A 92,737-nucleotide genomic window follows, 5' to 3' on the forward strand; every position below is an offset into this window, starting at 1 on the left:
GTCGCGAAGGTCGCCGCCGCCGCCACGACCCCGCCCGGGATCGCGTACCGCATGACCCGCCGGACGAAATGGGGCTTCGCGCGCTCCTTGTTGGGCGCGAGTGCGAGGAAGAAGGCCGGGATGCCGATGGTCAGCGTCGACAGCAGGGTCAGGTGGCGCGGCAGGAACGGGTACTCCACCTGCGAGCAGACCACCAGGACGGCCAGCAGCACCGAGTAGACCGTCTTGACGAGGAACAGCGTCGCCACCCGCGTGATGTTGCCGATGACCCGCCGCCCCTCGGCGACCACCGACGGCAGCGTCGCGAAGCTGTTGTTCAGCAGCACGATCTGCGCCACCGCCCGGGTCGCCTCCGAACCGGAGCCCATCGCCACGCCGATGTCGGCGTCCTTCAGGGCGAGGACGTCGTTCACCCCGTCACCCGTCATGGCGACCGTGTGCCCGCGGGCCTGCAGCGCGCCCACCATGTTCCGCTTCTGCTGCGGGGTGACCCGCCCGAACACCGTGCCGCCGTCGAGCGCGTCGGCCATGCCGTCCTGCTCGGCGGGCAGCCGCCGCGCGTCCACGGTGGTGCCGGACAGCCCGAGCTTGGCGGCGACCGCCCCTACCGACACCGCGTTGTCGCCGGAGATGACCTTGGCCCGGACGTTCTGGTCGGCGAAGTAGCGCAGTGTGTCCGCGGCGTCCGGCCGCAGCCGCTGCTCCAGCACGACCAGGGCGGTGGGCTTCGCCCCCTGCGTCACCTCCGGATCGTCCAGGTCCCGCGCGACCCGCGCCAGCAGCAGCACCCTGAGGCCCTGCTCGTTCAGCCGGCCGGTCTCGGCCAGGGCCGGATCGTCGTCCGCGAGCAGCACGTCGGGCGCGCCCAGCAGCCACCGGCCGGTCTGCCCGTCGCCCTCGCTGAACACGGCACCGCTGTACTTGCGGGCGGAGGAGAACGGCAGGGCCTCGGTGCAGCGCCAGCCGTCGACGGCGGGGTAGGCGTCGATGATCGCCTTCAGGGACGCGTTCGGCCGCGGGTCCGACTCGCCGAGCGCGCCGAGCACCTGCCGTACGTAGGTCTCGTCGGTGCCCTGGAGCGGGCGCAGCTCGGTGACGTCCATGCCGCCCTCGGTGAGGGTGCCGGTCTTGTCGAGGCAGACCGTGTCGACGCGGGCGAGTCCCTCGATGGCGGGCAGCTCCTGCACCAGGCACTGCTTGCGGCCCAGGCGGATCACGCCGATGGCGAAGGCGACCGAGGTGAGCAGGACCAGCCCCTCGGGGACCATCGGGACGATGCCGCCGACGGTGCGGGCGACGGAGTCGTCGAAGGCGTTCTCCTTCACGACCAGCTGGCTGATGATCAGCCCGATCGCGGTCGGGACCATCATCCACGTGACGTACTTGAGGATGGTGGAGATGCCCGACCGCAGCTCCGACTGGACGAGGGTGAAGCGCGAGGCCTCCTCGGCGAGCTGGGCGGCGTAGGCCTCACGGCCGACCTTCGTCGCCTGGAAGGCCCCGCCGCCCGCCACCACGAAGCTGCCCGACATGACGTGGTCGCCGGGGTGTTTGACGACCGGGTCGGCCTCTCCGGTGAGCAGCGACTCGTCGATCTCCAGGCCGTCCGCCTCGACGCAGACACCGTCGACGACGACCTTGTCCCCGGGCCCGATCTCGATCAGGTCGTCCAGCACGATCTCGGACGTGCTGACCTGCCCGGCCGCCCCGTCGCGGCGCACGGTCGGCCTGACCTCGCCGATCAGCGCGAGCGAGTCCAGCGTCTTCTTCGCCCGCCACTCCTGGACGATGCCGATGCCGGTGTTGGCGAGGATCACGAACCCGAACAGGCTGTCCTGGATCGGCGCGACCACCAGCATGATCAGCCACAACACGCCGATGATCGCGTTGAAGCGGGTGAAGACGTTCGCACGGACGATCTCGACGGTGGACCGGCTGCTGCGCACCGGCACGTCGTTGACCTGGCCGCGCTCCACCCGTTCGGCGACCTGAGCGGCGGTCAGGCCGGTCTCGCGGGAGGTGACCGTCGCCGGCCGCGCGGAGTCGGGCCGGGCACCCGCGTCGAGATGCGTCATGCATTCGACGGTACGTGCGGATTTGCCGCTTCACCCGCTGAATGCGGCGAAGATCCGACCTGGGAAGGACGGACTTCGTGCCGTGGTCGTACGGCAGTTGTACGCCGTCGGACCCCGGTGCCACGTCCCGGTGTCATCCCGCCCGGCGGGCGGTGAGCAGCAGGTACTCCCACTCCAGGGCCGTCCCGCCGGGGCCCGTGCCCAGGTCGCCGTCGCGGGCGAGGTCGACCAGGGCGGCGTCCAGGGCGGCGGTGCGCTCGGGGTCGTCGGCGATCAGCTTGTAGACGGTGATCGTCGGTCCGTAGCGCTCCTTGAAGTAGTCGCGGAACGCCTCGGGCGTCCCGAAGCGGTCGACCCGGACCGTGCGGCGCTCGGCGCGGACGTCCGTGACCCGGTCGCCGAGGAGGGCGCGCACATGGTCCTCGTCGCCCCACAGCGGGGGCGGCTGCGCGCCGGGCGGGGGCGGGGGCGCGTAGGGCTTCATCGCGGCGAACATCCGGCCGATGAAGCCCTGGGGCGTCCAGCTCAGCAGCCCGATGGTGCCGCCGGGACGGCAGACCCGGACGAGTTCATCGGCGGCCTGCTGGTGGTGCGGGGCGAACATGACGCCGACGCAGGACAGCACGGTGTCGAACTCGCCGTCGCCGAACGGCAGGGCCTCGGCGTCGCCCTCCTGCCAGGTGAGGTGCGCCCCCTGCTTCTCGGCCACCGCCCGGCCGGCCTCGAACAGCTCCGGTGTCAGGTCGGAGGCCACCACGTCAGCGCCGGCCAGGGCCGCCGGGATCGCGGCGTTCCCGGAGCCGGCGGCCACGTCCAGCACCCGCTCGCCGGAGCGCACCCCGCACGCCTCGACCAGGACCGCTCCCAGCTCGGGGATGACCTCGGCGGCCAGGGAGGGGTAGTCGCCCTGGGCCCACATCGCCCGGTGCTTGGTCTTCAGGGCGCGGTCGGCCTCGGTCACGCTGTTCTGCATCGTCATCGCTGCGCTCCTCACCGGTCGGACGGCGGTTTCGCGCCGACGGTTTTCGAGCGTTTCGCCGCCTTATACGAGCGTAGGGAGGCGGTGGGGGCGTGTCTCGCCGGAGAGCAGGCAGGAAGGTGCCGTGGGCCCCCCGGGGGGCCTATTCGGCCGAGGGGGTCGCCGACAGGTCCTCGGCGGTCTCCGCCCGTTTGATCGCGGCGTCGCGCTTGCGGACGTACCAGATGCCGATCAGTCCCAGCCCGCCGCCGGCCAGGCAGGTCCACACCCACCAGGTGTGGCCGTGGTCGTCGAACCAGCCGTAGAAGGGGAGCTGGACCAGGAAGAGGACGAACCACAGGATGGTGCCGCCGGTGATGGTGGCGACCACGGGGCCCTCAAGGGGCTCCGGCGCCTCGTGCCTGGGGGTCCACTTCGCCATGGGGACAGCTTACGAGGCGATCAGGTCTACGCGCGGAGATGGCCGACCGGGGCCTTATATGTTCATACTGAAACGGTTTGTGTCTGACCACTTCTCTTCGTAGGAAACACCAAACACATGTCCTCCTCGGCTCCTGCCAAGGTCCCCGCCCCTCAGCAGCCGGGAGCCGGGCCCACGAACGGCGCACTCGACCGCTTCTTCCGCATCTCCGAGCGGGGCAGCACCCTGCCCCGTGAGGTCCGCGGCGGTCTCGCCACCTTCTTCGCGATGGCCTACATCATCGTGCTGAACCCGATCATCCTCGGCAGTGCCAAGGACATGTACGGTCACCAGCTCGACAACGGGCAGCTGGTCACCGCGACGGCCCTCACCGCCGCACTGACCACCCTCCTCATGGGCGTCATCGGCAACGTCCCGATCGCGCTGGCCGCCGGTCTCGGCGTGAACTCCGTCGTCGCCCTCCAGCTCGCCCCGCGCATGTCCTGGCCGGACGCGATGGGCATGGTGGTCCTCGCCGGGTTCGTGGTCATGCTGCTGGTCGCCACCGGACTGCGCGAGCGCGTCATGAACGCCGTGCCCTACGGGCTGCGCAAGGCCATCTCCATCGGTATCGGCCTGTTCATCATGCTGATCGGGCTCGTGGACGCGGGCTTCGTCTCCCGGATCCCGGACGCCGCCCAGACCACCGTCCCGCTCCAGCTGGGCGGCGACGGTCACCTCAACGGCTGGCCGGTCCTCGTCTTCGTCCTGGGCGTCCTGCTGACTCTCGCGCTGATCGTGCGCAAGGTCTCCGGCGCGATCCTGATCTCGATCGTCGCCATGACGGCCCTCGCGGTGATCATCAACGCGGTGGCCAAGGTGCCGAGCTGGGGCCTGACCACGCCCAAGTGGCCCGGCAACCCGGTCGCGAGCCCCGACTTCGGGCTGATCGGGCAGGTCAGCCTGTTCGGCGGCTTCGGCAAGGTCGGCATGCTCACCGGTGTGCTCTTCGTCTTCACCGTGCTGCTGTCGTGCTTCTTCGACGCGATGGGCACGATCATGGGCGTCTCCGACGAGGCGAAGCTGACCGACGGCGAGGGGCAGATGCCCGGCATCAACCGGGTGCTGTTCGTGGACGGCCTCGCGGTCGCCGCCGGTGGCGCCAGCTCCTCCTCCGCGACGACCGCCTTCGTCGAGTCCACGGCGGGTGTCGGCGAGGGTGCCCGGACCGGTCTGGCGAACGTCGTCACCGGTGGCCTCTTCGCCGTCGCCCTCTTCCTGACGCCGGTCGCCACGATGGTCCCGTCCCAGGCGGCCACGCCCGCGCTGGTCGCGGTCGGCTTCCTGATCATGGCCGGGTCGGTCAAGGAGATCGACTGGGCGGACTACACGATCGCCGTCCCGGCCTTCGTGACGATGCTGATGATGCCGTTCACCTACTCGATCACCAACGGCATCGGCATGGGCTTCATCACCTTCGTGGTGCTGCGGCTGGCGGCCGGGCGGGGCCGGGAGGTGCCGGGGGCGATGTACGTGGTGTCGGCGGTGTTCGCCTTCTACTACCTGATGCCGGCGCTGGGTCTGACCTGATCCTCGTCACCGGAGTCGGGTGACCCGTAGAACCTCTCCGTCTCCTCCACCGCGGCCTGGAACCGCTGGTCGAAGTCATCTCGAATGAGCGTCCGGACGACATAGTCCTGGACGCTCATTCCCCTTTTCGCGGCATGGTGCCTGAGCCGTTCGAGCAGGTCGTGGTCTATTCGCAGGCTGAGCACGCTGGTCCCCATGGCCATGAGGGTCGCGGCACCGTTCGGTGCGGCGGGGCGTGTTCCGCCACCGTGTCACCCATATGAGTGATGTCACGGTTCAGTGGCGGGCGTCACGGCCGTTCCTGCGCGTTCCCGCTGGTCTTTAGCGAGAGTAATGAGTTACGCTAAAGAACATGCCGGACCTCAGCCATGGCGACGACGTAGCCGCCGTGAACTCCCTCCGATCCGCAGTGATGCGGCTGTCCCGTCGGCTCAAGCACCAGCGGGTCGACGAATCGCTCAGCCCCACCGAGATGTCGGTGCTGGGCACCCTGTCGCTGTGCGGCAGGGCCACGCCGGGCGAGCTCGCCCGCAAGGAGCACGTCCAGCCGCCGTCGATGACCCGCATCGTGGCGCTGCTGGAGGCCAAGGGGCTGGTCCGGCTGGAGCCGCACCCCGAGGACCGGCGCCAGAAGGTCGTCACACGCACCGAGCAGGCCGAGGCCATGCTCGAGGAGAGCCGCGCCAAGCGGAACGCGTTCCTGGCGACGCTGGTGGAGAACCTCGACGAGGACGAGTGGGCGAAACTGCGCGCCGCCGCCCCCGTGCTGGAGAAGCTCGCGCATCTGTAAGAAGGCCGTTGCAAGGAGGCGACACATTTGAGTTCGGGACCCGGAGCAACTTCCGCCCCCGCACCTGATCCCCACGATTCCCCGCCCGCCTCCGACGCACCCGCCGCCCGGCCCGCCCGCAAGTCCTCGATGTTCTCCTCCCTCACCGTGCGGAACTACCGCCTGTTCTTCATGGGGCAGGTCGTCTCCAACATCGGCACCTGGATGCAGCGCATCGCCCAGGACTGGCTGGTGCTCAGCCTCACCGGCTCCTCCGCCGCCGTCGGCATCACCACCGCCCTCCAGTTCCTGCCGATGCTGCTCTTCGGCCTCTACGGCGGTGTCCTCGTCGACCGGCTGCGCAAGCGGCCCACGCTGCTCGTGACGCAGTCCTCGATGGCGCTCACGGCGATCGCCCTGGCCGTCCTCACCCTCACCGGGCACGTCCAGGTGTGGCACGTGTACGTCGCCGCGTTCGCGGTCGGTCTCGCCACCGTCGTGGACAACCCGGCCCGGCAGTCCTTCGTCTCCGAGCTGGTCGGCCCGGGGCAGCTGCAGAACGCCGTCAGCCTCAACTCGGCGAACTTCCAGTCCGCCCGCCTGGTCGGCCCCGCCGTCGCGGGTCTGCTCATCACCGGCGTCGGCACCGGCTACGCCTTCCTCTTCAACGGCCTGTCCTTCATCGCGCCGCTCACCGGACTGCTGCTGATGCGCGCCCGTGAGCTGCACGTCGTGGAGCGCGCCCCGCGCGGCAAGGGGCAGCTGCGGGAGGGCGTGCGGTACGTCACCGGCCGCCCGGAGCTGATCTGGCCGATCGTCCTGGTCGGCTTCGTCGGCACGTTCGCCTTCAACTTCCCCGTGTACCTGTCGGCGTTCGCGGACGACGTGTTCCACGCGGGAGCGGGCGCGTACAGCATGTTCAACACGCTGATGGCGGTCGGCTCGGTCGCGGGCGCGCTGCTCGCGGCGCGGCGGGGCACGGCCCGGCTGCGGCTGCTGATCGTGGCGGCCATGGCCTTCGGCGCTCTGGAGATCGTGGCGGCGACGACCCCCACGCTGTGGATGTTCGCCCTGCTCATGGTCCCGCTGGGGCTGTTCGGCATGACGGTCAACGTCACCACGAACACCAGCATCCAGATGTCCACGGACCCCGCCATGCGCGGCCGGGTCATGGCCCTCTACATGATGATCTTCCTCGGCGGCTCGCCGGTCGGCGCCCCGATCGTCGGCTGGATCACCGACACGTACGGCGCGCGGGTCGGCCTCGCGGCCGGCGGCGCGGTGGCGGCACTCGCCGCGGCCGTCATCGGCCTGATCCTGGCCCGGGTCGGCAACCTGCGCCTGTCGGTGGGCTGGCACGGCGGGCATCCCCGGGTGCGGTTCGTGCCCCGGGAGCAACAGGAGGCGCTGGCTCCGGCGGCGTAGGGACGCCGTCAGTCCCGGGGGAACTCGCCGGTCTCGAGGACGAGCCCGACCACGGTCCCCGTCAGGTCGATCTCGTCCCCGAAGTCCAGGCTCAGCTCGCCCCGGTACTCGCCGTCCTTGGGCTTGGTGTGCAGATGCCAGCGGCCGGTGTACGGATCCACGATCAGGTACACCGGCACGCCGGCGGCGGCGTACGCGTCCTTCTTGGGGCCGTAGTCGTTGGCGCCGGTCTTCCTGGAGATCACCTCGGCTACGAACTCGACGTCCTGGTAGCGCCACACGCCCTTGTCGTTCTTCGCCGAGCCCTCCGCCATCACGGTGACGTCGGAGGCGAAGCCGTTGAGGTGGCCCGGGTAGTCGACACGGACGTCGGACTTCACGCGCTTGCGTGGATACTTGCTGCGCAGCTGGTCGTAGATGTCCGCGATGATGTCCCAGTGGGTGTCCCGCTGAGGCGCCATGAAGATGTTCCCCCCGACGATCTCTACCTTGTAGCCCTCGGGGACCGGCATCGTCTCCACCCACTCGAACATCGTGTCGAGGGTGAGTTCACCGCTGCTGTCGGCCATCTCGATCCTGTCTGCAAGGACGGTCATCGTGGCGCTCCTCCCCGGCCGCACCCGCGGATGGAGCCGGCCGCGCAGTACAACGATACGCACGGTGACCAGGACACGCCCGGGGCCGGAGGCCGCCTAGACCCTCCGGGCCAGCAACTGCCCCGGCCAGTCGTTCTCGCCGACCGTGAAGGCCGCGGTGCGGGTGAAGCCGTTGGACTCGTAGTAGCGGACGAGCTTGCCGTCGTCGCCGGCGTAGCAGTCGACGCGCAGGAGGGAGATCCCGGCGCGGCGGGTTTCCTCGGCGGCGTGGGTGAGCAGGGCGCTGCCCACGCCGTGCCCCTTGAAGCGGCGGTCGGAGGCGAGCCAGTGGATGTAGCGCTCGGGTTCGCCGGGCTGGGGGAGGTGGGAGAGGTAGGCGCCCGCGGAGTCGGTCAGGGTGAGGGTGCCGGCGGGGACGCCGTCGGCGTCGGCCATGTACACGCTGCCCTCCGCCATGTACCGGCGGACCGACTCCACCGTCTTCGGGCTCTGCGACAGGGGCCGCGTCCCCCACTGCCCCGTGCGCCCCTGGGAGACCAGCCACTCCACACAGCTGTCGAGCATGCCGAGTATCGCGGGAATGTCGTCGGGCCCGCCGTCCCGGATGGTGATCCGCATCGCCCCATGGTGCCAGGCTGGCCCCATGAGACTCTTCGCCGCCCTGCTGCCCCCGGACGAGGTGTGCCGTGAACTCGGCGCCGTGGTCGACGAGTTGCGCCGGCAGCCCGGCGCCGACGGTATGCGCTGGACCGGCCGGCCCGGCTGGCACTTCACGCTCGCCTTCTACGGCGAGGTCGACGACGGGCTCGTCCCCGCGCTGTCGGAGCGGCTGGAGCGGGCCGCGCGCCGTACCGAGCCGTTCTCGCTGGCCGTGCGGGGAGGCGGGCAGTTCGGGCACGGGAAGGCGCTGTGGGCCGGGGCCGAGGGGGACCTGGCGACCCTCCGGCTGCTGGCCGAGCGGGCCGAGGCGGCTGCGCGCAAGGCGGGGGTGCCGATGGGGGAGCACCGGCGGTACAAGGCCCATCTGACCGTGGCGCGGAACCGGGCCGCAGGGGATGTGCGGCCCTTCCTGGACGCCCTCGCGGGGTTCACGGGCCGGACCTGGACGGTGGACGAGCTGGCGCTGGTGCGGAGCAATCTGCCGACCTCGGGGGTGCCGGGGGAGCAGCCCCGGTACGAGGCGGTCGGGCGCTGGCCTCTCGGCGGCGCCGGTTAGGCTCGGTGCCGTGGACCCGAAAACCCGCAACCGGATCATGGCCGGTGTGCTCGTGCTGATGTTTCTCGTCGTCGCCTTGGCTTCCGTGCTCGGGAGGTAGGGCGGCGGGGGGATCGCGGACGGCTTCCCCGGTTGCTCTTCGGGTGCGGGCCGGTGGGGGCTGGTCGCGCAGTTCCCCGCGCCCCTTCAGGGCGACCGGAGAACTGCCGGCATCGACACAGCCCCGCGCCCCCGGAAGAAGGGGCGCCGGCCCACCCGCGACTACCAGGCGAAGGCCTCCGGGGACGGCCCCGGGCCCGGGAAGATCTCGTCCAGGGCGGTCAGGAGGTCCTCGGAGAGGTCCAGCTCGGAGGCGCGGACGGCGGAGGCGAGCTGCTCGGCGGTGCGCGGGCCGACGATCGGGCCGGTCACGCCGGGGCGGGTGAGCAGCCAGGCCAGGGCGGCCTCGCCGGGCTCGACGCCGTGCTTGTCGAGCAGGTCCTCGTAGGACTGGATCTGCGCGCGGGTGGCGGGGTCGTTGAGCGCGTCGGCCGCGCGGCCGGAGGCGCGGCGGCCGCCCTCGACCTCCTTCTTGAGGACACCGCCCAGCAGACCGCCGTGCAGCGGCGACCACGGGATGACGCCCAGCCCGTACTCCTGCGCGGCCGGGACGACCTCCATCTCGGCGCGCCGCTCGGCGAGGTTGTACAGGCACTGCTCGCTGACCAGGCCGATGGTTCCGCCGCGCCGGGCGGCGATCTCGTTCGCCTGGGCGATCTTGTAGCCGGGGAAGTTCGACGATCCGACGTAGAGGATCTTGCCCTGCTGGACCAGGACGTCGATCGCCTGCCAGATCTCGTCGAAGGGGGTGTCCCGGTCGACGTGGTGGAACTGGTAGACGTCGATGTGGTCCGTCTGGAGCCGCTTCAGGCTGGCGTCCACGGCCCGCCGAATGTTGAGCGCGGAGAGCTTGTCGTGGTTGGGCCAGGCCGGGCCGTCGGAGCCCATGTTGCCGTACACCTTGGTGGCGAGGACGACCTTGTCGCGCCGTCCCTCGCCCTTCGCGAACCAGTTGCCGATGATGCTTTCGGTACGGCCCTTGTTCTCGCCCCAGCCGTAGACGTTGGCGGTGTCGAAGAAGTTGATGCCCGCGTCCAGCGCCGCGTCCATGATGGCGTGGCTGTCGGCCTCGTCGGTCTGCGGTCCGAAGTTCATGGTGCCGAGGACGAGCCGGCTGACCTTGAGTCCCGTGCGTCCGAGCTGCGTGTACTTCATGGTTCCCAGCCAACGTCTTGAAGTGCGCTCCAGGCAAGCGCGTGTCGAATCCGGGCTGCGGAACGGGCAGCCGCGCTGTACAACGAGACGCACGGCGACCACGAGGGGTGAGCGCACATGCCGCAACAGCCGGACACCGGCCACCTCGTCCGGCTCCTCCGGGCCGCCCTCGGCGACTCCCTCCTCGGTGTCTGTCTGCATGGTTCCGCCACCCTCGGCGGCCTGCGCCCGCACAGTGACGTGGACGTCCTTGCCGTCGTGCGGGAGCCGACGAGTCCGGAACAACGCCGTTTCCTCGTCGACGAGTTGCTCAAGGCGTCCGGGGTCGGAGAGGGGCTGCGGCCCGTCGAGCTGACCGTCGTCGTGCAGGGCGACGTGCGGCCCTGGCGGTACCCGCCCGCGTGCGAGTTCCTGTACGGGGAGTGGCTGCGGGAGGACTTCGAGCGCGGGGCGACCCCGGCCCCGGGGCCGAACCCCGATCTCGCCCCCGTGCTCACGATGGCGCTGCTGGCCGACGCCCCGCTGCTCGGCCCCCGGCCCGCCGAGCTGCTGGACCCCGTGCCGGCCGCCGACCTCCGGCGGGCGATCGTGGCCGGGGTGCCGGAGCTCATGGGCGAGCTGGCGACGGACACCCGGAACGTGCTGCTCACGCTCGCCCGGGTGTGGAGCACCCTCGTGACCGGCGGCATCCGGTCGAAGGACGCCGCCGCCGAGTGGGCCGCCGACCGGTTGCCCGCCGCGCACCGGCCCGTCCTGGCCCGCGCCCGGGCCGTCTACCTCGGGGACGAGGACGAGCGGTGGGACGACCTCGATGTCCGGCCCTGTGCGGAGCACCTGGTCCGAGGAATCGAGGAGAGCTACTCCGCGTAGGGGCCGGCCAGGTCCCAACCCTGGTGCATCGCCGCCGCGAAGGCGGCCGCGATCTTGTGCTCGCCGCTGGCGTTGGGGTGGGTGCCGTCGTAGGTGTCGGTGGCGACGTCGTACGAGGGCGGGGGTGAGGCCAGGAGGACGGGGGAGCCGGGTTCGTCGAGGTCGGCCGCCGTCTTGGCGAGGAGTTCGTTGAAGCGGGTGACCTCACCGGCGAAGGCCGCGTCCGACTGGGCGCGCACGTTCGGGGTGACCGGCAGCCACACCATCCTCACCCGGCGGTTCGCCGCCCGGGCCTCGGCCGTGAAAGCCCGGACGTTCTCGGCGGTCTGCTCGGCGTTCGTGTAGAAGCCCAGGTCGATCAGGCCCAGGGAGACCAGCAGCACGTCCGCGCGGCAGGACCGCACCGCGTCGCCGATCAGCGGCGCCATGTGCTGCCAGCCCTCGCCCCAGCCGGCCAGGTGGGAGCGCGGGAAGTCCGGTTCGGCGTAGGCGTACGACACCGGGGCGTCGGCGAGCTTGTCGTAGAGCGTCTCGCGCGGGCCGACGAGCGTGCAGGGACCGGCGTAGGAACGGCACAGGTGCTGCCACAACCGGTAGCGCCATGTGTGTTCGCCCGTGCTCCCGATCGTCATGGAGTCACCGACGGGCATGAACCTGAGCATCCGCTCATGATGAACGATCTCGACGGCCGACGGGGTGTGAGCCGGGACACGCCCCACGTCCTGCCGCCGTCCCAGTGATCCGTTACGCCGGTGAACCGCCGAGCCGGATGGCAGGCTTGGGGCATGCGCAGACCGTTCGCCCTTCTCGCCGCGGCCCTCCTCACGGGTGCCCTCGCCGTACCCGCCTCCGCCGCCGACGGCGACGAGAAGTTCACGATCAAGGACCCGCGCATCACCGAGTCCAGCGGCCTGGCGGCCTCGCGGCAGCACCCCGGCATCTACTGGACGCACAACGACAGCGACGACGGGGCGTACCTCTACGCCGTCGACAGCTCGACGGGCGAGACGGTCGCCACGATCACGATGTCCGGCGTCGGCAGCCCACGCGACGTCGAGGCCATCTCCATCGGGCCGGACAACCAGATCTACGTCGGGGACATCGGCGACAACCTCGGCGGCACCTGGCCGTACGTCTGGATCTACCGGTTGCCCGAGCCGAAGAACCTGCGCGACCAGACGATCAAGGCCACGCAGTACGTCGTGAAGTACTCCGACGGCGCGCGCGACGCCGAGTCCCTCGTGGTGCACCCGAAGACCGGCCGCGTCTACATCGTCGACAAGAACGAGAAGGGCGGGCACCTCTTCGAGGGCCCGGCGGAGCTCTCCCCGTCCGGCTCGAACGTCTTCCGCCCGGTCGCCGCGGTCCCCGACCTGGAGGCCACCGACGCCACGCTCTCCCCGGGCGGCGAACACCTCGTCGTACGCAGCTACTTCGGCGCGATCGCGTACGACTGGAACGGCGGGAAGATCAAGAAGAAGGAACGCCTCGGGGTGCCGTTCCTCGGGCAGGGCGAGTCCGTCACGTACACCGCGGACGGCAAGAAGCTGATGTACGGCGCCGAGGGTGCCGACAGCCCGGTGGAACCCCAGGACGCTCCCGGTGGCGGAGGCTCCGATTCCTCCTCCGGCAGCGGGAGTTCGGCGGCGACCGAGAGCGGGGGAGACGGGCTGACGGGCAATCTCAAGACGGGCGCGATCGTCGCGGGTGTTCTGCTGGTGGTCGTCCTGGGGGTACGGGGGATGAGGCGGCGGGGCTAGCGCCCCGCGGCGGGGTGGGCACCCCCCTCCGCGAGACCGGCCCGGGGCAGGGAGTCCCGGGCTACCGCTCACGCAGCCGTGCGGCCTGTGCGGATCCCACCCGGGTGGAGTGGCGCAAGTAGCGCTCGATCACCGCGAGTTCCTCATCGGTGAACTCGGCGAGCAGGTCGGCGAAGGCGCTGCCGGGGGCCTCCCACGCGGCCTCGGTCTCCGGTGAGCGCCGGGCGGTGAGCGAGACGCGGGTCCTTCTGCGGTCATGCGCGTCGGGCCTCCTCTCGACCAGCCCCGCCCGCTCCAGCCTGTCGACGAGCCGAGTGGCCGACCCCGAGGTGAGACCGGTCAGTTCGGCGATCTCGCCCGTGGTGAGCGGCTCGGGTTCGAGGCCGAGCAGGCTCACGCACTGCAGATCCGTCGGATGCAGTCCCAGCCGGTCGGCCATGGCCTGGTTGAAGAGGGTGTACGCGGCGTGCTGCCGCCTTGCGGCCACGGTGACCGCCGCGAGCAGACCCTCGCGATTCTCGATTGACACCACTCGGCATCCGCCCTTCAATTCACTGCGTTGCGCAGATACTGCGTGACGCAGATACTACTCCTCGAAGGGACGCATCGTGAGCACCCTCTCCATCGAGCGGATGAGCGAGCTGTACGGCCACTGGGCCGCGCTGTGGCGCGGCGACTTCAGCCGGGCCGACGAGATCCTCGATCCCGGCTTCGTCGTGCACCAGGCGCGGCCCGACGGCAGTGACTCGGAGGCGGTGACGGGTTCGGCCCGGCTGCTTCCCGAGATCGAGCAGACCATGGCGGTGTTCGACGACGTCGCCCTCACGGTGGATGTCGGGCCGATCGTCCAGGGCGACCTGATCGCGGCGCGCTGGACACTGCGCGCACGCTATACGGGCGGCCTGGAGCACGCCACGGCCCCGGCCGGCACCCCGGTCGAGTTCAGCGGCCACGACATCCTGCGCGTCTGCGGCGGCAGGTTCGTCGAGTACTGGACCTGCACCGACGTACTGGCCGGCCTCGCCCGGCTCGGTGCCGTCTCCGGCCCCAACGGCCCGGCCCGGGCGTGACTGCGGGGTGCTTCTAGGCCCTGCGGGCCACCAGCACCTCCAACCCGTCCAGGAGGCGCTGCAATCCGAACTCGAAGTGGTCGAACTCCGCGCCGAAGGCGTCCTCGGAGAGGGACGCCATCACCGGGTAGCGGCCCGAGGCCATGGCCTTCTCCAGGGCCGGAACCTGCGCCTGCCAGAACTCGGCGTCCGTCAGGCCCGTCCGGCGCTCCGCCTCCTGCTGGTACAGCTGCGTGCGCGCGGCCCCGACGACGTATCCGTCGATCATGACGATCACGGAGACCAGTTCGGGGTCGGTCAGCCCCATCGGGCGGCGGATCAGGGTGAGGACCTTCTCCATGCCGTCGAGGGCGCTCGGGCCGAGGATCGGGCGGGTCTGGTTGACCTGGAGCAGCCAGGGGTGGCGGCGGTAGAGGGCGAGGGTGGCACGGCCCAGTGCCTCCAGGGCCGCCCGCCAGCCGCCTTCACCCAGGTCGGCCGGGTTCTCGGAGGGGCGCTGCACCCGGTCCAGCATCAGGTCGAGCAGCTCGCCCTTGCCGGGCACGTACCGGTACAGCGACATGGTGCCGGTGCCGAGCTCCGCGGCGACGCGGCGCATGGAGAGTTTCTCCAGCCCCTCGGTGTCCGCCACCTGGATGGCCGCTTCCACGATCCGGTCCAGCGTCAGGGTCGGTTTGGGGCCCCGGCTGGGGCGGCGGCCGGTCTCCCACAGCAGCTCCAGGGTGCGGGCGATGTCGCCGCTGCCGCTGGTCTCCGTACCGCCCGTGCCACTCGTACCGCTCGTCATGGAGCCAGCTTAAGGCGCCCGTCCAAAAACTGGGTACGGCGTACGCGTAATCGGGTACGCTGTACTCAGTTCGGTGCCGAGGTGGCGCGGACGCACGGGAGGGGACGGCATGGACGGATACGCGGTGCGGGCCGAGGCGCTGGAGAAGAGGTACGGCGAGAAACGCGCCCTCGACGGCTTCGACCTGGAGGTGCGCGAGGGCACGGTGCACGGCCTGCTCGGGCCGAACGGGGCGGGCAAGACCACCGCCGTCCGCATCCTGTCCACGCTGATCCGGCTGGACGGGGGCAGCGCGACGGTCGCCGGCCTCGACATCGCCCGGCAGGCACGCGAGGTGCGGGCCCGGATCGGCCTCACCGGCCAGTACGCGGCGGTCGACGAGGTGCTCACCGGCCGGCAGAACCTGGAGATGTTCGGTCGCCTCTTCCATCTGGGCGGCAAGCGGGCCCGGCTCCGGGCGACCGAGCTGCTGGAGCAGTTCGACCTGACCGACGCCGGCGACACGGGCGTCGGCAAGTACAGCGGCGGCATGCGGCGCCGCCTCGACCTCGCCGCGTCGATGATCCTCGCCCCGGCCGTCCTCTTCCTCGACGAGCCGACGACCGGTCTCGACCCCCGCAGCCGGGGTGAAGTCTGGGAATCCGTCCGGGCGTTGGTGGCGAGCGGCACGACCGTGCTGCTGACCACCCAGTACCTGGAGGAGGCCGACAAGCTGGCCTCGCGCATCACCGTCATCGACCAGGGCCGGTCCATCGCCGACGACACCCCGGACGGCCTGAAGAACCTGGTCGGCGGCGACCGCATCGAGGTCGTGGTGGCCGAGCGGTCCGAGATCCCACGGGTGGTGAAGGTCGTCGCCCGGGTCACGGACGGTGAACCCGAGGCGGACGAGACGGAGTTGCGGGTGCAGGCGCCGGTCACGGACCGGGTCACCGCCCTCACCGAGGTCGCACGGACCCTCCAGGACGAGGGCGTCCGCGTCGAGGACATCGGGCTGCGCAGGCCGAGCCTCGACGACGTGTTCCTGCGCCTGACCGGACACCGCACCGAGAAGGAGTCCGCGGCATGAGCGTCACCGACCTGAGCACTCCGGGCTCGCGGAGCGGCACGTACTGGCTGCTCGCCGACTGCTGGAACATCGTCCGCCGCGGCCTGACCCACTACCAGCGCCAGCCGGTCAACATCGCCTGGCAGCTGGGCTTCCCGATCCTCTCCGTGCTGATGTACGGCTATGTCTTCGGCAGCGCGATGAAGGTGCCGGGCGGCGGGGACTACAAGGACTTCCTGATGCCGGGCATGTTCGTGATGACCATGGCGTTCGGGTTCATCAACACGGCGACCGTCGTGGTCTACGACTCCACCAAGGGCGTCATCGACCGCTTCCGCTCCATGCCGATGGCTTCCTCGGCCGTGGTGGCCGGGCGCGGGGTCACCGACCTGATCGTCGCCTGCGCCGAGTTGGCGATCATGATGCTCACCGCGCTGGCCATGGGCTGGCGTCCGGACGGCGGCATGGGCTTCCTCGGGGCGTTCGGGCTGCTGCTCTGGCTGCGGTTCGCGCTGATCTGGATCGGCGTGTGGCTCGGCCTGCTGGTGCCCAACCCGGAGGCGGCGGGCGGCCTGTTCGCGGTCGCCTTCCCGCTGACGATGATCTCCAGCATCTTCGTCGCTCCGCAGCTGATGCCCGACTGGCTGGGGTGGGTGGCGGTCTGGAACCCGATCTCGTCCACGGCGGCGGCGACCCGTGAACTGTTCGGCAACCCGGTCAACGGCGACACCTGGGTGGAACAGCACGCGTTGCTGATGGCCGGAGTGTGGCCGGTGATCCTGACGGTGATCTTCCTGCCGCTGGCCGTGCGGCGGTTCAAGAAGCTGAGCCGATAACGGTCGCGAGCGGTTGCGCACCTCCCAGAGTCTTGACGTGCTCATGTTGCGTCAGTTCTCTGGGAGGTGCGCGGCATGATGGGAGCGCTCCCATTCGGTTCCGGGTGCCGTGCTTCCCCCTCCCCGAGAGGAACCCACGGGGAACCCACGAGGAACCCGAGAGGAAGCAGCCCATGTTCCGCACTCTGCGCAGAGCGCTGTGTGTCGCCGCGGCGCTCCTGTTACCGCTGGCGGGCGTGCAGTCGGCACGGGCCGATGCCGCCGCCGAGGCCGCCGGTGGCGGCTACTGGCACACCAGCGGCCGGCAGATCCTGGACGCGGCCGGACAGCCCGTCCGTATCGCCGGCATCAACTGGTTCGGCTTCGAGACCGCCAACCACGTCGTCCACGGCCTGTGGGCCCGCGACTACAAGAGCATGATCGACCAGATGAAGTCGCTGGGCTACAACACCATCCGCATGCCCTACAGCGACGACATCCTCAAGCCCGGCACCATGCCGGACAGCATCAACACCGACGGCAAGAACACGGACCTGCGCGGGCTGACGTCCCTCCAGGTCCTGGACAGGATCGTCGCCTACGCCGGGCAGTCCGGCCTCAAGATCGTCCTGGACCGGCACCGCCCGGACGCGGCGGGCCAGTCGGCGCTCTGGTACACGGCGTCGGTGCCCGAGTCGACGTGGATCACCAACCTCAAGGCCCTGGCGACGCGTTACAAGGGCAACTCCACCGTGGTCGGCATCGACCTGCACAACGAACCCCACGACCCCGCCTGCTGGGGCTGCGGCGACACCTCCCGCGACTGGCGCCTGGCCGCCCAGCGCGCGGGCAACGCCGTGCTGTCCGCCAACCCCGAGCTGCTGATCATGGTCGAGGGCGTGCAGTCGCACAACGGCGTGAACGGCTGGTGGGGCGGCAACCTCACGGGTGTGGCCCAGTACCCGGTTCAGCTGGACGTCGCCAACCGGCTGGTGTACTCGGCGCACGACTACGCGACCTCGGTGGCGCAGCAGTCCTGGTTCTCGGACCCCTCCTTCCCCGCCAACATGCCGGGGATCTGGGACAAGTACTGGGGCTACGTCTTCAAGCAGAACATCGCCCCGGTGTGGCTCGGCGAGTTCGGTACGACCCTCCAGCCGTCGGTGGACCAGAAGTGGCTGGCCGAGCTGGTGCGGTACCTGCGCTCGACGTCGGCGTACGGTGCCGACAGCTTCCACTGGACGTTCTGGTCCTGGAACCCCAACTCCGGCGACACGGGCGGCATCCTGAAGGACGACTGGCAGACGGTCGACACGGCGAAGGACGGGTACCTGGCGTCCATCAAGGCCCCGGGCTTCGATGCCGGCGGTCCCGGTCCGGGCGGCCCCGGTGATCCGGGGGGCGGGAACGCCGCCTGCACCGCCGCCTACACCGTCGGCAGCGATTGGGGCGGCGGCTTCAACGCCGAGGTGAAGGTGACCAACGCGGGGAATGTTCCCCTGAAGTCCTGGAAGGTGACCTGGACCTGGAGCGGATCCCAGAAGGTCACGAACATGTGGAACGCCTCGCACACCCAGAGCGGGGCGACCGTCACGGCGGTGAACGCGGCACACAACGGGAGTGTGCCGGTGGGCGGTTCGGCGAGCTTCGGCCTGGGCGGCGCGCCCGGGGGCGGGGCTGTGCCGAGCGTGAGTTGCACGGCTGCGTGAGCACGGAGTGAGGTGGGGCGCCCGGTGCTCGCCGGGCGCCCCACCTGTCCGGCCCGCCTGACCGACGGTTCAGCCCGCCTGACCGACTGTCCGGCCCACGTGGCCGGGACGTGTGTCCGGAATTGCCGGAACACCCCGTTTTTAAGGGCTTCCTGAGAGCTGGCTGTGCCTCGATTTGGTCAAGTCTTGCTCGAATTCGTACATACGCGGTGCGCTCTTCCGCGACGATGCGGCACGGCCCGCGTCACTCGCGGGCCTGACCCCCCTCACCGTTGCGAGAGAACTCCATGAGAAGAAGCGCAGCCGTACTGTGCGGCGCCACGGTCGTCCTGGCCGGGACCCTCACCGCCGTCCCCGCCAACGCCAGCGCGCCACACTCCGCGAACACGGCCCTGACGACCGCCGCGGCGAAGGTCACCTGGAAGAAGTGCGGGACGGACGACACCCCGACGCTCCAGTGCGGCTCGGTCAAGGTGCCGCTCGACTACGCGAAGCCGCGAGGGAAGCAGATCACGCTGGCTCTCTCCCGCGTGCCGCACACCGCGTCGAAGTCCCAGGGCCCGCTGCTCGTCAACCCCGGCGGCCCGGGCGGCAGCGGTCTGTCGCTGGCCGAGTTCGTCGCGTCCTCCCTGCCCAAGGCCGTCGCCGCCCAGTACGACGTCATCGGCTTCGACCCGCGCGGAGTGGGCAAGAGCCAGCCCGCCCTGGACTGCAAGCCGGGCCACTTCGACCCCGTGCGCCCCGACTCCGTGCCGAGCACCCCGGCGCTGGAGAAGGCCAACCTCGCGCGCGCCAAGGCCTTCGCCAAGGCCTGCGGCACGAAGTACGCGGACGTCCTGCCGTACATCGACACGGTCAGCGCCGTGAAGGACATGGACTCGATCCGCAAGGCCCTCGGCGCGTCGAAGATCAACTACTTCGGCTACTCGTACGGCACCTACCTCGGCGCCGTCTACGCCAAGCTGTTCCCCGAGCGGGTGCGGCGCCTCGTGCTGGACTCGATCGTCGACCCGACCGGTGTCTGGTACGACGACAACATCCAGCAGGACTACGCGTTCGACAAGCGCCACAAGGCCCTCATGGCGTGGATCGCCACGTACGACTCCACGTACAAGCTCGGCACGAACCCGAAGAAGATCGAGGCCAAGTGGTACGCCATGCGGGCGGCCCTGGCCAAGAAGCCGGCCGGCGGCAAGGTGGGCGCCTCCGAGCTGGAGGACATCTTCATACCGGGCGGCTACAACAACGCCTACTGGCCCACGCTCGCCCAGACGTTCGCGGCGTACGTCAACAACCACGACACGGCCGCGCTGGTCAAGGCCTACGACAACATCGCGGCGATCGACGCCTCCGGTGACAACGGCTACAGCGTCTACACCGCCGTGCAGTGCCGTGACGCGTCCTGGCCGCGCGACTGGAAGCAGTGGCGCAAGGACAACTGGGCGGTGTACGAGAAGGCTCCGTTCATGGCGTGGAACAACGCCTGGTACAACGCGCCGTGCGCGTTCTGGCCGACGAAGACGCTGAAGCCGGTGAACGTCGCCAACAGCAAGCTCCCGCCGGTGCTGCTGTTCCAGGCGACGGACGACGCGGCCACGCCCTACCAGGGCGGCGTCACCATGCACCGCCTGCTGAAGGGCTCCAGCCTGGTCGTGGAGCAGGGCGGCGGCAACCACGGCATCACGCTCAGCGGCAACGCCTGCCTCGACAAGCACCTCGCGACGTACCTCACCAACGGCAAGGTCCCGCACGGCAGCGGTGTGGCGGACGCGGTGTGCAAGAAGACCGCCGACCCCAAGCCGCAGCCGGCGGCGCAGAAGGCGGCGGGCGCGACGCAGCCGGCCGTCGCGGCGGTCGGCGACAGCCTGCGCGGGATCCTGGGGTCCGGACGCTGAGCGTTTCGGTGACCCGGGCCTGACGGGACGACAGGGGGGCGTCCGGTGATGTTCACCGGGCGCCCTCCTAAGCTGTCCGGTCATGGGGGATGACATGGCGGACGACGAGATGGTGGCCGTCCCGGCGGGACGCGTCACGCTGACCGACCGGCGGACGCAACGCAGTTGGGCGGTGGAGGTCGCGTCGTTCCGGATGTCGGCGTTCCCGGTCACGCAGGAGTGGTACGCCCAGGTCACCGGTGAGCGCCCGAGCACGGCCCGGGGCGGCCGGCTGCCCGTCGAGGGCGTGTCCTGGTGGGACGCGATCCGGTTCTGCAACACCCTGTCCCGGCGCGAGGGCCTGACCCTCGCGTACGAGGAGCGGCCCGGCGCCGGGAGCGCCGACTGGGACACCTCCGCCGACGGCTACCGGCTGCCCACCGAGGCCGAGTGGGAACACGCCTGCCGCGCCGGCAGTACCGGCCCTCGCTACGGCCCGCTCGACGAGATCGCCTGGTACCGCGGCAACGCGGACGACCGCGTCCACCCCGTGGGCGGCCGACTGCCCAACGCCTGGGGCCTGTACGACATGCTCGGCAACGTCTGGGACTGGTGCTGGGACCTCTACGACGCCGAGGTCTACGGCACCTACCGGGTGCTGCGCGGCGGCGGCTGGTCCGACGAGCACTGGAGCTGTCGCGCCTCGGTGCGCCGCCGGAGCCATCCGACGTTCCGGATCGACGACGTGGGGTTCCGGGTGGCGCGCTCGATGCCGGCTTGAGCGCGGAAGAGGGCGCCCCGCACGAGCGGGACGCCCTCGACACTCACGTCGTGTGCGAGAAGGTCAGAGCTTCTCGATCACGTAGTCGACGCACTTCGTGAGCGCCTCGACGTCCGCCGGGTCGATCGCCGGGAACATCGCGACGCGCAGCTGGTTGCGGCCGAGCTTGCGGTAGGGCTCGGTGTCGACGATGCCGTTGGCGCGCAGCACCTTGGCGACGGCGGCGGCGTCGACCTCGTCCGTGAAGTCGATCGTGCCGATGACCTGCGAGCGCTTGGCCGGGTCGGTGACGAACGGGTTGGCGTACTTGATGTCCTCGGCCCAGCCGTAGAGCGTGCGGGCGGAGGTGGCGGTGCGCCGGACCGACCAGTCCAGGCCGCCCTGGCCGTTGATCCACTCCAGCTGCTGGTTCAGCAGGAAGAGGGTGGCCAGCGCCGGGGTGTTGTACGTCTGGTTCTTGCGGGAGTTGTCGATCGCCGTCGGCAGCGAGAAGAACTCCGGGACGTGGCGGCCGGACGCGTGGATGCGCTCCGCGCGCTCGATCGCGGCCGGGGAGAACACGCCGATCCACAGGCCGCCGTCGGAGGCGAAGGACTTCTGCGGGGCGAAGTAGTAGACGTCGGTCTCGCTGACGTCGACGGGCAGGCCGCCGGCGCCGGAGGTGGCGTCCACGAGCACCAGGGCGCCCTCGTCGGCACCGGCCACGCGCTTGATCGGCATGGCGACACCGGTCGAGGTCTCGTTGTGGGTGAACGCGTAGACGTCCACGCCCGCCTCGGCGACCGCCTCGGGGTGGGTGCCCGGGTCCGAGGCGATGACGGTCGGCTCGGCCAGCCAGGGGGCCAGCTTGGCGGCCTTGGCGAACTTCGAGGAGAACTCGCCGAAGTTCAGGTGCTGCGACTTGTTCTCGATCAGGCCGTGCGTCGCGACGTCCCAGAACGCGGTCGAGCCGCCGTTGCCGAGGATCACCTCGTAGCCGTCGGGGAGCTGGAACAGCTCGCTGATGCCCTCGCGCACCTGGCCGACCAGGTTCTTGACGGGAGCCTGACGGTGGGAGGTGCCCATGAGAGAGGTGCCGGTCGCGGCGAGGGCGTCCAGCGCCTCCGTCCGCACCTTGGAGGGACCCGCGCCGAAACGTCCGTCCGCGGGCTTGATGTCAGAGGGAATCCGGATCTCAGCCACGCAGGGGAGCGTAGCCGTTTCCAGAAACGTGGGCGAAACGTCGTCCGTCGGGTGAGACGGGAAGTGGACGGGTCAGTGCCGGGCCGGGCCGGGCCAGACGGCCGAGGCGTCGTCGCGGTGCGGGTCCGGCAGCCGGAGGGGGCGCACGGCGACGGGCCGGACCCCGGCCTCGGTGACGGCCGTCCAGGGTGCGGGGCGGCCGGAGTAGCACAGGGTGGTGAGGACGAAGACGCCGTCGGCGTAGACCTCGACGTACTCCCCGACGGTGAGGATGCGCAGTGAGGCCGCGGGTTCCGGCAGGAGGGTCTCGCCGAGCGGAGTGCCGTCGGGGCCGGTGACCCGGAGGTTCTTGCCGTCGCAGGCGACGGTGAGCGCGGGCCGGTCCCCGTCGGAGACATGCGTGCGCAGGGTGACTTCGGTGCGTGCTGAGAGGTCGACGTCACCGACCGCGTGCAGAGGGGCGTCGTACGTCTCCTCGCCGAGCCAGGGGTCCAGGCCGGGCCACCACTCCAGGCGGGGCGCCGCGTCCCGCGGTACGACGAGGGACTTGGGCTGGGCGAGCATGCCGCGACAGCGGTCGCCGGTGTCGGTCAGGCCGACGCGGCGCGGGGTGGTGTGCAGCACGACGCGGGAGCCGTCGGGGGCGGTGACGACGCGCGGCGCGTACGCGCCCGTCGGGCCGAGCGGGCCGCGGCGGGTCCACGGGCCGCGCAGGCGCGGAGCGGTCCACGCCTCGAAGCCCCGGGTGGCGCCGATGGAGCCGAGCAGCAGCCAGCCGCCGTCGTCGAGGCGTTCCAGGACCGGGCACTCGAACTCGTCGACGTCGCCGGGGGAGACGAGCGGCGGGTGGACCGTCCAGTGCTCCAGGTCGTCGGAGGTCGCCCAGGCGACGCACCCGCCGACCTCGACCGGCAGGGCGGCGTCGGCTGCGCAGACCAGCATGACCCAGCCGTCGGACTCGTCGTCGCGTACGACGAAGGGGTCGCGCCAGCCCATGCGTTCGCCCGTGCGGTACCAGCGCCCGTCCGCCTCGACGACCGGCCCGGTGCCGTGGCGGCGCCAGCCGGTGCCGTCGGTGCGCTCGGAGCGGGCCAGGCCGACCGACTGCAGGGGCCAGCCGCCCGGGGTGAGTCCGGAGACGGCGGTGTAGAGCATCGCCATGCCGGTGCCGTGCGGGAAGGCGTGCATGGTCCACACCGCCTGCTGGTCGAAGCGGCCCGGCAGGCCGTTGCCGAAGGCCGTGCCCTGCGGTTCCCAGTGGACCAGGTCGGTGGAGGTGGCCCGGCCGTAGGAGGTCTCCATGCGCAGGTGGTCGAACTCGTCCGTCCACGGGCCCTGGAGGTGCAGTGCGGTGTAGGTGCCGTCCGCGTGGCGCAGGAGGTCGAAGTCGTTCACGCAGAGGCCGGGCGGCGCGTATCGCATGGACAGGTCCTGTCTGCCGACAGCGGCACTCAAACGCGTGCGCTGTGATCTTGCTGGGGCGAGTTCCTCTGAGAATCAGCCGAAGTAAATCCGAACGCAAACGCTTGCGCAACCACAGGAGCGGGTTTACGGTCTCGTCACTCCCTCACACGCCGATGTGTTCCGGACGACCCCGAGCACACGGCGTGCACCCGATCTAGGAGCGTCCCGTGACGGTCAGCATCACCGATGTCGCCGAGGCCACCGGAGTCTCGGCGTCCACCGTGTCCCGCGCCCTGCGCGGCCGTCCCGGCGTGTCGGAGGAGATGCGGGCCCGGATCGTCGCGGCCGCAGCCGACCTGGGCTACACCGCCTCGCGCTCGGCCTCCAGCCTGGCCAGCGGACGCACCTACACCATCGGCGTCGTCGTCCCGTACGTCGGCCGCTGGTTCTTCGGCACCGTGCTGGACGCCGCCGAGAAGGTCTTCAGCGCCGCCGGCTACGACGTCCTGCTGTACAACCTCGGCTCACCCGAGGCCCGCAAGCGCTTCTTCACCAAGCTGCCGATCCGCAAGCGGGTCGACGCCGTGCTGTCCCTGCTGATCCCGGACCCGGAGGAGGCCGCCGCCCTGCGGTCCCTGGCCGTGCCGCTGGCGACCACGGTCGGCGGCGCCCGGCCCGGCTTCACGGTGGTCGGCATCGACGACCGGGGCGGCGCGGAGAGCGCCGTACGGCACCTGGTCAACCTCGGACACCGGCGGATCGGCATGATCTCCGGCGCCAGCGAGCCGCTGCACTGGACCACGCCCCTCGACCGCCGGCAGGGCTACCTGGACGTGCTCACCGACTCCGGGATCGAGCCCGACCGCGCCCTGGAGGCGGACGGCGGTTACACGGTCGAGGGCGGTGAGCGGGCCATGACCGAACTGCTGGCGCTGCGTCAGCCGCCCACCGCCGTGTTCGCCCAGTCCGACGAGATGGCGATGGGCGCCCTGCGCGCCCTGCGCCGGCACCGGCTGCGGGTCCCGGAGGACGTGTCCGTGGTCGGCTTCGACGATCACGAGCTGTCCGAGGTGGTCGGGCTGACCACCGTGGCCCAGCCGGTCGCGGCCCAGGGCCGGGAGGCGGCCCGGCTGCTGCTCGCGCAGCTCGACGAGCCGGACGCCGGGCCGCCGCGCCCCGTCGAGATGCCCATCCGCTTCATCCTCCGCGAGACCACCGCCCCGCCGCACACCGGCCGTCAGCGGTAACCCGCCCCCTCCCCGGCTCCCTCTCCTCCCCCCGGCCCCTCCCCACCGTCCGCGCACCCACCGCACACCCCGCTCGGAGGCACCACCATGATCACCGGCCACGGAAGACACCGTCGTACGGGCCTGACGGCCCTCGCCCTGCTGCCGCTGGCCGCGCTGGCCGCCTGTGGCGGCGGGAGCGGCGGCAGCGACACCTCCGCCGAGGAGGGCAGCGGAAAGGGCACCATCAGCGTCTGGGCCCACCAGGGCCAGGCGAGCGAGGCGACCGCGCTGCAGAACGCGGTGAAGTCCTTCAACTCCTCGCAGAGCGACGTCAAGGCCGAGCTGAAGCTCATACCGGAGAAGGACTACACGAAGACCATCACCGCCACCGACGCCTCCGAACTGCCGGACGTGCTGGAGTTCGACGGCCCGACGATGGCGAACTTCGTCTACAACAGCAAGCTCGCCCCGGTCGACGGCCACGTCTCCGCCAAGACCCTCGGCAACGTCACGGACGCGATCAAGGCGCAGGGCGAGATCGACGGCAAGCACTACGGCCTGGGCATGTTCGACGCCGGGCTCGGCATGTACGCCAACAAGAAGCTGCTGGACGCGGCCGGCGTGACCTACCCGAAGAGTGTGGACGACGCCTGGACGGCCGAGGAGTTCGGCAAGGCCCTGAAGGCGCTGAAGGGCAAGGACGCCGACGGCAAGGTCCTCGACCTCTCGGAGCAGTACGGCCTGGCCTCCGAATGGGGAACCTTCGGCTTCTCCCCGATCGTCTGGTCGGCCGGCGGCGGCCTGCTGAAGGACGGCAAGGCCGAGGGCGCCCTCGACAGCCCGAAGACCGTCTCCGCGATGAAGACCTTCCAGTCCTGGAAGCCCTACGTCGACCCCAACACCGACGGCAACGCCTTCGCCAAGGGCAAGGTGGCGCTGAGCTGGGTCGGCCACTGGAACTACCCCGCCTACAGCGAGGCCCTCGGTGACGACCTCGCCGTGCTGCCGCTGCCGGACTTCGGCAGCGGTCCCAAGACCGGCCAGGGTTCGTGGGCCTGGGGCATCGGCGCCGACAGCGAGAACGGCAAGGCCGCCGGAACCTTCCTGGACTACCTGCTGAATGACACCAACGTCGGCGCCATGACGAAGGCAAACGGCGCGGTGCCCGCCACCAAGTCGGCCCTCGCCAAGAGCGAGCTGTACAAGAAGGGCGGCCCGCTCCAGCTCTTCGCCGACCAGCTGGCCAAGCCGTGCGGCGACAGCGACATCACCTCCTCCTGCGTCGCCGTCACCCGCCCGGTGACCGCCGGATACCCCACCGTCACGGCCAAGTTCAACACGGCCCTCAACTCGATCTACGGCGGCGCCGACCCCGGGGAAGCCCTGCGGAAGGCCGCCCGGGCCATCGACCGGGACTTCACCGACAACGCCGGCTACGAGATCCCGTAACCCGCAGGACGCATCGGCCCGGGCGGGCCGTCGGTGACGTGGCGCCGCGACAGCGCGGCCCGCGTGCCGGCCGGGCCCGCCCCGCCGGGAAGAGGACCCCTGTCGTGAAAACCGTGGAATCCGCGCAGGCCGCGGGCCCAGACCGGGCGCAGGCCGTCTCGTCCGCACCCCCCGCCAAGCCCCCGCGTCCCGCGCGCGGCAACCGTGACCGGCTGCACGGGCTGCTGATGTCCGCCCCGGCCGTCGTCGGGCTGATCGCCTTCGTCGGCATCCCGTTCGGCTACGCCGTGGTGCTCTCCTTCTACAACGTCCGCCTCGGCTCGCCGCTGGAGCCCGCCTTCTTCGGCGTGGAGCACTACCGGCGGCTGTTCACCGACCCCGACCTGTCCGGCCCGTTCCTGCGGGCGCTGCTGAACAACCTGACCTTCGCCGTCGTCGTCGTACCGCTCCAGACGGGTCTTGCGCTGGCGCTGGCGATCCTGCTGAACCGCAAGCTGAAGGCGATCGGCCTGTTCCGGTCCTTCTTCTTCATGCCGGTGGTCTTCCCCATGGCGCTGGTCGCCGTGATCTGGCGGCTGATCCTCGCCCGCAGCGAGCAGGGCCTGCTCAACTCCCTGCTGGACACGGTGACTTTCGGCAACTGGGGCGCCTTCGACTGGCTCGGCGACGGCCTCACCGCGATGGGCTCGATCATCGTGCTGTCGGTGTGGCAGGGCGTCGGCTTCCAGATGGTCATCCTGCTCGCCGGCCTCCAGCAGATCCCGGGCGAGCTCTACGAGGCCTCCGAGCTGGACCGGGCCTCGCGCTGGCAGCAGTTCCGGCACGTCACCCTGCCCGGCATCCGCGGCACCCTGGTGTTCGTCGCGATGCTGACCTCGGTGCTGTCCTTCCGGGTCTTCGACCAGGTGTACGTCCTCATCCGCGGCGGCGGCCTGGACGAGGACGCCACCCGCACGGTGATGTACCAGGCCGTCACCACCGCCTTCGACCAGAACGACATCGGCCAGGCCTCGGCCGTCACGGTGGTGTTCTTCCTGATCGTCGTCGCCCTGACCATCGTCCAGCGCCGCGTCGTCCGGCCCGACAACGAGGACTGACCCACCCATGGCCATGACCCGTACGCCCGTGCGCCGCGTCCTCGACTACACCGTCCTGAGCGTCCTGGCGTTCGTCTTCGCCCTCCCCGCGCTCTACCTTTTCCTCGGCAGCCTCAAGCCGTCCGACGAGGTCCTGAACGGCCTGTCCGGCTTCCTGCCCACCCACCTCTCCTTCGACAACTACACCGCCGTCCTCGACAGCCTGAACTCCGACAGCACCGGCTACTTCTGGCAGTTCATGGGCGTGTCGGTGCTGCTGTCGTTCGTGGTGGTGACGGGCGGGCTGATCGTCAACTCGATGGCGGCCTACGGGCTGACACGGCTGAAGTGGCGCGGGCAGAACGCGGTGTTCACCCTGGTCCTGCTGCTGATGCTGATCCCGTTCGAGTCGGTGGCGGTGCCGCTGTTCTACATGTTCAACGGCCAGCGCAACACGCTGCTCATCCAGGCGCTGCCGTTCGTCGCCAACGCCTTCGCGATCTACCAGTTCCACACGTTCTTCAAGAAGATCCCCACGAGCATCGAGGAGGCGGCCCGGCTGGACGGGGCGGGTCCCTGGCGCACCTTCTTCGCGATCATCGTGCCGATGTCCAGGCCGGTGTTCGCCTCGGTCGCGATCCTCACCTTCCTCATCCAGTGGGGCTCCTTCCTGTGGCCGGTGCTGATGGTGTCCGACCCGTCCGTGCGCCCCCTGCCGCTGGAGATGAGCGTCTTCCAGGGCCAGCAGCCGCCGGACTGGGGCCAGATCCTCGCCTTCGGAGTGCTGCTGGTGCTGCCCGTGCTGATCGTCTTCGCGTTCTTCCAGCGCTGGTTCGTCGAGGGCGTGGCGAGCTCCGCGGTCAAGGGCTAGGGGGTCACCGTCAGTGACCGGATGCATCCTGGACGCATGACGGATCTCGAAGCACGGCTGCGTGCCGTCGTCCGGGGCGAGGTCGGGTTCGACGTCACGTCCCGGGCGCTGACGACCATGGACGCGTCCAACTACCGGCGGGTCCCGGTCGGCGTGGTCGCTCCGCGTGACGCCGACGACGTCGCGGCGGTGCTCGCGGTGTGCCGGGAGCGAGGCGTGCCCGTGGTCGCCCGCGGCGGAGGCACCTCCATCGCCGGGCAGGCCACCGGCACCGGTGTCGTCCTGGACTTCACCCGGCACATGAACCGGCTGGTCGCCCTGGACCCCGAGGCGCGCACGGCCGTGGTGCAGCCGGGGCTGGTGCTGGACCGGCTCCAGGAGGCCGCCGCCCCGCACGGGCTGCGCTTCGGGCCCGACCCGTCCACGCACAGCCGCTGCACGCTCGGCGGCATGATCGGCAACAACTCGTGCGGCTCGCACTCGGTGGCGTGGGGCACGACCGCGGACAGCGTGCGGGAACTGGACGTCGTCACCGCGCGGGGCGGGCGGCTGCGGCTCGGGCGGGACTGGGCCGGGGCACCGGACGGACTGCGAGAACTGGCCGAGGGGGAACTCGCCCGGCTGCGCACCGGCTTCCCGGAGCTGCCCCGTCGCATCTCCGGTTACGCGCTGGACGCCCTGCTGCCGGAGAACGGCGCCGACGTGGCCCGCTCCTTCTGCGGCTCGGAGGGCACGCTCGGCGTCCTGACGGAGGCCGTCGTACGCCTCGTCGAGGCGCCACGCGCGCGTGCGCTGGCCGTGCTGGCGTACGCCGACGAGAGCGCGGCGGCCGAGGCTGCGGCCGGGCTGCTGCCCTTCGGGCCGCTCACGGTGGAGGGCATGGCGGCGGACCTGGTGCCGTCCACGGCCGAACTGCCGCGGGGCGGGGCCTGGCTGTTCGTGGAGACCGGCGGGGAGTCGGCGGGGGAGGCACGCGCGCGTGCGGAGGCGATCGTGCGGGCCGCCGACGTCCTGGACGCGCTCGTGGTCACCGACCCGGCCGGGCAGCGGGCGCTGTGGCGGATCCGGGAGGACGCGAGCGGTACGGCGACGCGCATGCCCGACGGGACCGAGGCGTGGCCGGGCTGGGAGGACTGCGCGGTGCCGCCCGCCCGGCTCGGGGCGTATCTGCGGGACTTCCGGGCGCTGATGACGGCGCACGGGCTGCGCGGCACGCCGTACGGGCACTTCGGGGACGGCTGCATCCACGTCCGGATCGACTTCGACCTGCTGACGGCCCCCGGCGTCGCCCGCTTCCGCCGCTTCTCGGAGGAGCTCGCGGAGCTGGTGGTGGCGCACGGCGGGTCGCTGTCCGGGGAGCACGGGGACGGGCAGGCACGGGCGGAGCTGCTGCCGAGGATGTACGGCTCCGAGATGGTCGGCCTGTTCGAGCGGGTCAAGGGCGCGTGGGACCCGGACGACCTGCTCAACCCCGGGATGCTCGTCCGCCCCGCGCCCCTGGACAGCGGCCTGCGCTTTTCCGTCCTGCCCCGCGAGCCGGTCGACGTGGCCTTCGGCTACCCCTCGGACGGCGGCGACTTCTCGGCGGCGGTGCGGCGCTGCGTGGGCGTCGCCAAGTGCCGTACGACCTCGGTGTCCGGCTCGGGCGTCATGTGCCCGTCCTTCCGGGCGACCGGCGCGGAGGAGCACTCCACGCGCGGGCGGGCCCGGCTGCTGCACGAGATGCTCGCCGGTGAGGTGGTGACGGACGGCTGGCGCTCGGAGGAGGTCCGGGACGCCTTGGACCTGTGCCTGTCCTGCAAAGGCTGCCGGTCGGACTGCCCGGTCGGGGTCGACATGGCCACGTACAAGGCGGAGTTCCTGCACCAGCACTACGCGGGCCGGCGCCGGCCCGCCGCGCACCACGCCCTGGGACGGTTGCCGGTGTGGCTGCGCGCGGTGTCCCGTACGCACACGGCACGGCTGGTCAACGCGCTGTCCGCGCTACCGCCCCTGGCCCGGGCGGCGAAACGGCTGGGCGGTCTCGCGCCCGAGCGGGAGATCCCACGGCTGGCGACGCGGACGTTCAGCCGGTGGTGGGAGGGGCGCAGGGCATCCGGCTCTTCCGCGGAGGGCCCCACCGCACAGGGCGACCTGGTCGTGCTGTGGCCCGACACCTTCACCGAGCACCTCTCGCCGGGCGTGGGGCGGGCCGCCGTGCGGGTGCTGGAGGCGGCCGGGCTGCGGGTGGCGTTGCCGCCGACGCTGCGCCTGGAGAAGCCACCGGTGGGCGACGGCAGGACGGTCGCCCTCGACCCGCTGTCCCTGCTGCGCGGCCAGGGCCGGGTCTGCTGCGGGCTGACGTACGTGTCGACGGGGCAGCTGGACCGGGCCCGGGCCGTCATGCGCCGCACGCTCGACCTGATGGAACCGGTCCTGGAGACCGACGCCCCGGTCGTCGTCCTGGAGCCGAGCTGCGCCGCCGCCCTGCGCACGGACGTACCCGAGCTGCTGCACGACGACCCGCGCGCGGCCCGGCTCTCCGCGAAGGTCCTCACCTTCGCGGAGACGCTGGAGCGCCACGCACCCGGCTGGACACCGCCGCGCGTCGACCGCCCGGTGACCGGGCAGACCCACTGCCACCAGCACGCGGTGCTCGGCGACGCCGCAGACCGCCGGCTGCGGGACGCGGCCCTGCTCACCGGCGAACTGAGCGGCGGCTGCTGCGGCCTCGCGGGGAACTTCGGCTTCGAGAGGGGCCACTACGAGGTGTCCGCCGCATGCGCGGAGGAGCAGCTCCTGCCCTCCGTACGGGACGCCCCGGACGGCACGGTGGTCCTGGCGGACGGCTATTCCTGCCGCACCCAACTGGAGCAGCTGGCGGGCGTGCGGGGCAGGCACCTGGCGGAGGTGCTGGCCGAGGCCCTGGACGGGGACCCCGGGCACGACGGGACGTGAGGCGTTCGGGCCACGGGACGGGCGGATCCGAGTGTCTGAGCCGGGTGAGGGACGTGGCCGCTCCTAGGCTCGCGGCACCAGTCTCCGCCCGCCGAGGGCCGCTGCTCGAAGGAGCCCGCGCATGAGCGTCCGCGTCCAGCCGATCACCCGTGACGAGCACCTCGCGTTCGTCACGGCCCGCCCCTCCGCCAGCCACACCCAGGTCCCCTCCTGGGGCGAGGTGAAGCCCGACTGGCAGGCGGAGAGCCTCGGCTGGTTCGACGACGCCGGGCAGCTCGTCGGCGCCGGACTGGTGCTGCTGCGCCCCCTGCCCGGCCCCCGGGTGCCCGGGCTGCCGCGCTACCTCGCGTACCTGCCCGAGGGCCCGCTCCTCGACTGGCACAAGCCCGGCCTCGACCGCCTGCTGGAGCCGATGCTCGCGCACCTGAGACGACGCGGCGCCTTCGCCGTGCGGATGGGCCCGCCGGTCGTGGTGCGCCGCTGGAGCGCGGACGCGGTCAAGGCGGCGATCGCCGACCCGGCCGCCCGGCGACTGCGCGACGTGAAGGCGACGTCGTACGAACCGCGCGCCGGCCAGGTCGCGGACGGTCTGCGCCGCATGGGCTGGCGGCAGTCCGAGGCCTCCGGCGAGGACGGCTTCGCCGCGGGCCAGCCCCGGTACGTCTTCCAGGTGCCGTTCGCGGGCCGGTCGCTGGAGGACGTCCACAACGGCCTGAACCAGCAGTGGCGCCGCAACATCAAGAAGGCGGAGAAGGCCGGGGTGAAGGTCGTGCGCGGCGACCTGGAGGACCTGCCGGCCTTCCACGAGCTGTACTGCGAGACCGCCGAACGGGACCGGTTCATCCCCCGCCCACTGCCGTACTTCCAGCGCATGTGGAGCGCGCTCACGGCCGAACACCCCGACCGGATGCGGCTCTACCTCGCCTACCACGACGGCGAGGTGCTCGCCGCGGCCACCATGCTGACCGTCGGCGACCACGTCTGGTACTCCTACGGCGCCTCCACCGCCCGCCGCCGCGAGGTCCAGCCGAGCAGCGCCGTGCAGTGGCGCATGATGACCGACGCGCACGAACTCGGCGCCGCCGTCTACGACCTGCGCGGCATCACCGACACCCTGGAGGAGTCCAGTCACCTGCTGGGCCTGCTCCGCTTCAAGGTGGGTACCGGCGGCGAGGCCGTGGAGTACCTCGGCGAGTGGGACTACCCGCTCAACCGGCTGCTCCACAAGGCGTTCCAGCTCTACCTCGCCCGGCGCTGAGAAGGGCACCCGGCGGGCTCCGGCGTCTCACCGACCAAGACAGCGGCAAAATGGCTTCACGCACCTGACCGAGTCCATTACTCTGGACTGGCAAGTGCATCGGGGTGTACGCGGAGTGCAGGCCGGTGTACACACAGCCCGCACCCGGAGCCGACGAGCACAGGACCGCCCGTGACCACCCCCGCCAGCACCACGCCCCAGTCAGCGACAGCCACCGCGCCCTCCCCGGCGGGTGGTCCCGGCCGTCTCGGATCCCTCGGGCCCGTGGGCCTGGTGCTCGCGGGCGGGATCTCCGTGCAGTTCGGCGGCGCCTTGGCCGTGACGCTGATGCCCAGGGCGGGCGCCCTCGGGGTGGTCGCCCTGCGCCTGCTGGTCGCGGCCGTCGTGCTGCTCCTGGTCTGCCGCCCGCGCCTGCGCGGCCACTCGCGCACCGACTGGGGCACGGTCGTCGTCTTCGGCATCACCATGGCCGCGATGAACGGCCTCTTCTACCAGGCCGTCGCGCGCATCCCACTGGGCCCCGCGGTCACGCTCGAGGTGCTCGGCCCGCTCGCCCTCTCGGTCTTCGCCTCCCGCCGCGCGATCAACCTCGTCTGGGCGGCGCTCGCTCTCGCCGGGGTGTTCCTCCTCGGCGGGGGAGGCTTCAGCGGGCTCGACCCCACAGGAGCGGCCTTCGCCCTGGGCGCGGGCGCCATGTGGGCTGCCTACATCGTCTTCAGCGCCCGTACGGGCCGCCGCTTCCCGCAGGCGGACGGGCTGGCCCTGGCCATGGCCGTCGGGGCGGTGCTGTTCCTGCCCCTGGGCATCGCCGAGTCGGGGACGAAGCTGCTCGACCCGGTGACGCTGGGCCTGGGCGCGGCGGTCGCCCTGCTCTCCTCCGTGCTGCCCTACACCCTCGAACTCCTCGCCCTGCGCCGCCTGCCCGCCTCCACCTTCGCGATCCTGATGAGCCTCGAACCGGCCATCGCCGCGACGGCCGGCTTCCTCATCCTCGACCAGGCACTCAGCACCGCCGAGGCCGCCGCGATCGCCCTCGTCGTCGCGGCGAGCATGGGCGCGGTGCGCACCCAGGTGGGCCGCGGCCGCAAGAAGCGGGCGGCGCTGGAGAGCACGGGCCTGGAGGGCTGAGCGGCCGGGTGGGAAGCGGCCGCTGTCCTTCCCGGCGAGGGAAGCGGTCCTCGTTCGGCCCGGCGAGGGAAGTGCCCTTGTTCGGCCCGGCCCCGTTGTCAGTGCCGGGTGCCAGACTGCCCGCATGACCGCACCGGACCCCAAGGCCGACCTCCTCCGCTACCTCCAGGACGCTCGTGACGCCCTGCTGTGGAAGCTCGAAGGGCTCTCCGAGTACGACATCCGGCGCCCCCTGACACCGACCGGCACCAATCTGCTGGGGCTGGTCAAGCACGCCGCGGGAGTGGAGCTCGGATACTTCGGCGACACCTTCGGCCGGCCGTACTTCGACCAGAACCCACCGCCCTGGTGGTACACGCAGGACGCCGACGACAACGCCGACATGTGGGCCACCCCCGACGAGTCGCGCGAGGACATCGCCGGGCTCTACCGCCGGGCGTGGGAGCACGCGAACGGCACGATCGCGGCGTTGCCGCTGGACGCGACCGGTCGCGTGCCCTGGTGGCCCGAGGAGCGCCGGGAGACCACGCTGCACCACCTCCTGGTGCGCGTGATCGCCGACACCAGCCGGCACGCGGGCCACGCCGACATCGTGCGCGAACTCATCGACGGGTCGGTGGGCCTGACGCAGGGCAAGGACAGCATGCCCCCGGGCGACCGGGCCATGTGGGAGGCCCATCGGCAGCGGCTGGAGGAGGCGGCGCGAGAGGCGGACAAGGCCGTCTGAACGCGCCGCGGCGGTCGGGCCCGTGGCAGCGGCGGAAGCCGGGGCCCGTCGGCCGGGGAGGCGCTAACGCACCAGCATCCCGCGCACGCTGACGCCGTAGTGCGCCCGCAGCCGCCGCAGCTCCCACAGCCCCACCGCGGTCACCGACAGCGGTGCCCCGAGCATGAACACCGCCCGCACCGGCCCCGGCACACCCGCGTACGCCCCGGTGAACAGGTCGATCAGCGTCATCTCCCACACCAGTGTCATGGCGAGCAGCGGCGGCATGGTCTGGTGGATGTCGGCCGTGCGGAACACATGCAGCAGCGCCAGGCCGACGCCCCAGGCGATGAACGGCAGCACCCACACCAGGACGAGCACGACGACCACCCAGGTGACCACCGTCATCGCCGGGTTGGTGGCGAACCGCCCCTCGACGAAGCCGGTGAGGACCATCAGCGGGAACACGAAGACCGCGGCGATCAGGGCCACCATCGCACCGAACGGCTTCGCGGCCCGGCGCAGCAGGTCCCGCCGGGCCGACGGTGCGGTCAGCGCCAGCAGGACGCCCACGACCACCGGGAACGTCACCGACAGCACCAGCACGCTGTGCCACGACTGGTCGAGACGATCGTCGGCGACGTCCCGCAGGGAACTGCTGACCTTGTAGCTCACCGACACCCACACCACCGCGGCCAGTCCCACCAGCGTGCGGATCTTCTGCATGCGGGCGACGAACGCGTCCTCGACGAGGTCCGGCCGGGACGGCCTGAACACCCGGCGCGCGGTGTGGATGGGCCCGATCCGCCGCCGCAGCCGCGCGACGGGGCCGGGCGGCGGCGGGGGCACCGGGTGGGGCATGTAGGGGTGGGGCACATGGGGCGGATGGCCACCCCCGGGCGGCGGCACCTGGGGCGGATACCCACCGGGCGGATACCCGCCTCCCGGCGGCGCGTACGGCCCGGGCGAGGGCGGATAGGGCCCTGGCTGCGGCGGATACGGCTGCGGACCGTTCGGGCCGTGCGGCGGCTGCCCGCCCGGGTTCCAGGTGCTCATTCTTGTGTCTCCCCCGACGCGTGACCAATGGAACGAGCGGCGAGCCAGAGTGTATTGATCTCGCCGCCGAAGAGCACGCTTCCGGCCACCGCAACAGTTTCATGCAAGCACGCTTGATTGTTTCCGGTGCCGCTGCCATGCTCCTCAGCACCCCGCACCACCCCGCACACCGTCGTGCCCCGAGGGGAGCGCCCCGTGTCCGATCCGACGTCCGTGATCGACGATCTGCGTGAGGAGAGCGAGGAACTCGACCGCCTCGTGGCCGGGTTGCCCCCGCGGCGCTGGTCGCTCGCGACCCCCGCGCCCGGCTGGACCGTGGCCCACCAGATCGCCCATCTCGCCTGGACGGACCGCTCGGCCCTGCTCGCCGTCACGGACCCCGACGGCTTCCACGCCCTGGTCGAGAAGGCCCTCGCCGCGCCCGGCTCCTTCGTGGACGAGGGCGCCGAGGAGGGCGCGCAACTCCCGCCCGGCGAGCTGCTCGCCCGGTGGCGCGGCGGCCGCGCCGCACTGGAGGAGGCTCTGCGGGCCGCCCCGCCCGGGGCGCGCTTCCCCTGGTACGGCCCGCCCATGTCGGCCCCCTCCATGGCGACGGCCCGGCTGATGGAGACCTGGGCCCACGGGCAGGACGTGGCCGACGCCCTGGGTGTGGTGAGCCCACCCAGCGACCGGCTGCGGCATGTGGCCTGGCTCGGGGTACGGACCCGTGACTTCGCCTTCGGCGTGCACGGCCTCACCCCGCCCGCCGACCCCTTCCGCGTCGAACTGCGCGCCCCCTCCGGCGACCTGTGGACGTACGGCCCCGAGGACGCCGCGCAGCGCCTCACCGGGACCGCCCTCGACTTCTGCCTGCTGGTCACCCAGCGCGCCCACCGCACCGACCTCGCGCTGCGCGCCGACGGCCCCGACGCCGACCGCTGGCTGGACATCGCGCAGGCCTTCGCCGGGCCGCCGGGCGGCGGACGCCCGCCGAAGGAGTCCGCCTCGTGACCCTGCGCATAGGCAACGCCTCCGGCTTCTACGGCGACCGCTTCGACGCGATGCGCGAGATGCTCACCGGCGGCGAACTCGACGTCCTCACCGGCGACTACCTCGCCGAACTGACCATGCTGATCCTCGGCCGGGACCGCCTGAAGGACCCCGCCGCCGGATACGCCCGCACCTTCCTGCGGCAGTTGGAGGAGTGCCTCGGGCTCGCGCACGAGCGGGGCGTCAGGATCGTCACCAACGCGGGCGGGCTCAACCCGGCCGGACTCGCGGACGCCGTACGGCGGTTGGCCGACCGGCTGGGCATTCCCGTACGTGTCGCCCATGTGGCGGGCGACGACCTCACCGCCGCCCACCCGGGCTCCCTCGCCGCCCACGCCTACCTCGGCGGCTTCGGCATCACGCAGTGCCTGCGGGCGGGCGCCGACGTCGTCGTCACCGGGCGGGTGACGGACGCGGCCCTGGTCACCGGGCCCGCCGCCGCACACTTCGGGTGGAGCGAAACGGAGTACGACCGGCTCGCGGGCGCCGTGGTCGCCGGGCACGTCCTGGAGTGCGGGGCACAGGCCACCGGCGGCAACTACGCCTTCTTCCGGGACGGCGACGCCCGCCGCCCCGGCTTCCCGCTCGCCGAGCTGCACGAGGACGGCGGCTGCGTCATCACCAAGCACCCCGGCACCGGCGGCTTCGTCGACGTCGGCACGGTCACCGCGCAGCTGCTGTACGAGACGGCGGGTGCCCGGTACGCGGGGCCGGACGTCACCGCCCGGCTGGACACCGTACGGCTGAGCCAGGACGGGCCCGACCGGGTGCGGATCGAGGGCGTGCGCGGGGAGGCGCCGCCGCCCACCCTCAAGGTCGGGCTCAACCGGCTCGGCGGCTTCCGCAACGAGGTCGTCTTCGTGCTCACCGGGCTCGACATCGAGGCCAAGGCCGCCCTGGTGCGGGACCAGCTGGAACCGGCCCTCGGCAAGGTCGCCGACGTGCGCTGGGAGCTGGCCCGCACCGACCGCTCCGACGCCCCGACCGAGGAGACGGCGAGCGCGTTGCTGCGGCTCGTCGTACGGGACCCCGACCAGGGGGCCGTCGGGCGGGCGCTGAGCGGGGCGGCCGTGGAGCTGGCGCTGGCCAGTTACCCCGGCTTCCATGTGCTGGCCCCACCCGGAAAGGGCTCGCCCTATGGGGTGTTCGAGGATGTGTACGTCCCCCATGGTTCCGCCGACCATGTGGCCGTCCTCCACGACGGGCGCCGGATCCCCGTGCCACCGGCCCACGACACGGCCGTACTCGACGCGGTGCCGCAGCCGTCCCTGCCTCAGCCGCCGGAGCCCGGGCCCACCCGTCGCGCCCCTCTCGGGCTCGTCGCGGGAGCCCGCAGCGGGGACAAGGGCGGCAACGCCAACGTCGGGGTGTGGGCGCGCACGGACGACGCCTGGCGGTGGCTCGCGCACGAGCTGACCGCCGACCGGTTCCGGGAGCTCATCCCCGAAAGCCGCGAACTGACCGTCGTACGGCACGTGCTGCCGAACCTGCGCGCCCTCAACTTCGTCGTCGAGGGGATCCTCGGCGCCGGCGTCGCCGCGCAACACCGCTTCGATCCGCAGGCCAAGGCCCTCGGCGAATGGCTGCGCTCCCGCCACCTGGAGATACCGGAGGCCCTCCTGTGACCGTCCTGACCTCCGCGCTCGACCCCACCGGCGCCGAGCACCGGGCCAACCGCGAGGAGATGCTCGCCAAGCTCGCCGCACTGAACGCCGAGCACGCCAAGGCCCTCGCGGGCGGCGGCGAGAAGTACGTCGCACGGCACCGGAAGCGCGGCAAGCTCCTCGCCCGTGAGCGCATCGAGCTGCTCCTCGACCCCGACACGCCGTTCCTGGAGCTGTCCCCGCTGGCCGCCTGGGGCAGCGACCACACCGTCGGGGCGTCCCTCGTCACCGGGATCGGGGTGGTGGAGGGCGTGGAGTGCCTGATCACCGCCAACGACCCGACCGTACGCGGCGGAGCGAGCAACCCCTGGTCGCTGAAGAAGGCCCTGCGCGCCAACGACATCGCCCTCGCCAACCGGCTGCCCTGCATCAGCCTGGTCGAGTCGGGAGGCGCCGACCTGCCGTCGCAGAAGGAGATCTTCATCCCCGGCGGCGCCATCTTCCGCGACCTCACCCGGCTGTCCGCCGCCGGCATCCCGACCGTCGCGGTCGTCTTCGGCAACTCCACCGCCGGCGGCGCCTACATCCCCGGCATGTCCGACCACGTGATCATGGTCAAGGAGCGGGCGAAGGTCTTCCTCGGCGGCCCGCCGCTGGTGAAGATGGCGACCGGGGAGGAGAGCGACGACGAGTCCCTGGGCGGCGCCGAGATGCACGCCCGCACCTCGGGTCTCGCCGACTACTTCGCCGTCGACGAACCGGACGCGCTCCGGCAGGCCCGCCGCGTGGTCGCCCGCCTCAACCACCGCAAGGCGTACGAGGATCCAGGGCCCGCAGAACCGCCCAAGTACGACCCGGAGGAGCTGCTGGGCGTCGTCCCCGGCGACCTCAAGAGCCCCTTCGACCCGCGCGAGGTCATCGCCCGGATCGTCGACGCCTCCGACTTCGACGAGTTCAAACCGCTGTACGGGACGAGCCTGACCACCGGCTGGGCCGCCCTGCACGGCTACCCCGTCGGCATCCTCGCCAACGCCCGGGGCGTCCTGTTCAGCGAGGAGTCGCAGAAGGCCGCCCAGTTCATCCAGCTCGCCAACCAGCGCGACATCCCCCTGCTCTTCCTGCACAACACCACCGGCTACATGGTCGGCAGGGAGTACGAGCAGGGCGGCATCATCAAACACGGCGCGATGATGATCAACGCGGTCAGCAACAGCCGCGTGCCCCATCTCTCCGTCCTCATGGGCGCCTCCTACGGCGCCGGCCACTACGGCATGTGCGGCCGCGCCTACGACCCCCGCTTCCTCTTCGCCTGGCCCAGCGCCAAGTCCGCCGTCATGGGCCCGCAGCAGCTCGCCGGCGTGCTGTCGATCGTCGCCCGCCAGTCGGCCGCCGCGAAGGGGCAGCCCTACGACGAGGCGGACGCCGCGCTGCGCGCCATGGTGGAGCAGCAGATCGAGTCCGAGTCGCTGCCGATGTTCCTGTCCGGGCGGCTCTACGACGACGGCGTCATCGACCCGCGCGACACCCGCACCGTCCTCGGCCTGTGCCTGTCCGCGATCCACACCGCCCCCTACGAGGGCGCCCGCGGCGGCTTCGGCGTCTTCCGGATGTGAGGCCCATGATCACTTCAGTTCTTGTCGCGAACCGGGGCGAGATCGCCTGCCGTGTCGTCCGCACCTGCCGTGAGGCGGGAATCCGGACGGTCGCCGTGCACTCGGACGCCGACGCACACGCCCTCCACGCGCGCGTGGCCGACACCGCCGTACGGCTGCCGGGGTCGGCGCCCGCCGACACCTATCTGCGCGGCGACCTGATCGTGAAGGCCGCCCTCGCCGCCGGCGCCGACGCCGTGCACCCCGGTTACGGCTTCCTCTCCGAGAACGCCGGCTTCGCGCGGGACGTCCGGGACGCAGGTCTGGTGTGGATCGGGCCGCCCCCGGAGGCGATCGAGGCGATGGCGTCCAAGACGCGCGCCAAGGAGCTGCTGGGCATCGAGCCCCTGCGGGAGGTCACCGAGGCCGACCTGCCGGTGCTGGTGAAGGCGGCGGCGGGCGGCGGCGGCCGCGGCATGCGCGTCGTACGGCACCTGGCGGACCTGGACGCCGAGTTGGCCGCCGCCCGGGCCGAGGCCGCGAGCGCCTTCGGCGACGGCGAGGTCTTCGTCGAGCCGTACGTGGAGGGCGGCCGGCACGTCGAGGTGCAGGTGCTCGCCGACACGCACGGCACGGTGTGGGCGCTCGGCACCCGCGACTGCTCCCTCCAGCGCCGTCACCAGAAGGTGATCGAGGAGGCCCCGGCGCCCGGCCTGTCCGCCGCACTCGACGCGGAGGTCCGCGCCCTCGCCGTCCGGGCCGCCCGCGCGGTGGGGTACGTCGGCGCCGGAACCGTGGAGTTCCTCGTCGCGGGCGAGCGGGCGCACTTCCTTGAGATGAACACCCGCCTCCAGGTGGAACACCCCGTGACGGAGGCCGTGTTCGGGATCGATCTCGTCGCCGAGCAGATCCGCATCGCCGAGGGCCACGCCCTTGCGGAGGACCCCCCGCGGGCGCGCGGGCACGCCGTCGAGGCCCGCCTCTACGCCGAGGACCCGGCCAGCAACTGGGCACCGCAGACCGGCCGACTGCACCGCCTCGCCGTCCCCGACGCCGTGCGCCTGGACACCGGCTACGCGGACGGCGACGACATCGGCGTCCACTACGACCCCATGCTCGCCAAGGTCGTCGCCCACGCCCCCACCCGCGCCGAGGCGATCCGCAAGCTGGCCGCCGCCCTCGACCGCGCGGTGATCCACGGCCCCGTCACCAACCGCGACCTCCTGGTCCGCTCCCTGCGCCACCCGGAGTTCACCGCTGCCCGCATGGACACCGGCTTCTACGACCGCCACCTGCCCGCACTGACCGAACCGGCCCCCGACCCGCACGCCCCGCTCGCCGCCGCCCTCGCCGACGCCCACGGCCGCTCCCGCTTCGGCGGCTGGCGCAACGTCCCCTCCCAGCCGCAGACCAAGCGGTACCTGATGGCGGGCGAGGAGCACGAGGCCCGCTACCGGCACGGCAGCAGGGGCCTGGAGGCGGACGGGGTGCGGGTGGTGCACGCCGACGCGCGGCTCGTGATCCTCGACGTGGACGGGGTGCGGCGGACGTACGAGGTCGCCCGCCACGGCGACCAGGTCTACGTCAACACCACGGCCCTGACCGCCCTGCCCCGCTTCCCCGACCCCACCACCCAGCACGCCCCCGGCTCCCTCCTGGCCCCCATGCCGGGCACCGTCGTCCGCGTCGCCGACGGCCTCACGGCAGGAACACCGGTCAAGGCGGGCGAGCCCCTTCTTTGGCTGGAGGCGATGAAGATGCAGCACAAGATCACGGCCCCGGTGACGGGAACGCTGACCGAGCTGCACGCCGTACCCGGCCAACAGGTGGACCCGGGCACGCTCCTGGCGGTGGTGAAAGAGACCCCTTAGGGGCGCGGGGAACTGCGCGACAAGCCACAACGCTCCCGCACCCGAAAGGACGACCCATGGACACCGAAGACCACAAGGCCCTTCGAGAAGCAGTCTCCGCCCTGGGCAAACGCCACGGCCGTGACTTCAGCACCCCTGACCTCTGGTCCGAGGCCGCCAAACTGGGCTACATCAGCGTCAACCTGCCGGAGGCATACGGCGGTGGAGGCGGCGGCATCACCGAACTCTCCCTCGTCCTCGAAGAACTCGGCGCAGCAGGCTGCCCCCTGCTGATGATGATCGTCTCCCCGGCCATCTGCGGCACGGTGATCGCCCGCTTCGGCACGGACGCCCAGAAGGCTCAGTGGCTTCCCGCCCTGGCCGACGGCACCCGCCTCATGGCCTTCGGCATCACCGAACCCGACGCCGGCTCCAACAGCCACCGCATCACCACCACGGCCCGCCGCGACCAGGACACCGGCGGCTGGCTCCTCACCGGCCGCAAGGTCTTCGTCTCCGGCGTGGACATCGCCGACGCGACCCTCATCGTCGGCCGCACCGAGGACGCCCGCACCGGCCGCCTCAAGCCGTGCCTGTTCATCGTCCCGCGCGACACCCCCGGCTTCACCCGCCGCCCCATCGACATGGAACTCAACGCCGCGGAGAAGCAGTTCGAACTGGTCCTGGACGACGTACGGCTGCCCGCCGACGCCTTGGTCGGCGACGAGGACGCGGGACTCCTCCAGCTCTTCGCCGGGCTCAACCCCGAACGCATCATGACCGCCGCCTTCGCGATCGGCATGGGCCGCCACGCCCTCGCCAAGGCCGTCGAGTACGCCCGCGACCGCACCGTCTGGAACACCCCCATCGGCGCCCACCAGGCCATCGCCCACCCCCTGGCCCAGGCGCACATCGACCTCGAACTCGCCCGCCTGATGATGCAGAAGGCCGCCGCCCTCTACGACGCGGGCGACGACATGGGCGCCGGAGAGGCCGCCAACATGGCCAAGTACGCGGCCGGGGAGGCCTGTGTGAAGGCGGTCGACCAGGCCGTGCACACCCTCGGCGGCAACGGCCTCACCCGCGAGTACGGCCTGGCCCGGCTCATAACGGCCGCGCGCGTGGCTCGTATTGCCCCGGTGAGCCGGGAGATGATTCTCAACTACGTCTCCCACCAGACCCTGGGCCTGCCCAAGTCGTACTGAGACGGCCCGCGCCGCGAGGAGGAACCGGCCATGTTCCGCAGCGAGTACGCAGACGTCCCGCCCGTCGACCTGCCCATCCACGACGCGGTCCTGGCCCGGGCCGCCGAGTTCGGCGACACCCCGGCCCTGATCGACGGCACCGACGGCACCACCCTCTCGTACGAGCAGGTGGACCGGTTCCACCGGCGCGTCGCCGCCGCCCTCGCCGAGGCCGGTGTCCGCAAGGGTGACGTCCTCGCCCTGCACAGCCCCAACACCATCGCCTTCCCGACCGCCTTCTACGCGGCCACGCGCGCGGGCGCCACCGTCACCACCGTGCACCCGCTCGCCACCGCCGACGAGTTCGCCAAGCAACTGCGGGACTCGGGAGCCCGCTGGATCGTCACCGTGTCACCGCTGCTGGACGTCGCCCGCCGGGCCGCCGAACTCGCGGGCGGCATACGCGAGATATTCGTGTGCGACAGCGCGAGCGGCCACCGCTCCCTGATCGACATGCTCGCCTCGGCGGCCCCCGAGCCGCAGATCGCCATCGACCCGGCCGAGGACGTCGCGGCCCTGCCGTACTCCTCCGGGACCACCGGCATCCCCAAGGGCGTGATGCTCACGCACCGGCAGATCGCCACCAACCTCGCCCAGCTCCACCCGGCGGTCCCGGCCGGCCCGGGAGACCGTGTCCTGGCGGTCCTGCCCTTCTTCCACATCTACGGCCTCACCGCCCTGATGAACGCGCCCCTGCGGCAGGGCGCCACCGTCGTCGTCCTGCCCCGCTTCGACCTGGAGCAGTTCCTCGCGGCCGTCCAGAACCACCGCATCACGGCCCTGTACGTGGCCCCGCCGATCGTCCTGGCCCTCGCCAAGCACCCGGCCGTCGCCCAGTACGACCTGTCGTCCCTGCGGTACATCATCAGCGCCGCCGCACCCCTGGACGCCCGCCTCGCAGCCGCCTGCTCCCGGCGCCTCGGCCTGCCGCCCGTCGGCCAGGCCTACGGCATGACCGAACTCTCGCCCGGCACGCACGTCGTCCCCCTGGACGCCATGAACGACGCCCCGCCCGGCACCGTCGGCAAGCTCATCGCCGGCACCGAGATGCGCGTCGTCTCCCTCGACGACCCCGGCAAGGACCTCCCGGCCGGCGAATCCGGCGAGATCCTCATCCGCGGCCCCCAGATCATGAAGGGCTACCTCGGCCGCCCCGACGCCACCACCGCGATGATCGACCCCGACGGCTGGCTGCACACCGGCGACGTGGGCCATGTGGACGGGGACGGCTGGCTGTTCGTCGTCGACCGCGTCAAGGAACTCATCAAGTACAAGGGCTTCCAGGTGGCGCCCGCCGAGCTGGAGGCCCTGCTCCTGACCCACCCGGGCATCGCCGACGCCGCCGTCATCGGCAGGTACGACGCCGACGGCAACGAGGTCCCGCACGCCTACGTCGTCCGCCAGCCGTCCGCCGGGGAGCTCACCGAGGCGGAGATCATGATGTACGTCGCCGAGCGCGTGGCCCCCTACAAGCGGATCCGCCACGTCACCTTCATCGTCGGCGTCCCCCGCGCGGCCTCCGGCAAGATCCTCCGCCGACAGCTCAGGGAGAGCGCATGACGCTGATCGCCCGTACCCGCGCGCGTGCCGTGGAGACCCTGTCCCTCGACTCGCCGCACAACCGCAACGCCCTCTCGGCGGCCCTGGTCGGCGAACTGGCCGACGCGCTCACCGACGCCGGCAAGGACCCCGGCGTCCGCGCGGTCGTCCTCACGCACACCGGCAACACGTTCAGCGCGGGAGCCGACCTCAAGGACCCGCCCCCGCCCGAGGCGCTGGTCGCACTGCTGCGGCAGATCATCGAGCTGCCCAAACCGGTCGTCGCCCGGGTCACCGGCCACGTCCGCGCGGGCGGCCTCGGCCTCCTGGCCGCCTGCGACATCGCCGCCGCCGCAACGGACGCCACCTTCGCCTTCACGGAGGTGCGCATCGGGGTCGCCCCGGCCGTGATCTCCCTGCCGATCCTGCCCCGCACGAACCTGCGCGCCCTGGCCCGCCACTACCTCACCGGCGAACGCTTCGACGCGGCGGAAGCGCAGGCGACAGGCCTGCTCACCACCTGGGCGGACGACGTCGACACGGCCCTGGACCCCATCCTCGAAGGCCTGCGCAGATCCGCCCCCGACGCCCTGACCGAGACGAAACGGCTGCTCACGGCTAGGGTGCTGGAAGCCTTCGACCGGGACGCCGCCGACCTGACCGCGCTCTCGGCCCGGCTGTTCTCCTCCCCGCAGGCGCGCGAGGGGATGACGGCCTTCCTCGAACGACGGGATCCGGCATGGGTGGTGTGAGCACGGTCGACCGTGCGGAGAGAGTCCCCAAGCAGGACCGCAGCCGGGCCACCCGGCAGCGGCTCCTCGAAGCCGCCGTGTCCTGCCTCGCCGAACACGGCTGGGCGGGGTCCACCGTCTCCGTGGTCGCCGAACGCGCCGGCGTCTCCCGCGGCGCCGCCCAGCACCACTTCCCGACCCGCGAGGACCTCTTCACGGCGGCCGTCGAGTACGTCGCCGAGGAACGCTCCACGGCCCTGCGCGACCTGTTCCCCGACGGCGCGGCCGGAGACCGCCACGCCGTCGTCGCCGCCCTGGTCGACCTCTACACCGGGCCGCTGTTCCGCGCCGCCCTCCACCTCTGGGTCGCCGCCTCCAACGAGGAGCAGCTCCGGCCCCGCGTCACCGAACTCGAATCCCGCGTCGGCCGCGAGACCCACCGCATAGCCGTCGACCTGCTGTCCGCCGACGAATCCGTCCCCGGCGTGCGCGAAACCGTCCAGGGCCTCCTCGACATGGCCCGCGGCCTGGGCCTCGCCAACCTCCTCACGGACGACGCGGCCCGCCGGGAACGGGTGGTCGCGCAGTGGGCGGGGCTGCTGGAGGAGTCGCTGGGCTGAGGGGCTGGTGGCAGCACGGACGCGGAGTGTGCATACCGCGGTATGCTCGAAGCATGGCGGACACGACGCGCATCACGGTGACACTGCCGACAGACCAGGTCGCCGAACTCAGGAAGCTCACCGACAACGTCTCCGGCTACGTCGCCGAGGCGGTGGCACGCCAGCTGCGGCATCAGTTGCTCGGCGCAGACCTGATGCGTCACCAGGAGGAGCACGGGGCGTTCACCGAGGAGGAGCTGGCCGAGGCCCGCTCCAGGATCTTCGGCACTGCGGATGCCGGTGGATCGGCGAGCGCGGCGTGATGGAGCACGTCGAGACGGTTGTCCTGGACTCTCAGGGGCTCTCCGCCTGGATCGCCCAGGATCGCAAGATCCTGGCGATGTTCCAGGTTCTCCACGCCATGGGCGCCGATTTCGTCATCGGCGCCAACACCATCGTGGAAGGCAGTCATGCGCGCGTGAACATGCCCCGTCTGCAGTGGGCGCTCTCCCGCGTCAAGGTCGAGCCGGTGACCGAGGGCGCCGCGAAAGCGTCCGCGGAACTGCTGAAGGCCGCCGGGCTGCACGGCCACAAGTACGCGATCGACGCGACCGTCGCCGAGGTGGCACTGCGGCAGCCGGGCCCCGTGGCCGTGCTGACGTCCGACGTCGACGACATGGCGCGGCTGTGCGGCGACCGAGTCCGGCTCATCGGCATCTGAGCCTCACGGACTGAGCCGCTCCACCCGCCAGCTGCCGTCCGCCTGCTCCACGTACCGCAACCGGTCGTGCAGCCGGTTCTCGCGGCCCTGCCAGAACTCCACCGTCTGCGGGGCCACCCTGAAGCCGCCCCAGTGCGGGGGCACCGGCACCTGCTCGCCCTCCGGGTAGCGGGCCGCGAGCTCCGCGTACGCGGTGTCGATGTCGGCGCGGGTGGAGATCACCGAGGACTGGGCACTGGCCCACGCCCCCAGCTGCGAGCCGTGCGGCCGGGTGCGGAAGTACGCGGCCGTCTCGTCCCGGCCCGTGCGCCGGGCGACCCCGGACACGATGACCTGCCGGGCCATCGGGTGCCAGGGGAACAGCAGCGAGACGTACGGGTTCTCCGCCAGGTCATGGGCCTTGCGGGAGTCGTAGTTCGTGTAGAAGACGAAGCCCTGCTCGTCGAAGTGCTTCAGCAGCACCGTACGGGCACTCGTCCGCCCCTCGGCGTCGGCCGTCGAGACGATCATGGCGTTCGGCTCGAACAGCCCGCCGTCCGTCGCGGCCTGCTTGAACCAGCGCGCGAACTGCTCGACGGGCGAGGCGGCCAGCGCGGTCTCGGAGAGCCCCTCGGCCCGGTACTGCTTGCGCATCGAGGCCAGATCGAAGGGGACGTCGTCGCGGTCGGTCACCCGGTCATCTTGCCGTACGGACGGTGTCCTTCGTCACTGCGTGGCACTGAGTGCCGTGAACCCTCCCCAAATGTGGCACTCGGGGATATCGTTTCCGTGCCGTATCGGTTGGGTGACGGCCGACCGTTCGGGGCATCACAGGGGGAGACCGGCCAGGACCGCGAGTCGCGCAGACGACCGTGGATCCTCCGGACGGCCGCCCGCTTCGCAAGCTGACTGACACATGGTTCGTTCGCCCCACCCCACATCACACCATCTGTCACTTACATCACGAGGAGCCGCCTGATGTCCGACTTCGTACCCGGGCTCGAGGGAGTCGTCGCGTTCGAGACGGAGATCGCCGAACCGGACAAGGAGGGCGGCGCACTCCGGTACCGGGGCGTCGACATCGAGGACCTGGTCGGCCACGTCTCCTTCGGCAACGTCTGGGGCCTGCTCGTCGACGGCGCCTTCAACCCCGGGCTGCCGCCCGCCGAGCCGTTCCCCATCCCCGTGCACTCCGGCGACATCCGCGTGGACGTCCAGTCCGCCCTGGCCATGCTCGCGCCCGTCTGGGGCCTCAAACCCCTCCTCGACATCGACGCCGAGCAGGCCCGCGCGGACCTGGCCCGGGCGGCCGTCATGGCGCTCTCCTACGTCGCCCAGTCCGCCCGCGGCCAGGGCCTGCCCATGGTTCCGCAGCGGGAGATCGACAAGGCGCAGTCCGTCGTGGAGCGCTTCATGATCCGCTGGCGCGGCGAGCCGGACCCCAAGCACGTGGCGGCGGTGGACGCCTACTGGACGAGCGCCGCGGAGCACGGCATGAACGCGTCCACCTTCACGGCGAGGGTCATCGCCTCGACCGGCGCGGACGTGGCGGCGGCGCTCTCCGGCGCCGTGGGCGCGATGTCCGGCCCGCTGCACGGCGGCGCCCCCTCGCGCGTCCTCGGCATGATCGAGGAGATCGAGCGCACGGGCGACGCGGAGGCCTACGTCAAGAACGCGCTCGACAAGGGCGAGCGCCTCATGGGCTTCGGGCACCGCGTCTACCGTGCCGAGGACCCGAGGGCGAGGGTCCTGCGCCGCACGGCCCGCGAGCTGGGAGCCCCCCGCTTCGAGGTCGCCGAGGCCCTGGAGAAGGCGGCCCTCGCGGAGCTCCACGCCCGCCGCCCCGACCGTGTCCTCGCCACGAACGTCGAGTTCTGGGCGGCCATCGTCCTGGACTTCGCCGAGGTCCCGGCCCACATGTTCACGTCCATGTTCACCTGCGCCCGCACCGCCGGCTGGTCCGCCCACATCCTGGAGCAGAAGCGCACGGGCCGCCTGGTCCGCCCCTCGGCCCGCTACGTCGGCCCGGGCACCCGCAACCCCCGGGAGATCGAGGGCTACGAGGACATCGCCCACTGACCCGCCCGCGCCACGCGGCCTCACCCACCTCCGGGTGAGGCCGTCCGCATGCTCACCCCGCGAGCCGGTCAAGCTCCTCGCCGATGGCCTCGCGCAGCCGTTCGTGCCGGGGCCCGAGCGCGTACCGCTCCTCGCTCCACCGCTGTCGCGGATAGAGCCACACGGGCAGCCGCACGAGCTCCTCGGGCTCCCAGTCGTAGCGCGGCCACACATGCGCGTGCAGGAACCCGTCGGCGTTCCCGAGGATCTCCAGATTGACCCTCCGGAATCCTGACTCCACCTGCCCGCAGGCCCGCTCGACGGCTTCCCCCAGCCGGTCCATGTCGGCCAGGAAGGCCAGCCGCCCGCTCCGCGGCAGCTCGGACAACCGCTGCACCGCGGGATCATCGGTCAGCAGCACCGAGTAGCCGGGCAGGAACTGCACATCCCCGATCACCGCGAACCCGGACTCCAGCCGCCGCATCACGGCCGGGTTCTCGCCCCGCAGGGCGCTCCCGATCCGGTCCTCGCGCCACGTACCCACCGTCATCGCCCCCGGGAAGCCGCAGAAACGCAGACGACCCGCGAGTCTGGTTCCTCCCTGAGGAGGAGCCGGCCGGACGTACCGGCGACTCGCGGGTCGGGTGACTGCCTGAGATTGGGCCGGCTGCGCGTACGCTCACGCGCTGGCTCGGCACCGCACTGAGTGTGGTGACGGGCCGCTAGCCCGCAGCCACCTCTTCCGTCCGGTATCCATACATCTGCCGAACCACCTCCCTTCTGAAGTGCTTGCAACCCTAGGAACCGTTCGGCCTCGGATCAACCCATTTTTTGAGACCTTGACTCCATGACGCAGCGGCAGGCGATTCTCAGCGGTTCGGTGTTCGAGGAGCGGATCGGGTACGCCCGGGCCGTCGTGGACGGGGACTGGGTGCACGTGTCGGGGACGACCGGGTTCGATTACGCGGACATGACGATCTCCGACGACGTGGTGGAGCAGGCCGAGCAGTGTCTGCGGAACATCGGGGCCGCGCTGAAGGAGGCCGGGTGTTCGTTCGCGGACGTCGTGCGGGTGCGGTACCTGCTGCCGGAGCGGGAGGACTTCGAGCCGTGCTGGCCGGTGCTGCGCGCGTGCTTCGGGGAGGTACGGCCGGCCGCGACGATGTTGGTGTGCGGGCTGGCGGACCCCCGTATGAAGATCGAGATCGAGGTGTACGCGCGGCGGGGGAGCGGCGCCGGGGCCCTGCCGTTGATCGACTGACGTCGACGATCGGCTGATGATCTGTCCGGCCGGGGGGCCTCCGTGGCGTTGACGTGGGGATTGCCGCCGTACAACGATTCCCTCAATGTTGTGGGAACTCGGTGTGCGCTGGGTCACGTTCCAGTTGAATGATGGCAAGGAGCGAACCGACGTGCCGGACGTGCGGACGCAGCCTGCAGGGGGTCCAGGTGAGTGCTTCCCGGCGTAGTGGGACCACCGACGAGCTGGGGCCGGACGAGCCCGAGCGGGAGAACTCGGATGGTTCGGATCTGCTTGCCGCTTTGCTGGACGGGATGGACGCGGCGCTGTGCGCGTTCGACGCCGACGGGGTCGTGACGCACTGGAACCGCGAGGCCGAGCGGATCCTCGGGTGGAGCGCGGACGAGGCCGTGGGGCGGCGCGGTCTGGCCGGGTGGGCCGTGCGCGCCGCGGACGCCGAGGAGATCGAGGGGCGGCTGCTGTCGGTCATGCACGCGCCCGGGCGGCAGGTGCACGAGTTCGCCCTGCTGACCAAGGACGGCGGGCGGGTGCTCGTGCGGACGCAGTCGGCCGCGGTGCGCGGGCCCGACGGAAAACCGGCGGGGGTGTACTGCGCGTTCAGCGAGGTGCACGCGCAGATCGACCTGGAGCGTTCGATCGCGCTGAGCGAGGCGCTGTTCGAGGACGCCAGCTGGGGTGTCGTCCTGGTGGACGTGGATCTGCGGCCGGCGGTGGTGAACGCGCACGCGGCCCGGGCGCTGGGCACGGGCCGAACGTCGGTGCTGGGGCGGCCGCTCGGCGAGCTCCTGTCACAGGGCGTGGAGGAACTGGAGAGCGCGCTGCAGCATGTGCTGGCGGAGGGCGCGCCGCCCGCGCCCGCCGAGGTGTGGGTGACCGTGCGCGCGACGGAGGGCGAGAAGCGGCGGTGCTGGCGCAGCGGCTTCCTGCGGCTGGCCTCACCGCTCGCGGAAGAACCGGTGCCGCTGGGTGTGGGCTGGCTGTTCCAGGACGTGACGGAGGCCAAGCAGGCCGAGCAGGAGGCGTCCCTGCTGCGGTTCCGTACGCAGCAGCTGCACCGCGCGTCGCGGGCCGCGGCCGAGTGCGAGGACCCGGCGGAGGCGGCCACGGTCCACCTGGATTTCGCCCTGGCCGGTTTCGCCGACCACGCGGTGATCGACCGGGTCGTCGGCGGCGCGCTCACCGACACGCAGGCCGAGGGGCCCGTCCGGCTGGTCCGGGTGGCCGCCACGCCGTCCGGCGCACCGGGCCCGAGCAAGCTGGCCGACCTGGCGGGCCTGCCCGTCCGCTACGCCGAGGGGCATCCGGCCCTGCAGTGCGTGGAGCGCGTGGGAGCGCTGCGGGCGAGCGCGGGCGGGGCCCCGCCCGAGGCGGCCCGTGAGTGGGCCCTGGCCCGCCAGTGGCCCCCGGACGCGGTGCACGCCCTGTGCGCGGTGCTGCGCAGCCGGGGCCGCACCCTGGGGGCCGTGACGTTCCTGCGGGGCGCGGGCCGCAGCGCCTTCGAGCGGTCCGACGCGATGTACGCGGAGGACGTGGCGGTACGGATCGCGGCGTCGCTGGATCTGGCGAGGCTGTCGGACGAGGTGTGAGGGGCCGGGCCTCGCGGCACCGCCCCGCCGTACTCCTCGCCGAGCTGTGGGAGGCCGGTCCGTCGCGGCACCGGCCCGCTCAGTGCCGGTAGAAGATCCGGTCGCGGTACTGCTCCATCACCCGGGTGTTCCAGTCGTGGCCGCCGTCGACGTTTCCGGAGCGCAGCAGCGGCGGTTCGATGCCGCGGTCGGCGAGGGTGGTGGCCGTCGTCGCCATGACGGCCTGGAGCAGGGCCGAGGTGACGACCGTGGAGGCGGGGGCGAAGGGGGCCGGGATGTCGTCGTGGGTGAGTTCCGCGTCGCCGACCGCGATCTTCGAGTCGAGGACGAGGTCGCAGTGGTCCTTCAGATACGTGCCGGAGGCGTGCCGGGACTTCGTCTGCGAGGCGTAGGCCACCGAGGTCACGCCGATGACCTTCACGCCCAGGGCGCGGGCGTTCATGGCCATCTCCACGGGCAGGGCGTTGCGCCCCGACAGGGAGATGATCAGCAGGGCGTCGCCGTCGCGGAGCGGGGAGCTGTCGAGGACGGCGCTCGCGAGGCCGTCGACGCGCTCCAGGGCGGAGCCGAGCGGCGCGGGCATGACGTCGACGCCGACGACGCCCGGTACGACGAGGAGGTTCATCAGCGCGAGACCGCCGGCGCGGTAGACGAGGTCCTGCGCGGCGAGGGAGGAGTGCCCGGCGCCGAAGGCGAAGAGCCGGCCCCCGTCCGCGACGGTGTCGGCGAGGAGTGTGCCGGCCGCGGCGATGCTGTCGGCCTCCTCGTCGCGGAGCCGCCGCAGCAGGCCGATCGCGGCGTCGAGGAACTGGCCGGCCGGCACGCGGTCGCTCATACGGGGTCCCTTCGGGCTGGCCTGGGCGGCTTGTGTCGCGCATCACGGTGCGGTCTGGACCAGTGCGGTGTCAATACGGCCGTGGGCGCCGCGCGCCGAGCCCGGGGAAGTCGCCGAAAGGGAAGTCCGTACCCTTGCGCCCGGCCGGGTAATCCCCGGCTTTCCCTCCCGAGGCCCGGTTGTCGGTGGTATCCGGCAGAATTGGGTGCAGGGCCAGCGCACACGCCGGTGAGCCGTCCAGCCTCCGGCAGATCTCATTCGAGGGGCACGTATGTCCGGACTGATCGACACCACGGAGATGTATCTCCGCACCATCCTCGAGCTGGAGGAAGAGGGTGTGGTCCCCATGCGCGCCCGTATCGCCGAGCGGTTGGACCAGAGCGGGCCGACCGTCAGCCAGACCGTGGCGCGGATGGAGCGTGACGGCCTGGTGTCCGTCGCCAGCGACCGGCATCTGGAGCTGACCGACGAGGGCCGCCGGCTGGCCACGCGGGTGATGCGCAAGCACCGCCTTGCCGAGTGTCTGCTCGTCGACGTGATCGGCCTGGAATGGGAGCAGGTCCACGCGGAGGCGTGCCGCTGGGAGCACGTGATGAGCGAGGCCGTGGAGCGCCGCGTCCTGGAGCTGCTGCGGCATCCGACGGAGTCGCCGTACGGCAACCCGATCCCGGGTCTCGAGGAGCTCGGCGAGAAGGACGGCGCGGACCCGTTCCTGGACGAGGGCATGGTGTCGCTGGCCAGCCTCGACCCCGGCGCCGAGGGCAAGACGGTCGTGGTGCGCCGGATCGGCGAGCCGATCCAGACGGACGCGCAGCTGATGTACACGCTGCGGCGGGCGGGCGTGCAGCCCGGCTCGGTGGTGAGCGTGACCGAGTCGGCGGGCGGGGTGCTGGTGGGCAGCGGCGGCGAGGCGGCCGAGCTGGAGTCGGACGTCGCCTCCCACGTGTTCGTCGCCAAGCCCTGAGCCCACCGCCTGTCGCGCCGGGGCATACGCCAACTCCAGCTGCACGTGCGGCCGTTGTGGCGTCGGTGGTCTCTTGGCGTGATCCGGACCGAATCCGGGATCCAGTCCGCCGAATGGCAGCGCCCGTACGCTTCCCGTGCGACGCTGTCGCGTGAGGCATATGACCTGAGGGGCTCTGGGCCGCGGCTCGACAGCGATGTCGCCGGCCGGGGAGGGGGCGGGAGGATGTGCCGCGGAGATGTGGAGGGCCCCGGCGCCGTGTGGCGCCGGGGCCTGTCCTCCCCTGTGCTGACCCGGAGCCCCGAGCTCTCAGGGTCATTCCCCGCGGACCGGTTTCCCCGAGCGGTCCGCCCCCCGCTGAAGATCTCCCCTCGGCGGCGGCGATCAATCCCCGGGAGGGGTCACTCGAACGAGGGGTGTTGTCCGCAGAAACCCGAATCTCGAATGCGCATTCGATAGTCTGCGGGCGGCGCACGGCACACTTGCACCGACGGACACGGCAACCAGCACGGCAGAAGGCACAGCAGGCAGAACACGGTTCACAGGACCGGACGGCTCGAGGGAGCCGTGGTCCGCGCGAAGCTTGGGGGGTGCCAGGACATGGCGCGACGCATCGACGTGACCGGGACGGGCGGCGTACGCCTGGCGGCCTGGGAGTTCGGCGACCCGCCCAAGACCGATCCGGCGCAGGACGGCCAGGGGGCGCACGCCGGGCACACCGCACCGGAGGGCTCCCCGAGCGTGCTGTTACTGCACGGCCTCATGGGCCGCGCGTCGCACTGGGCGTCCACCGCCCGCTGGCTCTCCGCGCGCTACCGCGCGGTCGCCCTCGATCAGCGCGGCCACGGCCGCAGTGACAAACCCCCGCAGGGCTCCTTCACGCGGGACGCCTACGTCGACGACGCCGAGGCCGCCCTGGAGCAGCTGGGCCTCGCCCCGGTCGTCCTCATCGGCCACGCCATGGGCGCGCTGACCGCCTGGCAGCTCGCCGCCAAGCGTCCCGACCTGGTGCGCGGGCTGATCATCTGCGACATGCGGGCGTCCGCGCTCGGCGCCGCCTCCCAGCGCGAGTGGGGCCAGTGGTTCGAGTCCTGGCCGCTGCCCTTCGCCACCCTCGCCGACGTCCGCAAGTGGTTCGGCGAGGACGACCCCTGGGTGGAGCGGCCCAATCCGGCCCGCGGTGAGTTCTACGCCGAGGTGATGGCCGAGTCCCCGGACGGCTGGCGTCCGGTCTTCGAACCGGAGCAGATGCTCCGCTCCCGCGAGACATGGGTCTACGACGCGCACTGGGAGGAGCTGACCCAGGTCCGCTGCCCCACCCTGGTCCTGCGCGGCCTGGACGGCGAGCTGGGCCGCGCCGAGGCCCAGGAGATGGTCCGGGTCCTGCCCCGCGGCCAGTACGCGGAGGTCGCCGACGCCGGCCACCTGGTGCACTACGACCAGCCGGAGGCCTGGCGCGCCGCCATCGAACCGTTCCTGGACTCGCTGGGCGACAGCTGACACCGGCTCCCGGGGCCGGTGTCAGCCCCTCGCTCACCGCCTCCGGCCTCCGGAGGCCGGCTCAGCCCTTGCTGACCGTCTCCGGTCTTTGCGGGCCTGCCGAGCCCTTGCCGACCGCCTCCGGTCTTTGCGGGCCTGCCGAGCCCTTGCCGACCGCCTCCGGTCTTTGCGGGCCTGCCGAGCCCTTGCCGACCGCCTCCGGCTTTTTTGCAGGCCGGCTCAGTTGCTGACCGTCTCCGGCCTCCGGAGGCCGGTGTCACCCCTTGCTGACCGCGGCCAGGATCTCCGGCAGCCGCCGGGCCGTCCGCGGAGCGGCCAGTTTCAGCCCCGCCGCCGTGAGCACCGCCCCGTAGGCCGTGCCCGCCGGCAGCAGCAGCCACGTCCAGTCGTCGCCGTCCGCGCTCACGTTCAGCCAGATCGTGAGCGCGATGACGGGCGCGCACAGCAGGGCGGCCGCCATCATCCCGCCGAAGATGGAGATCCAGGCGAGCCCGGTCTGCCCGGGGGCGACGTTCTTGTAACCCTCCTGCGGGATGGAGTAGGGGAAGCGGGCAGACGTCCACGCCCCGGTCGCGAGCATCGCGCCGAGCAGCGCGAAGGACAGCCCCAGAGCCTCGGGCAGCCGCCGCCAGTCGCCCAGCATGGCCGTCGTCACAACCGTCACGAGCGTGGCGTACGGCAGCGTGATCAGCAGCAGGGCGTACGCCCGGGCGCGCAGTTCGACGTAGGCGTCACGCGCCGAGGAGATCGTCATCGCGACCATCCAGAACGCCGAGGTGTCCTGCCCGAACTGGTTGTACATCTGGATGCCGAGCATCCCGGCGGCGAAGCACGCGAAGTACACCGACCCGGTGCCCTGCCAGGCGTTGAACACCGGCACGATCAGCCCGATGGCCAGCGACGTCACCCAGGCGGCCTTGGTCTTCGGATCGCGCCACACGTACCGCAGGCTGCGGTCCATGACCGTGCCCGTACGGCCCGCGGGCAGCAGCCGCGCGAGCCCGGTCGACGAGCGCTCCTTCGCGGCCGACTCGGCGCTCGGCAGGGTGGAGCCGTCGGGCGAGGTCATCAGCCGCGTCAGATGCCGCGACCAGAGCGCGAGCAGCGCCACCAGCGCACCCGCGCTCAGCGCCAGTTGCGCGACGGCCCGACCGTACGAGCCCTCGCTCACCGCGTGCACGGCCCCGATCGCCGACGCGGGCGGCACCCACTGGAGCACCTCGGCCGCCGGGTCGAGCTCGCCCAGCCCGGACGCCCCGAGCCGTTGCGCGCCGAAGTTGACGATCTGCGCCCCGATGGCGATGACGAGCCCGCTGAGCACCGCGAGGTCCCGCCCCTTGCGGCTGGTCAGCAGCCGTACGTTGGCGGCGGCGACGGCCCGCGCGAGGGCCACGCACACCAGCAGCGCGAGGACGACGGCGACGGCACCGACGGCGAACGCCGCCCCGCCCCGCGCCACCGCGATCACGGAACCGACCAGCAGACACAGCGTGAACAACGGCCCGATGCCCACCAGCGAGGCCGTGAGCAGCGCCCGCACCAGCGGCCGGGGCCGCAGCGGCAGCATCACCAGCCGGGTCGGGTCCAGGGTCTCGTCACCGCTGGGGAAGAACAGCGGCATCACCGCCCAGCCGAGCCCCAGCACCGCCACCGCCAGCACGACCACCGACTCGGCGTGCGCGTGCCCGCGCAGCGCGATCAGGCCGATCAGCTGGAGCGCGGCGAAGAGCAGGGCGAAGACGGCCGAGGTGATGTAGGCGGCCTTCCGCCCGCCGGACTGCCGCAGCCCGTTGCGCAGCAGCGACAGCTTCAGCCGTACGAAGACCGGGGTGATCGCGGGGGCGCTCACCGCGACCCGCCGCCCAGCCAGTCCAGGTCGGACCCGGCGTCCCGGCTCTGGGCGCCGACGAGTTCGAGGAACGCCCGCTGCAACGACGGTGCGTCCCCGCGCACCTCGGCGAGCGTGCCGGTGGCGCGGATCCGCCCGGCGGCCATGACGGCGACCCAGTCGCACAACGACTCGACGAGTTCCATGACGTGGGAAGAGAACACGACCGTGGCGCCCGAGGCCGTGTACCGCTCCAGGACGCCCCGGATGGTCTGCGCGGAGACGGGGTCGACTCCCTCGAACGGCTCGTCCAGGAACAGCACTTCGGGATTGTGGAGGAGAGCGGTGGCGAGCCCGATCTTCTTGCGCATGCCGGTCGAGTAGTCGACGACCAGCTTGTGCTGGGCGCCGGCCAGGTCGAGGACGTCGAGGAGCTGCGTGGCCCGCTTGTCGACCTCGGCACCGGGCAGCCCGCGCAACCGCCCCGTGTACGCCAGCAGTTCCCGCCCCGACAGCCGCTCGAACAGCCGCAGCCCCTCCGGCAGCACCCCGATCCGGGCCTTCACCTCGACGGGGTCCCGCCACACGTCGTGCCCGACCACCTCGACGGTTCCGTGGTCGGGCCGGAGCAGCCCGGTCACCATCGACAAGGTGGTGGTCTTCCCGGCCCCGTTCGGCCCGACGAGCCCGATGAACTTGCCCGCGGGCAACTCGAGATCGACCCCGGCAACAGCGACCTGCTGCCCGAACCGCTTCCAGAGCCCCCGCACACGCACAGCGCTGGATCCCACCGCGCCTCCCTCCGTCACCTTGCACCCTACGGTGGGGGATCGCGCTCAGGGGCGCGGGGAACTGCGCGATCAACCACACACGACCCGAAGCCGCCGACGACGAGGAACCACGCAGACGATCAGGCGCTACCGATCCCGCCCGCACGCATACGCCAACGGCGAGATCAACTCCTCCGCATCCGGCAGCCACCGATTCGCCGGAGTCGGCCGGCAGGCCCACTGCACAGCCCCCCGGGACCCGAACCGCGTAGGCGGCGCAGCCACATACGCCCCCTCACCCAGCACCGTCAGATCCAGCGACGACACCGACCACCCCAGCTTCCGCACCAGGTCGGGCACCTTCACCCCGGCCCCCGGCAGCACGAAGAACTCCATCCGCCGATCCGGCGTGAGCGTCACCGGCCCGAGCGTCAGCTCCATCCGCTCCATCCGGGCCAGCGCGAGGAACCCGGCCGTCTCCGGCACGGAGAGCGCGTCGAACGTCCGCCCCGTCGGCAGCAGGATCGACGCGGTCGGCTGCTTCTGCCACATCCGCCGTGCGACCGTCGCACTGCCCGTCGCCTGCGTCGCCCAGTCCGGACGCGCCGGGTGCGACCCCGGCGCCGGACACGCCGCGTCACCGCAGGAGCAGCGCTGACTCCCGTCGACGGCTTCCAGCCAGGTGCCGGGGAACACGTCCCAGTGGCGCTCCTCGGCGTAGCGAACAGCGGTCTCCAGCAGCGATTCCCCGCGCTGCTTCGGGATCTGAGCGGCTTCGGTGCCGGCGATCGTCTCTTCCACGATGAACACAACTCTGGTCGTCACCAGGGGTTACGCCCGCCCGCGTGCGCGGGGGAGAGCATCGCCCCTGTTCCCGGGGCGCATGGGTGCATGTGCGGGGGCGCGCAGGAGGAACCGTGGCCGGAGCTGGGTAGCCACGAGTGGGGCCGGCAACAGCCGTTACCCCGGCATTCCTCACATGCCTCGCATTTTCGCCTGGTCGGCGGGGCATTGATCTTCACGGCCGGATCTTTTCGCTGGGACGTGAGGGGTTCGGCCGCGGAAGACACGTCAACTCGGTGCGTGGGCAGGCACCGCAGCCACAGGGGGTACGCCATGGCCGCAAGGCCGCTCGTCGCCAGGCAGCCGAACGAACGGCTCCAGGCGCTCATCCAGGAAGCCGGATGCTCCAACGCCGGCCTGGCCCGCCGGGTCAACATGTGCGGTGCCGAGCACGGCCTCGACCTGCGCTACGACAAGACGTCGGTGGCGCGATGGCTGCGCGGGCAGCAGCCACGGGGCCGGGCCCCGGCGATCATCGCCGAGGCCCTGGGCCGCAAACTCGGCCGTACGGTCACGATCGACGAGATCGGCATGGCCAACGGCAAGAACCTCGCCTCGGGCGTGGGCCTGCAGTTCTCGCCGACGGTACTGGGGGCCATCGAGCAGGTCTGCGAGCTGTGGCGCAGCGACGTGGGGCGGCGGGACTTCCTGTCCGGCTCCTCCGTCGCCGCGTCCGCGCTGGTCGAGCCCAGCCGCGACTGGCTGATCTCCTCGCCCGACGCGCAGGTGTCGCGCACGGCGGGGCCGCGGGTGGGGCAGTCCGACGTGCAGGCGGTCCAGGCCATGACGCAGGCGCTGGTGGACCTCGACCACCAGTACGGCAGCGGGCATGTGCGGCCGGTCGTCGTGCACTACCTCAACAGCGTGGTCTCGGGGCTGCTGGCGGGTTCCTACCGGGAGGCGGTCGGGCGGGACCTGTTCGCCGCGGTGGCCCGGCTCACGGAGCTCGCCGGGTACATGGCCGTCGACACGGGGCAACCCGGCCTGGCCCAGCGCTACTACATCCAGGCGCTGCGCCTGGCGCAGGCCGCCGGGGACCGCGGCTACGGCGGATACGTCCTCGCCGCCTCCATGAGCCATCTCGCCGCGCAGCTCGGAAACCCGCGGGAGATCGCGCAGTTGGCGCGGGCGGCGCAGGAGGGGGCGCGGGGGCGCGTGTCGCCGCGGGCGGAGTCCATGTTCCTCGCGGCGGAGGCGCGCGGGCACGCCCTCATGGGCGACGTGCGCGCCGCCCAGTCCTCGGCAGGGCGCGCGGTGAGCGCCCTGGAGGCGGCCGACCCGGCCGCCGGGGACGACCCGGTGTGGATCGCGCACTTCGACGAGGCGTATCTGGCCGACGAGTTGGCGCACTGCCACCGGGATCTCGGGCAGGCCGAGGCGGCGGCCCGGTGCGCGCAGGAGTCGCTGGCCGGGCACCCCGAGACGCGGGCGCGCCGCCGGGCCATCGGATATGTGCTCTTGGCCACGGCGCAGGTGCAGCAGCGCGAGATCGAAGAGGCGTGCGCCACAGGCATGAAGGCCGTGGAACTGCTGGAGGGGCTGCGCTCCAACCGGGGCGCCGAGTACCTGGAGGACTTCCAGCAGCGGCTGGAGCCGTACCGGGACGAGGCGGTGGTGAGGGAGTTCGGGGCGCGGCTCGACCTGCAGGCGGCGGCGTGAACACGGGGTCTGCGGATGCGTGAACGTGCGGCAAACGGCGGCTCGGCGCGCAGGAGGTGACATGAACAGCGCGCCGTGAGCCGGTGGTGTTACCGCGCTCACAGGGCATGAGGTCGCGCCCTGTGCTGCGTGGCACGGGGCTCTGGGGACCCGGTAGCGTGACCCGACGATTCACAAGGTCCCCCATTAGTAGGAGTCCCGGTGACGCAGAGTGGACAGGGCGAGGAGCCCTCGGCGCGCCCCGCGCGCGAAGGCATCGTGCTGCCCTCGGACGGTGGCGAACCCCTGCTGCCGGGCATGACGGGCGGACCCGCCGACGCCCCCGGCCGCCGGCCCGCCCCGCCGTCGACGGCCGGGCCGCAGGCCTCGGCCCCCGCGGAAGGCCAGACCTGGGGCCAGCCGTGGGGCCCCGACCGGCAGCAGACCCCGCCCGCGCCGGGCCAGACCTGGCAGTCGCAGCCCGAGCAGTGGAGCACGCCGGAGCAGCCCGCGTGGGACGCGCACCCCTCGGGAGCGCTCCCCCCGGAGGGCACCCCGTCCCCGGGCCCCTATGCCGGCACACCCGCGCACCCCGACCCCTACGGCACGGGCCAACCGCCCGCGGGCGCCGCCGGGTACGACCCGTACAGCACCCCCAGCGGCGCGGCCCCGCTGCCTCCCGAGGGTTCCGGCACCCCCGCGCCCGGGCAGCCGCCGCACTCCGCCGCCGGGTACGGACCCCCCGCCGGGGGCGGCCAGGCGCAGGCAGGCTCCGGGTACGGGTATCCGCAGGGGCCGGCCGCCGGTGCCTACGGCGCCGCAGCCGGGAGTGCCCAGCCGACGCAGGGTGGCTCCGGGTACGGGTATCCGCAGGGGGCCGGTCTGCCGCCCGCCGCCGGCGCGTACGGCGCCCCGGGCGGGGGAGTCCCGCAGCAGCCGGGCGCCGATGCGTACGGGGGCGGCCTGCCGCCGGCTTCCGGTGCGTACGGCGGTGGACTGCCGCCGGCCTCGGCCGGCTACGGGTCCGCCGGAGGTGCCTCCCTGCCCCCGGCGGCCGACGAGGGGGCGACTCAGTACATACCGCCTGTCACGGGGGACGCGGCCGCCGCGGCCACGCAGTATCTGCCGTCCGTCGCGCCGTCCGCCGACGAGGGCGCGACCCAGTACATACCCCCGGTGACCCCGGGGGCCCTGCCGCCCGAGATGCCCGCGGGGGAGGACCCCGAGGCGACGCGTTTCCTCGGGACCGGGCCCCGCACCGGGGCGGGAGCCGGACCGCTGCCGCCCGCCGCCCACCCGGACGCCGAGGCGACGCAGTACATACCGCCGGTGCCCGGCGGGGACAAGCAGCCGCCCGCCGAGTTCGACAACCTCTTCCGCAGCGACCAGGGCGCCGAGAGCCCGGCCGGTGCCACCCAGCAGATGCCCCGCATCGAGCAGCCGCAGCCCCAGACCTCGTACGGTGCTCCCCAGCCCTCCCACGCCCCGCCCGCCGGCGGCGGCCGGTCGCGCGGCGGCCGTAGCGGCTCGCGCGTGCCCGTCATCGCCGCCGTCGGCATCGGCATCGCCGTCCTCGGCGTCGGCGCGGGCGCGCTGCTCGCCGCCGGCGGAGGCGGCGGTGACGACGACAGCGGCGACAAGAAGACCGTGGCCGCCTCCGCACCCGCTACGGACGGCTCCGCCTCCCCGTCCGCCGACCCCGCCCGGGCCCAGGCGGTCGAGCTGGACAAGCTGCTCGCCGACAGCGGCAACAGCCGCAGCACCGTGATCAACGCGGTCGCCGACGTCAAGGGCTGCGACAACCTCCCCAAGGCCGCCAAGGACCTGCGCGACGCGGCCAAGCAGCGCAACCAGCTGGTCACCCGGCTCTCCGGCATCGAGGTCGACCAGCTGCCCGACCACGCCGCGCTGACCACCGCCCTCACCAAGGCCTGGCAGGCCTCCGCCTCGGCCGACAACCACTACGCGGCCTGGGCCGACCAGACCGCCGGCAAGAAGGGCTGCAAGAAGGGCCAGGCCCGCGCCACCAACCAGACCCAGGCCGGCAACCGGGCCAGCGGCGTCGCCAGCACCGAGAAGGCGAAGGCGGCCGGGCTGTGGAACGGGATCGCGAAGAAGTACGGCCTGACCGAGCGCCAGCCGACCCAGCTGTGACGGGACGGCCCGAGCGGGCCGTGGACTCACACGGGAGGGACGAGCCGGCGGGCGGGGACGCTCAGTAGTTCACGTCGGCGTCCTGCAGGGTCTTCGTCGTGTCGACGAAGCCCTTGCGCGCCGACACCAGCCGTCCGTCCCGCACCACCTGAAGGGTCACGTTCGCGTTGACCAGGCGGGGGAAGCCCACCGCGGCGAGCTTGTCCTGGAACCGCCAGCGCAGCGTCGGCGTGAGCCCGCCCGTGCCGACCTCCAGGCCGTCGTCCAGGGCCTCCGCCACCGTGTCGGCGCTCACCTCGCCGTCCCCGAGCGACTCGACGATCTGCCGGAACACCGTGTAGGCGATCCACGTGGTCTGCACTCCGGCGTCCGCGGGGTCGATGCGGTTGTCGCCGAAGGCCTGCTCCCGGATCACCCGCTTCATGCCGTCCCAGCGCGGATCGCTCGCCACCGGGTACCAGCCGGTGATGTACGAGCCCTCGTAGGGTCCCGACGCGCCGCCGGTCGCGTCGATCACCGTCTGGTCGACGCTGCCCAGCACGGTGGCCGTCCGCACCTCGGGGTAGTCCTCGCGGGCCCGCCGGAAGGAGTCCATGAAGGTGCCGTTGCGATCCCCCAGCGCGGGCACCACACACCCGTCGTCGGCCGCGCCGCGGGTCGTCGTGCTCAGCGCCCGCTCGGCCTGGCCGTCGTACTCGGTGGCGTCCTCCGCCGCCCGCTGGTCGGTCGAGGCGCGGTGCCCGCCGGCCTTCAGCCCGGAGTCGAGCAGCGGGGGCAGCTGGTCGCCCGCGATGGTGTCGGGCCGGATCAGCGCGACGGGCCCGCAACCGGCGAGTGCGCTGCCGAGACCGGCGAGCAGCGCGGGCTGGCCGCCGTTGACGGGGTAGGACAGTGGGCTGGTGAACTCGGCGTTGGTGATGCCGTAGCCGCCTATGTAGGGGATGCCGGCCCCCTCCAGCGACGGGAAGAAGGAGTCCGCGTACTGGCTGTAGGATCCGACGACCGCGACCGCGTTCTCCTTGGCGGCCCGCCGGGCGCACTTCGCGGCGTCCACGCTGTCGTTGTGGTCGTTGCAGGTCAGCACGTTGAGCTTGCGGCCGTTGATCCCGCCCGCGGCGTTGATCCAGCGGGCGTAGGCCTGGGCGAAGGCGGGCATGCCGGGCTTGTTCGTGGCCTTGGTGTCCTGCGGGGCCCAGGTCATCACGGTGATGGTGTCGTCCCCGGCATCCCCCGTGGTGCCGGGGACGACCCCGCAACCGGCGAGGAGGGACGCGCACGCGACCGCCGTGCCCGCGGAGAGGACGCCGTTTCTGGCGTGACGGGTGAGGAGGCCGGGGAGGAATGTGCTGCGGGTGCGTCGCCTGCCGGTCATGGGTCCGCACGATTCCGTCACACGGCTAACCCGTGAGTGATCTCGGGTCAACACGTGGTGACGCACAGGTGAATTACGGGGGCTGATGTAACCGATGTGGAGGGGAACGTACGATCGATGACCGTGCAAGCTTCGGAGAACTCTTCCCGTCGTGGCCGTCGCTCATCCACCATGGGCGGCATGCCTGTCAACGACATGCCGTGGTGGCGCTGGCGCAGCAACGTGCGCTCGGCGCTGCACATGCTCTCCGATCCCGGGTTCCAGCGGGACGTCTGGCTGGCCGGTGTGGACGGCTTCGGCGACGTGACCGACGCGGTGTACCGGCTGGTCGAGGACACCTGGCTGGACCACTGGTCCGCCGAGAAGTACGTCGGCACGATCTTCCGCGACGCGCAGGAGGCCGCCCTGGTCGACAGCGCGGTGCTGCGGGTGCTGCGGATCATGCACCAGGTCGGGCCGGACGCGCCGGTCGCCGCGTACCTCGAGCACGAGGCGTGGCCGGAGGCGGTCCAGGCGGCCCGGGACGCGCACGTGCAGCTCGCGACGAGTGACGGCGAGGAGCCGGACGCGGCGCCGCGCAGCCTGGAAGTGCTGCGGATCATGACCAGGTCCGCCTAGCGGCTTCGCGGTGCGGTCCGCCCTGCGGGACGATTGCCGGGGGTGTCGTTCCTTGTGGGAACCTGTCCTGCATGAACGAGCAGTCCTCCAGCGCCGCGGTCCCGGCCGACCAGTACGTCCTCACCCTTTCCTGCCCGGACAGGAAAGGCATCGTGCACGCCGTGTCGAGCTATCTGTTCATGACCGGTTGCAACATCGAGGACAGCCAGCAGTTCGGCGACCACGACACGGGACTGTTCTTCATGCGGGTCCACTTCTCCGCGGACGCCCCGGTGACCGTGGAGAAGCTGCGCGCCAGCTTCGCGGCGATCGGTGACTCGTTCCAGATGGACTGGCAGATCAACCGGGCCGACCAGAAGATGCGCATCCTGCTCATGGTCAGCAAGTTCGGGCACTGCCTGAACGACCTGCTGTTCCGGGCGCGGACCGGGGCGCTGCCGGTGGAGATCGCCGGAGTGGTGTCGAACCACACGGACTTCGCCGAGTTGGTGAAGTCGTACAACATCCCCTTCCACCACATTCCGGTGACGAAGGACACGAAGTCCGAGGCGGAGGGGCGGCTGCTCGACATCGTGCGCGAGGAGGGTGTCGAGCTGGTCGTGCTCGCGCGGTACATGCAGGTGCTGTCGGACGACCTCTGCAAGGCGCTGTCCGGGCGGATCATCAACATCCACCACTCGTTCCTGCCGAGCTTCAAGGGCGCGAAGCCGTATCACCAGGCTCATGCGCGGGGTGTGAAGCTGATCGGGGCCACCGCGCACTATGTGACGGCTGATCTCGACGAGGGGCCGATCATCGAGCAGGAGGTCGAGCGGGTCGGGCACGACGTGACGCCCGAGGGGCTTGTCGCGATCGGGCGTGATGTGGAGTGCCAGGCGCTGGCCCGGGGTGTGAAGTGGCATGCCGAGCGGAGGATTCTGCTCAACGGGCGGCGGACTGTGATTTTCGCCTAGGAGCTCGGGGGTCCCGTTTCGTGGCGGGTGCGGGTTGTCCATGGCTTGTCGCGCAGTTCCCCGCGCCCCTCGGGAGTGCCCCTGAGGTCGGTCTACATCCTGCTCAGGGAAGCCGCCGCGAACAGGACGTCTCTGATCGCCTCTCTGTCTCCCACCTGGCCTGCCGCCGCCTCCTGCGGAGGGACGTGGCCGGCGGCCAGGCGGCAGAACTCGACGCCGTCCAGGGCCACGTGGGCCACCTCGTGCTCGGCGGAGCCCTTCGCCGCGGGGGAGTCCAGCGGGATCAGCCACTCGCCGCCGCCCGAGCCCTCGATCTCCAGCCGGAGGCTGCGGCCCGGTTCGCCCGCCGCGACCAGATGCCGGTGAGGGGCGGGGGACGCGAGCCCGGCCCGGCGGCGATGGGCCAGGGCCGTCGGCAGCATCCGGGCCGCGAGGTCGATCATGCGGTGCAGATGGCGCGGCGAGGGCGGGTCGTAGGGGTAGTCGACCGCGACGGCGATGTCCTCCGCGTGCACCCAGCACTCGAAGGCGCGGTCGAGCATCGCGTCGTGCAGGGGCAGCTCGAAGTCGCCGTACGACACCGGCATCTTCCCGGCGCCGCCGCCCGTGAAGGACACCGTGCGCACGAGGTTGTGGCTCTGCTCGCGCCAGGGCGCGCGGACGAACCGGGTCGGCGGGAAGTGGGAGGCGCGCCAGAGGGCCTCGGTGCGGGCCGCCGGCGTCGGCTGCCGGGACGGGACGTCGCCCAGCGGGTCGTCCAGGCCGAGCGCCACCGCCACCAGGCCGTCGACGCTGAGCAGGTGCGCGATGACCCCGGCGACGGTGGTGCGGCGGCTCGTCGACTCGTCGGACCGGAACCAGCGCAGCCGTACCGGCGCGTGCCACTCGGCGTCGCCGAAGTCCTGCAGCAGGGCGTCCAGGCGCGCGGTCTCGGCGTCGTAGGCGGCGGCCCAGTCCGGAACCGGGATGCGCGGCGGGCGCCGCTCCAGGCAGGTGTTCAGGACGCGGGTGCGCAGCCCCGGGTCCAGGTCGAGGCTCTCGGGGCGTTGCAGCAGCCCGACCGCCTCGCGCAGCCGCCGGGCCTCGTCGGCGCAGGAGCCGCACGCGCCGAGGTGCTCCTCGACAGCCGTGGCTTCCTCGGCCGAGCACGCGGCCAGCGCCCAGGCGCCGAGCAGCGCCTTCAGCACGGGGTGCTCGAAGACGGGCGGGGCGGGCGGCGGTGCGGTGTCGCCGGGGTCCGCGGGCGCGGGCAGCGGCAGTCCGCTGTCCTCGACGGAGGCCCGGGGCATGGGTATCCGCGGCGGGCGCCCGCGTTCCGGGGCGTCACCGGGCGTGCCGGTACCGCGCCCACCCTCGCCACCTTCATCCCGAATGCCGCTTTCGTCCCGGGTGTTGCCCTTCCCCTTGTGGTCGTTCTCCCCCTCGTCGCCGTCGTACGCCTCGAACCGGTCCGGCCCGTTCACACCGCACCCCCGTACCCGGGCGGTGTGCCCGGTGCCTCGGTGTCGTGGGCGGTGGAGAGCAGTTGCAGGCCCAGGCGCAGGCGGCGGCGGGCCTCGTCCTCGGTGATGCCGAGGTCGGCGGCGGTCTGGCGGTAGTCGCGGCGCTGGAAGTAGGCCCGCTCCAGGGCCGAGCGCAGCGGTACGGGCATGGACTGCACGATGTAGTCGGCGCGGGCGGCGACCGAGGCGCGGCGCACCTTGTGCTCCAGTTCCTCGGTGGTGCCGGAGCCTTCGCGGGCGAGGGCGGCGGTCTCGGTGGCGCGCAGCCGCTGCACGGCGAGCCGGTGCGTCAGCGTGGCGACCCAGGTGCGCAGCGGGCCCTGCCTGGGGTCGTAGGAGTCGGGGTGTTCCCAGACGTGGATGAAGACCTCGCGGGTGATGCCGTCGGCGGCGCGCTCGTCGCCGAGGACGCGGTGGGCGAGGCCGTGCACGAGGGAGGCGAACCGGTCGTAGAGCTCACCGAGGGCGGCGGCCTCCCCGCGGGCGAGCCGCTGCTGCATCTTGCGGTCCCAGCGAGGCGGTACGTCCTTTTTCGCCATGCGGCCCCCTCACCCCCTGCTCGTGTCCCGCGCCCGTGCTCTGTCCAGCCTGTGCCCGACGTCTCCTCGAATGTAGTCGGCACGTCCGGTGGCGCACGCCCCTTTGTGGCAATGTGCGCCCCCTGACCGGCCGTAGGTGGTAGAGGACCACCGGCCCTCGCACCGGTTGCCTTTGGGCTCGCGCCTACCCCATGGCCCTGGGATCAGGCCTGACTGAAGAGGATCGAACAGGATCGAACTCGACGAAAACAAGCCTCTTCCGCGGGGGATCCGTTTTTCGGGTTGTGTTTCAGGGAACTGCCGCTGGGCAGCCGCGCTGCAAGGAAGCGTAGGGTCTGCTTCCGGTTTGGCGATCGAAGGGCGTGGTGGTGACCTTCAAAGTGACCGGCGGCGAGCAGGGCGAGTGGGCCGTGCTCCAGGTGTCCGGCGAACTGGATCTGGTGACGTCACCGGTGCTGCGTCAGCGCGTGCACGACGTGGTGGCCGAGGGGCATCACTGTCTCGTCCTGGATCTGTCCGAGGTGTTCTTCTGCGACTCCAGCGGCGTCGGCGTGCTCATCGCGGCCCGCCGGCTGATCCGCTCCTGCCAGGGCCGGCTGCGCCTCGTGCTGCCCGCCCGCGGCGCCGCAGACGGCTCCCATGTCAACCGGGTCCTCGGCGCGCTGGGCGTGCGCAGGCTGTTCGACGTGTACGGCGACGTGGACGCGGCCCTCGGCGACGAGGGCGAACCCCTGTCCGCGTGACGGTCCGACGACGCACGGTAGACCGAGTGTTGTCGTTCCGACACGCCGTTGTCCCGGAATTCCCCCGGTCTTGGCACAAGTGACGCTTTCCCGCGCCCGAACGGCGCCCCCCGTCGTACGCTCCGACCGAAACGCACCCCACCCGACGTAAGGCGGCCTGAAGAAGACATGGTCAGCAGCGAGTACGAGCGCAGGATCGCCGCCCGGTTCGCCACCTTCGACCAGGACGGCAACGGCTACATCGACCGCGAGGACTTCTACGGCGCGGTCAAGGCGCTGCTCACGGAGTTCGCGGTGGCGGCCCGCTCCGACAAGGGACAGGCCCTGTACGGCGGCGCAGAGGCCTTCTGGCAGGGCATGGCCGGGATTGCGGACCGCGACGGCGACCAGCGCATCACGCGCGAGGAGTTCGTCAACGGCGCGGTCAAGCGCCTGCGTGACAACCCCGACCGGTTCGCCGAGATCGCCCGCCCCTTCCTGCACGCGGCCCTGGACGTCGCCGACACCGACGGTGACGGCGCCGCGACGACCGAGGAGGCCGGCCGCGTCCTGAAGTGCCTCGGCGTCCCCGAGGACCTCGCGGGCCCGGCCGCCGCCGCGCTCGACGAGGACGGCGACGGCAAGGTCGGCGAGTCCGAGGTCGTCCCGGCCTTCGCCCGCTACTTCACCGTGCCCGAGTAGGGCCACGCGTCCGCGCCCGCCGGATGCGGGATGCCGGCGCCCCTTCGCCGTGGGGGTTGTTCCGGGCGGGCGGCGGTGGGCTGTCGGTGGTTGTTCGCGCGGTTCCCCGCGCCCCTGGGGGCCGGCCCGCTGTGGGTCACGTACCCGCGTAGCGCTCGCGGAGCTTGTACTTCAGCACCTTCCGCAGGGTCTCGCCCCGCGGAAGGGCGTCCACCACCTCCAGCCGCTCCGGCAGCTTGTGCACCGACAGTCCCTCGGTGCGCAGGAAGGCGGTGACGTCCGCGAGCGCCAAGGCCTCGGCCCCCGGCGGCTGTTCCACCACCGCGCACACCAGCTCGCCGCGCGCCGCGTCCGGCAGGCCGATCACCGCCACGTCCCCGACCGCCGGATGCCGGTGCAGCAGGTCCTCGATCTCCTGGGCCGAGATGTTCTCGCCCTTGCGGATGATCACGTCCTTCAACCGGCCGGTGAGGACCAGGTGCCCGGTCTCCGTGAGCCGCCCGAGGTCACCGGTACGCAGGAACCCGTCCTCGTCGAAGGCCTGCGCCGTCTGCCCCGGATCCAGGTACCCGCGGCACACCGCCTCCCCGCGCAGCCGCACCTCCCCGTCCACGATCCGGATCTCCATGCCCTGCGGCGGACGCCCCTCCGTCGTCGCCAGCAGCTCGGGGCCGTCGTCCGGATCCCCCATGGTGATCATCGGCACCTCGGTCATGCCGTACCCGTGGGTGAGTTGCACACCCATCTCGCGCACGACGGCGTGGTACAGCTCCGGCGGCCTGGGCGCCCCGCCGCCCGCCAGCAGCCGCAGCGTCGGCACCACGGGCTGACCCGGCCGCTTGCGCTGCTCCGCCAGGAACATCGAGTAGAACGCCGTCGACCCGCCCGCCATGGTCACCCCGTGCGCGCGGTACGCCGCCAGCGCCTCCGGCAGCGCGAACTGCTCGAACAACGCCGCCGGGAAGCCGTAGAGCAGCAGCATCACCGTGTAGTCGGGCCCGCCGATGTGGGCGTAGGGGAAGGCGATCGAGCCCACGTCCTGCGCCGAGGGGCGCAGCGCGTGCGCCAGGCAGGAGCCGCCCGCTAGGAGGGAACGGTCCGTGTGCAGCACGCCCTTGGGGTCGGAGGTCGTGCCGGACGTCCAGTAGATCCAGCGGACGGCGGTGCCGTCGGAGGGCGGGGGCGGCAGCACGGACGGATCGCCCTCGGGCAGGTCGTCGTAGGCCTGGAAGACGCCCTTCGCGCCGAGCCGCCGGGCCATCTCCGTGTGGTCGAAGCCGCGCCAGGTGCCCGGCACCGCGAAGAACTCGGCCCTCGACTCGCGCAGCGCGAAGCCGACCTCGCGGTCCCGGTAGAAGGGGATCACCGGGGTCTGCACGGCGCCGAGCCGGGCCAGGGCGAAGGACAGCACGGCCGTCTCGATACGGGTGGGCAACTGCCAGGCGACCACCGTGCCGGGGCGTACGCCCATGCCGTACAGCCCGGCCGCGACCCGCTCGGCACGGGCGCGCAGCGCCTCGAAGGTCAGCGTCCGGTCGTCCTGGAGGAAGAGCGGGCGGTCGGGCGTGAGGGCGGCACGGCGGGTGACCAGCTCCCACAGGGTGCGGGACGAACTCAGGGCGTGCGGAGTGTCGTTCACGGCTGCCCCCTGCTCCTCGGCGTGCTGCTTGGCTGACGGGTCGTCAGGTGGGATGCTATCTGACGCTGCATCAGATAAGTACCGTCCGGCGGAGGGGACCCATGGCGACCGAACTGCCCCGCATCATCAGCGTCGACGACCACGTGATCGAGCCCGCCCACCTCTTCGACACCTGGCTGCCGGCCAAGTACCGCGAGCGCGGCCCGAGGGCGCTGACCGCCGGGATCGGTGAACTCGCCTACATCGGCGGTAAGTACCGGATCACCATGGACCCGGACGGCCAGCCCACCGACTGGTGGATCTACGAGGACCTGAAGTTCCCGTACAAGCGCAACATCGCCGCCGTCGGCTTCGACCGCGACCAGATGACCCTGGAGGGCATCACCCGCGAGGAGATGCGACGCGGCTGCTGGGACCCGAAGGCCCGCCTGGAGGACATGGACCTCAACCATGTCGAGGCGTCCCTCTGCTTCCCGTCCTTCCCCCGCTTCTGCGGGCAGACCTTCGCCGAGGCGCACGACAAGGAGGTCGCCCTCGCCTGTGTGCGCGCCTACAACGACTGGATGGTCGAGGAGTGGTGCGGCGACAGCGGCGGGCGGCTCATCCCGCTGTGCCTGATCCCGCTGTGGGACGTCGGCCTGGCGGTCGAGGAGATCCACCGCAACGCCGCGCGCGGGGTGAAGGCCGTGACCTTCTCCGAGATCCCCACGCATCTCGGGCTGCCGTCCATCCACTCCGGCTACTGGGACCCGTTCTTCGCGGTCTGCCAGGAGACCGGGACGGTCGTCAACATGCACATCGGCAGCAGTTCCCAGATGCCCGCCGCCTCACCGGACGCGCCGCCCGCCGTCCAGGCCTCCCTCAGCTTCAACAACGCCATGGCCTCGATGATGGACTTCCTCTTCAGCGGGGTCCTGGTGCGCTTTCCGCGCCTCAAACTCGCCTACTCCGAAGGGCAGATGGGCTGGGTCCCGTACGCCCTGGAGCGCGCCGACGACGTGTGGGAGGAGCACCGTGCCTGGGGCGGGGTGCGCGACACGATCCCCGAGCCGCCGTCGACGTACTACTACCGGCAGATGTTCTGCTGCTTCTTCCGCGACAAGCACGGGGTGGCGTCGCTGGACGTGGTCGGCCGCGACAACGCCACCTTCGAGACCGACTACCCGCACGTCGACTCGACCTTCCCGCACACCAAGGAGGTCGCCCTCGACCACGTCAAGGGCCTCGACGACGAGACGGTGTACAAGCTGATGCGGGGCAACGCCATCCGGATGCTCGACCTCGACCTGGACCGGGACCGCTGAGGCCCGCCGATGGACCTGTCGTACACGCCCGAGGAGGAGGACTTCCGGGCCCGCCTGCGGGACTGGCTCGCGAGAGTGCTTCCCGCCCTCCCGCCCAAGCCGTCCCCCGACGACTGGCCGGGGCGGCGGGCCTACGACCTCGGCTGGCAGCGCCGGCTCCACGACGCCGGATACGCCGACGTCCACTGGGACGGCACACCGAGCGTTCGCCTGATCTTCCTGGAGGAGACCGAGAGGGCTGGCGCGCCCTACGTGGGTGCCAACTTCGTGGGCCTGCTGCACGCCGGTCCGACCATCGCCGCCGAGGGCACGGCCGACCAGCGGGCACGCTGGCTGCCGCCGATCCTGCGCGGCGAGGAGGTCTGGTGCCAGGGCTTCAGCGAACCGGGCGCCGGATCCGACCTCGCGGCCCTGCGCACGCGCGCGCGGCGCGACGGCGACGCCTACGTGGTGACCGGCTCCAAGATCTGGACCTCCCACGCGGAAGTCGCCGACTGGTGCGAGCTGTTGGTCCGCACCGACCCCGGGGCGCCCAAGCACCGGGGCATCACCTGGCTCGCCCTGCCCATGGACGCGCCCGGCGTCACCGTACGGCCGCTGCGCACGCTCGCCGGGTCGGCCGAGTTCGCCGAGGTCTTCCTCGACGAGGTGCGGGTGCCGGTGGCGAACCGGGTCGGGGACGAGAACGACGGCTGGCGCGTCACCATGGTGACGCTGTCCTTCGAGCGGGGCACGGCCTTCGTCGGCGAGGTCGTCGCCTGCCGGCGCGTGCTTGGCGAACTGGCCGTCGAGGCCCGCAAGAACGGCCGGTGGGACGACTCGGCCCTCAGGCGCCGACTGGGCAGGCTCGACGCCGAGTTCCGGGCGCTGTGGCGGCTCACCCAGTGGAACGTCAGCGCGGCGGAGGCATCGGGCGGGGTACCGGGCGCCGGCGGTTCGGTCTTCAAGCTCCGCTACTCGCACGCCCGCCAGGAGCTCTACGACGCCGCCGCGCAGGTGCTGGGCCCCGACTGCCTCGACCTGGACCGGCCCTGGGCCCTCGAACGACTGAGCTCCCTGTCGTACACCATCGCGGCCGGCACCTCGCAGGTGCAGCACAGCATCATCGCCGAGCGCATCCTCGGCCTGCCGAAGGGACGGTGAGGCGCCGTGCGGTTCCGCCTGACGGACGACCAGCGGGCCCTGCGGGACGGGTTGCGCGAGGCACTGGCCCGCCGGTTCGACGCGGCCGCGCTGCGGGCGGCCGTTTGTGCTGCCGGGGTGGAGGGCGGCACGGAGAGTGAGGGGACGGGCCGTCGCGGGGTGGGGGCCGGCTCTTCCGAAAGCGGCGGTGGCGGTGCGGGCGGTGACGGGACGGTCGGTTCCGGGACGGGTGGAGGCGGGGCGAGTGGTTCCGCGTCAGCCGGGGAGCGGGCGGGCGTGTCCGGGGCCGGTGGCGAACGGTCGGGTCGTGCCGGGGCCGGTGGCCGGCCAGTACGCGGTGCCGAGGCGGACGGGGGCGCCGCGGGGACCCGTCGAACGGCCGGATCGCCGCGGCTCGACCGGGCGTTGTGGCGGGCCCTCGGGGACCTCGGGTTCTTCGCGCTGCGGATGCCGGAGGCGGACGGCGGGGTCGGACTCGGCTTGCCGGAGGCGGTGTTGTTGTTCGAGGAGACGGGGCGGGCGCTGGTGCCCGGGCCGCTCGTCGCCACCCACCTCGCGGCAGGTGCCGTACCGGGTGCGGCCACCGGGGCGACGGTGGTGGCGGCCGTGGACGGCGGGCTCGTGGAGTGGCTGGGCGAGGCGGACGTCGTACGCGGGGACCCCACCGGGGCCGTGCCGCTGCGTTCGCTCGACCCGCTGACGCCCCTGCACCGGGTGCCTGCCGGGCGGGCCGCCCCCGACCCCGTCGCCGTCCTCCTCACCGCCGCCGAGCAACTCGGCACGGCCGGCCGCGTCTGCGAACTCGCGGCGCAACACGCCCGGGCGCGCGAACAGTTCGGCCGGCCCGTCGGGGCCTTCCAGGCCGTGGCGCACCTGTGCGCGGGGATCTTGGTCCGGGCGGAGACGGCCCGCGCCGCGGTGTACGCGGCCGCCGTCACGGCCGACCCGGCCGACATCGCGGCGGCCCGGATCCTCGCCGACGAGGCCGCCGTGCGCGGCGCCCGCGACTGTCTCCAGGTGCACGGCGGCATGGGCTTCACCTGGGAGTCCGAGGTCCATCTGCATCTGAAACGCGCATGGGTTCGAACCCAGCGTGCGGGCGGTGTCACGGAGAGTGAGGAAGCTCTCGCCGCGGCTTTGTCGGCCGACTCGGCCTGACGGGCCGTCTGGCTGCGCTATCGCCGTACGCGCTCCCGGAGATGTCGCGGATCGTGGCATACCGGAATCACGGAGCGTTGATATCGGCTTGTGTCCTCAGTGTGACTCGTTACGGCCTGGAGTCGATTGCGCGCTCCGGTACCTTGTGTCAAATGCGAGTGGCTCCGAGCGCAGTGCGACCCCGTGTCGCCGCCTGTTCGACTGCCCGCGGCGAGCGTCGCACAGTATGCCGCACGGGTACTCCTTCGCGCTGGAATATGCCCGAAGCGCTTGTTGGCGTGACTGTACGTCAACCATGCTGTCCCACAAGGGATTCACGTTCCGTGATCCTTGTCCCGGCCGTTGTTCTGGCCATGCAGAAAATGGCTACGATCGTGGCCCTCGTGAGGCGCGAGCCTAAGTGTCCGCCGGTTCGGATGGTGTGAGCGGTGCAGGTGCTTCAAGTGCAGCTGGAGATCCGGCCCGACCCCGCAGAAGTGGGGCGTGCCCGGCGGTGGGCCCGCTCCCGCCTGGCCGGGTCCGGCATACAGGCCGACGAACCCCTCGCCGAGACGCTGATCCTGCTCGTCTCCGAGCTCGTCACCAACGCCGTGGTGCACACCGGCCGTCCCGCGGTCCTGCGGCTTTCGCTGCCGCACGTGGTGACGGAGGAGGCCACGGTCCGTCTCGAGGTCGCGGACCGCAGCGGCCGGGCCCCCGTGCCCCGGTGCGCCGGTGACGAAGCGACCGGCGGCCGGGGGCTGGCGCTCGTCGACGGGCTCGCCGACCGCTGGGGCTGGAGCGTCGAGGCAACCGGCAAGCGCATCTGGTGCGAACTGGACCGGTGTGCGAAGTCCCGCGACCTCACGGCGTCGTGCGGGGGCGGCGTGACGGCCTACGGTGGCGGGGCGGCCTACGAGGGGCTGGCGTACGAGGCTGTGTAGCGCCGCCGGCCGCCGAGACCGCCGACCGCGGTCCGCGCCTGCCCGGGCGTGGAGGACGACGGCACGTGCCGCGGGTTCGTGCGGCGGGGCCGGGGCACGGATGCACGGCGGGTCGGCAGGTTCCCTCGGGGGATGCGGCGATGCGCCGGGACGTGCTTCCGTGCGCGCCTACGGCAAAAGCCGCATGAGTGACATATCGCCGAACGGGTGTTGACGCGTCGTGACTGGTTGCTCACGCTTGTGGTCAGCGATTCGCCGTGAGGGGACGACGAGGGCTTCGGTGGACGGCAGCCCTCGTCGAGTGTGAGTCGTGATTCGGCGTCGGCTCCCTTCAGGGCCAGGGAGTCGGGGCGGGAGCGCCGAAGTCGGGTGGCGGCGCGCGCTGGCGTGCTCGGGGCGAGCAGCGCGGCGCCGCCATCCAGCTTCAGCGGGTGGCGGCCCGGCCCGGCCTACAGGACGGCGACGGGCGCCACCGGAGAGCCGGTCGCCCCGGTGAACGGTTCGGGGGTCGCCGTCAGCAGGAACACATAGCGGCCCGCTTCTCCACAGGCTGTGGACAACTTTTCGAGATTCCAGTTCTGCCCCTGGGGCATGCCCATCTCCACGAGGTGGAGGGCGTGCACGGGCAGCCAGAGATCCGCCACCTCCGGCGGGAACACCTCGAAGGTCAGGGTGTCGTTGGCGACCGCTGCCACATCGCGCGCGTGGAACCACTCCGGCGTGCGGATCGACAGCCCCGGTGACGGATACGCGTAGCCGTGCCGGTCCCCGGCCAGGCAGGCCTGGATCTGTCCGGTGCGTACGAGCACGACGTCACCGGCCCGCACCCGTGTGCCGGCCAGTTCCTCGGCGGCGTCCAGGTCCTCGGGCGTGACGGCGTACCCACCGTCGAGCCGGTCCGTGCCCCGGGCCCGGGCGACGTCCAGCAGCACCCCGCGCGAGACGACGTGCCGGACCGTGCCGATACCGCTGAACCCGGCGCCGCCGTGCGGGGTGACGGTGTGCGCCGGGCGGCCGTTGTAGAGCCGGCCCGAGTGCGAGACATGGGACAGGGCGTCCCAGTGGGTGGCCGCCTGGAGCCCCATGGTCACGATGTCGTCGCTGCACGCGACCGTGCCGGGGCCGAAGATCTCCTGGTTGATCTGCACCATGGCGTGCAGGGGATCGACCCGGCCGGGGATCATGCCGGTCTGCACGCCGTCCTGCTGGAGAGGCAGTGCCAGTGGGACGCGATGGCCGGTGCGGACGGTGGCCGCGGCCTGCCTGACGACCTCGTCGGTGATCAGGTTCAGGGTGCCGACCTCGTCGTCGGTTCCCCAACGGCCCCAGTTGTTCACGCGCTTGGCGATGTCGTGGAACGCGTCCGGCAGCGACATGAGTCCTCCCCGGGGCTTGTGTTCCCGTATCTGACGGGTCGTAGAATTCGGGCATCGAGAATCTAACGGTCCGTCAGAAACCGTGGGACGGGAAGGGGCCGGGCGTGGGGAACTTCTTGGCAGGCAAGGTCGTCGCCGTCACCGGGGCAGGGCGGGGCATCGGCCGGGCGGTCGCACTCGCGGCGGCGGCCGAGGGCGCGAAGGTCGTGGTCAACGACTACGGCGTCGCGGTCGACGGAGCCTCACCGACGAGCGAGATCGCCCAGGCCGTCGTCAAGGAGATCGAGGCGGCGGGCGGGGAAGCGGTGGCCGTCGCCGACGACATCTCCACGATGGCGGGCGGGCAGCGGGTCGTGGACGTGGCGCTGGAGTCGTACGGGCGGCTGGACGGGGTCGTCTGCGTGGCCGGGATCCTGCGCGAGCGGATGCTGTTCAACATGACCGAGGAGGAGTGGGACCCGGTCGTCGCGACGCATCTGAAGGGCACGTTCACGGTGTTCCGGGCGGCCTCCGCGGTGATGCGCGGGCAGCGGGCCGGGACGCTGATCGGCTTCACCAGCGGCAACCACCAGGGGTCGGTGTCGCAGGCCAACTACAGCGCGGCGAAGGGCGGGATCATCTCGCTGGTGCGCAGCGCGGCGCTCGGGCTGCACAAGTACGGGGTGACCGCGAACGCGGTGGCGCCGGTCGCGCGGACCCGGATGTCGGCGGGGGTGCCGATGGAACTGGCGGAGATCGGGGAGCCGGAGGACGTCGCCGCGCTGGTGGTGTACCTGCTGTCCGACGCGGCCTCCCGGGAGGGGATCACCGGGCAGGTGTACACGGTCGCCGGGGAGAAGATCGCGGTATGGGCTCAGCCGCGGGAGCTGCGGGCGGCGTATGCCTCCGGCGGGTGGACGGTGGAACGGATAGCGGAGTTCCTGCCCGGGTCGGTGGGGGTGGATCCGATGCCGTTGCTGGAGCGGGTGGCGGGGATGGAGAGGGCTGCGGCTCGGGGGGAGCGGCCGAACGCCCAGTAGCTCGGGGGTTCGGGCTTCACGGCGGGTGTGGGTTTCGTCGTGGCTGGTCGCGCAGTTCCCCGCGCCCCTGGGCAATCCGCCCCTGCGGCATCGAGAGGAGAACCCTGATGGACTTCGACTTCGGCCCGGAGCACGATGCGTTCCGCAGCGAAGCTCGTGACTGGCTGGCTTCGCACGTCAGCGGCGCTGCCGACCGCCGCACTTGGGAACACACCCTCGGTGCCGCCGGGTGGATCGGGCTCGGGTGGGGGGAGGACGGCTACGGGAATCGCAGGGCCACCCTCACCCAGCAGGTCGTCTGGGCCGAGGAGTACGCGCGGTCGGGGGCGCCGGCGCGGTCCGGGCACATCGGGGAAAACCTGCTGGCGCCCACGCTCCTCGCCCACGGCACCGACGAGCAGAAGGCGCGGTTCCTGCCCCCGATCGCCGCCGGTGCGGAACTCTGGTGCCAGGGCTACAGCGAACCCGGCGCCGGATCGGACCTGGCCGGTGTCCGTACCGCGGCCGTGCGCGAGCCGGACGGCCGTACGTACCGGGTGACCGGGCAGAAGATCTGGACGTCGCTCGCCCGCGAGGCGGACTGGTGTTTCGTGCTGGCCAGGACCGAGCCCGGCTCGGTGCGGCACCACGGGCTGACCTTCCTGCTCGTCCCCATGGACCAGCCCGGCCGGATCGAGGTCCGCCCCATCCGCCAGATGACCGGCACCAGCGACTTCAACGAGGTCTTCTTCGACGGCGCGCACGCCGAGCACGTCGTCGGCGGCGAGGGCGACGGCTGGCGCGTCGCCATGAGTCTGCTCGGCTTCGAACGCGGGGTGTCCACGCTGGCCCAGCAGATCGGGTTCGCCGAGGAACTGGGCGCTGTGGTGCGGGCGGCCGTGGCGTCGGGCGCGGTGCACGACCCGGTCGTACGGGAGCGGCTCGTGCGTCAGTGGGCCGAGCTGCGGACGATGCGCTGGAACGCCCTGCGCACGCTGGGGGGTTTTGGTGACGCGGGTGCCCCGAGCGTGACCAAGCTGCTGTGGGCCGGCTGGCATCAGCGGCTCGGCGAGCTGGCGGTGCTGGTGCGGGGTGCGGCGGCGGGGGTGGGCCCCGCCGACTGGTCGGCCTCGGCACCGTACGAACTGGACGCCGCGCAGCACCTGTTCCTCTTCTCGCGGGCCGACACGATCTACGGCGGCTCGGACCAGATCCAGCGCACGATCATCGCCGAGCGGGTGCTCGGCCTGCCCAGGGAGCCCAAGGGGGCCGTGTGATGCGAGGCGTGATCTTCGACGGGAAGCAGGTCCGGGTCGTGACGGACCTGGAGGTGCGGGAGCCGGGGCCGGGCGAGGTGCGGGTGGCGATCTCGGCGGCCGGGCTGTGCCACAGCGATCTGTCGGTGGTGGACGGGACCATCCCCTTCCCCGTGCCCGTGGTGCTGGGCCATGAGGGGGCCGGTGTCGTGGAGGCGGTGGGTGGGGGCGTCACCCATGTCGCGCCCGGTGACCCTGTGGCGCTGTCCACCCTGGCGAACTGCGGCACGTGCGCGGAGTGCGACCGGGGCAGGCCGACCATGTGCCGGCAGGCCATCGGGCGCCCGGGCCGGCCGTTCGGCCACGAGGGCGCGCCGGTGCACCAGTTCGCGTCCAACTCGGCGTTCGCGGAGCGCACGGTCGTCAAGGCCGTCCAGGCGGTCCCGATCCCCGACGACATCCCGATGACCTCGGCGGCGCTCATCGGATGCGGGGTGCTGACCGGGGTGGGCGCCGTACTGAACCGGGCGCGGGTGGACCGCGGCGACAGCGTCCTGGTCATCGGGGCGGGCGGTATCGGCCTGAACGTGCTCCAGGGGGCGCGGCTCGCGGGCGCCGGGCGGATCGTGGCCGTCGACGCCAACCCGGCGAAGGAGGAGATGGCGCGCCGGTTCGGTGCGACCGACTTCCTCACCTCGGCCGGGGGCGTGCGCGACCTGCTGCCCACGGGCGTGGACCACGCCTTCGAGTGCGTCGGCCGCGTGGAGCTGATCCGGCAGGCGATCGACGCCCTGGACCGGCACGGCCAGGCGATCCTGCTCGGCGTCCCGCCCGCCACCGCCGAGGCGTCCTTCCGCGTCTCCTCGATGTACCTCGACAAGGCCATCCTGGGCTGCCGCTACGGCTCCTCCCGCCCTCAGCGGGACATCGCCCTGTACGCCGGCCTGTACCGCCAGGGGCGCCTCCTGCTCGACGAACTGGTCACCCGGACCTACCCGGTCGAGGAGTTCGAGGAGGCGGCGGCGGACGCGGAGGCGGGCCGGGTGGCGCGGGCGGTGCTCACCTTCTGACGGCGGCGGTGTCGTTCTCCGCCCGGAACGTGCGCCGGTAGGCGGTGGGTGTGACACCGAGGGCCGACTGGAGGTGCTGGCGCATCGACTGGGCCGTGCCGAAGCCCGCGTCCCGGGCGACCTGGTCGACGGAGCGGTCGGTGGACTCCAGGAGGTGGCGGGCCCGTTCCACGCGCTGCTGGGTGAGCCACTGGCCTGGGCTGACACCGGTCTCCTCGCGGAAGCGGCGGGTGAAGGTGCGCACCGACATGGACTCCTGGGCGGCCATGTCGCGCAGCTGGATCGGCTCGTGGAGACGGCCCAGGGCCCAGGCGCGGGCCGACGTCGTGGTCGCCTGCTGCGGGTCGGGTACCGGCCGGTGGATGTACTGGGCCTGACCGCCGTCGCGGTGCGGCGGGACGACCGTGCGGCGGGCCACCTCGTTGGCGACCGCCGTGCCGTGGTCGCGGCGCACCATGTGCAGGCACAGGTCGATGCCCGCCGCTACGCCGGCGGAGGTCAGGACGTCGCCGTCGTCGATGAACAGGACGTCGGGGTCGACCTCGACATGCGGGAAGAGATGCTGGAGACGGTCGGCGTCGGCCCAGTGCGTGGTGGCGGGGCGGCCGTCCAGGAGACCGGCGGCGGCGAGGACGTAGACGCCGATGCAGATCGCCGCGAGCCGGGTGCCCGGGCGGATGTGGGCGAGGGCGGCGGCCAGTTCCCCGGTGAGTACGCCCTGCTCGAAGACCGGGCCGAGTTCGTACGACGCCGGGATGATCACGGTGTCGGCGGTGGCCAGGGCCTCGGGGCCGTGCTCGACCTGGATGGCGAAGTCGGCGTCGGTCCGCACCGGGCCCGGCGGGCGGACCGAGCAGGTGACGACGTCGTACAGCAGGCGCCCCCGGGCGTCCCGGGGGCGGCCGAAGATGCGGTGCGGGATGCCCAGCTCGAAGGGGAGCAGGCCGTCGAGGGCGAGGACGACGACCCGGTGCGGGCGGAACTCCGGCTCACGGCTCATGGCCTGATCCTAACGAATGCTGTCCTTCGGGCCACTCGATGGAGCGCGCCGCGGATCGGAAGCTCTATGTCGTGACCCAGACAACCGAAGCGGCGGCCGTCCAGCAGCCGCCGAAGCCGACCCGTGTGCGGGTGCACCGCGCCTGGTTCGTCGCCGCCGTCACCTTCGTGACGATCATCGGCGCCGCCGCCTTCCGGTCCGTGCCGGGCCTGCTCATCGATCCGCTGCACGACGAGTTCGGCTGGTCGCGCGGCACGATCGGCGCCGCCGTCTCGGTGAACCTGGCGCTGTACGGTCTGACGGCCCCGTTCGCGGCGGCCCTGATGGACCGCTTCGGCATCCGAAAGGTCGTCGCGGTCGCCCTGACCGTGATCGCGGCCGGCTCCTGGCTCACCGTGTGGATGACCGCCGCCTGGCAGCTGATGTTGTACTGGGGCCTGCTCGTCGGGCTCGGCTCCGGCTCCATGGCGCTGGCCTTCGCCGCGACCGTCACCAACCGCTGGTTCACCGCACGACGCGGCCTGGTCAGCGGCATCCTCACCGCCGCCTCGGCGTCCGGCCAGCTGATCTTCCTGCCCCTGCTGTCCTGGATCATCGAGCGGTACGACTGGCGCCCGGCGGCCGTGACGGTCGCGCTCGCCGCGCTCGCGGTCGTCCCGTTCGTGTGGCTCCTGCTGCACGACCACCCGGCCGACGTGGGCCAGAAGCCGTACGGAGCCGCCGAGTTCGTGCCCAAGCCGCCGCCCGTCCCCGGCGCCGCCCGCCGGGCCGTGACCGTGCTGCTGTCCGCCGTGCGCACCGGCCCGTTCTGGCTGCTCGCCGGCACCTTCGCGATCTGCGGCGCCTCCACCAACGGCCTGATCCAGACCCACTTCATCCCCGCGGCCCACGACCACCACATGCCCGTCCAGGCCGCCGCGTCCCTGCTCGCCGTCATCGGCGTCTTCGACGTCGTCGGCACGATCGCCTCCGGCTGGTTCACGGACCGCTTCGAGCCGCGCCGCCTGCTGGCGGTGTACTACGCGCTGCGGGGCGTGTCCCTGATGTTCCTGCCGCTCCTGCTCGGCCCCGCGGTCCACCCCCCGATGATCTTCTTCATCGTCTTCTACGGCCTCGACTGGGTCGCCACCGTCCCGCCCACCCTCGCCCTGTGCCGCGAGCAGTACGGCGAGGACAGCGCGATCGTCTTCGGCTGGGTCCTCGCCTCCCACCAGGTCGGGGCGGCCGTCGTCGCCTTCCTCGGCGGTGTCGCGCGGGACGCCTTCGGGTCGTACGACGTGGTCTGGTACGCCTCCGGGGCGCTGTGCGCGGCGGCGGCGCTGATGGCGCTGGTGATCCGGCGGAGGGCGGGGGGCGAGATGGCGGTGGCCTGAGCCGGGCCGGTCACCTGGCCCGAGCCCGGGCCGGTCACCGGAGTTCGGCCCTTGGGGTTCTGCCCGTGCCCAGCCGCCCGAGGCCCGTCCGGGCGGCGTTGCGGATCCGCTTGGTCCGGCCGCTCTCGGCGAGGACCTGGAGGGCCTCGGGGTTCGTTCCGTCAGCGGCCTTCAGCTGGAGCCAGTCGGACGCCCCGAGCAGGTCGTCCCGGTGCCAGGGCAGCCCGAGCGCGACCGCCCGGAACAGGGACCACTCCTGAAGGCGCCGCACCGGGAAGGGATGGCCGATCATCAGCCGGGCCATGGCCTCGGCCCACTCCTCCCAGAGGGGCGTGGGAAAGAGCTCTGCGGCCCGGCGGTCGAGGTGCCGCACCACGGCGGCCCCGGCCATCACAGGATCCGGGTCGGCGAGAACACCCCCGACCAGCGCGCTCTCGTCCGCGTCGGCGACCTGATCCAGCTCGACCAGGTAGGCGGCGAAGCGGACGTGCTCGGCCGGTTCCCGGGCGCTGTCCTCGGTGTTCATGGCTCTGCCTCCCCGATCCGCCGCGACGCTCCGGCTGGTCGGCCTATTCTGGCCGTTGCCACCGCACTGCCTCGAAAGGTGACGTGATGACACTCGGCATGGTCCTCGGTGACGTGATCGTCGTGACTTCGCGCGTTCGCTCATGTTCGACCTTCCGAGGAGTCTGCCGTGTCCACGATCCACTGGGTCGAGGCTCGACCCCGTTCCGCCCGCTGGCACTCTGAGTCCGGGCTGCCCCTGCCCCGCCGGGTCGTCGTCGCCGACGACCTGATGCCGGCCGCCGTCGCCCACCGACTCGCCTGTGAGGGCACCGCGTTGCTGTGGCGCGGGGATTTCCACAACGCCCGTCAGCTGCTGCGTGCCATGGACCGCCGCGTCGGCCACAGCGCGCCCGAAGTGCCGGGACGCCCGGCCGAGGCGTTTCACGCACACCGCCGGTACCGCGCCCACCGGGCGCGCGTACTCGGCAAGTTGCTCGTCCTGCTGGAGGCCGACCACACCTTGGCGCTGCGCCGCGCGCCCGATGTACGCCGGGCGTGCGACGAGGCCTACGGGCCCCCGTCCGGCGGTCCTGTCGCCGTCGCTCTCACCGAGCTGCTGGGGGTGATCGGCGCCCGGGAGTGGCGGGAGAAGGGCGTTGCCGTTCCGGCGCTCGGCGCGCGGATCCACCCGCACTACGGGGTGTTCGCGCCGACCAGGAGCGAGTACGTCGACCTCGTCGCACGGGCGCCCCTGCCGGGCGGCGGGACGGTGCGTACGGCGTTCGACCTGGGCACGGGCACCGGAGTGCTGGCCGCCGTGCTGGCCCGGCGCGGGGTCGGGCAGGTGGTCGCCACCGATGTCGGCGCCCGGGCACGGGAGTGCGCCCGGGCGAACGTACGGCGGCTGGGGCTCGTGGGCACCGTCCGCGTCACCGGGCCCGGCCTGTACCCCGACGGCCGTGCCGGCCTCGTCCTCTGCAACCCGCCCTGGCTCCCCGCCCGGCCCGCCTCCGACCTCGACCTCGGCGTCTACGACGCGGGCGGTGCGATGCTCCAGGGCTTCCTGAGCGGGCTCGCCGGCCGGCTGGAACCCGGCGGCGAGGGCTGGCTCGTCCTGTCCGACCTCGCCGAACGGCTCGGGCTGCGCGACCGGGGCGCGTTGCCGGCCGCCATCGCGGCGGCGGGCCTGCGCGTCGCCGACCGGCTGGACACCCGTCCGCGCCACTCCCGCGTACGGGACACCGGCGATCCACTCCATGCCGCGCGATCCGCCGAGGTCACGTCACTGTGGCGGCTGACGGCGGTGTGAGCGCTACGGCGGCGCCAGCCGGGCGAAGCGCCCCCGGTGGAAGAGGAGCGGGCCGTCGGCGTCCTCCGCGCCGAGGGCGTTCACCCGGCCCACCACGATGAGGTGGTCGCCGCCGGTGTGCACGGCGTGGATCGCGCAGTCGATCCACGCCACGGCGCCCGTCAGCCGCGGCGAGCCCGACACCGGCGCCGTGTCGTACGCCACGCCCGCGAACTTGTCCGCGCCGCTCACCGCGAAGGCGCGGCACAACTCGCCCTGGCCGGAGCCCAGGACGTTCACACAGAACACTCCGGCGCGGGCGATCCGCGGCCAGGTCGTCGAGGTCCGGCCGACCATGAAGGCGACCAGGGGAGGGTCGAGGGAGAGGGAGCTGAAGGACTGGCAGGCGAAGCCGGCGGGAGGTTCTCCGGCCGTGGCGGCGGGGGCCGTGACGACGGCCACGCCTGTCGCGAAGTTCCCCAGGACCCGGCGGAACTCCCGGGGGTCGAGGGATGCGCGCTCGTCGGCGCCGACGCACCGCAGTTCGGGGCGCGGCAGCGCGTCGACGGGCTCCGGGGCGGTGGCGCGGACCGACCTGAGGTAGCGGACGGCTGCTTCCGCCATCCCTGCTTGTCCCATCACATCCAGCATTGAAACTGACGTAGTGTCAGATAGGAAGGGGCGGGGAGGGGCAGGAACAGGGCGGGAAGAGGGGGGAGGGTAGGAGCAGAGCAGGAAGAGGCGGGGAGGGGAAGGAACGGGGGGGGAAGCGGCCGGGAACGGTCAGTGGCCCCGGTACTCCGGGCTCCGCCGTTCCACGAAGCTCCGTACGCCTTCCCGCGCGTCCGCCGTCGTCATGTTGATCTCCTGTGCGGCGGCCTCGGCGGCGAAGGCGGCGGTGCGGTCGGTGTCGAGGGAGGCGTTGACGAGCTGCTTGGTCAGGGCGAGAGCGCGGGTCGGGCCGGAGGCGAGACGCTCGGCCCAGGCGCGCGCCGTCTTCTCCAGCTCCTCGTCCCTGACGACCCGGTTGACCAGCCCGAGGCGCTCGGCGTCCACCGCGCCGAGCGCGTCGCCGAAGAACATCAGCTCCTTCGCGCGCTGCGGGCCGACGAGCCGCGGGAGGAGGTAGGCGCCGCCCCCGTCGGGGACCAGCCCGCGCCGTACGAACACCTCGATGAACCGGGCCGATTCGGCCGCGAGGACCAGATCGCAGGCGAACGCCAGATGCGCGCCGAGTCCGGCCGCCGTGCCGTTCACGGCCGCGATCACCGGCTTCTCGCAGTCGAGCACGGCGGCGATCAGCCGCTGGGCGCCGGTGCGCAGGGTGCGGGCCACGTCGCCGGCGAGGCGTTCGCCGGGAGTGCCCGCCGCCCGGAGGTCCGCCCCGGCGCAGAAGCCGCGGCCCGTCCCCGTGATCACCACGGCCCGTACCTCCGCCGCCGCGGAGGCCTCCGACAGCAGCCCGATGATGTCCTCGCGCTGCCCGGGCGTGAGGGCGTTGAGGCTCTCGGGCCGGTTGAGCGTGACGGAGAGGATGTGGTTGCCGGTCGTGTGCAGAACCGCGGCCCCGGTCATCAGCGGCACACCGCCAGCGCGTCCAGCGCCACGGCGCCCTGCCCCTGCGGCAGCACCATCAGCGGGTTGACGTCCAGCTCCGCGAGCTGGTCCCCGAGTTCCAGGGCCATGCGCTGCACGCGCAGGACGACCTCCACCAGCGCGTCCAGATCCGCCGCCGGCCGCCCCCGGACCCCGTCGAGCAGGGCCCGACCGCGCAGCCCGGTGAGCATGTCCCGCGCCTGCTCCTCCCCGAAGGGCGGCACCCCTACGGCCGTGTCGCGCAGCACCTCGACGAGCACGCCGCCGAGCCCGACGGTCACGGTCGGGCCGAACAGGTCGTCGTGGGCGACACCGACGACCATCTCCACGCCCTGCTCCACCATCTGGCAGACCAGGACGCCGTCCAGGGCGACGTCCTCGTAGCGGGCGATGTCGGTCAGCTCCCGGTAGGCGTCGCGGACCTGGCTGGCCGAGGTCAGCCCGATCTTCACCAGGCCCAGTTCGGTCTTGTGCGCGATCCGGGCGCCGGAGGCCTTCATCACCACCGGGTAGCCCACGAGCCCGGCCGCGCGGACGGCCGCCGCCGCACTGGTCACCAACTGCTCGCGCGGTACACGGATGCCGTACGCCCGCAGCAGCTGCTTCGCCGCGTGCTCGCTCAGCTGCCGCCCGGGCTGCATCAGGGCCTGCGCCTTGCGGTAGGACGGCGAGGGGGTGCGCGGGGCCTCGTCGAAGGGGGAGCGGTAGGCGGCGGCGAAGCGGTGGTGGGCGAGGTGGGCGCGCACGGCGGTGAGGCAGTTGCCGACCGTGCGGAAGGTGGCCACGCGGGAGGAGCCGAGCAGGACCTCGCGGTAGGCGGGTTCGGTGCCGACCGGTGAACCCCACACCACGCAGACCAGCTTGTCGGTCTGCTCGGCCGCGTCCACCAGGTCCCGCACGAGCCGGTCGCTGAGCGGGGGGAACGGCCCGGTGACCGGGCAGATCAGCACGCCCACCTCCGGGTCGTCGAGGATCGCGTCGATGATCTTCCGGCCGCGTTCGTCCCCGACCGGATGCCCGCCGTTGTCGACCGGGTTGGCGACGCTCAGGTACTCGGGTATCCACTGGTGCAGCTCGGCCTGCTTGGCCTCGGACAGGACCGGCAGGCTCAGGCCCATCCCGGTCGCCAGGTCGGCGACGTGTGCGCCCGTGCCGCCGGAGATGGAGTAGACGACGACGCCGTCGGCGCGCGGCGGGCGGGCCCGGGCCAACAGGGCTGCGGTGTCCTGGAGTTCGTCGAGTCCGTCGACCCGGATCACGCCGTACTGGCGTAGCGCCGCGTCCACCACGGCGTCCGCGCCGGTCAGTTTGCCGGTGTGGGAGGCGGCCGTGCGGGCGCCGGTCTCGGTGCGGCCCACCTTGACGGCGACGACCGGCACACCGCGCCGGGCGGCCCGGTCGGCGGCGAGAAGGAAGGAGCGGCCGTCCTTCAGCCCTTCGAGGTAGCAGGCGATGGCGCCGACCTCGGGCTGCTCGGCGAAGTAGGAGAGGAAGTCGGCGCTCTCCAGGTCGGCCTCGTTGCCGGTGGGCGCCCAGTGGGAGAGGCGGATGCCGAGTTCCTGGAGGGCGAAGACGGGGCGGCCCTGGTGGCCGGACTGGGTGATCAACGCGATCGCCGGCCCTTCCAGGTCGTCGCGGAACCGCTCGAAGGCGTTGAGGTTGGTATTGGGCCCGAGCAGCCGCAGCCCGGACTGCTCCACGGCTGCGGCCAGTCGCCGCTGGGCGGCCTCGCCCTCCGGCCCGGTCTCGGCGAACCCGGACGCGAAGACGACCGCGAACCGCGCCTTGGCCTCGGCCAGTTCCTCGATCACCGGGACGGGGTCGCCGACCAGCACCACGGCCAGGTCGACCTGCTCGGGCAGGCCGGCGACGGAAGGGAAGCAGGGGATGCCGAACACGGACGGCCGGCTGGGGTGGACCGGGTACAGCGTGGCGCCGACCCGCTCGGCCCAGTCGGCCAGTTGCCGTGTGATGCCGGTGTTCGGGCGGCCCTCGGCGTCCGAGGCGCCGACCACGGCGACGGACCGGGGGCGGAAGAAGCGGTCCAGATCGGGTACGCCGGAGTGCAGCGGCCGTCCGCTGACATCCAGGTCGCCCGCCTGGGCGGGCCTGCCGTGGACGGCAGGCCCGGACCGCTCGCCACAGGCGATGGCCCGGGTCCGGCGGGAGTCGGTGGTGAGGGTGCCGTGGGTCGATCCAAGCATCGTTTCCGCCCGCTCCTGTGAGACAGCCGCTAACTGACGCTCTGTCAGATTACTGAACTGATGCGACGTCAGGAACGGTGTGAGCGAGTGAAGTTGTCGAGTGGACCGGCGCGGGTCGTCCCCCCGTCGGGGCGAGGGCTCAGCCCGGCAGGCGTGACACGCTCCCCGAACCGCTCCTCGCGACGGCCTTCGCGATCTTCACCGCGTCGAGTGCCATCTCGCGGAGATTGCCGCTGATCGGGTTGGTGAAGCCGGTGAAGTACAGGCCGGGAGCGGTCTTCGGGGTCCGGGGGCCGTGGGTGACGGGCCTTCCGCGGTCGTCGAGGACGTCGAGGTGGCCGACCAGGCCCTCCAGGGCGCGGACGTACCCCGTGGCGGCGATCACCACGTCCGGGGAGATCCGGGTGCCGTCGGCGAGGGCGATCTTGCCGCCGTCCTCGAAGCACTCCACGGCCGCCACGACCTCCACCCCGCCCTTGCGCACGGCGTCGATCAGGCCGACGTCCTGCACCGGGATGGCCCCCTGCTTCACCCGCGTGTACAGCCCGGTGTCGGGACGCGGCAGCCCGTGGGCCGACAGGTCGGGCACGGCCACCCTGGCCTGCAACCGGGAGATCCGGTCGACCAGGCCGACCGGCAGCCGGCGGACCAGGACGCCGCTGTACTGGGCGGCCCAGCCGGCCGTCGAACGGCGCACGATGTGGGGGACGGTGCGCACGGCGAGCCGGACCCGCGCGGCGCCGCTCTCCACCAGGTCGACGGCGATCTCCGCGCCGGTGTTGCCGACACCGACCACGAGGACGTCCCGGCCGGCGTAGGGCTTGCCGTTGCGGTACTCGCCGGCGTGCAGGAGCTCGCCCGTGAAGTCGGCGCGGCCGGGCCAGTCCGGCAGCCGCGGGGTGTGGTTGTAGCCGGTGGCGACGACCACCGCCGCGCCGGTCAGCTCCCGGCCGCCGGTGGCGTGCAGCAGCCAGCCCGCACCGTCGGGGGTGCGCTCGACGCGGGACACCTCGACGCCGGTGACGATCTCCAGGCGGTGGTGCTCGGCGTACTTCTCCAGGTACCGCACCACGTTGTCCCGGGACACCCACCGCCCGAACCGGCGCGGCATCGGCAGCCCGGGCAGGGCCGAGAGGCGGCGGGTGGTGTGCAGGTGCAGCCGGTCGTAGTGACGGCGCCAGGACGCCCCGACCCGGTCGGACTTCTCCAGGACGACGGCCCGTATGCCCCGGGCGCGCAGCGCGTACGCCACGGAGAGCCCGCCGGGGCCGCCGCCGATGACGTAGACGGGGCGGTCGGGTGGGGGCTGTGCGGAGGCGTGTGTGGGGGGTGTGGAGTCGGCCATGAGCGCGAGCGTAATCACGGGACCGCTTGATGGGTCTCGGTCAAGACCGGAATTGGTTTCGGATTGATCACGCCTGTAGGAGGAGCGGGTGGGGCTCGTGGCGTAGCGGGCCTGGTTGTGGCGGGGCGGTGATCGTTCCTGGTCGAACGAAGGTCGGGGGTGGTCCTTGTTCGGGGCACGGAGTCGGCCTCTCGCCGGCCCTTGCGCATCCGCAGATCTGACGTACCGTCAGATTGCATGGACGCGATCTGGCTCACCGGGGCGCAATGGCTGGCCGTGCTGCGGATCGGGCTCGGGCTGTGGTGGCTGGAGAGCTGGCGGCACAAGGACCGCGAGGCCTGGTTCGAGCGGGGCACCGGCATCACCTGGGCGGCCTCCATAGCCGCCGAGCACCGCTGGAAGGCCGTGCGTTCGGGCTTCGACGCGGCCGTGGCGCCGCATCCGCGCGTGATGGCGTACGTCGTCGTCTACGCGGAACTGGCGCTCGGACTGGGCCTGATCACCGGCTTCCTCACCCCGATCGCCCTGGTCGGCGGGTTCCTCCTCAACGCGCTGTACTTCACGCTGATGGTGCACGACGTCGCCGAGCAGGGGCAGAACTCGATGATGGCGCTGATGTCGGTGGTCGCGCTGTTCGGGATGTCCTGGCAGGCGTGGTCGCTGGACAGCGCGTTCGGGCTGTTCCTGTGACCGGCCACCGCTTCGACCGGCCCGAGCCCGACGCCTTCACGCGGACGTACTGGGACGCCGCCGCCGAGGGCCGGCTGCTGATCCGCCGCTGCGGGGACTGCGGCCGGGCCCACCACTACCCGCGCGAGTTCTGCCCCCACTGCTGGAGCGAGGACGTCACCTGGGAGACGGCGAGCGGCCGCGCCACGCTCTACACCTGGTCCGTCGTGCACCGCAACGACCTTCCGCCGTTCCCGGACCGCGTCCCCTATGTCGCCGCTGTGGTCGAACTCGCCGAGGGACCGCGGATGATGACGGAGATCGTGGGGGCCGGGGAGTCGTCGTCGACGACGCTCGCGAGCGGGGGTGCGGGCCTGTCGGGTGGGGCGGAGCTGGTGGTGGCGTTCCGGGAGGGGGTGCCGGTGTTCACGAGGGCGCCGGAGCCCCCGGTGGCTCCGGTCCTCCCGGGGATGCCGGCGTTCCCGGGGACGCCGGTGTAACCACCCACTTCTTGCCCTGTCCTTGGCGCACGGGAGGCCGGTTTCCGGGAACCACGGGTTTGAATGGGACCCATGGCCCCCATACGTGACCAGTCCCTGACCGGCCCCCACCCGGATCTCCACGGCCACGGTCTCCGCCTGCGCCCCTGGGACGCCGGATCCGGTGCCGACGTCGACACGTGGCTTCGGGGGCTGCGCGATCCGGAGTTCCGGCGCTGGAACACCCCGCTGCGGCTGGTCACGGACCGGGCCAGTGCGCGGGAGTCGCTGCTGGCGCGGGCGCAGAGTGCCCTGGAGGGGACGTCGGTGTCGTTCCGTGTCGCGGACGCCCGCACCGACGCGCCGCTGGGGCACATAGGGGTCAACGAGATCAAGTACCACCTGAAGGTCGCCCGCGTCGGCTACTGGGTCCTGCCCGAGGCACGCGGCCAGGGCGTCGCCACCCGGGCCCTGCTGCTCACCGCCCACTGGGCGCTGACGGAACTCGGAATGCACCGGCTGGAGCTGGACCACGCGGTCGGTCACGACGCGTCGTGCCGGATCGCCGAGAGGTGCGGGTTCTCGTACGAGGGCACCCTGCGCGGTGCGATCTTCCAGGAGGAGCGGCACGACGCGTTCCGGGACGCCCATCTGCACGCCCGCCTGGCCACGGACCCGGAGCCGACGGGTCCGCGAGAAGGGCGGAACGGGTCGGTGTGACGCGAGTCACGTCAGCTGGGCGATCAGTCCGCCCGGCCCCGCCGGTCATACCCGGCAACCGCAGCGCGACCGCAGCTGCACCGCCGAGAAGTGAAGGGACCGGCCGAGATGACCGCACCCGTGAAGGGCCCCGCCGCCTACTTCCCCTCCATCGAGAAGAAGTACGGCCGACCGATCGCCCACTGGCAGGAGCTCATCCGCACCTCGCCGCTGACCCGGCACATGGAGCTCGTCACCTGGCTCAAGACCGAACACGGTCTGGGCCACGGCCACGCCAACGCGCTGGTGGCGCACACGCTGGCCGAGGACAGCGGCAAGTGAGCGGACGGGGGGCCGCCCAAAAATGAGGGGTGCCCGGGCGGCGGCACACGGCACGATGAACCATGGACACCGGAACCGGAGTTGACACCGAAACCGACACCGATCCCCATCCCGGTGCGGGCGGCTGGCACCTCACCCATGACCTCGGCGAGTTCCTGACCCGCTCGGGAGCCTTCCTGCGCTCCCGGCCGGCGCTGCACACCGTGCCGCTGACGGTCACGGAGACCCTGCGCACCCGCGGCCGGTGCGTGTACGGCGACGGGGCACCGGAGTTCGGCGTACTGGAACGGGCGGGAGAGGTCCGGGCGGCCTTCTTCCGCACCCCGCCGCACTGGCTGAACCTCACCGCCGTCACTCCCGAGGACGCCGACGCCCTGGCCGCGCGCCTGGCCGCCCTCGGCCGGCGCCTGCCCGGGGTGAACGCGGAGTGCGACACCGCGGCCGCCTTCGCCGAGGCCTGGCAGCGGCACACGGGCGCCCCGGCCGTCCTCCGCCGGCGCCAGCGGCTCTACCGGCTCGGCACCCTGACCGAGCCGGGGCCCCTCCCACCCGGCGGCCCCCGGATCGCCGTCGAGGCCGACCGCGAGCTTCTCCGGCGCTGGCACGACGAGTTCAGCGCGTCCGTCGGCCTGGGCACCGTCCGCGACTCCGCCGAGTGGGCGGACGCCCGCATCGACAGCGGCGGCATCACCTTGTGGAAAACCCCCGACGGCACACCGGTCGCCATGGCCGGCACCGGCCCCCAGGTCGCCGGCCAGGTCCGCGTCGCCCCGGTCTACACCCCGCCCCACCTCCGCGGCCGCGGCTACGCGGGCGCCGCGACGACCGAGGTCAGCCGCGCCGCCCTGGCCTCCGGCGTGGCCGAGGTCCTCCTCTTCACCGACCTGGACAACCCGACCAGCAACGGCCTCTACCAGCGCATCGGCTACCGGCCGGTGGCGGACTTCGACGTGCACGACTTCACGTAGAAGACGTGCGCGACTTCACGTGGAAGGAGGTGGGGCGGCCCGTGGACGATCCCACTGTGCTGCTCAACGAGCTCGCGCAGGGCCTGCGCCCGACGGCCCGCGGGGTCGACTGGTTCGAAGGCTTGGACGAGGACGAGCAAGCTGCTGTGCTGCGGCTGCTCTGCCACTTCTGCGTACAGGCCCGCGCCTCCGGTGAAGACGCCCTGGAAGGCATCCGGCGTTCCGGGCTCCGACCCACCCACACCCCGGCGGTGTTGATCCTGGCAGGACGCATCGACGTGCAGATGGGAAAGATCGCTGCCCTGCGGCCGCCGCACGAACGTGTCAAAGCGTTTCGTCTGCTGATCCACGTCCTGGGGTCGGCGGATGCGCGCCGACGGGAGCGGTTCTGCGCCGACGGGTGTGGTCACGAGTGGCATCAGCTGGGACGAGGTCACCCTTAGGCCGAAGCCAAGTAGCCGCCCAGACCCGGCCCTTGGACCCCGCCCCTCACGGCCACAGCAGCTCCCGCGACCACTCCTCCCCGTCCCGCCGGTAGCGGAGCCGGACGTGTCGGCGTCGCTCGTCGCCCTGGAAGAACTCCACCTCCTCGGCCCGCAGCCGGTACAGCGTCCAGGACGGCACGGGTGCCTCCGGCTCCCGCGACGCCCGCTCCCACGCCGACTCCGAGGCCCGGGCCAGGTCGTCCAGGGACGGCAGGACCTCGCTCTGCCGCCCGGTCAGCGCCGCCGCCAGCGCGCCCGTCGAGCGGGCGTGCAGGTCGCCCTGCGCGTCCTCGGACGGCGCCGCCGTCACCGGGCCGCGCACCCGGACCTGGCGGCCCAGCACCGGCCAGTAGAAGCCGAGCGCGGCATACGGGCGGCCGGTGAGGTGCCGCCCCTTGCGGCTGCCGGCGTGGGACGCGAAGGACCAGCCGTCGGCGTCCGCGCCGTGCAGCATCACGATCCGCACGTCGGGCAGGCCCGACTCGTCGGAGGTCGCCAGCGACATGGTGTGCGGCTCGGTCTGGCCGGCCGCCACCGCCGCCGCGAACCACTCGGCGAACAGGGGCAGGGGAGCGGCCGGGGCCGTGGCCGGCTCGAAGGAGGGCAGGTCCGTGACCTTCGGGTCCCAGACCCGCAGTGACCTCAGCAGCTCGTGAAGATCGGTTGCCATGCCTCGATTGTGTCCGGTTCCGCCCGGCGCCGGGAGCGCGGGCTTCCCCGGCCCGTCCTCCCCGGGCTTCCCCGGCCCCGGCCTCGCCTTCGCTCTCGCGGACCCCGCGGCCCCGGCCTCGCCTTCGCTCTCGCGGACCCCGCGGCCCCGGCCTCGCCTTCGCTCTCGCGGACCCCCGCGGCCCCGGCCTCGCCTTCG

Annotated in this window: 87 protein-coding genes (1 of these 87 cut by a window edge); 56 read left to right on the forward strand and 31 right to left on the reverse strand. The window is 72.2% G+C overall.

Annotated elements, in window-relative coordinates; translation table 11 throughout:
- The 3 genes from IE153_RS19945 to IE153_RS19955 all read right to left on the reverse strand — a co-directional run.
- A protein-coding gene (locus IE153_RS19945) for an HAD-IC family P-type ATPase (RefSeq protein ID WP_189591103.1) crosses the window boundary here: on the reverse strand, positions 1 to 2,075 show its 5' portion. Its footprint begins 319 nt before the window's first position; 2,075 of the gene's 2,394 nt are visible here — the first part of the coding sequence; its start codon is at positions 2,073 to 2,075; its stop codon lies off the left edge, out of view.
- Between the two features lie 133 nt (positions 2,076 to 2,208).
- On the reverse strand, positions 2,209 to 3,054 hold the full coding sequence (locus IE153_RS19950; RefSeq protein WP_189591104.1) for a class I SAM-dependent methyltransferase: 846 nt from the start codon (positions 3,052 to 3,054) through the stop codon (positions 2,209 to 2,211).
- 142 nt (positions 3,055 to 3,196) lie between these two features.
- Complete coding sequence (locus IE153_RS19955) at positions 3,197 to 3,475, reverse strand: DUF2530 domain-containing protein (protein ID WP_189591106.1); 279 nt, start codon at positions 3,473 to 3,475, stop codon at positions 3,197 to 3,199.
- Between the two features lie 117 nt (positions 3,476 to 3,592).
- Here IE153_RS19955 and IE153_RS19960 point away from each other — a divergent pair, with 117 nt between their 5' ends.
- Complete coding sequence (locus IE153_RS19960; protein ID WP_189591108.1) at positions 3,593 to 5,044, forward strand: NCS2 family permease; 1,452 nt, start codon at positions 3,593 to 3,595, stop codon at positions 5,042 to 5,044.
- Here IE153_RS19960 and IE153_RS19965 read toward each other — a convergent pair.
- A complete protein-coding gene (locus tag IE153_RS19965; protein ID WP_189591110.1) occupies positions 5,014 to 5,247 on the reverse strand; it encodes a ribbon-helix-helix protein, CopG family in 234 nt (77 codons plus the stop codon). The two genes, IE153_RS19960 and IE153_RS19965, sit on opposite strands and share 31 nt — an antisense overlap.
- Positions 5,248 to 5,396: 149 nt before the next feature.
- Here IE153_RS19965 and IE153_RS19970 point away from each other — a divergent pair, with 149 nt between their 5' ends.
- Both IE153_RS19970 and IE153_RS19975 read left to right on the forward strand, forming a co-directional pair.
- Positions 5,397 to 5,834: a MarR family winged helix-turn-helix transcriptional regulator gene (locus IE153_RS19970; protein ID WP_030849396.1), complete on the forward strand. Its 438-nt coding sequence runs from the start codon at positions 5,397 to 5,399 to the stop codon at positions 5,832 to 5,834.
- Between the two features lie 27 nt (positions 5,835 to 5,861).
- Positions 5,862 to 7,238, forward strand: coding sequence for an MFS transporter (locus IE153_RS19975; protein ID WP_189591112.1), 1,377 nt, complete (start codon positions 5,862 to 5,864; stop codon positions 7,236 to 7,238).
- Between the two features lie 8 nt (positions 7,239 to 7,246).
- Here IE153_RS19975 and IE153_RS19980 read toward each other — a convergent pair whose 3' ends face one another.
- Complete coding sequence (locus IE153_RS19980) at positions 7,247 to 7,834, reverse strand: Uma2 family endonuclease (RefSeq protein ID WP_189591114.1); 588 nt, start codon at positions 7,832 to 7,834, stop codon at positions 7,247 to 7,249.
- A 96-nt stretch (positions 7,835 to 7,930) separates the two neighbouring features.
- Positions 7,931 to 8,452 carry a GNAT family N-acetyltransferase gene (locus IE153_RS19985; RefSeq protein ID WP_189591116.1) on the reverse strand — a complete coding sequence of 174 codons (522 nt, stop codon included), beginning with the start codon at positions 8,450 to 8,452 and terminating at the stop codon, positions 7,931 to 7,933.
- 25 nt (positions 8,453 to 8,477) lie between these two features.
- Between IE153_RS19985 and thpR the strand changes: the two genes are divergently transcribed.
- Positions 8,478 to 9,050 (forward strand): RNA 2',3'-cyclic phosphodiesterase, encoded by a 573-nt coding sequence (gene thpR, locus IE153_RS19990; protein WP_189591118.1) that lies wholly within the window; start codon positions 8,478 to 8,480, stop codon positions 9,048 to 9,050.
- Between the two features lie 261 nt (positions 9,051 to 9,311).
- On the opposite strand, the gene IE153_RS20000 is transcribed toward thpR, so the two are convergent.
- Entirely contained in the window at positions 9,312 to 10,304 is a 993-nt protein-coding gene (locus IE153_RS20000) for an aldo/keto reductase (RefSeq protein ID WP_189591120.1), read from the reverse strand.
- 117 nt (positions 10,305 to 10,421) lie between these two features.
- Between IE153_RS20000 and IE153_RS20005 the strand changes: the two genes are divergently transcribed.
- Entirely contained in the window at positions 10,422 to 11,174 is a 753-nt protein-coding gene (locus IE153_RS20005; protein ID WP_189591122.1) for an aminoglycoside adenylyltransferase family protein, read from the forward strand.
- Here IE153_RS20005 and IE153_RS20010 read toward each other — a convergent pair.
- Entirely contained in the window at positions 11,162 to 11,836 is a 675-nt protein-coding gene (locus IE153_RS20010) for a GDSL-type esterase/lipase family protein (protein WP_189591124.1), read from the reverse strand. The genes IE153_RS20005 and IE153_RS20010 overlap by 13 nt on opposite strands.
- Positions 11,837 to 11,959: 123 nt before the next feature.
- Between IE153_RS20010 and IE153_RS20015 the strand changes: the two genes are divergently transcribed.
- A complete protein-coding gene (locus IE153_RS20015; RefSeq protein ID WP_189591125.1) occupies positions 11,960 to 12,934 on the forward strand; it encodes a WD40 repeat domain-containing protein in 975 nt (324 codons plus the stop codon).
- Between the two features lie 61 nt (positions 12,935 to 12,995).
- Here the strand turns inward: IE153_RS20015 and IE153_RS20020 are convergent, their stop codons facing one another.
- The gene (locus IE153_RS20020) at positions 12,996 to 13,463 is read right to left on the reverse strand and encodes a MarR family winged helix-turn-helix transcriptional regulator (protein ID WP_189591127.1); all 468 of its coding nucleotides are present in this window, start codon (positions 13,461 to 13,463) and stop codon (positions 12,996 to 12,998) included.
- A 79-nt stretch (positions 13,464 to 13,542) separates the two neighbouring features.
- Between IE153_RS20020 and IE153_RS20025 the strand changes: the two genes are divergently transcribed.
- Positions 13,543 to 14,004 (forward strand): ester cyclase, encoded by a 462-nt coding sequence (locus IE153_RS20025; protein WP_229829063.1) that lies wholly within the window; start codon positions 13,543 to 13,545, stop codon positions 14,002 to 14,004.
- Positions 14,005 to 14,017: 13 nt separating this feature from the next.
- Here IE153_RS20025 and IE153_RS20030 read toward each other — a convergent pair whose 3' ends face one another.
- Complete coding sequence (locus tag IE153_RS20030; protein ID WP_189591129.1) at positions 14,018 to 14,791, reverse strand: TetR/AcrR family transcriptional regulator; 774 nt, start codon at positions 14,789 to 14,791, stop codon at positions 14,018 to 14,020.
- Positions 14,792 to 14,900: 109 nt separating this feature from the next.
- Here IE153_RS20030 and IE153_RS20035 point away from each other — a divergent pair, with 109 nt between their 5' ends.
- From IE153_RS20035 to IE153_RS20055, 5 genes are all read left to right on the forward strand, one after another.
- Positions 14,901 to 15,860 carry an ATP-binding cassette domain-containing protein gene (locus IE153_RS20035; protein ID WP_189591135.1) on the forward strand — a complete coding sequence of 320 codons (960 nt, stop codon included), beginning with the start codon at positions 14,901 to 14,903 and terminating at the stop codon, positions 15,858 to 15,860.
- Entirely contained in the window at positions 15,857 to 16,675 is an 819-nt protein-coding gene (locus IE153_RS20040) for an ABC transporter permease (protein WP_189591136.1), read from the forward strand. The genes IE153_RS20035 and IE153_RS20040 overlap by 4 nt, the downstream gene beginning before the upstream one ends.
- 173 nt (positions 16,676 to 16,848) lie before the next feature.
- Positions 16,849 to 18,363, forward strand: a complete 1,515-nt coding sequence (locus IE153_RS20045) for a cellulase family glycosylhydrolase (RefSeq protein WP_189591137.1) — start codon at positions 16,849 to 16,851, stop codon at positions 18,361 to 18,363.
- 287 nt (positions 18,364 to 18,650) lie between these two features.
- Positions 18,651 to 20,258, forward strand: a complete 1,608-nt coding sequence (locus IE153_RS20050; protein ID WP_189591138.1) for an alpha/beta hydrolase — start codon at positions 18,651 to 18,653, stop codon at positions 20,256 to 20,258.
- A 109-nt stretch (positions 20,259 to 20,367) separates the two neighbouring features.
- A complete protein-coding gene (locus tag IE153_RS20055; protein ID WP_189591275.1) occupies positions 20,368 to 21,018 on the forward strand; it encodes a formylglycine-generating enzyme family protein in 651 nt (216 codons plus the stop codon).
- A 63-nt stretch (positions 21,019 to 21,081) separates the two neighbouring features.
- On the opposite strand, the gene serC is transcribed toward IE153_RS20055, so the two are convergent.
- On the reverse strand, positions 21,082 to 22,200 hold the full coding sequence (gene serC / locus IE153_RS20060) for a phosphoserine transaminase (protein ID WP_189591139.1): 1,119 nt from the start codon (positions 22,198 to 22,200) through the stop codon (positions 21,082 to 21,084).
- Positions 22,201 to 22,272: 72 nt separating this feature from the next.
- Positions 22,273 to 23,622 (reverse strand): glycoside hydrolase family protein, encoded by a 1,350-nt coding sequence (locus tag IE153_RS20065; protein WP_189591140.1) that lies wholly within the window; start codon positions 23,620 to 23,622, stop codon positions 22,273 to 22,275.
- A gap of 209 nt (positions 23,623 to 23,831) precedes the next feature.
- Here IE153_RS20065 and IE153_RS20070 point away from each other — a divergent pair, with 209 nt between their 5' ends.
- From IE153_RS20070 to IE153_RS20105, 8 genes are all read left to right on the forward strand, one after another.
- A complete protein-coding gene (locus IE153_RS20070; protein WP_189591141.1) occupies positions 23,832 to 24,851 on the forward strand; it encodes a LacI family DNA-binding transcriptional regulator in 1,020 nt (339 codons plus the stop codon).
- An 87-nt stretch (positions 24,852 to 24,938) separates the two neighbouring features.
- Positions 24,939 to 26,282: an ABC transporter substrate-binding protein gene (locus IE153_RS20075; protein ID WP_189591142.1), complete on the forward strand. Its 1,344-nt coding sequence runs from the start codon at positions 24,939 to 24,941 to the stop codon at positions 26,280 to 26,282.
- Positions 26,283 to 26,386: 104 nt separating this feature from the next.
- A complete protein-coding gene (locus IE153_RS20080; protein WP_189591143.1) occupies positions 26,387 to 27,379 on the forward strand; it encodes a carbohydrate ABC transporter permease in 993 nt (330 codons plus the stop codon).
- A gap of 7 nt (positions 27,380 to 27,386) precedes the next feature.
- On the forward strand, positions 27,387 to 28,229 hold the full coding sequence (locus IE153_RS20085; protein WP_189591144.1) for a carbohydrate ABC transporter permease: 843 nt from the start codon (positions 27,387 to 27,389) through the stop codon (positions 28,227 to 28,229).
- A gap of 36 nt (positions 28,230 to 28,265) precedes the next feature.
- Entirely contained in the window at positions 28,266 to 31,166 is a 2,901-nt protein-coding gene (locus tag IE153_RS20090; RefSeq protein ID WP_189591145.1) for an FAD-binding and (Fe-S)-binding domain-containing protein, read from the forward strand.
- Positions 31,167 to 31,287: 121 nt separating this feature from the next.
- Positions 31,288 to 32,424, forward strand: coding sequence for a lipid II:glycine glycyltransferase FemX (locus tag IE153_RS20095; RefSeq protein ID WP_189591149.1), 1,137 nt, complete (start codon positions 31,288 to 31,290; stop codon positions 32,422 to 32,424).
- A 171-nt stretch (positions 32,425 to 32,595) separates the two neighbouring features.
- Positions 32,596 to 33,552, forward strand: coding sequence for an EamA family transporter (locus tag IE153_RS20100; RefSeq protein ID WP_189591151.1), 957 nt, complete (start codon positions 32,596 to 32,598; stop codon positions 33,550 to 33,552).
- Between the two features lie 124 nt (positions 33,553 to 33,676).
- Positions 33,677 to 34,279 carry a DinB family protein gene (locus IE153_RS20105; protein WP_189591152.1) on the forward strand — a complete coding sequence of 201 codons (603 nt, stop codon included), beginning with the start codon at positions 33,677 to 33,679 and terminating at the stop codon, positions 34,277 to 34,279.
- Positions 34,280 to 34,342: 63 nt separating this feature from the next.
- Here IE153_RS20105 and IE153_RS20110 read toward each other — a convergent pair whose 3' ends face one another.
- On the reverse strand, positions 34,343 to 35,314 hold the full coding sequence (locus tag IE153_RS20110; protein WP_229829064.1) for a hypothetical protein: 972 nt from the start codon (positions 35,312 to 35,314) through the stop codon (positions 34,343 to 34,345).
- A 195-nt stretch (positions 35,315 to 35,509) separates the two neighbouring features.
- Here IE153_RS20110 and IE153_RS20115 point away from each other — a divergent pair, with 195 nt between their 5' ends.
- Genes IE153_RS20115 through IE153_RS20160 form a run of 10 tightly spaced genes read left to right on the forward strand, consistent with a single transcriptional unit; the run spans position 35,510 to position 46,223 of the window.
- Positions 35,510 to 36,304 carry a TIGR03084 family metal-binding protein gene (locus IE153_RS20115; RefSeq protein ID WP_189591154.1) on the forward strand — a complete coding sequence of 265 codons (795 nt, stop codon included), beginning with the start codon at positions 35,510 to 35,512 and terminating at the stop codon, positions 36,302 to 36,304.
- Complete coding sequence (locus IE153_RS20120) at positions 36,301 to 37,968, forward strand: acyclic terpene utilization AtuA family protein (RefSeq protein ID WP_189591157.1); 1,668 nt, start codon at positions 36,301 to 36,303, stop codon at positions 37,966 to 37,968. Before IE153_RS20115 ends, IE153_RS20120 begins: the two co-directional genes overlap by 4 nt.
- Positions 37,965 to 39,560, forward strand: coding sequence for an acyl-CoA carboxylase subunit beta (locus tag IE153_RS20125; protein WP_189591159.1), 1,596 nt, complete (start codon positions 37,965 to 37,967; stop codon positions 39,558 to 39,560). The genes IE153_RS20120 and IE153_RS20125 overlap by 4 nt, the downstream gene beginning before the upstream one ends.
- Positions 39,561 to 39,565: 5 nt before the next feature.
- Positions 39,566 to 41,410, forward strand: coding sequence for an acetyl/propionyl/methylcrotonyl-CoA carboxylase subunit alpha (locus IE153_RS20130; RefSeq protein ID WP_189591161.1), 1,845 nt, complete (start codon positions 39,566 to 39,568; stop codon positions 41,408 to 41,410).
- Positions 41,411 to 41,466: 56 nt separating this feature from the next.
- Positions 41,467 to 42,594, forward strand: a complete 1,128-nt coding sequence (locus tag IE153_RS20135; protein WP_189591163.1) for an acyl-CoA dehydrogenase family protein — start codon at positions 41,467 to 41,469, stop codon at positions 42,592 to 42,594.
- A gap of 30 nt (positions 42,595 to 42,624) precedes the next feature.
- On the forward strand, positions 42,625 to 44,193 hold the full coding sequence (locus IE153_RS20140) for a 4-coumarate--CoA ligase family protein (protein WP_189591165.1): 1,569 nt from the start codon (positions 42,625 to 42,627) through the stop codon (positions 44,191 to 44,193).
- Positions 44,190 to 44,924: an enoyl-CoA hydratase family protein gene (locus tag IE153_RS20145; RefSeq protein ID WP_189591166.1), complete on the forward strand. Its 735-nt coding sequence runs from the start codon at positions 44,190 to 44,192 to the stop codon at positions 44,922 to 44,924. The genes IE153_RS20140 and IE153_RS20145 overlap by 4 nt, the downstream gene beginning before the upstream one ends.
- Entirely contained in the window at positions 44,912 to 45,523 is a 612-nt protein-coding gene (locus tag IE153_RS20150; protein WP_185007342.1) for a TetR/AcrR family transcriptional regulator, read from the forward strand. The genes IE153_RS20145 and IE153_RS20150 overlap by 13 nt, the downstream gene beginning before the upstream one ends.
- A 53-nt stretch (positions 45,524 to 45,576) precedes the next feature.
- Positions 45,577 to 45,825 carry a type II toxin-antitoxin system CcdA family antitoxin gene (locus IE153_RS20155; RefSeq protein ID WP_031106279.1) on the forward strand — a complete coding sequence of 83 codons (249 nt, stop codon included), beginning with the start codon at positions 45,577 to 45,579 and terminating at the stop codon, positions 45,823 to 45,825.
- Complete coding sequence (locus IE153_RS20160; protein WP_189591168.1) at positions 45,822 to 46,223, forward strand: DNA-binding protein; 402 nt, start codon at positions 45,822 to 45,824, stop codon at positions 46,221 to 46,223. Before IE153_RS20155 ends, IE153_RS20160 begins: the two co-directional genes overlap by 4 nt.
- Positions 46,224 to 46,226: 3 nt before the next feature.
- Here IE153_RS20160 and pdxH read toward each other — a convergent pair whose 3' ends face one another.
- Positions 46,227 to 46,895 carry a pyridoxamine 5'-phosphate oxidase gene (pdxH, locus tag IE153_RS20165; RefSeq protein ID WP_189591170.1) on the reverse strand — a complete coding sequence of 223 codons (669 nt, stop codon included), beginning with the start codon at positions 46,893 to 46,895 and terminating at the stop codon, positions 46,227 to 46,229.
- Between the two features lie 285 nt (positions 46,896 to 47,180).
- On the opposite strand from pdxH, the gene IE153_RS20170 reads away from it, so the two are divergent.
- Complete coding sequence (locus IE153_RS20170; protein ID WP_031106276.1) at positions 47,181 to 48,281, forward strand: citrate synthase 2; 1,101 nt, start codon at positions 47,181 to 47,183, stop codon at positions 48,279 to 48,281.
- Positions 48,282 to 48,333: 52 nt separating this feature from the next.
- Here the strand turns inward: IE153_RS20170 and IE153_RS20175 are convergent, their stop codons facing one another.
- Positions 48,334 to 48,810: an HIT family protein gene (locus tag IE153_RS20175; protein ID WP_189591172.1), complete on the reverse strand. Its 477-nt coding sequence runs from the start codon at positions 48,808 to 48,810 to the stop codon at positions 48,334 to 48,336.
- Positions 48,811 to 49,107: 297 nt separating this feature from the next.
- On the opposite strand from IE153_RS20175, the gene IE153_RS20180 reads away from it, so the two are divergent.
- On the forward strand, positions 49,108 to 49,521 hold the full coding sequence (locus IE153_RS20180; RefSeq protein ID WP_189591174.1) for a RidA family protein: 414 nt from the start codon (positions 49,108 to 49,110) through the stop codon (positions 49,519 to 49,521).
- 131 nt (positions 49,522 to 49,652) lie between these two features.
- On the forward strand, positions 49,653 to 51,107 hold the full coding sequence (locus tag IE153_RS20185; RefSeq protein WP_189591278.1) for a PAS domain-containing protein: 1,455 nt from the start codon (positions 49,653 to 49,655) through the stop codon (positions 51,105 to 51,107).
- 79 nt (positions 51,108 to 51,186) lie between these two features.
- On the opposite strand, the gene IE153_RS20190 is transcribed toward IE153_RS20185, so the two are convergent.
- Entirely contained in the window at positions 51,187 to 51,942 is a 756-nt protein-coding gene (locus IE153_RS20190) for an SIS domain-containing protein (protein ID WP_189591176.1), read from the reverse strand.
- Between the two features lie 271 nt (positions 51,943 to 52,213).
- On the opposite strand from IE153_RS20190, the gene IE153_RS20195 reads away from it, so the two are divergent.
- Positions 52,214 to 52,906, forward strand: coding sequence for an iron-dependent transcriptional repressor DtxR (locus IE153_RS20195; RefSeq protein ID WP_010035781.1), 693 nt, complete (start codon positions 52,214 to 52,216; stop codon positions 52,904 to 52,906).
- A 600-nt stretch (positions 52,907 to 53,506) separates the two neighbouring features.
- On the forward strand, positions 53,507 to 54,406 hold the full coding sequence (locus tag IE153_RS20200; protein WP_189591177.1) for an alpha/beta fold hydrolase: 900 nt from the start codon (positions 53,507 to 53,509) through the stop codon (positions 54,404 to 54,406).
- A 256-nt stretch (positions 54,407 to 54,662) separates the two neighbouring features.
- Here IE153_RS20200 and IE153_RS20205 read toward each other — a convergent pair whose 3' ends face one another.
- From IE153_RS20205 to IE153_RS20215, 3 genes are all read right to left on the reverse strand, one after another.
- On the reverse strand, positions 54,663 to 56,255 hold the full coding sequence (locus IE153_RS20205; RefSeq protein WP_189591179.1) for a transporter: 1,593 nt from the start codon (positions 56,253 to 56,255) through the stop codon (positions 54,663 to 54,665).
- Positions 56,252 to 57,043: an ABC transporter ATP-binding protein gene (locus IE153_RS20210; protein WP_189591181.1), complete on the reverse strand. Its 792-nt coding sequence runs from the start codon at positions 57,041 to 57,043 to the stop codon at positions 56,252 to 56,254. The genes IE153_RS20205 and IE153_RS20210 overlap by 4 nt, the downstream gene beginning before the upstream one ends.
- Positions 57,044 to 57,151: 108 nt before the next feature.
- The gene (locus IE153_RS20215) at positions 57,152 to 57,814 is read right to left on the reverse strand and encodes a bifunctional DNA primase/polymerase (protein WP_189591280.1); all 663 of its coding nucleotides are present in this window, start codon (positions 57,812 to 57,814) and stop codon (positions 57,152 to 57,154) included.
- 306 nt (positions 57,815 to 58,120) lie between these two features.
- Between IE153_RS20215 and IE153_RS20220 the strand changes: the two genes are divergently transcribed.
- Both IE153_RS20220 and IE153_RS20225 read left to right on the forward strand, forming a co-directional pair.
- Complete coding sequence (locus IE153_RS20220) at positions 58,121 to 59,506, forward strand: NsdA family TPR-like regulatory protein (protein ID WP_189591183.1); 1,386 nt, start codon at positions 58,121 to 58,123, stop codon at positions 59,504 to 59,506.
- A gap of 201 nt (positions 59,507 to 59,707) precedes the next feature.
- On the forward strand, positions 59,708 to 61,639 hold the full coding sequence (locus IE153_RS20225; protein ID WP_189591185.1) for a hypothetical protein: 1,932 nt from the start codon (positions 59,708 to 59,710) through the stop codon (positions 61,637 to 61,639).
- A gap of 61 nt (positions 61,640 to 61,700) precedes the next feature.
- On the opposite strand, the gene IE153_RS20230 is transcribed toward IE153_RS20225, so the two are convergent.
- Complete coding sequence (locus IE153_RS20230) at positions 61,701 to 63,011, reverse strand: ABC transporter substrate-binding protein (RefSeq protein ID WP_189591188.1); 1,311 nt, start codon at positions 63,009 to 63,011, stop codon at positions 61,701 to 61,703.
- A 117-nt stretch (positions 63,012 to 63,128) separates the two neighbouring features.
- Between IE153_RS20230 and IE153_RS20235 the strand changes: the two genes are divergently transcribed.
- Positions 63,129 to 63,629 carry an SCO4402 family protein gene (locus IE153_RS20235; RefSeq protein WP_037821197.1) on the forward strand — a complete coding sequence of 167 codons (501 nt, stop codon included), beginning with the start codon at positions 63,129 to 63,131 and terminating at the stop codon, positions 63,627 to 63,629.
- Between the two features lie 71 nt (positions 63,630 to 63,700).
- Entirely contained in the window at positions 63,701 to 64,582 is an 882-nt protein-coding gene (gene purU / locus IE153_RS20240; protein WP_031110634.1) for a formyltetrahydrofolate deformylase, read from the forward strand.
- 92 nt (positions 64,583 to 64,674) lie between these two features.
- On the opposite strand, the gene IE153_RS20245 is transcribed toward purU, so the two are convergent.
- Entirely contained in the window at positions 64,675 to 66,045 is a 1,371-nt protein-coding gene (locus tag IE153_RS20245) for a zf-HC2 domain-containing protein (protein ID WP_189591190.1), read from the reverse strand.
- The gene (locus IE153_RS20250; protein WP_189591192.1) at positions 66,042 to 66,623 is read right to left on the reverse strand and encodes a sigma-70 family RNA polymerase sigma factor; all 582 of its coding nucleotides are present in this window, start codon (positions 66,621 to 66,623) and stop codon (positions 66,042 to 66,044) included. The genes IE153_RS20245 and IE153_RS20250 overlap by 4 nt, the downstream gene beginning before the upstream one ends.
- 362 nt (positions 66,624 to 66,985) lie before the next feature.
- On the opposite strand from IE153_RS20250, the gene IE153_RS20255 reads away from it, so the two are divergent.
- Complete coding sequence (locus tag IE153_RS20255) at positions 66,986 to 67,366, forward strand: STAS domain-containing protein (RefSeq protein ID WP_030849533.1); 381 nt, start codon at positions 66,986 to 66,988, stop codon at positions 67,364 to 67,366.
- 168 nt (positions 67,367 to 67,534) lie between these two features.
- The gene (locus IE153_RS20260; protein ID WP_189591194.1) at positions 67,535 to 68,047 is read left to right on the forward strand and encodes an EF-hand domain-containing protein; all 513 of its coding nucleotides are present in this window, start codon (positions 67,535 to 67,537) and stop codon (positions 68,045 to 68,047) included.
- A 136-nt stretch (positions 68,048 to 68,183) separates the two neighbouring features.
- Here the strand turns inward: IE153_RS20260 and IE153_RS20265 are convergent, their stop codons facing one another.
- On the reverse strand, positions 68,184 to 69,686 hold the full coding sequence (locus IE153_RS20265) for a class I adenylate-forming enzyme family protein (RefSeq protein ID WP_189591195.1): 1,503 nt from the start codon (positions 69,684 to 69,686) through the stop codon (positions 68,184 to 68,186).
- Between the two features lie 101 nt (positions 69,687 to 69,787).
- On the opposite strand from IE153_RS20265, the gene IE153_RS20270 reads away from it, so the two are divergent.
- From IE153_RS20270 to IE153_RS20290, 4 genes are all read left to right on the forward strand, one after another.
- Positions 69,788 to 70,990, forward strand: coding sequence for an amidohydrolase family protein (locus IE153_RS20270; RefSeq protein ID WP_189591197.1), 1,203 nt, complete (start codon positions 69,788 to 69,790; stop codon positions 70,988 to 70,990).
- 9 nt (positions 70,991 to 70,999) lie between these two features.
- Positions 71,000 to 72,133, forward strand: a complete 1,134-nt coding sequence (locus IE153_RS20275) for an acyl-CoA dehydrogenase family protein (RefSeq protein ID WP_189591199.1) — start codon at positions 71,000 to 71,002, stop codon at positions 72,131 to 72,133.
- 276 nt (positions 72,134 to 72,409) lie between these two features.
- Positions 72,410 to 73,291, forward strand: a complete 882-nt coding sequence (locus IE153_RS20285) for an acyl-CoA dehydrogenase family protein (protein ID WP_189591281.1) — start codon at positions 72,410 to 72,412, stop codon at positions 73,289 to 73,291.
- Between the two features lie 443 nt (positions 73,292 to 73,734).
- Positions 73,735 to 74,214 carry an ATP-binding protein gene (locus IE153_RS20290; protein WP_189591283.1) on the forward strand — a complete coding sequence of 160 codons (480 nt, stop codon included), beginning with the start codon at positions 73,735 to 73,737 and terminating at the stop codon, positions 74,212 to 74,214.
- Positions 74,215 to 74,663: 449 nt separating this feature from the next.
- Here IE153_RS20290 and IE153_RS20295 read toward each other — a convergent pair whose 3' ends face one another.
- Positions 74,664 to 75,590: a cyclase family protein gene (locus IE153_RS20295; protein ID WP_189591201.1), complete on the reverse strand. Its 927-nt coding sequence runs from the start codon at positions 75,588 to 75,590 to the stop codon at positions 74,664 to 74,666.
- Positions 75,591 to 75,694: 104 nt separating this feature from the next.
- On the opposite strand from IE153_RS20295, the gene IE153_RS20300 reads away from it, so the two are divergent.
- From IE153_RS20300 to IE153_RS20310, 3 genes are all read left to right on the forward strand, one after another.
- Positions 75,695 to 76,609, forward strand: coding sequence for an SDR family oxidoreductase (locus tag IE153_RS20300; protein ID WP_189591203.1), 915 nt, complete (start codon positions 75,695 to 75,697; stop codon positions 76,607 to 76,609).
- A gap of 107 nt (positions 76,610 to 76,716) precedes the next feature.
- Positions 76,717 to 77,865, forward strand: a complete 1,149-nt coding sequence (locus tag IE153_RS20305; protein ID WP_189591205.1) for an acyl-CoA dehydrogenase family protein — start codon at positions 76,717 to 76,719, stop codon at positions 77,863 to 77,865.
- Positions 77,865 to 78,914, forward strand: coding sequence for an alcohol dehydrogenase catalytic domain-containing protein (locus IE153_RS20310; RefSeq protein ID WP_189591207.1), 1,050 nt, complete (start codon positions 77,865 to 77,867; stop codon positions 78,912 to 78,914). The genes IE153_RS20305 and IE153_RS20310 overlap by 1 nt, the downstream gene beginning before the upstream one ends.
- Here the strand turns inward: IE153_RS20310 and IE153_RS20315 are convergent.
- Positions 78,904 to 79,914 carry a GlxA family transcriptional regulator gene (locus IE153_RS20315; RefSeq protein WP_189591209.1) on the reverse strand — a complete coding sequence of 337 codons (1,011 nt, stop codon included), beginning with the start codon at positions 79,912 to 79,914 and terminating at the stop codon, positions 78,904 to 78,906. The genes IE153_RS20310 and IE153_RS20315 overlap by 11 nt on opposite strands.
- Before the next feature lie 71 nt (positions 79,915 to 79,985).
- Here IE153_RS20315 and IE153_RS20320 point away from each other — a divergent pair, with 71 nt between their 5' ends.
- A complete protein-coding gene (locus IE153_RS20320) occupies positions 79,986 to 81,287 on the forward strand; it encodes an MFS transporter (RefSeq protein WP_189591210.1) in 1,302 nt (433 codons plus the stop codon).
- Between the two features lie 34 nt (positions 81,288 to 81,321).
- Here the strand turns inward: IE153_RS20320 and IE153_RS20325 are convergent, their stop codons facing one another.
- Positions 81,322 to 81,813, reverse strand: coding sequence for a hypothetical protein (locus IE153_RS20325; protein WP_189591212.1), 492 nt, complete (start codon positions 81,811 to 81,813; stop codon positions 81,322 to 81,324).
- Between the two features lie 168 nt (positions 81,814 to 81,981).
- Between IE153_RS20325 and IE153_RS20330 the strand changes: the two genes are divergently transcribed.
- Positions 81,982 to 83,103: a methyltransferase gene (locus tag IE153_RS20330; RefSeq protein ID WP_189591214.1), complete on the forward strand. Its 1,122-nt coding sequence runs from the start codon at positions 81,982 to 81,984 to the stop codon at positions 83,101 to 83,103.
- A 3-nt stretch (positions 83,104 to 83,106) separates the two neighbouring features.
- On the opposite strand, the gene IE153_RS20335 is transcribed toward IE153_RS20330, so the two are convergent.
- From IE153_RS20335 to IE153_RS20350, 4 genes are all read right to left on the reverse strand, one after another.
- Positions 83,107 to 83,721 (reverse strand): flavin reductase family protein, encoded by a 615-nt coding sequence (locus tag IE153_RS20335; protein ID WP_229829065.1) that lies wholly within the window; start codon positions 83,719 to 83,721, stop codon positions 83,107 to 83,109.
- 144 nt (positions 83,722 to 83,865) lie between these two features.
- Positions 83,866 to 84,657: an enoyl-CoA hydratase/isomerase family protein gene (locus tag IE153_RS20340; protein ID WP_189591216.1), complete on the reverse strand. Its 792-nt coding sequence runs from the start codon at positions 84,655 to 84,657 to the stop codon at positions 83,866 to 83,868.
- Entirely contained in the window at positions 84,657 to 86,882 is a 2,226-nt protein-coding gene (locus IE153_RS20345) for an acetate--CoA ligase family protein (protein WP_189591218.1), read from the reverse strand. The genes IE153_RS20340 and IE153_RS20345 overlap by 1 nt, the downstream gene beginning before the upstream one ends.
- Positions 86,883 to 87,021: 139 nt before the next feature.
- Positions 87,022 to 88,227, reverse strand: a complete 1,206-nt coding sequence (locus IE153_RS20350) for a flavin-containing monooxygenase (RefSeq protein ID WP_189591220.1) — start codon at positions 88,225 to 88,227, stop codon at positions 87,022 to 87,024.
- Between the two features lie 237 nt (positions 88,228 to 88,464).
- Here IE153_RS20350 and IE153_RS20355 point away from each other — a divergent pair, with 237 nt between their 5' ends.
- The 6 genes from IE153_RS20355 (at position 88,465) to IE153_RS20380 (ending at position 91,827) form a co-directional block, all read left to right on the forward strand.
- Positions 88,465 to 88,917, forward strand: coding sequence for a DoxX family protein (locus tag IE153_RS20355; RefSeq protein WP_189591222.1), 453 nt, complete (start codon positions 88,465 to 88,467; stop codon positions 88,915 to 88,917).
- Positions 88,914 to 89,396, forward strand: coding sequence for a Zn-ribbon domain-containing OB-fold protein (locus IE153_RS20360; RefSeq protein WP_189591229.1), 483 nt, complete (start codon positions 88,914 to 88,916; stop codon positions 89,394 to 89,396). The genes IE153_RS20355 and IE153_RS20360 overlap by 4 nt, the downstream gene beginning before the upstream one ends.
- 72 nt (positions 89,397 to 89,468) lie before the next feature.
- Positions 89,469 to 90,095 carry a GNAT family N-acetyltransferase gene (locus tag IE153_RS20365; RefSeq protein ID WP_189591231.1) on the forward strand — a complete coding sequence of 209 codons (627 nt, stop codon included), beginning with the start codon at positions 89,469 to 89,471 and terminating at the stop codon, positions 90,093 to 90,095.
- Between the two features lie 108 nt (positions 90,096 to 90,203).
- Positions 90,204 to 90,416, forward strand: coding sequence for a DUF4287 domain-containing protein (locus tag IE153_RS20370; RefSeq protein WP_189591233.1), 213 nt, complete (start codon positions 90,204 to 90,206; stop codon positions 90,414 to 90,416).
- Positions 90,417 to 90,478: 62 nt separating this feature from the next.
- Complete coding sequence (locus IE153_RS20375; RefSeq protein WP_189591235.1) at positions 90,479 to 91,384, forward strand: GNAT family N-acetyltransferase; 906 nt, start codon at positions 90,479 to 90,481, stop codon at positions 91,382 to 91,384.
- 41 nt (positions 91,385 to 91,425) lie between these two features.
- A complete protein-coding gene (locus tag IE153_RS20380; RefSeq protein WP_189591236.1) occupies positions 91,426 to 91,827 on the forward strand; it encodes a DUF5958 family protein in 402 nt (133 codons plus the stop codon).
- Positions 91,828 to 91,873: 46 nt separating this feature from the next.
- On the opposite strand, the gene IE153_RS20385 is transcribed toward IE153_RS20380, so the two are convergent.
- Positions 91,874 to 92,539, reverse strand: a complete 666-nt coding sequence (locus IE153_RS20385; protein ID WP_189591238.1) for a pyridoxine/pyridoxamine 5'-phosphate oxidase — start codon at positions 92,537 to 92,539, stop codon at positions 91,874 to 91,876.
- Positions 92,540 to 92,737: the final 198 nt, after the last annotated feature.

The organism is Streptomyces massasporeus (assembly GCF_014648995.1).
GTDB classification, from domain to species: domain Bacteria; phylum Actinomycetota; class Actinomycetes; order Streptomycetales; family Streptomycetaceae; genus Streptomyces; species Streptomyces massasporeus.

Coding starts and splice junctions, on each gene's coding strand:
- IE153_RS20345 (WP_189591218.1), bottom strand. CDS start 86,882: ATGCTTGGATCGACCCACGGCACCCTCACCACCGACTCCCGCCGGACC.
- IE153_RS20335 (WP_229829065.1), bottom strand. CDS start 83,721: ATGGGACAAGCAGGGATGGCGGAAGCAGCCGTCCGCTACCTCAGGTCG.
- IE153_RS20270 (WP_189591197.1), top strand. CDS start 69,788: ATGGCGACCGAACTGCCCCGCATCATCAGCGTCGACGACCACGTGATC.
- IE153_RS20305 (WP_189591205.1), top strand. CDS start 76,717: ATGGACTTCGACTTCGGCCCGGAGCACGATGCGTTCCGCAGCGAAGCT.
- IE153_RS19960 (WP_189591108.1), top strand. CDS start 3,593: ATGTCCTCCTCGGCTCCTGCCAAGGTCCCCGCCCCTCAGCAGCCGGGA.
- IE153_RS20175 (WP_189591172.1), bottom strand. CDS start 48,810: ATGACGGTGGGTACGTGGCGCGAGGACCGGATCGGGAGCGCCCTGCGG.
- IE153_RS20090 (WP_189591145.1), top strand. CDS start 28,266: ATGACGGATCTCGAAGCACGGCTGCGTGCCGTCGTCCGGGGCGAGGTC.
- IE153_RS20350 (WP_189591220.1), bottom strand. CDS start 88,227: ATGGCCGACTCCACACCCCCCACACACGCCTCCGCACAGCCCCCACCC.
- IE153_RS20075 (WP_189591142.1), top strand. CDS start 24,939: ATGATCACCGGCCACGGAAGACACCGTCGTACGGGCCTGACGGCCCTC.
- IE153_RS20010 (WP_189591124.1), bottom strand. CDS start 11,836: ATGCTCAGGTTCATGCCCGTCGGTGACTCCATGACGATCGGGAGCACG.
- IE153_RS20260 (WP_189591194.1), top strand. CDS start 67,535: ATGGTCAGCAGCGAGTACGAGCGCAGGATCGCCGCCCGGTTCGCCACC.
- IE153_RS20185 (WP_189591278.1), top strand. CDS start 49,653: ATGGCAAGGAGCGAACCGACGTGCCGGACGTGCGGACGCAGCCTGCAG.
- IE153_RS20055 (WP_189591275.1), top strand. CDS start 20,368: ATGGTGGCCGTCCCGGCGGGACGCGTCACGCTGACCGACCGGCGGACG.
- IE153_RS20315 (WP_189591209.1), bottom strand. CDS start 79,914: ATGAGCCGTGAGCCGGAGTTCCGCCCGCACCGGGTCGTCGTCCTCGCC.
- IE153_RS20095 (WP_189591149.1), top strand. CDS start 31,288: ATGAGCGTCCGCGTCCAGCCGATCACCCGTGACGAGCACCTCGCGTTC.
- IE153_RS20005 (WP_189591122.1), top strand. CDS start 10,422: ATGCCGCAACAGCCGGACACCGGCCACCTCGTCCGGCTCCTCCGGGCC.
- thpR (WP_189591118.1), top strand. CDS start 8,478: ATGAGACTCTTCGCCGCCCTGCTGCCCCCGGACGAGGTGTGCCGTGAA.
- IE153_RS20015 (WP_189591125.1), top strand. CDS start 11,960: ATGCGCAGACCGTTCGCCCTTCTCGCCGCGGCCCTCCTCACGGGTGCC.
- IE153_RS20145 (WP_189591166.1), top strand. CDS start 44,190: ATGACGCTGATCGCCCGTACCCGCGCGCGTGCCGTGGAGACCCTGTCC.
- IE153_RS20325 (WP_189591212.1), bottom strand. CDS start 81,813: ATGAACACCGAGGACAGCGCCCGGGAACCGGCCGAGCACGTCCGCTTC.
- IE153_RS19950 (WP_189591104.1), bottom strand. CDS start 3,054: ATGACGATGCAGAACAGCGTGACCGAGGCCGACCGCGCCCTGAAGACC.
- IE153_RS20065 (WP_189591140.1), bottom strand. CDS start 23,622: ATGCGATACGCGCCGCCCGGCCTCTGCGTGAACGACTTCGACCTCCTG.
- IE153_RS20040 (WP_189591136.1), top strand. CDS start 15,857: ATGAGCGTCACCGACCTGAGCACTCCGGGCTCGCGGAGCGGCACGTAC.
- IE153_RS20045 (WP_189591137.1), top strand. CDS start 16,849: ATGTTCCGCACTCTGCGCAGAGCGCTGTGTGTCGCCGCGGCGCTCCTG.
- IE153_RS19980 (WP_189591114.1), bottom strand. CDS start 7,834: ATGACCGTCCTTGCAGACAGGATCGAGATGGCCGACAGCAGCGGTGAA.
- IE153_RS20375 (WP_189591235.1), top strand. CDS start 90,479: ATGGACACCGGAACCGGAGTTGACACCGAAACCGACACCGATCCCCAT.
- IE153_RS20190 (WP_189591176.1), bottom strand. CDS start 51,942: ATGAGCGACCGCGTGCCGGCCGGCCAGTTCCTCGACGCCGCGATCGGC.
- IE153_RS20170 (WP_031106276.1), top strand. CDS start 47,181: ATGTCCGACTTCGTACCCGGGCTCGAGGGAGTCGTCGCGTTCGAGACG.
- IE153_RS20110 (WP_229829064.1), bottom strand. CDS start 35,314: ATGAGCACCTGGAACCCGGGCGGGCAGCCGCCGCACGGCCCGAACGGT.
- IE153_RS20235 (WP_037821197.1), top strand. CDS start 63,129: ATGACCGTGCAAGCTTCGGAGAACTCTTCCCGTCGTGGCCGTCGCTCA.
- IE153_RS20105 (WP_189591152.1), top strand. CDS start 33,677: ATGACCGCACCGGACCCCAAGGCCGACCTCCTCCGCTACCTCCAGGAC.
- IE153_RS20180 (WP_189591174.1), top strand. CDS start 49,108: ATGACGCAGCGGCAGGCGATTCTCAGCGGTTCGGTGTTCGAGGAGCGG.
- purU (WP_031110634.1), top strand. CDS start 63,701: ATGAACGAGCAGTCCTCCAGCGCCGCGGTCCCGGCCGACCAGTACGTC.
- IE153_RS20035 (WP_189591135.1), top strand. CDS start 14,901: ATGGACGGATACGCGGTGCGGGCCGAGGCGCTGGAGAAGAGGTACGGC.
- IE153_RS20370 (WP_189591233.1), top strand. CDS start 90,204: ATGACCGCACCCGTGAAGGGCCCCGCCGCCTACTTCCCCTCCATCGAG.
- IE153_RS20000 (WP_189591120.1), bottom strand. CDS start 10,304: ATGAAGTACACGCAGCTCGGACGCACGGGACTCAAGGTCAGCCGGCTC.
- IE153_RS20195 (WP_010035781.1), top strand. CDS start 52,214: ATGTCCGGACTGATCGACACCACGGAGATGTATCTCCGCACCATCCTC.
- IE153_RS20250 (WP_189591192.1), bottom strand. CDS start 66,623: ATGGCGAAAAAGGACGTACCGCCTCGCTGGGACCGCAAGATGCAGCAG.
- IE153_RS20295 (WP_189591201.1), bottom strand. CDS start 75,590: ATGTCGCTGCCGGACGCGTTCCACGACATCGCCAAGCGCGTGAACAAC.
- IE153_RS20155 (WP_031106279.1), top strand. CDS start 45,577: ATGGCGGACACGACGCGCATCACGGTGACACTGCCGACAGACCAGGTC.
- IE153_RS19965 (WP_189591110.1), bottom strand. CDS start 5,247: ATGGCCATGGGGACCAGCGTGCTCAGCCTGCGAATAGACCACGACCTG.
- IE153_RS20150 (WP_185007342.1), top strand. CDS start 44,912: ATGGGTGGTGTGAGCACGGTCGACCGTGCGGAGAGAGTCCCCAAGCAG.
- IE153_RS20230 (WP_189591188.1), bottom strand. CDS start 63,011: ATGACCGGCAGGCGACGCACCCGCAGCACATTCCTCCCCGGCCTCCTC.
- IE153_RS19955 (WP_189591106.1), bottom strand. CDS start 3,475: ATGGCGAAGTGGACCCCCAGGCACGAGGCGCCGGAGCCCCTTGAGGGC.
- IE153_RS20385 (WP_189591238.1), bottom strand. CDS start 92,539: ATGGCAACCGATCTTCACGAGCTGCTGAGGTCACTGCGGGTCTGGGAC.
- IE153_RS20355 (WP_189591222.1), top strand. CDS start 88,465: ATGGACGCGATCTGGCTCACCGGGGCGCAATGGCTGGCCGTGCTGCGG.
- IE153_RS19970 (WP_030849396.1), top strand. CDS start 5,397: ATGCCGGACCTCAGCCATGGCGACGACGTAGCCGCCGTGAACTCCCTC.
- IE153_RS20030 (WP_189591129.1), bottom strand. CDS start 14,791: ATGACGAGCGGTACGAGTGGCACGGGCGGTACGGAGACCAGCGGCAGC.
- IE153_RS20220 (WP_189591183.1), top strand. CDS start 58,121: ATGGCCGCAAGGCCGCTCGTCGCCAGGCAGCCGAACGAACGGCTCCAG.
- IE153_RS20310 (WP_189591207.1), top strand. CDS start 77,865: ATGCGAGGCGTGATCTTCGACGGGAAGCAGGTCCGGGTCGTGACGGAC.
- IE153_RS20130 (WP_189591161.1), top strand. CDS start 39,566: ATGATCACTTCAGTTCTTGTCGCGAACCGGGGCGAGATCGCCTGCCGT.
- IE153_RS20140 (WP_189591165.1), top strand. CDS start 42,625: ATGTTCCGCAGCGAGTACGCAGACGTCCCGCCCGTCGACCTGCCCATC.
- IE153_RS20340 (WP_189591216.1), bottom strand. CDS start 84,657: ATGACCGGGGCCGCGGTTCTGCACACGACCGGCAACCACATCCTCTCC.
- IE153_RS20275 (WP_189591199.1), top strand. CDS start 71,000: ATGGACCTGTCGTACACGCCCGAGGAGGAGGACTTCCGGGCCCGCCTG.
- IE153_RS20365 (WP_189591231.1), top strand. CDS start 89,469: ATGGCCCCCATACGTGACCAGTCCCTGACCGGCCCCCACCCGGATCTC.
- IE153_RS20135 (WP_189591163.1), top strand. CDS start 41,467: ATGGACACCGAAGACCACAAGGCCCTTCGAGAAGCAGTCTCCGCCCTG.
- IE153_RS20085 (WP_189591144.1), top strand. CDS start 27,387: ATGGCCATGACCCGTACGCCCGTGCGCCGCGTCCTCGACTACACCGTC.
- IE153_RS20200 (WP_189591177.1), top strand. CDS start 53,507: ATGGCGCGACGCATCGACGTGACCGGGACGGGCGGCGTACGCCTGGCG.
- IE153_RS20050 (WP_189591138.1), top strand. CDS start 18,651: ATGAGAAGAAGCGCAGCCGTACTGTGCGGCGCCACGGTCGTCCTGGCC.
- IE153_RS19985 (WP_189591116.1), bottom strand. CDS start 8,452: ATGCGGATCACCATCCGGGACGGCGGGCCCGACGACATTCCCGCGATA.